Raw genomic sequence first — 115,343 nt, 5'->3', positions numbered from 1 at the left:
TTGTTTTACTCAACCTTTTGCCATCATTGTAAATGACTTTTATTCCTTGCCAGCGCTTTCCCCAAGTTGCCTGGTGTGCTGAAGATTCTAAGAGCGTGAAATAAAGAGTAACTGGTAAAGTAATTAAAATAAATCCGGATAACTGCCCGGATAGCGGGTTTTCGAACAGTATTTCAATTATATCCGGAAAAACCGATTGAATGACACTGCTTAAAATGGTTAGGAATACTATATAAAGGGCGATGAAGAGGTAATCAGCCAAGAATGCTTTCACCCGTATCCATAACCCTGCGTATGATGGTATCATGTGTTATGTTTTTTGTTTTGAACGAACCACACAGAGGCACTGGTCTGAGTTCGTTCAGCATAGCCACCTAAAATAAGCATCTTCCCGGTTAAGGTGAGATATTACGACCCAGCACATAAGCTTCCAGCCCTGTAGAATGCCACTACTTGCCCCACTTTGCAGGATTTCATAAGGACCGGTGTCATCTTTTGAAACTGATTATTAATAAAAGATATAACTAATAAATGGGAGGCGGGCAAGGTAGCAACGGTTACATTGCCCAAAAGGGTTAATTATCTAAGAAGTAATCCTTAAGGCATGTTTCCCTAAGTTTTATACCCAAGATAGTGGTTGGATGCCGGGCGGCGGATTGTCATTATCCTTTTAAAGTATTGGGCCACAAGTATTTAACGTTGCATGATTGTCGTTTCCATTACTTTTTGGCAACATAATAATAGTTTTCACCTTCATCCATATCGTTGCTGATTAATGATAAGCCTGCGGATGATAAAATACGTTCATATTTTTCGGCTCCGAGTGACCGAGATTCTACCCCAGTCATGATATCGGTCCACGTGCAAGCCTGTTCTGGAGATGTAAATAAGAACTGACCGCCCGGGGTAAGAGTTGATGAGATGCGATTGATTAATATGGTCTGGATGCTTTCCGATAGCAAAAACATCAGGCCCCAGGCAACTATGCCGTCAAATTTCCGGTCAAAAAAGTCAGACGTTTCTGCAGACTCGCATGCCACGGTGAGGTCAGGAAAATGGTCCCGAAATGATGCTACCAGTGTTGGGGAAGCATCAATTCCATAAGGGGTATAGCCATCTTTGACTAATGCTTCGGTAATTGGAATGCCGTTGCCACAACCAAGATCCAGAATCGTGGCGTTCGGCAACAAAGTATGCGCCCATGAGCGGACAGCTTCAACACCGATGGCTGATTTTCTGCGATAGGCGATGAAATCCTGAGCAATTGCTTCATAGCCGTTGGTAGGGTCGTTCTCCATAATTTAAGGTTTCTTCTTTTACTGTTTGCGTACAACCACGCCAAAGTAGCACCGCCACGGAGGTTATACATAAACGCCGTGCGAGCCAGTATTAATTTAAAAAAATGTACTACAGAAATTCAGGAACTAAAAATCGGCAGGATAGGGCAAGACCGATTTTTGATGCAGGACACAAATAAGAGTATCCATAATGGTATAGACCATTTCGCCTGAATTGATTTACAGGAATAAAATTTTAGCTCAATGCTGTTTATATCGAAGTTAGTTTTTAGTATCCTTGGATATATTTCTTATCCGAAACAGGAACTTCTTTTTTATCCCACACATCTAAATTCTGTGATCCGATTTTTTTCAACATTTCTTTTACTGATTGTTACTCTCATATCTTATCTGTCTTTTACCGACATCAAACCAGAGCCTAAGGTTGTTGAGCCTGAATCCGAACCTAAAGAATGGGTGATGGATGAATCCCTGTCTACCTACCTAAAAGAGTTTGGACAAGATTTTAAAGGCGGACTCAAAGACGAACAAATACCCGGGGCCGCGGTTGCCATCGTAAAGGATGGTCGGGTTGTTCTTCAAAAAGGATTTGGGGTAAAGGAAAGAGGGACGTCCGAAGAAGTTGATGAACACACCGTATTTAGATTGGGAAGTGTTTCCAAAGGCTTTGCTTCGGTACTAACGGGATTGATGGTGGAAGAAGGAGTTGTAAGCTGGGACGATCCCGTATCTCATTATTTAGCAAAGTTTAAGCTGCATGACCCAGGGCAAACCGATCGGGTTCAGATCAGGCATCTGTTATCTCATACCTCTGGATTGCCACGCCATGCATATACGAATTTGGTGGAAGACGGGCTCTCTTTGGACCGTATCATTCCCCGGTTGGAACAAGTTCCCCTGATCTCAAAAGAAGGCGAACAGCTTGCCTATCAAAATGCGGCCTATTCAACGATTGAAAAAGTGCTGGAAGTCCAAACCAACACTGACTTTAACACACTGCTGAATGAAAAGCTCTTGGAACCATTATCGATGGATTATACCTCGGCAAGTTATGACAGCATTCGGAATTCGGGGAATACAGCCTTGCCGCATATGTTTCATTCCCGTTCAAGGGGACGCGTAGCCACGTCAATTTCTGAGAAATATTATAACGCGGTTTCTTCCGGGGGGATCAATGCTTCTGCCTCAGATATGGGGCAATGGCTGCTTCTGTTAACAGGGCACTATCCCGACGTTATTTCTGAGGAAACGCTTGAAGAAATTTATGATCCCTTTGTGACCATCCATAACCGACGGTTTAGCCGGTATTGGGATGGAGTAGACGAATCGCATTATGGAATGGGGTGGAGAGTACTTGATAATCATGGACAAAAGATCGTATACCACGGAGGGTATGTAAACGGCTACCGCAGCGAAATCGCTTTTGCTCCTGAAGACAGAGTAGGAATCTGCATTCTCATTAACACCCCCTCAAGGTATCCGTTAACCGTAATACCGGGCTTCTTTAATCACTTCAAGTCGGATTCTTCGGAAGTTATTTCAGAGTGAGCTCTAACGGTCCGGTGTATCGCCTGGAACAAAAAGGGAAATAGCTTTGTCATCGTCCAGTTTATTGTAACGGAAACCGGAGATATCAAGAATCCCAGGTAATTCGGGGGATCAAAGGTGGTTGTAATGAAGAAGCTCTGAGAGTTATAAAAGAAGCCAGGTTTCAGCCGGGGATACAGCAAGGAGAAGCTGTTCGTACAGTTCAGTTTACCGATTTTTTCCATATTCAAGACTGATATAAGATGTTTTAACGACCGCCTTGCGGACTCCTATACCGAAGTAACACCGCTACGGAGGTTGTACGTACATAAGGTGCGCCCAAAAATGTGGTGTTAATAAATATTGAATGAAAAAATAAAAGCCAGAAGATGAGGCGCTTGTCTGCCGAAGCTTTAGCATAGGAGAGAGCACCATTCCATTTAATGTGCAGATTATAAGGCCAACTTGTTGCCAGTACGTTACTCAATGGTTTGGGAAAGTACTTTCATAGCTTTATCTAAGGAGGTAAATGAATGGTATTCACCTTTCTGGTTAACAATAAAGTGGAGAGGAAGAGAACTGATATTAAGATCCCTTCTGGTTTTATCTACATTATTTGTAATGAGTTGCAAGCCAGCTGGGTTGTACTTGTCGATAAATGACCGCCACTTATCTTTGTCTTCATCAATAGATATATCGATAAATTCAATATCTCCCTGGTATGCTTGTTTCAAAGAATCCAGTTGAGGTTTTTCTTCAAGACATGGGCCACACCACGTTGCCCAAAAGGCAATAAAATGTGTCTTGCCGGCTATATTCTGTAGCTGAAACTTATTGTTATCGTCGTCAACCAAGATGTGAGTTGGCAGAGGTTGGAGTCCTTCTTCCGAAGGATTCCACAAAACAGTTGCATTTACTAATTCTCCATCCACATTACGCCCAAACCCTTGTTGCTCTATAATTAATGGTTGAGCTAATAGGTAATAGATGAAAATTCCAACTACTGATATGGCGGAAACTACTTTTAGATTTTTGCTGATTTCATCTCTTGAAATAAGTAGAGCTACTATTCCAGTGATAGTCAAAACAATAATGAATGGGAAATAAAGAAAGTTAAACAGGTCAAAAATGACAAATGGTATAAATAACAAAGGCAGATATCCAACAGGCGTTTCTTTATTAATTTTCCCACTTATAAATAAGGCCAGAAAGCAAATGAGTATTGGGATCCATTTCAAGAGATTTGCCTGATGAAGATGAATGGGGTTGGCAAAAAGAAAGAAATAGAATCCTGCTGCCATGATTCCGACAGAAGAAAGAATACCGAATAATATTTTCAAGATGCTTTCTTTAACCATTTAGACTAATTGTCATTTTAAGGTGAAACTCATGGTGATCCTATAACAGCCCCACGCGTAACCAGTGTGCAGGCCAGCGTTACACTTAAAAAATGTACTACAGAAATTGCCAAACCCAAAATCGGCAGGAGAGGGCGAGGCACGTCAGCTTGATGTGCTGGTTATACCGCATCACTTTTTATGGTCAGGCTTAATCACGATACACAACTCCAAATTTATTATTGATTTGTTGCCAATCTTCGCTCGTTAGTTCTTTCCACGGTTCTCCAGGTTTTACACCAATAGCCCGGAAGTAGTCTTCAAATCCCGAAGGGGTGTAACCAAATACCATTCTCAACATTTCATTGCTTTTGTTCTGGAGTCCGTGCCATACTGTTCTTGGAACCAATGCCATGCTTCCTGATGTAACTTCATATTGCTCATCTCCAAATGTTAATATTCCGGTTCCTTTTTCTATAAATATTAATTCCTCCTCCGAAGAATGTTTGTGAACCGGGATTCCATCGTTTGGCTTAATATCTTCAGTAAGAAGTGACATCGTTTCAATACCTTTATGTCGTTTGTCCACCTTAATGGTTACTCGAGCTTGGCGCTTCCCAATTATATATACTTCCCCATCGTCCGGATCGAGGATTAAATCGGGATTTGCTTCGACGACAGTATTTTGTTCCATAATGGGTATTTGTGGGAGAATGCTACTCATACCAAGAAATGTTGTCGAAGTTAAAAAACCTTTCCTTGAAATTGATTTTCCCATATCAATGCCTCGTATATTGATTGCGGTATAACGCCCCTACACTTAAGGTGCAGGCAGACCTGCGTGGATTATTTAGTAGTGTAATTTTAGGCATAAAACTTTAGCTGAGCAACCAATGGCGAGACCTTTTACCCTTGAAGCGCTGATTATACGTATTTTACCACCTTGGCGAATCCTGTAAGGTTTTACCGTCCTTTCGGGATATGATTAATTCATACAGTTTATTCTTATTACTTTCGGTGTTCATTTTTTCCGCCATTCGTTCTGCATTGTTTTTATAAGAATCATTGTTAACCAAGTCTAACAATTTGCTTTCAAAGTTGTTTTGATCCAGTTTTTTTATAGACATACCCTTTGGCCCGAGTTGTAATCTTGAAATGGTCTCATTCCAAAAGAATTGATCCAGAATATGAGGGATAATCAAACTTGGGCAACCATATTTTAAAGCGGTATGCGTGGTTCCTGAGCCACCATGATGAACAACTGCCTGGATTTTTGGAAATAACCAGTCGTATGGGAGGTCGTTCACAAAATGAATACTATCCAAAGATTCCGCCGTCTTTTCCAATCCTCCTGATGAAGTATTTATAATCGCTGAGATATTATTTCTTTCCAATACATCAACTAAGATATTGGTAGTTTCCCTGGGACGGGCATTTGACATACTCCCAAAAGTGACAAAGACAATTTTGTTATGCTCATTAACAAATGAAGTTAATGCTTCATCCGGCTTCCAGTTAACCGTTTTGTCCCTTTTATAATATCCGGCTATATGAGCCGATGAAGGCCAATATTCAGGTTTGGGAAATAACGAAGGAGAAATAGCATACAACGTCTTCTCTTTTTTCAGCATCGCCTTTTTAATAGACGACACTGTAATTTTTAAATCGGGATAATCTTGACGATATCGCTTGGAAAATTTCCAGAGCATTAAAGCCTTTAACGTGTTTTGTGCCCAAAAACTTAATTTATTCAAGGTTTTTCCATAATCACCCAATATGGTCAGATGGTTAATGGTATGACATACCCCGGGAATAGGACTTACCAATATGGATTTACCCGGATTCGCCATTCCCCAGATAAGGCTATAATTACATTTCGGATGGTATAGAACTCTATCCGGACTTTCTTCTTTTTGTACCCTGTGATGCAGCTCCAAAATATCCTTTGACAGCTTCAAGCCAAACCGAGCCATTTTTATCAGGAATTTAATCCGTTTTAAAAATGAACCCTGACCACCCATAAACATTTTGGCTTCTTTGCTATCCAGCATATCAAGAAAGGCTCTGCTGAATCCGTAGAAAGGAAGCCCCATACTTTCTACCGTTGCTCTAAATTGCTCAGGAAAAACACAGACCACATCCCAATCTCTGTCTTTTAGTAGCTCCGCAATTGCAAGAAATGGTTCAATATCACCCCTCGTGCCTATTGAGAATAAGAGTGCTTTCATGGCTAATGGCCTTCTTTTTTTGCTTTGTTATACGTGATGATGTAATGAGCTTAAAGCCTAAGTTCGATATTATGCTTTTTATTTGATTCTATTGACATGATGGTTTTACCCTCTCCACCACTTGTACCAAATTACCAAAATCCAGATCGTATTCATCCATGAATCGAAATATGATGGCTTCACTCGGCAGAAAAAGCACAGAACTTCCTCCATAGCCCAACATGTACGTTACATCAACATTACAGCCGTTTGTGTAAGCTTCCCTGATAGGTGCATTTGTCAAAATTCTCAAGAATGAAATCTAAAATTGTTTGAATTCTGCTCATCTTGTTTAAGAATACCTAACGTCATTGCGCATAAGGTGCGCACGCATTAATGTTGATTTGTTAAATAATGAACGAAGAGCTAAAAAGCCAAAAGTTGGCAGAGTGGGGCGAGATGCGTCCGCGTTGACGCGCTGGTTATATAGCGGCTCTTGCGTGAGAATGTATTATACAATGTTAGCTGTTCATTGTTTTTTCGTTTGTCGGTTCATAGTAAAGTGTTACTGCACCACCACTAAAGGTTTTAGTCTTTATGAGTTTAAGAATAGTCCTGTCGTTTATATTTTCAAATAATGGGAGCCCACTTCCTGCAACAACAGGATGAACACAAAATTGGTATTCATCAATTAAATTAAGTTTCATCAGCTGTATAATTAAACTCCGACTGCCAACTAAAATATCTTTACCTGATTGTTGCTTGAGTTCTAAAACTTTTTCTTTTAAATCACACTTTGCTATGGTTGCACTTTCCCAATCTACATTTTTAAGCGTGCTGGAGAAAACTATTTTCGGAATTTTGTCTATAGCTTTAGCAAAGTCATTCATTGGTTTTTCTTCTGAAGGGTTTTCTAACAACGTTCGCCAAAATTCCATAAGTTCATAGGTGGTCCTGCCATACAGAATTGCGTCTCCCTGCCTTAATAATTCTGTATAATGCTGATGTATTTCTTCATCTGGAATTCCTGCTGTATGGTCGCATATCCCGTCAAGTGTCGTATTGATTGCGGCAATTAGTTTTCTCATACTATTTTATTCAATATAGGTTATCATTGCTTCAAAGAAATCGGACGTTTTAATTATATCAGTTGGAAAGACCATTCGCACGGGGGAATTACGACATTGCCAAAGGGGAAATAAGACAATTTCTATTATTGAAGTATTACCAAGCCATATAACAGATATTATATGTACGAGTTGACGGTGGTATCTCCGCCTTACACATCCTATGAAAGTTTGGCAGCTTCAGGTTTACTTATGGGCTTTAACCATATTCTCTTTACTGCTTGATGATGTTTCAAGTAGTAGGTTGAAGCATCATCAAGCAATAGGTTGAAGGTTCTTCTACTTATTGTTTCATTTTCCTGGCCATCCCAAAGTGGATATTCGGTTACGGTAGCCATTCCATCACTGTTTGGCCGGGATCAACTCCTTGTTTCCTCCGTACCTTCTCCGTACCAACTCCTACAGGCAGTGGACGAGGTAGGGATTTGGCAGGGAGGAAGTATACGCATAGATTTTGGCCGAATATTGAAAATAAATGCTGGTCAAACCGGTAAGGAATCAACAAAGTAAGAGGGTATTTATCTGCTTTTTTCGAAGATAAATATCAGCGAGTAACTTGGGGTGGGAATCTAATAAAAAAAGAACCGGAGCACATTTTTTAATCTCTTTTTTCAAGAGTATCAAAAGAATAGTCAGCGGATATTTTTCTAACTGATCCATTGCAATGCCATAGCATTGCGACGGACTGTGCTCTTCGCTCTTCTTCACAATGATGCAAGTCAAATAACTCTACACATAGCATACAAAACCAGAAGCAATGGCTTTGCAGTATATCGGCTGATGTGGATGTAGGGGATTTACTGAACTTCTTTACTACCTGGTAAATCATGTAGGATTTTTTCTCACACAGACGCACTCCAAAGTCCGTACATAAAGAAAGTGAAAAGGAATGTATACTGGTAATCGTGTCAGAGATCAAGGATCGATTAGAAGTGTTAGCCAAAGGCATGGGTTAAGAAGTGGCATGAATGCTCAGCGGCTTTACGTTTTTGTAAGAAAAAGGGTTACACGTCATTTATTGTTGATGCAGTATTCACACAGAACATAGAAAAGAGAGTAGGTTTTATTCAAAAGTTAAGGCCCTCTGCTTGGGAGGGTTGGAATATAATAATGAAGGTGTATTGCATTATGGAATTGATAAAAATACTTGTGATAGATGAGGATATTTTAGTTCGACGTGCGCTCGCACGTATACTGAGCAGTGAACCTGAGGTAGAGCTTCGCGTTAGTGGAGATCTACATGAGAGTGAAAAACTCATTGAGCATGAAAACCCTGATATCGTTTTGTTGGATGTTGGTTCCCTGGCTCCGGATAATTTTTCATTTTTCAACACCCTGCGGGTACGATTTCCTAAAACTCCGGTAGTTGTGCTAAGTCCACGATCGGAAGAGGGGGCCCGGGCCGCCCTTTATGCCCTGCAAAATGGGGCCATTGATGTGATAACAAAACCCGAGCAAAATTATGCGCTGTTATTTGCTGATAACCATCTAAAAAAACGACTGCTACCGATTATCAGCATCGTAAGTCAAATGATTGACACTGGTACGGTTGACAGGCAAGCTGTAAATACGGACGTTGATGACTCCCAACAGGAGCGGGAAAAGACTTTGTTTCCCAAAAGCTACCGGCGTTCTGTCAATCTTATAGCGATGCAGGGCTGCACAGGAGGTCCAAAAGCACTCTTTACGATCTTTAAACGCTTTCCAGCCTATTTGTCGGCTCCGGTTGTGATAGCCCAACATTTTCCTAAAACCTATACCAGTGTATTAGCGCATTCTTTGAATAAGCTATCTAACATTACGGTTAAGGAAGCCCATGACGGGGCCGAACTGGAACCCGGCATTGCCTGGCTGGCCCCGGGCGGCTATCATTGTGAAGTTCAGCAGTATGGCAACAGGTCTCTGTTGAAGGTACACCAGGGACCAAGAGAAAATGGGGTTCGTCCCTCGGCTGATGTGCTATTCCGATCTGCCGCCCGACTGTATGGACTGTCGGTGCTTGGAGTGATTTTGAGCGGTCATGGGGCTGATGGTATCACCGGAGCGAAGATGATCCAAGAAGTAGGAGGAGAAGTGATTGTACAGAATCCTCAAAATGCCCTGGTCGGTGAACTGCCGCTATCGATGTTGCAGTCCGGTTTGGCCCATCAATATTATCCGGCTGAACAGATCGCTGATGAAATTGTTAAACGAACGTTTTTGGCCCGAAAAAAGCAGGCAAGCCGGTGGGAGAACCATTCAATAGATACCGAGAGGGTTAGATACATTTAAGGAGCTGTGTAGACATATGCGATGTAGCTTCCCCGCTACTTGAAGGGGCTGTTGCCTGAGTGCCCGACTACGTATTTGATAATGATTATATCTTTAATCCAATACCTATGATTAAACGTATTTTAGTAGCCCTTGATCCCGATGAGGATACGCCCGTAGCTACCAAATATGCCATCGAACTGGCAAAAAATGTAGATGCAAGGCTAACAGGTCTGGCCGTTGTGGACACCAATCGTATTGCCTGGGACAGCTGGGGCGGCGGTATTGGTACGATCTATTACACCAAACAGCTGTACGATACGATGAGCGATACATCGAAGGGAGTGGCAGAAAAGCTTCTGCAGGCCTTTGAAACGGCCGTAAGTGAAGCAGGCATAAACCACACCGAAGTTTTGCGGGAGGGAGTGCCCTATGAAAGAATCATCGAAGATATGAAATATCATGACTTGCTGGTGGTAGGCCGCAACGCTCATTTCTTTTATAATCATGCTGATGAAGATACAAAGACGCTGGCCCGCCTCATTAAAAAAGGCAATGCTCCCACCTTGGCTATAACGGAAGAATATCATCCGGTAAAGCGGGTGTTGGTTGCTTTTGACGGCAGTTCAGCCGCGGCCCGAACATTGCAGTGGTTTATACATCTGTTGCCTTTTGGAAAGAACCTTGAGTTGGAATTAGTGCATGTTAATTCGGATCAGTCAGAGGCAGGCAGGGATCGATCGGATCTGTTGTTACAGCAGGTCGAAAACTATTTAGAGGTCCATGGGTTTCAACAGATCAACAGGACTATCCTGGGAAAAGGAAAGCCGGGAGGACGGCTGCTTGAACACCAACAATCGATAGGGGCAGACCTTATACTACTGGGGGCGCATTCGGTATCGGCCATACGCCGACTAACGCTTGGTTCTACCACGCATCACCTGATGACCAAGAGCTCGGCTCCCTTGTTTTTGTGTCACTAAGGCTATGGCGTATTACAGGTGAAAACCCTTTGCTGACGGACTACTATTCACTTAGAAACTAACAATAAACAATCAAGCTTGTAGTCAAGAATAATGAGCAGCCAATCGTCGCTTACCGTTCCTGATGAGATATGGGCCGCCGCGCCTGAAGAGCTGTTGGCTGAGTTGCAAAGCAACAAGGAAGAAGGCCTGAGCCAGGGCGAGATCGCAAGGCGACTGAAACAGTTTGGCCCCAACCAGTTAAAAGAACATAAGAATAAGAGCTTATGGCATATACTGGCGGACCAGGTTAAAAGCCTGATCATTTTATTACTCGTCATAGCCACCATTGTATCCTTCCTTTATAACGAGATACTGGAAGGCTGGGCCATTGTGATTGTGATTGTCATCAACACCGCCATAGGTTTTTTTACCGAGTTGCGGGCCGTCCGATCTATGGAATCCCTCTTTAAACTCGGAAAAGTCGAAACCAGGGTACGCCGGAAGGGAGCCGTAGAGCTTATCCCGGCGCCAGAACTGGTGCCCGGAGATATTGTACTGTTTGAGGGGGGAGATGTGATAACCGCGGACCTCCGAATTATCGAAGCATCCAAATTGCAGGCGGACGAGTCTGCCCTGACGGGAGAGAGCCTGCCCGTCAGCAAAAAGGCGGAGGCCGTTGCCCCCGATACCGTGCTGGCTGAGCGATCAAGCATGCTCTATAAGGGTACCTGGGTGACCAGGGGTTCCGGTGAAGGCGTAGTCGTTTCCACCGGATTGGAGACCGAATTGGGACAGATTTCTTTGCTGGTTGAGGAAGCTGATGATGAGCAGACACCGCTGGAAAAACGGCTGGACCGGTTGGGCTATCGCTTGATTATCCTCACCCTTATCATTGCCTTTTTTATTTCAATTACCGGTATCTTATCCGGCAAGAGCACACTGCTGATGATTGAGACGGGCATCGCTCTGGCGGTGGCTGCTATTCCCGAAGGCCTACCGATTGTAGCGACGATAGCGCTGGCCAAGGGATTGCGCATCATGGCTGAGAAAAATGCTCTCGTCAACCGGCTCTCCTCCGTAGAGACACTGGGCGCTACGGAGACCATCTTTACGGATAAGACAGGCACTCTTACTGAAAATAGAATGAGCGTCGTCCGATTATTCCTGCCGGCTAAAGAAATTGATGTAACGTCCGGATTTACGGATACATACGGACCTAAAGAAAATGGAACGAACCGGGATGTGAGACTGGCACTGGAAACCGGGATGCTATGTAATAATGCGACTTTTTCGAATGAGGGGGCTAATAACGGCAGTGGAGATCCACTGGAAGTAGCGCTGCTGGAGGTGGGGTACCTGGCTGGAATTGAACAGGCCCAGCTTACCGATCATTATCCGGAGGTGCGGGAAGAGGCCTTTGATCCTGAAGTGAAAATGATGGCTACATGGAACGAGGTTAATCCAGAGCGTTTTCGTATCTCCGTAAAAGGAGCCCCCGATGCGGTATGGGATCGATGCCAATCAATGCTCCAAAATGGAGAGCAACAGCCGTTTTCAAAGGAAGAACGCGAAAAATGGGAGTCCATAAATCATACCCTCGCTGCCGACGGATTACGGGTCATTGCGCTGGCTTTTCGGGAAACAGACACTATGGAAGGTCATCCCTATGAAGAGTTGACCTTTCTGGGGCTGGCCGGGCTGCTTGATCCGCCCCGAAAAGATGTGAAAGAGGCTATGGAAGCCTGTAAAGAAGCGGGTATTCGTGTGGTTATGGTTACCGGAGATCAGCCCGCAACCTCACACTATATTGCCAGGTCGGTCGGACTGGTTATGGATGATCAGGCGACAATCATTCATGGAAAGGATTTACCTTCACCCGAAAAGTTAGCCTCTTCTGCCGATGAAATGGATCATGTAATGAAGGCTAATATTTTTGCCCGTATTAGTCCCCGGCAGAAACTGGATCTCATTGAGTTGTATCAAAAAAACGGGCACATTGTGGCAATGACCGGGGATGGCGTCAATGATGCCCCCGCCCTGAAAAAAGCGGATATTGGCATCGCTATGGGTAAGCGGGGCACCCAGGTAGCCCGGGAAGCCGCCGATATGGTGCTGACCGACGATGCCTTTTCGACGATTGTCTCTGCCATTAAACAGGGACGTGCTATCTTTAGTAACATTCGTCGGTTTGTCTATTATCTTCTTTCCTGCAACGTCAGCGAAGTGCTGGTCGTGGGGCTGGCTGCCCTGATCGGGCTGCCGCTGCCACTCTTGCCCCTGCAGATCTTGTTCCTGAATTTAGTTACAGATGTTTTCCCCGCACTGGCCCTTGGGGTGGGTGAAGAGTCAGAACATGCGATGCAGCAGCCTCCGCGGAAATCTGATGAACCTATATTGAACCGTAAGCACTGGATGGGAATTGGCAGCTACGGGCTGGTCATAACAGCTTCGGTGCTTGGGGCGTTGTTTTTGGGCATGTATGAATTGGACCTCATACAAAACGAAGCCGTTACGTTGAGCTTCCTGACACTGGCCTTCGCCCAGCTTTGGCATGTGTTTAACATGCGAAGCAACAACTCCAGCCTGTTCCACAATTCTATTGTTCGTAACCCCTGGGTTTGGGGAGCCATTATGTTATGTCTGCTCATCATCTTTGGTGCAGTCTACGTTGGGCCCGTTGCCGAAGTCCTGGATTTAACCCCGCCCGGAAGAGAGGGCTGGATCATCGTTGTAGGTATGAGCCTGGTCCCGCTTGTGGTTGGTCAGCTACAAAAAATACTGGCCGTGAAGTTCACTCAAAAGGCACGAACGTAAACAGGAGTATTTCAAATAGGAGGACGGCAAATTTTTTGATAAAAGTGAGGAGTGTTTCTGATAAATGGTAAAACCGTAGGTAAGGCTGGAGATGTAGTGGATCCTCCTTCATTGACGGACAGAGAAATACTGTCATTTATTTTGGGGTAAATAGTCGTTTATAAACACATCGTCTCCGAATGCTCGGAGCTTGCTAAAATAGAATCTTGGTTAAATCGAAAATAAGGTAGTTATGGAAAAAGAAAGAAAAGAGCTTCACTGGTATGAAAATGTAGAGCCTGATTTTTCAACGGCTGAGGAAGGGAGTGATAAAGAGGATCAAAAGAAGGTCAGCCTGGCGAAGTATGCGGCAGATGCCTATCAGTGGATCGAAGAGGTATCGGTAGAGTTGGAAGAGCAGGAACGAAAAGATATAGCCTGGAGTGTTTTGCGTGGTGTTTTACATGCCATCAGAGACCGACTAATCCCGGAGGAGATGTTTCAGCTATCGGCTCAACTACCGATGTTGATTCGGGGCCTGTATTTTGAAGGGTATCATTATGGTGATAAACCTGAAAAATTTCATGTCGAAGAGCTTGAAAAGCGCATAAAGGCTGCTGTGGCATTTCCGGTCGATGCCAAGCAAGCGTTTAAAGCGGTGTTACAGGTGCTCTACAAGCATATCAGCAAGGGAGAGTTGAACGATATTTATGCAACCATGCCCAAAGATATCAAGCAGTTATGGGACGATTGCCTGAAAACCAACACTCCTTAGACATACCATATTAGCAAAAAGGCCAAGCACATAAAAAAGGATATCAATATCAATGTTGGGGAAGACGATCGATTTGAGCTTGTAGGTATAACTTACCATCCTCATAAACGAGGTCGCTTTTTGCCACTTTAAAAACTTCACCGGGCTTTATGGGAAGGTTCACTGATGAGCTATCTTGGCTGGTGGTGTTCGTGGGCATTCCACCTTCGTTTTCCCATCGTGCCAAGTCCTCAATATCTTCTTTGGTATAACTATGATCTTCAACTTTTATTTTGATTGACGTAGGAGGCATGGTCACAGAAAATTATTTTGAATTTGTTTAAATACCACTAAAGTTAAGACCTCAACGGCTATCCATAGTAGCGCTTTTACAGATAAAACTTGTAGGGAAAAAACTGATATGTTGAAAATAGGTAGGGGATAGGATCGCATCAGCGGATTAAAGAATTCCGGATAAACCAAGAGATTACTTTTACACTTATTGATCCCTGCTTATTAAATAGGAGGTTGAGCTAAATAAATTAGTCTCCGGTGTCTATCCGGAATGAACGTTTTATTTTTGAGGAGGATTACCGATTAATATCAGCAGTGGGACCTTCGAATACAGGGCCATCTCGCGGATATGGTTTCGTTCAGCAAGGGCTTCAAAAAACGATTTCTTGTATTTGATCATGACCAGTAAAGAGGTGGAAGATTCACTCAAATAATCAGCAATGCCGGTATAAAAATCATTCTCATGCTTCCTGCTGAAGTGAATGTCATCATAGTCGATACTGGATTTTACCAAGTCACAAAACCCCCTGAACTTTATTTCATCCTCAAGAGTTTCGTTGTCACTGGTATGGAGGCCCTCATCAATGTGGCTGATATCAATAGTTGAATCGAAGAGCTTTGCAAAATGAACGATTTGCTTCAATGCGGCCAGATCTCCCTCTTTGTAATCAGTGGTAAAAGTAATATGCGGAAATTTGTCGAACTTACTGCCATAAGGAACGGCGAGGACCGGAATAGTAGATTTTTTAATAATTCCGGAAGTAGTGCTGCCCAACAACGCATTTCTGTCCGCCGTAGCGCCCTTGGTTCCCATGATAATAAGTCCCTGCTCATGCATCTGTACCTGTTTCAGTACATTAACAACCGGGTTGCCCCACAACAGTACCGTAGAAATCTCGAGTTCCTTAAATCGTGTATCCTGTAATAGTTGATTGATATACCGGTCAAATTGTTCGTTGGCCGTCTGTACAAATTGTTCCTTGAGGTCTTCGAAGCTGGGGGCAATTTCAACCACATACTGTATAGCATGCATCAGGACCAGCTTAGATCCGGTCTGCAGGGCAATTTCTGCTGCATAGGGCAAAACATTATTAGCATGTTTTGAAAAATCAGTAGGAAAATAAACCTGTTCAAGATTCGCATTCATATCAGTAGTAATCAATGTTAAGAATTCATTTCAAATAGAGAAGAAGGTAGCTTTAGGCTAATAGTTCAGCTGTTTGCCGACCATAGTTCATATTTGCTCCCCGGGATGACTTTTGGGTTGTCGTTTTAAAATACTTTTTATCCCTAAGCCAATGTGTTTCATGAAATAATATATAAAGCAAACCGAATGGTGAGCAGGTGGAAAGCAGAATTAGTATGTGGGGGTAACCCGCACATATCTACTTTAAAAAACCTGTAAGATATTGCCCTACACGCTATCGGTATCATCGAACTACAATACATTCAGGGCAGGGGCTTCAAGAGGTAGTCTTTATTATGGTCATTATTTAACCGGGTATTAATACGAAAGAATAGCATAATATCCAGGCCTTTGTAGCTATTAGGTTAACAGTCAATCAGAGTATTAATGGAACACAAGAAAATCATATCTATGAATACACGAGAAGTTATCAACCGTTTGAAGCTTTGGGGTGCCGGCATGGCTTTATTATCGGTCGGAGGCATTGCCTATGCTATTGTGAAAAGCCTGAAATATGCCAGAACATACAGGCGGCCATTCAATCCGGAAACCTATCAAGAGATTGAGGGTAAGGTTTTATCGGTGGAGCATTCGAATGAAAGAAGTGACGAAGAGCAGGGAGTGTATCTTATAGTACAGACACCGGATGAGACTTTGCCGGTACACTTGGGACCGGCCTGGTACATCAACCGGCAGAGAAAGCTGCCCAAGGCCGGTGAAAAAATCACAGTAAAAGGATCTCGTACCGATTACCATAAGCAACAGGTTATGGTAGCGGCCCAGATTCAGCGCGATAGCATGAGGCTGGGGTTAAGAGATAGCGATGGAAATCCATATTGGTATGGATGGACCCCCATTAAATAAGTGCGGAATCTATAAAAGGCTCTTTTTACGCTAAGAAATCAGCTATTGTATGGTAGGCATCAGCCTTCTACAGGCTCTCTTCTTTTCTGTCTTCAACTTTTTTAACGATGGAAATCCATTTTGCATCCGGGTTGATATGTTGTTCGGCGAGATCACTAAGTCCCATATCGGCTCTTTTTTCTTCTCGGAGCGTATCGAGGAGAGGTTCGGCTATTTCATGGCGATCATGGGCCTTGGCATAAGAAATGGCCGTGCCATAGCCAGCAATCTCATAATGATTAATATGTTGGATAGAGGCGATAAGCCCCGCATCGCAAACCTCAGGATTCTTACAACGGTCAGCTAACTTAAGGGCTTCTTTAACCAGGCCCTTTATGCCGTCACACTGTTCCCCGGTGGGCTCTTCATCGAGGATGTCAAATATGTGTTCCAAGCGTCCTAACTGTCGTTTGGTTTCCTTCTGGTGCAGCTGAATGATCTCATCGAGCTCCCAGGATGCAGCCCGTTCGCTTGCTTTAGGCAGAAAAGTAAGCTGCTGGCGTTCGCCATCATATAAATCACGAATTTGCTCAAGCATGAGGTCGTATAGATCCAAAATATCTTGTTCTTTCATCATAAATACGGTTTTTAAAGCAACACAGTTGTTGTTTTTTATTATGCTGCAGAAGAATACATGTTAAGCCGTAAAAAGGTTTGACGGCATAGATTCTTTTTTTGTTTATATGTATCCTGTTTGTAAACTACAGCAGGTAAAGTCATTTATAGTATTGACATAGCTTTTGTGCTTTGAAAGAAGAGAAAAGCCATACAATGGATAAGGGAAAAGAGGAAGCGTGTGTGGGGGATTCCACTAAATAAAAAAACACGGCATATTTTATAGGGTTTGAAATCAATAACACATAGATTTATTTGGCTTTTTAATAATATGAAGGGGCCGACATGAGTTCACATAATGATGATTCTTTGATAAGTTCTGTTCCGGAAGAAGATCTTTCAACCATTCTGGACAGTCTGCCCACGTTAGTTACGCTTATTGATCTGGACGGAACGATCACCTATTGGAATGAGGGGGGCGAAAAAGTTTTTGGATATTCAGCTTCAGAGATCGTAGGTCAACCTACATGGATGCTCTATGCCAATCGGGGACAGTCTGAATTTAGGGAGGAACTCAAGGTTTTGGGAGATACCTCAAACTTATCATTTGAAACAGAAGGGGTACGTCATGATGGCTCCCGGATCTGGATAGAAGTAAAGAAGGTTTTAATCAAAAACAGCAAGGAGGAACCGGTTATATTGGGCACCATAAGTGATATAAGTTTACAGAAAAAGGCAGAATTTGACTTGGCCCAGAGCAGAGCGCGTATAGAAGCTATCCTGGAGACAACCGTAGAAGGCATTATTACTATTAGCAAAAGAGGGATTATCAAGAGCTTTAACAAGGCGGCAGAAGAAATGTTTCAATACCATGCTTCAGAAGTGATTGGGAAAAATGTAAGTGTCTTAATGCCGGCCCCTTACCAAGAGAATCACGATCAGTATATATCTAACTATTTAGAGACGGGAGAACGCAAAATTATCGGTCTTGGAAGAGAAGTACGGGGTAAAAAGAAAGATGGGACTATATTTCCCATCGATTTGGCCGTAAGCGAGACAAAGTTCGACAATGAAATAATTTTTACGGGCATGATCAAAGATATCAGCGAGCGGAGGAAGTTAGAAAATGAAGTACTGGAGATTGCCGAAGACGAACGCCGACGCATAGGCCAGGAACTGCACGATGATTTTGGACAAATGCTTTCCGGTATAAGTCTTATTACCCGGAACCTGGCCCGTAAACTAAAAGCCAATGGCCTGCCGGTCGCCGATGAGGTAATGGAAATAGCTGATATGATCCGAGAGACGGATGAGCGTGCTCGTAAGCTTGCCCACGGGTTGGCACACATTGAGCTCGAAAATGAGGGGTTAGGGGCCGCCCTCGCACAGCTTTGTAAACGATTCGAAAAATTCTCGGATATTCGATGTAGGTTCGAATGTGACAATAATCTTGAGCCAAAAACAAAAAGAGTGATCCTGCATCTTTACAGGATTGTCCAGGAGGCAATCAGTAATGCCCATAGACATGGCAAGCCCAGCATCATTATTGTTCGTTTGCATGTAAAAGAGCAATATTTGCGGCTAATCATAGAAGACAATGGTTCGGGATTTCTCGATGGGAATAAAATGAATGAAATAAAGGGTATGGGGATGAGAACCATGCAATACCGGGCTCATACCCTGGGGGGCAACATGGATTTTGCTGAGGCCGCCGAAGGAGGGGCACAAGTAGTGTGTACTATCCCATTGACGAATTTAGAAATAGTAACCAAAATCTAATAAAATGGTTATGAGTAAGATCAACAGGCAGAGGGTTATTGTGGTAGATGATCATCCTATGATGCGCAAAGGGTTGGTTACGACCTTGGATGCAGAGTATGGCCTGGAGGTGGTCGCTCAATTAGAACGAGCGGAAGAAGTCATCCAAAAGTATACGGAACTGTCTCCCGATTTGGCCATCGTTGATATTTCACTGGACGGGATGAGCGGATTGGAACTAATAAAACATCTGATTACCCGCGATCCGGACTTAAAAATTTTGGTGGTCTCTCGCCACGAAGAAACGCTCTATGCGGAACGGGTTATCAGGGCTGGTGCTAAAGGGTATGTGATGAAACAGGAGGCCGGGGAAGTCCTGATCAAAGCCGTCCGAAAGATTCTTAATGGTAGAATTTATGTGAGCGATACCGTCAGTGAGAAGCTGCTGTTGGGCATGGCCCAGGGACAGAGAGACATTTATAAATCGCCGATGGACCAGTTAAGTGACCGGGAATTGGAGGTCTTTGAACTTACAGGCAAAGGAAACAAGACGCGTGAAATTGCCGAAAAACTCCACCTCTCCGTAAAAACGGTGGAATCGTACCGCGCCCGGATCAAAACCAAGCTTAACCTGGAGAACGCTACCGAACTGATGATGCATGCCGTAAAATGGGTAGAAGGCGAAGGGAAATAACTCCATTAATTCCGTTTTATTCAATCCACGGCTTCCGAAGGCCAATGGTTTGGGCGACAAACCAAGCTTTCGGAGCTTAAATGATATGTGCCATTATTGACGCCGCCCATCAATAGTTCGGCCCCTCCCCATCCCCCCTGTAGGGAAATCCCTTAGCAATAGTCATCGCCCTTCTCCTACAATAGTGCTAAGGATCATACTGCACCCCATAAAGGCTAATTTGTTTTTCTTTTAACTGTACAAAATATGTAGTCCACCTTTAGTCTGGACGTACAGTTAATTTTGAATCATGTAATTTGAATTTAAGGAGTAACATTATGAAAGCAGTTGAAAGATATTCGGGTTTGACACCGATGGAAACCATACGACGAGAAATGGATCGTTTTTTTGATGATATGACCCCCTTTTCAAGAAAACCGGGAGATGGCAGGAAGTTAGCACTTTGGGCCCCCGAAACCGATATGAGTGAAACCGATGATGCTTATTCCATTACGGTAGATCTGCCGGGTGTTCCTAAAGAAGATGTGGAAGTGAGCTTTCAGGACAAACGGTTGGTCATTAGTGGCGAGCGCAAGAGTGAGGAAGAAAAGAAAGACGAAGATTATATCCGCAAGGAACGGTATGTCGGCAAGTTTGTACGCTCCTTTACTCTTCCGTCTGCGGTAAAAGACGATAAAATTAAAGCCAGCTTCAAAGATGGCGTTTTAACCGTCAATGTGCCCAAAGCGGAAACCAGTAAACCCAAAACCGTTGCCATCGATTAACCAATATCAAGAAGCTATAAAATCACTTTTATAGAATCAGTTTTGACCGATTGGTTCTATTTTATTACGCAGTTTTACTACACAAATACTGATGAGAAAATGGAAACAAATATCGGAAATATTGATCGAATAATCCGGCTGATGCTGGGTACTTTTATTCTTGTTTTAGGCGTGTATTATCAGAACTGGTGGGGAACAGTAGGCCTTATTCCTTTAATCACAGGTACTATTGAGTATTGCCCTATCTATTCACTACTGGGAATATCGTCCTATCATGGATTTCACAGAGTTAAAGAAAGGTAAAAGGTAAATCGTAATTGAGAGAAATGATGATGAATGATAAAATTGCGCTTGTCACAGGTGCTGCTTCGGGCATAGGCCGGGCTACGGCTATCGCTTTTGCCCGAGAGGGGGCCCAGCTAGTGATCAGTGATGTTGATAAGCAAAAATTACGCGATACAGCAGAACTTGTTAGAGAGGCGGGAGCAGAAGTGCTGGATCTAAAGGCTGATATTTCTTCAGAGCAGCAAATAAAAAGAATGGTTGCGGAAACCGTTGACCGGTTTGGTCAGCTGGATTTTGCCTGTAATAATGCTGGAATAGAGGGAGAGCAGGGCATCACAAGCGAATGCACTTCGGACAACTGGAGCAAGGTCATTGACATTAACCTGCAGGGAACATGGTTGTGTATGAAATATGAGATTGCCGAAATGCTAAAAGGGGGAGGAGGTGCTATCGTCAATATTTCATCAATAGCCGGGTTGATAGGGTTCCCGGGCATACCGGCTTATGTATCCAGTAAACACGGCATCAATGGCTTGACAAAAACGGCAGCTTTGGAATATGCGGGTCAGGGAATACGTGTTAATGCTATCTGCCCCGGCGCCATACAGACTCCGATGATAGATCGTTTTGTTGGAGAAGAAACCGAAGAACGCCAAAACCTGGTTGCCCAACACCCTATGGGAAGAATGGGCCGGCCGGAAGAGGTGGCCGAGGCTGTAGTATGGCTCTGCTCAGAAAAGGCTTCTTTTGTAACAGGACAGACGTTAGCCGTTGACGGAGGGTATATGGCTCAATAGTAATGGTTTAACCAAGATGACACAAGAGCATAAAAATGAATCAAGATAAATATATTCGTTGGTTTAAAGAGGTTGATCTTAAAGACATAGGTGAAGTAGGGGGCAAGAATGCTTCACTTGGGGAGATGCTCAGGCATTTGAAGCCGTTGGGTATTAATGTACCAGACGGTTTTGCTACCACCAGCAAGGCTTATTGGAAGTTTATAAGAGACAATCAGCTGGAGCAACCGATCACTGAGCAGTTACGACGGTATGCCAGGGGAGATGTCTCTTTGGAAGAATGTGGCCGTAGTATACGTCAGAAGGTAAAAAAAGGAATATTTCCCACTTCTCTGGCGGAAAGTATAAGGACTGCCTATTCAGAATTATCCGTTCAGTACGACACCTACAATGTAGATGTAGCGGTACGAAGTAGTGCTACGGCCGAGGACCTGCCTCAGGCCAGTTTCGCGGGACTTCAGGAGACCTTTTTGAATATCAGGAGCGAAGATGAGCTGTTAGGTGCGTGTAAGAAATGTCTTGCTTCTCTTTTTACCGATCGGGCCATATCCTATCGCGAGGAAAAAGAATTCAATCATATGAAGGTCGCCCTTTCTATTGGAGTGCAAAAGATGGTGCGGGCCGATAATGCTTGCTCGGGAGTGATATTTACGATTGATACCGAATCGGGTTTTCCGGACGTCGTACTTATCAACGGATCATGGGGATTGGGCGAAAATATCGTGCAGGGCACGGTAAATCCCGATCAGTTTTACGTTTTTAAACCATTTATTGGTGACCCCAATAAGCATCCGATCATCGAGAAAGTCAAGGGCAGCAAGAAACTCAAAATGATTTACAGGTCCGACGCGGATAGCCGTACTCAAAATATACCTACAACCCCGGTAGAGCGGCAGATTTTCGTTCTGAACGATGAAGAAATTTTACGCCTTGCAGGGTGGGCCCAAAAAATAGAACAGCATTACGAAAAACCTATGGATATCGAGTGGGTCAAGGAAGATAAAACCGGAGAGCTGTATATCGTACAGGCCCGCCCCGAAACCGTACATGCTGGTAGTAACGGCCACTTCAAGACGTTTAGTCTGGGAACAGCTAAAACAAGAACTTTGGTTAAGGGGCTAAGTATCGGCAGTACCATTGTGCATGGAGTGGTAAAGCACGTGCAAGATGCTACCGATTTAAGCGATCTGAAGCCGAACCATATTCTTGTGACAGCAATGACCGAACCCGACTGGGTGCCTGCACTGAAAAATGTGGCCGGCATCGTTACAGACTTTGGGGGACGAACTTGCCATGCGGCCATCGTGAGCCGGGAATTGGGTATTCCGGCCGTAGTGGGAACCGGAAATGCCACTAAAGTACTGAAAGAGAATCAGCGTATTACCCTTTCCAGCGCAGAAGGAGAAGAGGGCAAAATATATGAAGGGCTCATCGATTTTAATGTCCATGAAGTTGATTTAAGTAAATTGAGACCTGCAAAAACTGACATCATGTTAAACCTGGCAACTCCGGAGTCAGCTTTTAAATGGTGGAAGCTACCAACGCGGGGGGTAGGGCTGGCCCGGATGGAATTTATTATCAGTCAGCATATCCAAATCCATCCCATGGCACTGGCTCATCCCGACCGCATCAGCGATGAGGAGGAGAGCGCTAAGATCAGAAAGCTTACCAAAGGCTATAGCGGGACTAAAGAATATTTTGTAGATAAGCTGGCCAGCGGTATTGCCAAAATTGCGGCTTCACAATATCCACATAAGGTTATTGTACGCACCAGTGATTTTAAAACGAACGAATACGCCGAACTTATAGGAGGCAAAGGATTTGAACCGCACGAAGAAAATCCTATGCTGGGCTGGCGGGGCGCTTGCCGGTATTACAGCGAAGGCTATCGCGATGGATTTGCCCTTGAGTGCAGGGCACTTCGCAAGGTGCGGGAAGAAATTGGATTTGAGAATGTAGTGGTTATGATTCCTTTTTGCCGTACGCTACAAGAAGCAGAGTGGGTACAAGAGGAGATGAAAGGGCACGGCTTAGAAAGGGGGAAGCATGGCCTGCAGGTGTATATGATGTGTGAAATACCCTCCAATTATATTCTATTGAAAGAGTTTGCCCATTATTTTGACGGATTTTCGATTGGGTCTAACGATCTCACCCAACTTATACTGGGGGTCGATCGCGATTCAGCCCAGCTGTCGTACCTCTTTAATGAAAACGATCCGGCGGTAAAAAAAGCGGTGCGTGAAATCATCAGTACTGCTCACTCCGTCGGTTGTAACGTCGGCTTTTGCGGGCAAGCCCCCAGCGATGATCCCAGTTATGCCGCTTTTCTCATAGAATGTGGGATCGATTCTATTTCGCTGAATCCCGACAGTGTAACCAACGCGATAGAAAAAATTATACAGGCAGAACAAAAGATTACTATATAGTTATATGCAATGACTGGGGTACATCAAACAATATATAATAACGACCACCAATATGATGGCGCCGTTGGCCTAAAGGAGAAAAATACGGGCAAGATTCAATCAGTCAGAGGGAGTATCATTGACGTTCGGTTTGATAAGGAGTTGCCAGAGATTCGGACCAAACTCATGACTGCTACCGCTCCCTTTATCATTGCGGAAGTAACCTTTCATCTCGACCAACAAACGGTACGGGCCCTGACCTTGACATCAGCCCGGGGACTCCGGAGAGGTACCACAGTTATCGATACCGGTAAACCTCTTGAAATACCGGTGGGCGTGGGGCTGAAGGGACGGATTATAAATGTCTTCGGAGACTCTATCGATGGTAAAGGAGAGATAGAAAGCGAAGCCTTACGCAGCATTTTTCAACCCAGAGTGCCATTAGCCGAGCAGGAAACCAGCCAGGAAGTACTGACCACGGGCATAAAGGCAATCGACCTTCTTTCACCGCTCGAACGTGGTGGCAAGGCTGGGTTATTCGGTGGCGCCGGGGTGGGTAAGACGGTACTCATTATGGAGATGATCCAAAATATGGTGACTAAGCATGAGGGCGTGAGCCTTTTTTGCGGGATCGGAGAACGTTGTCGTGAAGCCGAAGAGCTTTATCGTGAGGTAACCGAAGCCGGGGTGCTTGAAAATACGGTCATGGTGTTTGGCCAAATGAATGAACCCCCGGGGGCGCGTTTTCGTGTGGGACAGACCGCAATGACCATAGCAGAATATTTTCGGGATGCACGGCGGCGCGATGTATTACTACTGATTGATAATATTTTTCGCTTTGTTCAGGCCGGTTCTGAAGTGTCGGGACTGATGGGCAAGGTGACCTCCCGGCTGGGGTACCAGCCTACCTTGGGCAGCGATCTGGCTGAACTACAGGAGCGCATCTGTTCTACTAAAAATGGGGCTATTACTTCTGTGCAGGCAGTGTATGTTCCGGCAGATGATTTTACGGATCCCGCGGTCACACACACCTTCTCGCACCTGTCTTCTTTTCTGGTACTGTCTCGGGAGCGAGCCAGCCAGGGGTTATACCCGGCTGTTGATCTGCTGAAGTCGGGCTCCAAGATGATGTCCAGAAAAATTGTAGGCGATCGGCACTACCGGGTTGCCCGGGCAGTTAAAGAGACGCTGGCCCATTTCGAAGAGTTAAAAGATATCATATCGATGCTTGGAATGGAGGAGCTGTCTCGCGAAGATCAAAAGGTTGTCAGTCGGGCCCGGCGCCTGGAGCGTTTTTTGACGCAGCCTTTTTCGGTGACAGAACGGTTTACGGGAATAAAGGGTAAAATCGTTGAGATAGAAGAAATACTGTCGGGGTGCGAGCGTATACTGGCCGGTGAGTTTGACGACACGCCTGAACAGGATCTATTCATGATTGGAAAGATAAAAGAGGTGCACTCATGAACAGGAATACAATGACACTGAAGGTCATGGAACCAGAACAGATCCTAATTGAGCAAGAGGTAGAGAAGGTTATAGCTGAAGGTACCATGGGCTCATTTTGCCTGAAACCAAACCATATTGATTATGTATCGGCTCTTAAATCGGGCATTCTGCTTTACCAGGCAGATGGAAAAAAGAACTATGTGGCCGTTAATGAAGGAATATTGGTCAAATATGGCGGACGGGTACTGGTATCAGTACTGAACGCCATTAAAGGAACGGGCCCAGAGCCTCTCGCAGGTCTTGAGCAGGCCGTAAGAGAGAAGTTTCATAAGACTGAGGCCTTAGCCAAAGCCGCTGAAATAGCCTTAAAAAGTATGGAAGCAGATCTGCTGCTGCATTTTATTGAATTAGAAAAAAGACGTTAAAGGTAAGGGGCCGATGAGTACTGCTAATGAGGAACATAAACCCGAAGAGTTTGCTGAAGAGATCCGGGAAAAATCTTTGCGTAAAATTCGTAGCCAAAAAGAAAAGCGCAAAGGACTTTGGCATGGGCTGGGGATGTTTGGGCTGGTCGGCTGGTCCGTTGCTACTCCCACACTACTGCTGCTGCTTCTGGGTATATGGATTGATGGTACGTATGAAAGCAAGTATTCATGGACATTGATGATGTTGGTTATCGGCATCTGCTTAGGCTGCATGAATGCCTGGTATTGGATAAAACGAGAATCAGAAGGGTAAGGAATATGGATACATCATACTATATACTAATCTCACTAATTGCAGGGTTGTTGCTTGGAACCATCTACTTTATGGGTTTATGGTACACCGTCAAGAAAATAACTGGCAAAGGTCGGCCTTACCTGTTGGTCTTTTGCAGCTTTGTTATACGTATCTCGCTTGTGCTGTTTGGTTTCTACCTGTTGGTGCTATTGCACTGGTCATACCTAATACTGGCATTTTTGACGTTTCTGCTTACCCGGCAGATGATTATCCATAAAATAGGAAAGCCAGCAAACATCATATATGAATAACTGTCATGGAAATTAACATCGACCAAATTATCTATTGGGAGTGGGGCTTTTTTAAGCTGAATGCGACGCTTCTGTTTTCATGGCTGATTATGCTTCTGTTGGTAGCCGGGGCATGGCTATTAAAACGGGATCTGACGCCGGGCAGAAAAATGTCACGCTGGCAGGCCTTGTTGGAGTCTCTTGTTGTGATTATCAAGCAGCAGATTGAGGAAGCTACCCAAGAAAAGGCCGACAAATATTTTCCGTTCATCAGTACGCTCTTTCTGTTTATCGTGATATCAAATGTGATAGGTGTCGTCCCCGGGGCATATTCGCCAACAGCCTCTTTGTCGACCACAGCGGCCCTGGCTTCTTGTGTATTTGTTGCGGTTCCTGTTTTTGGGGTGATGACGAGGGGAGCCCGAAACTATTTTCGTTATTACCTGCAGCCTACGCCTCTGATGCTGCCCTTTAACATCATTGGTGAATTCTCGCGGACGCTGGCATTGGCTATACGTCTATTCGGGAACATCATGAGTGGAAGCCTGATTGTTGCCATTCTGCTCAGCCTGAGTCCACTCCTTTTTCCGGTCCTGATGCAGGCCTTTGGACTACTGATTGGGGTCATACAAGCATATGTCTTTGCTATCCTGGCCCTGGTTTATATCGCTTCGGCCGCAGGCATCCATAACGGTAGTACCTCAGCCTCAATTACATAATATGATAATCATAAAATTAATATAACAACCATGGACAGTATAAGCATCATCGGAATGGTATCTATCATCACTGCAGGGTTGACCATTGCTCTGGGATCCATCGCCCCGGCTCTCGGTGAAGGCCGCGCGCTGGCCCAGGCTCTGTTGGCCATAGCTCAGCAACCCGATGAAACCCCGACCATTACGCGCACCTTGTTCGTCGGCCTTGCTATGGTAGAATCAACCGCTATATACTGCTTTGTCGTAGCATTGATCATCATTTTTGCCAACCCTTTTTGGGATTTCGTAATAGGAGGTTAACGTGCAGATCGATTGGTTCACATTTTCGGCCCAGATTATCAATTTCCTGATACTGCTTCTGCTCTTGCGGAAGTTCCTGTATGGGCCTGTGCTGAACGTCATGAAAAACAGAGAGGAAGAAATTACTTCCCGCCTGGAGGAAGCCCGTCTTAAACTTCTGGAAGCAGAAGAAAAAGCAGCAGCCTACCAGGATAAATTAAACCAGTTTGAAGAACAGAAGGATGAATGGACCGAAAAAGCCAGGCAAGAGGCCGAGACCTATCGGAAGGAGCTGTTAGAATCGGCCCGTACCGAAGTAGAACAGACACAAGCGAAATGGCTGAGAAAGATGGAAACAGAGCAGGAGACCTTTCTTAAAGAGATAGAGAAACGGTCAATAGATAACATTATTGATATCGCAGAAACCATCGTGACAGAACTGGCTAATCAGTCGCTGGAACAGCAAGCATTGGAAAGATGCGTCGAAAAGTTAAAGAAGATGGATCCTGCAGAAAAAGAACGAATCCAAGTATCGGCCAATGGGAGTATTGAAGTGATTACGGCGTTTCCTGTGGATGAAAAGGGCAGGAGAGAAATTGATGATATCATCCAAAGGGTATTTTCGGAGAAGGTTACCTGCAATTTTAAGATCATGCCAGAGTTGGGTTTTGGTATCGAGATACGATCTGGAGGATGGAAGTTGGGATGGAGCATGAAAACCTATATGGATGAATTGCGATCGCATCTTAAGGCTATTTTTGACGTAAGTGAAGTATCACTGAAACAATGAACAAAATGAATAACGACTCCCTTTTACAGCTGATTGACAAATCGCTGGGTCTGCTTCAGGAGGTAGTGGGAGAGAAGCCCAAACTTCGTCTCAGGGAATTTGGGACCGTTACATCCGTGGGCGAGGGCTTTGTCCATGCCAATGGATTGCCTGAAGTGGGAACAGAAGAGCTGGTATATGTTTCTTCGGGGCGCGGGAATACGCCCGGGATAGTTTATAATCTTGATGCCCGGGAAGTCGGTATTATACTACTGGATGAAGAAGAAAAAGTTGAGGCCGGGGCCCAGGTGTATCGCTCCGGTAATATTCTAAGTGTGCCGGTCGGCGAGCCACTGTTGGGTCGTGTTGTTGATGCTATGGGACGCCCGCTTGACAGCAGCAAAGCGTTATATACTGATGAACGGATGCCGGTAGAACGTCCGGCGCCACCGATCATCCACCGGGCGCCTGTGGAAACCCCGCTGCAGACAGGTATAAAAATTGTGGACGCTCTTTTCCCAATAGGCCGGGGGCAGCGGGAGCTAATTTTCGGTGATCGTCAGACCGGTAAAACGGCCATCGCCGTGGATACCATAATCAACCAACACGACAAGGAAGTGATTTGTATCTACTGTGCGATAGGTAAGCAGAAGGCGGCTGTAGCCCGCCTTATTGCCGATTTACGTGAGTATGGGGCTATGGAGTACTCCATAGTCGTATCGGCAAGCAGTGAAGACCCGGTTGGCTTACAATATATTGCTCCGTATGCTGCGACCAGTATGGCAGAATATTTTATGGAGCAAGGCCGCGATGTGCTTATTGTGTATGATGACCTGACGTGGCATGCCCGGGCCTATCGAGAGTTGGCACTGCTTCTTAGGCGTCCACCGGGACGGGAGGCCTATCCGGGTGATATTTTTTACATTCATTCACGATTACTTGAACGTTCAACCCGGTTAAAGCCTGAATTTGGCGGAGGCTCTCTGACTGCACTTCCGATTATCGAAACACAGGCACAAAATATTTCGGCTTTCATACCCACAAATCTTATTTCAATTACGGATGGCCAGCTATATCTGTCACCGGAATTGTTTAGAAAGGATATACTCCCTGCCATTGATCCGGGTAAATCGGTTTCGAGAGTCGGGGGAGCTGCTCAACGGGCGGCCTACCGATCCGTAACAAAAAAACTGCGCCTGGCATATGCTCAATTCGAAGAGCTGGAGGCTTTTTCACGTTTTAGCGCTCGTCTTGACGAACAGACGCGTATGGTTCTGGAACGCGGAAAGCTGATCCGTGAGATTTTAAAACAACCCCAGTTCGCCCCTCTTCAGATTGACGAGCAGATTGTGTTGTTGTTGGCCGTAACATCTGGGCAGCTGGATGATACACCATTGGAAAAGGTTGAGCAAGCCAAAGAAAGTATACAAAAAGCGATCAAAGAGCAGGCAGATGACCTCAAAAAAGCTATTGATTGGAATACAATACTCAGTGATGAGAGCCGCTGGCAGCTACTACAGATTGCTGAAGAAGCCATCGCATCAATAAAGGAAAAGTAAGGTTATGCAAAAACTGGAGAAGCTACAACGAAAGATAAGAAGTGCAGAAGACCTGCAGTCTATTGTTCGTACTATGAAAGTAATGGCTGCAGTAGGCATTCATCAATTTGAGCAGGCTGTAGAGTCTCTTAGTGAATATTACGATACGCTTGAAAGGGGATTGCAAGTTGTATTGCAAAAAGCGTTCAGTGAAGCCAAGCCCTTTATACAAGAAGACTCACAAGAAAAGGTTGGGCTCATTATCATGGGGGCGGGCCAGGCCCTCTGCGGTCCCTTTGACGAAACAATATCTTCTTACACCCTTGAACAAATAAGAAATGAAAAATGGTCGGATGTCCGTATCTATGTGTTAGGAGAGCGGCTGGCCGGATACCTGCAGCAACAAGAGTTGATTATCGACCGTACGTTTGAGATGCCGGGCTCTGTAAACGGAATAAATGCCTTGGTGCTTGAGTTGCTTTCAGGAATGGAGCAATGGATGGACCAGCAAATACGTTCGGTACGGATTCTTCATAATAAGCCGGTTCCCAGGAAAGGCTTTATGCCACGTACACAGCATCTGTTGCCGCTCAATACAGCATGGCTCGAACACCTGATGCAACAGCCTTGGCCAACGAACAATCTGCCCCAGTATGGGGACGATTCCCATACTTTGTTTATGGCTCTGCTGCGGCAGTACCTGTTTGTTTCCCTGTTTCGCGGCATTGCCGAGTCGCTGGCTGCGGAGTATAGCGGCCGCTTGTCAGCGATGCAACGGGCTGAACAAAAGATTGAGGAGCGGCTGGAACAACTCCAACAGGCCTTCAGGAATGAACGCCAGTCTACTATTACCGATGAACTGCTGGACATCATGGCGGGCTTCGAAGCAATTAAATAAGGGTAATACCATCAGTCTGCTTCCCGGTCCAGGGTACAGCAATGCACTTGAGCGCCTTGGTCAGACTGCTCGAGAATGGCCCCAGTCACGGGGTTTGGGCGAAAGGTCGTGCATCCTTTCAGTCCTTTGTTATAAGCTGACTGATATACATTTTCAAAGGCTTCAAAGGAGAAGTTTTCCGGAATGTTGATGGTCTTAGAGATAGAATGATCCACATAAGGCTGAAGGGCTGCCTGCATCTTAAGATGCTCTCCGGGGGAAAGCTGATTTGCGTTGACAAAATAATCCGGCAAGGGTGTTTCAGATTTATATTTATTCTTCCACAGCTGGTAGGCATAATCAACGACCGTATGGGTTGTCCTGGTTCCGTCGGCATTCAGCACTTTTCGGTTATAGGTGAAATCAAAAGCCGGCTCCAGGCCGCCCGAAATATTATTGGCCAGTATGCTGATGCTGCCTGTGGGGGCGATGGAAAGCAGATGACTGTTCCGAATTCCGTGGGTTGCTATTTCTTCGCGAATGTTCACAGGAAGTCGATTAATGAAGGGCTGATCGAGGTAGGCCTCCTTTTGAAACAGGGGAAAAGCATTTTTTTCTTTGGCAAGATCAAACGGAAGTGGGGTAGGCGGTGTGACAAATTGTTTTCATAATTGTTGCGGCTGTCTGGCGACCCTCAGCACTTCCATAATGCAGCCCCAACATGATGAGCGTATCAGCCAGTCCCATTATTCCAAGGCCAATGCGCCGGCTATCCTGTGCTTGTACTTGTTGTTTATTCAGGGGGAACTGTGAAGCATCAATTACGTTATCCAGCAAACGAACAGCTATCTGTACCGTTTTACGAAGTTCTTCCATATTCATTTTAGCGTTATTCGAAAAGGGATGTCGTACAAATTGAGTTAAATTGAGAGAACCAAGGTTGCAGGCTCCATAGGGAGGAAGCGGGACTTCTCCACACGGGTTGGTAGCCGATATCTGCTCGTAATAGCTGAGGTTATTCTGTTCGTTAATACGATCAATGAATAGTATGCCTGGTTCAGCATAATTATAAGTCGAATTCATGATGGCTTTCCACAATGCCCGGGCCCTGATGGTATCGACAACTTTACAGGGGATGGGGCCATCGGTTCCACTCCATTGGCGGTGTATGATACGGTCATGCGAAGAGGTTTTGCTGCTTAGTTCTTTAGCGGGAAATACCAGCGGCCAGTCGGTATCCTTGTTAACGGCTTCCATGAAAGAATCAGAAGCCATTACGGAGAGGTTAAAGTTCTTTAAGGTTTCGGGGGTTTGTTTGGCCGTTACAAACGCCATAATATCGGGATGGTCACACCGCAGAGTTGCCATCATAGCGCCTCGACGGGCACCGATAGAGAGCATAGTAGCACACATGGTGTCCCATATCTTCATGAACGAAACCGGACCGGATGAAACATTATTACTACTTTTAGCAAGGGAGCCCTCCGGTCGAAGTGTGGAAAAGTCGTATCCAATTCCTCCTCCTTGCTGCATCGTCAGCGCGCCTTCTTTGAGATTTTCAAAAATAGAGGGAATGCTATCCTGAATCATGCCCATCACAAAGCAGTTGAAAAGCGTAACCTTATGATCGGTACCGGCCCCGGCAATAATTCGTCCCCCGGGCAGAAATTGCAAATTGCTTAATACATTATAAAATGCTTGTTCCCAATAGGCAGCGTCCTCTTTCTCAATGGAAGCTAAGGCGTGTGCTATGCGGCGCCAGGTGTCATCCGGTGTTTGATCTACGATTTCCCCATCTTTACGATACCGGTATTTGGTATCCCAAATGTGGTGAGAGATGGAAGTATGAAAGAAATTATTATCCATACCAAACGTTAGCAGGTAAGCTAAGCTGTTATCTTCCTGCTGCCCGGATTGATGTTAGGTACAATTCATTCTTTAATTAAAATTCCCAAATGTGAATGGGATCTACGTCATTTTTCTTGCACCATGCTATGACTTTTTCTTTTTGACCATATTTAGCAACCAAGATAAGGTCGGCATTATTCGAACCATCAATATGATGGTTTATGGCCTGTATCTTTTCATGGATATAATCTGATTTCAGTTTGTTGACCGACACAACTTCAAAAAAATAATTCCTCCCGTTTTTTGGGCCATCAGTGCTGGAATGTATTGGAAGCCATTATTAGCATTGATCGAGCGGGGGTCGGGATATTCGGCGTGATATTTTATGTGAATATCAGAAAAATGCAACCGCTTCAGCAATTTGAGCAAATCATCAACCAAAACGTGCTTATCCTCCATATCTTCAGTCATCATTTCCTCCCTTTTGGAGTAACGATTATTGGGAATAACCGTTTCTGCAGATATGTTTTAATGGGTAAGTAATTCTATAATAACAAATTGTTAGATGACAGACAAAGTCTGCGCATTAAGCAGTTGTGAATATTGGCCTTAACGTAAGAGATATAAGCGATTTTTTTATAGAAGAAATGAGCAGATAATATTTATTCTGTGAAAGCCCGGTATATCAATATTGAGGTTTGGGTTGGGGTGTTCGCAGGGAAGCAAGTTCATTGAGGTATTTTGTTAGATGCTATCGGATATCAGGGGGGATAAATGTTATGAAACTACGACTGTTCTATAAAATCTTTTTCCAATTTTGCTACAATTGCTTTTACCTGTTCCCAGTCGGTGTATTCATAATCTTTGGAAGGATCAGTATCTCCACCTGATTTTTGGGCGATCATCCGCATGATGAATTTTTTAAAGAAATTATATTTGGAGTAGCGAAGGGCCCCGGCTACCTGTTCCACATAGTCCGGTTGCCAGCCCGTTACTTTGAGAAACTCATCGGTAATTGTTTTGAGCTCTTCCCATGATTCGGGTTCATTAGCAGCGGCGGTGAGGCTTACCGACATAAATACCCCTAACATATTGTTTAGAACCTCACTGTGTTCCCGGATATAATGTTTTACAGAGGACTGGTATTTTTCTGCATGTAGTGATGCGCCTACTACGATAGCATCGAATCCATCCGGATGAAGGACGGTCCGGGTAGTATCATTAAGGGATACCTCGTGGCCTGCTTTCTTTGCCTCATCCCGCAGAAAAGTACATATCTTGCGCGTTTGTCCTTCTGTTGTTCCATATACGATCAGTAGCTTCATTATCACACAGTATGTTAAAATTGACCTGATTACATTTGTTTATAAAATCATTTGTTCCTCATTCAATTATTCTAAGGGGAATACAGGTATTTAGCATAGTAAATTTCCCTACAGGAATGTTTTTTATGGATAGCTAAGGTTAGGATTAGCACCATACAGTGACCTATTTAATAGTTTGGAGAGTTATCAAAGCCCGGTATCCATAAGCGGGATTTCCTTACACGGAGTTAGAAAATACTTTTATATCATGATAACAGAACCCATAATTATAAAAGGGAGGTTGTTATGATTTTATTCAGCGGAACGGCACTATTTTGGTTCATCGCGTTGGGGCTCGCAATAGGCTGGGCTTTTGGCATGATCATAAAAAAAGAGGGCATCCCTCTTTGGGCTAATATAATGTGGGGCACATTTGCTTCCGTCTTAACCGGCATAATCGGTATGTTTTTTGGCTTTGGAGACGGTTTATTATTTGCCCTTGTTTATACTCTGGCTTTTTTATTTATCGCGAATGTATTCCATCACCATCATAAGGAAGATATCAAAGGCGGTGATATTTACAGTATCCACGTTAAAAAAAGATAAGACCAATGAGTATTTGTGGTGCTACGGATGCTTTCTAATTAAACCAAGTAAGGGCTGAACACTAAACGATGTTACTGAAGACAGCCTTTTCTTTAAAAGCTTGTAGCTTACTCTACCACTCTACCTCTGTTGCCAGTGTTGTCGAAAATTGGTTGATCTGATCCACACTGGTTTCTTCAAGAACAGATAAAGCCACCAGGTAATACCAGTCAAGCCAACGTTCGGCGGTTACTGGTTGATATGATTCCATATTTTGTAAATCCAAACCCGAAACTTCCAAATATTCGATACTGTTGTTTTCAAGATAGTAGGATGTTTCCATAAGGTTGCCTGCAAACAAAGCATGCCCATACGGATTATCTGCATCCCATATAGAAAATGTTAAATTATTGAGTTCTTCAGGAGTGTTATAATTATTATACATAAGTAGTTCATTGCTTGATTGGAATGTTAAACTGCTGAAAGAGTTAAGAGCTCTTTTAGTAGCTAAATACCAATAGTTTAGAATTTAAAATTATATGATGCACATCTGGATGTGTTATCCATCCCGCTCTACAAGTTAATAACCATAGAAGGCAGCTATTTGGGTATAGTCAATTAGCTTGGCGTCATGTAGTGCTATCACTTACACGGTGTGGTTGTTTGCTCCCTGTCATGCAGAAAGAGATTGGTCTGCTTTTTCAACGATTATCAGGTTTTAAGCATAGAGAGTTGATCAGTCCTTTTTAAAAAAGGTCTGATGAGATTACTATTTCAGGTAAGGCTTACTATTCCTCAAACAGCTGGAGACTATCCATAGGTATGCCCCTTGCCCGGTCATTTTTTGAAAATAAGTTTTGTATGAAACTCCCCATTTTCTCCCATAGGGTCGATATCGGGCAGGTGCTGTAGTTGAAGCATTAGCGCCTGGTCAAAAGGCTCACCCACTTTCAATAGCGGTTGGTATTCTTCCTTTACAGCGCTAATTTCAATGCGAACGGGCTTTAACTGCAGGATAGGCAACAAGTCGTGAATGCTTTTTTCCCAGATGGGAAAGAGGCAGTCATAGCCCATATTGCGAAATACCTTTTCCCGCCACGCTCGAATATCCTGCAGGTGCCAATCCCCAAAAACAAGATGATTGATATCTTGTTGCTTGGATAGCGCCTCTTCTACCTTTTGCAGATACGTTTCATTGGGGCATTCCGGGGGCAGGGGCACAGCAATGAGTTCCAACTTCAGATGGGCCGCCTGCTTGCGAATATGAGAAAGGGGAATATTTTGATGGGGAACAATGCCGGACTGTTCTTCGTAGGTAGTCAAAAGCTGAAGGGGCCGTTCCGGATGGTTACGCCGGTGGTATTCAAAGGCCAGGTAGGCATCTTTTCCACCGCTCCAGAAGATAATATCCATCGTAAATAGATTTTAAATATGTCGCAAATCCATACCAGAATTTATTCTTGAGATATTCTGGATTCTGACTGCTGAATTCCTATATTTCACAGCGATTGCTTTCCGGTAAAATATAAGATTTGCGCGAACGGGAAAACGAAATTTTGGTACTAAATTTAATTTTTTGATTCGATGAGCAGCAACACAAAAGAAGTTTATTTGCGAACAAAAGGCATCCTGCCGGTTCAGAAATTACGCCTGCTATCAGAGGCAGGTATCATCTCGGCTGATGAAGGATATCCTTTAGAAGAGGATCAGTTCCAGCCTAACTCCATTGATTTACGCCTTGGAGAAAAAGCCTACCGCGTGCGATGCAGTTTTCTGCCCGAAGATGAGACGGTAGAGGATAAGCTGGAGCGGTTGAGTCAGTATGAGATATCCCTCACCGATGGAGCCATCTTGGAGCCTAATTGTGTGTATATTATTCCGCTGCTGGAAAAACTGCATCTCCCGTCGCATATTTCGCCCCAGCAAACGCTGTTTGATGGCAATGAAGACGGAACAAGCTATCGCGTCATATCCGGTGAGCATTTGTCGGCCAAAGCCAATCCCAAAAGTACAACGGGCCGTCTGGATGTATTTACGCGTGTGATTACCGATCATTCGCACCGGTTTGAAGAAATTCGTTCAGGCTATAAGGGGCAGCTCTACCTCGAAGTGGTTCCTAAATCGTTCCCCATTCGCGTTAAAACCGGTCACCGGTTGAACCAGCTTCGCCTGCGACATGGCTATACGCTGTTATCAGATCAGGATATTTTACGCACGCACAGCTCCAATCCGTTGCTGTTCAAAGAGAATGGCAATCCTCTGCCGGTTGATGATCTGAAGGTGAATGCGGGATTGTTTTTAAGTGTACATCTGCACGGTAAGAAAGGACAGATCGTGGGCTATAAAGCCAAAAAGCATCGCGATTATATCGACCTGGATAATATTAACCACTATGAAGTTTCGGAATTCTGGGAGCCTATTTATGCCCAGCATGATGACCATATGATTTTAGAACCCGAAGCCTTTTATATTTTTGCATCCAAAGAACGCTGCCGTATCCCGGAACACCTGGCTGCTGAGATGATTGCCTACGATACGGGCTCCGGAGAACTCCGAACTCATTACGCGGGTTTTTTTGACAGTGGATTTGGCGGGCGCATTAAAGATCAGGGGGCCCGAGCGGTGCTCGAAGTACGTTCCCACGATGTGCCCTTCCTTATCGAAGATGGGCAAACCTTTTGTAGCATGAAGTTTGAACCTAATACTGAAGTTCCGGAAACTATCTACGGAGAAGATATCAAAAGTAACTACCAGGGGCAGGAGCTTCGGTTAGGAAAGCATTTTAAGCAGTAGGGCAATGGCAGGGAACAAAGTGACACGGTGCATTTGTCACGGGCGGACCTTTAAAGAGGTGCAAGCTTTTGCCCGGAAACACCAGATCCATTCAGTAGAAGAGCTTCAACAACATGATTTTTGCAGCAATGGATGCGGTCTCTGTATCCCCTATATCAAAGAGGTATTAACGTCTGGACAGTTGAGCTTTTTTCCCGGTGAACCTTTCCAAAAAGATTCAGTATCATGAATATTTATTATGCCCCACCCGCCCAAATTCATGGCACAGCGGCCGAACTTCTCGATCAGGAAGCTCGGCATGCTTCAAAAGTGATGCGTGCCCGCGAGGGGGATCAGCTGGTCATTGTGGATGGAAAAGGCGGACGGTACGAGGGCCCTATACGGAGAATTACGAAGCAGTCGGTGCAAATTGAGATTCAGGAGTCGCAGTATTTTGACAAGCCCCAACCGGAACTGCTACTGGGGATGGGGATCATCAAGAAGCGTGATCGTCTGGAGTTTGCGGTTGAAAAAGCCGTTGAGCTGGGAGCCGCACACATTGCGTTGTTTCGAAGCCGTCGGACCATCAAGGAAAACGTTCGGATGGATCGTCTGGAGTCTATCACACTTTCTGCGATGAAACAGAGCCTGCGGACATGGCGGCCAGAAGTCACTCTTTTTCATTCAATTGAGGAGGTGATAGCGTCTTTCCCTGAAGCCCAATGTGTACTGGCTCATGAAAAAGTAAGTCCTTCCAAAATGTCTTTTGCTCACTTGGCTGAAGGTAAGGACCAACCCATTTTATTAATGGTAGGGCCGGAAGGTGGATTTGCAGATGCAGAAGTAGACAAAATGGTTGACGCCGGTGCTGAGCTTGCTTCATTAGGAAGCCATCGCTTACGAGCAGAGACCGCAGTAGTAGCCTTGATGAGCCAATTTCTTTCCTGAAATAAAAAAGCCCGACCAAGTAGCCGGGCTTTTATCAGAAAATGAGTTCCTGCGTTTATTCAAACTCTATCTTATTTTGAGATTCATTCGTATGATTGGCCGCATATTCTTTCAGCTGAGTGACCTCATCCCATAACCCCATGGCTTTTTCAAGGGTATTGTCAAACACATCATTAATCACGGGATAATACTTTTTCAAGCCCCATACTTGCAATGCTAGTCGGGCTTTCATAGCACCTTCAGACATCCATGATACTTGCTCCCAGTGATTTTGGGGGATGTATAAGGTGTCGGACTTAAAGTCAGGTTTTTTAAGAGTGTCGCTATCGCTTACCACAAGGTTATTCTCCTTGAGGTTGTTGAACACGGTTGTCATATCCTTATCCGACCACTTAAACTCCTGACGGAATCGCTGATAGTCATTTTCCCACTTCGAGCGGAAGGATTCCCCATTGTCATCAAGGTAGTTCCGAACGTAGTCAAAACCAACCCCTTTACGGCGCATATAGTTTAAGACCGCGGCCGATTGTGAGGTGTCTTCCTGGACAATATGATCGGGTACGATACCTCCGCCTCCATATACATTACGCCCCGCATCGGTGGAGAAGCGCAGTGAATCCGGAACGTGCGAAAGAAACTCTTGCACATCACTCTTGGCATTTGAACTTCGTTTATAGATCTCATAGGCATATTCAGTGCCTCCTTTCTCGGAATAGGGTTTTTGGATGAGCCGCCCCGAAGGGGTGTAATATTTCGAAATGGTAACGCGAATATTACTCTTATCCACCAGCTCGTACTGCTGCTGTACCAGCCCTTTGCCGTAGGTTCGCTGACCGACGATTAAACCGCGGTCGTGATCCTGTATGGCTCCACTCACAATTTCACTGGCCGAAGCAGATCCTTCATTGACAAGCACGATAACCGGCAGGTCTTTGAACTTGCCATCACGCCGTGAAAAATAGGCGCTGGTAAAACGGCTATGGCGGCTTTTGGTAGAAACAATTTTGGTACCGCGTGGGAAGAATTCTTCCGAAATGGCAATGGCCTGTCCCAGGTATCCTCCCGGATTTCCCCTCAGATCGATAACAGCACGCCCCATGCCTTTTTCACGAAGACCTTTCATAGCATCCATGAATTCCTCGTGCGTGGTAGCCGCAAAACGATTGATTTTTACATAACCGGTCTGCTGGTCCAGCATATAGGAAGTATCGACCGTATAAAGCGGGATATCATCGCGGGTGATGGTAAATTCTAAAAGTTCTTTTTCGTGCGGTCTCTTGATCGTGACATCTACCTTCGAGCCTTTGGGACCGCGCAGGCTGTTACGAACATCTTCATTGCTAAACCCGATGGCGCTGCTGTCATCTATAGCGATAATGCGGTCGCCCGATTGGATGCCCAACTGATCACTCGGCCCACCGGAAATGGCAGTAACTACCGTTATGGTATCCTGGATGACATTAAATTGGATACCCACACCCTGAAATTTGCCGGCAAACTCATCCTCAATGGCATCACTGGTTTTGGGCTCAATATAAATGGAATGGGGATCGAGGGACCGAAACATACTCTCAAGCGCATTCTCGGTATTTTTGGTCATATCCTCATCCGGAAAGTTATTGGACAGATATTTATAAGCGCGCTCAAAGAGCTGGATCGACTCACTAAGTCCATCAACTTTTGGATTGGAGGTGGTATCCAGGGGCGTATCTTTGAGGTTGATAGTACTGTCTTTTAAGCCGGAAACCAGACCCTTGATGCTGCTTTTATAAAGGCTTGTTAGGTTAATAGGATCAACATAATTATCAATAATACGCTGTTGGGTCTGGGCATATTTTTTGATGTTTTTCTGATCCTCATCACCGTTCTGAACGACGGTCTCCACTCCGGCAAACCAGAAGATGGAAAGCGCAATAAGAATTGCAACATTGGGGGCTAAAAATTTTTTGACGCTCATAATGATTCTATACTTAATCGTTATTTAGCTATAGAGATTTTTAAACGTGCGCTAAGCTAATTAATTATTCAATTAATTGACTTGCCGATATATTTTAATATAAAACGTTTAACTGCATTTAACACCTCTACACTATTATAAAATATATTGGCTTAAATCTTTATCCTTAACAAGATTATCCAGCTGTTTGTTCACATACTCCTGATCGATAGTGATATCGCCCGAGCTGATGTCGTCGGGAATAGCAAAAAGGAGCTCATCCAGTAGGGAGGAGAGTATAGTATGCAGACGACGAGCGCCAATATTTTCGACCCGTTCATTGACTTGCGCAGCGATAGCCGCCACTTCCTTGATTGCCTCTTGGGTAAATTCTACCTCCACGCCTTCTGACTTAAGCATCGCCTGGTACTGCTTGGTAAGAGCATTCTTGGGCTGCGTCAGGATATCGAAGAAGTCTTGTTCGGTCAGTGAGTTCAGTTCCACACGAATAGGAAATCGTCCCTGTAGCTCTGGGATAAGGTCCGATGGCTTGGACACGTGGAAGGCTCCTGAGCCAATAAACAGGATGTGATCTGTCTTTACCATGCCGTGCTTGGTCGAAACATTACTTCCTTCTACAATGGGGAGCAGGTCGCGCTGTACGCCTTGTCGGCTTACATCCGGACCACCGCCTCCTTTGCCATCACCAGAGGACTCGGCAACTTTATCGATTTCGTCAATAAATACAATGCCGTGCTTTTGCACGCGTTCAAGCGCTTCTTGGACAGCAGCATCATGGTCAATAAGTTTTTCGGCTTCTTCCTCAAGCAGCAGTTCACGGGCTTCTTCGATCGTGACTGTGCGCTTGGACTTCTGCTGTCCACCTAAATTGCCAAGCATATCCTGCAGATTGATGCCCATCTCTTCCATGCCGCCCTGGGGACCGAATACCTGCATCATCGGGGCCTTGCTGGACTTCTGGACTTCAATCTCTATTTCGCGATCTTCGAGCTCGCCATTCTGCAGTTTTTCCCGGAACTTTTCGCGTGTACGCTTATTAAGCTCTTGGTCCGAGGCTTGCTCGGGGTTAAAGTTATCGTCCTTTTGAAAACCAGCAGAGTCGTTCGAAGGTTGGGTAACCGGCGGAATAAGGATGTCGAGAATACGTTTTTCTACAACTTTCTCCGCTTTTTCTTTAACGCGTTCCTGCATCTCCGTCTTCACCATGTTGATAGCAATATCGGTCAGGTCGCGGATCATGGATTCTACGTCACGTCCCACATATCCAACTTCAGTAAACTTACTGGCTTCTACCTTCATAAAGGGAGCCTCAGCAAGTTTGGCCAGTCGGCGGGCAATTTCGGTCTTTCCAACGCCGGTAGGTCCAATAAGCAGGATATTGTTGGGGAGAATTTCATCCCGGATTTCTTTGTCAGCGTTCATCCGCCGCCAGCGGTTACGCAGGGCGATAGATACAGAACGCTTTGCTTCATCCTGGCCGACGATATACTTATCCAGCTCGGCCACAATTTGTCGTGGTGTTAAATTCTTATGTTGAACAGTCTTTTGCATCGAATTGTTAGTCTTCAAGTTCTAAGATACTCAAGTTGTGATTCGTATAAATACAGATATCAGCGGCAAGATGGAGTGATTTTTCAGCAATCTCGCGAGCCGATAAATTCGGGGCACTTTCTTTTAGCGCACGGGCCGCCGCAAGGGCATAAGAGCCGCCGCTTCCAATGGTTAAAATTTGGTCATCGGGTTCAATAACATCGCCCTGGCCCGAGATGAGCAATGCCTTTTCCTTACTCATAACGATCAGCAAAGCCTCAAGCTTGCGTAAAAATTTATCGTTACGCCATTCTTTGGCCATCTCTACAGCGGCACGTTGCAGGTTGCCGTTATACTGCTTTAATTTCTCTTCATACTTCTCAAAGAGGGTAAAGGCATCGGCAGTAGAACCGGCGAAACCGGCAGCAATTTTGCCATCATACAGATGACGAACCTTATTGACGGTGGCTTTCATCACGGTCTCACCCATCGTAGCCTGACCGTCTCCCGCGATGGCAGCTTCTCCGTTATGGATAATACCCACCACTGTTGTTGCTTTTAAATCAGCTATACTCATAGTAAACAGATACGTAAGTTTCTAAAAAGAAGATTAGATTTCTTAATTCGAATTCTTGTAATACTTAGATTTGGACCGCTTGGATCGGGTAGGCCGGGGCTTGCGGGTATCCTTTTCCTTGCTGCCATTATTTCCTTTTTTATAATAGTCAAGGTTTTTGCGGTTCTTGGCAGAAGCAATCGCTTTGTCTTCATTATTTCCGATAAGTTCATCAATATCTTTTTCTTGCATTACAACATCCGTAATGTCGATATCGGAGCCAGCGATGGTAGCCTTATATTCGTTAAGAGATACCGTATCGTCAGCTATAAGCGAAATCTTAAGCCAATAGCGGAACATCCATTTCCACTTGATGCTGGGAAAACCTTGCTCCAAATAGGCTTTAAGATAAGGATTAATATAAATGTCTACAGCGCGGTAGTCCGTAGTGGTGCGGAATTTACTAAGCCAGGCATCCAGGTCGGCGATGATGGTATTTTGAGTCACTACATTCCCGGACCCACCACAGGTGGGGCACAGCTTGGAAACAGAGTTGACTACGCTTGGGCGGATACGCTGGCGCGTTATTTGAACCAGCCCAAAGTCGCTCATTCCAATAACGTTGGTCTTGGCAGGGTCTTTTTTAAACTCTTTTTTGAGCTCGTCATAGATTTTCTTTCGATTCTTGCCGCTGCGGAGGTCAATAAAGTCAACGACAATAATTCCCCCAATATCGCGCAGGCGAAGCTGCTTGGCAACCTCACGGGCAGCCTCCAGGTTCGTTTTCAGCGAGTTGTCTTCCTGCTTCTTCTTGGCGGCATAGGGTCCCGAGTTGACATCCACCACATACATGGCTTCCGTCTGTTCAAGTATCAGGTACCCGCCTGATGGCATACGCACACGTGGGCTAAAGATAGAGTCCACGTCTTTGGCTACCTTCATAAAGTCAAAGATATGCTCGCGGCCATTATAGAGTTCCACATTGGGGATCATCTGTGGAGCAACCTGGCTTACATAAGACTTTATCTGCTTATGCATATCCGGATCATCCACCAGTACGCGGTCGTACTGCTTAGCAAAAAGATCACGGACCAGGCTTTCGGTCATATCCAAATCCTTGTACAGCAGTTCGGGGGGCTGAGCGGTCTCCAGTCGTTCTAAAATGCGCTCCCATTTCTTGAGAACATTACGCATATCATCTTCGATGGCTTCCTTGTCTTTGCCCTTGGCCACTGTTCGGATGATGACTCCAAATCCATCGGGGAGCATAGATCCAACGGCACTTTTCAAGCGTCGGCGCTCTTTGTAGTTGTTGATTTTCCGTGATACCGCAATATATTCGCCCATCGGGATAAGCACCAGAAAACGCCCGGCAACGGTAATATCCGTAGAGACGCGGGGACCTTTGGAACCAATAGGCTCCTTAACGATTTGCACCATGAGCTGCTGGCCCGGACGTAACATTTTGCCGGCCCATTTCTGCTTCTCATAATTCGGGATCTTATTAAAGTTCGTCTTCTTAAGGTCGTCCCGAACATTCTTTTGAATAGCATCTTTGCCATTCAGCATTTGCACGTAATCTTTCAGGTGGTCACCGGCATCAGAAAAGTGCAGAAAGGCATCTTTGGGCGTCCCCATATCAATAAAAGCCGCACGAATACCACTCATTACCTTGTGGACATTCGCTAAATAGATGTTGCCAACGGTACGTTGGTTTTCATCAGACTCTATAAATAGTTGGGCAAGTTCGCCGTTTTCCAGCAACGCTATCCGGGTCTGCTTTCCCGAAGCGTGAATAATGATTTGATTTTTCATTGAAATACTCTTCTTTCGAGCAGCTGCTGATCCCCGGCCTTAATGTCCTGTTCAAATAATTAATTGTCATCATTACAGATAAAGCAGTATTAACATTCAATTGCAACAGCGGAGGTGCAGCAACCGCTATATTATAATTCCTATTAGGATAAAAATTTGGTTGTACAATTCTTGTATTTTCAGTAAAAGAGCTTGTTTGCGGAGCATACTCATCAGCCACAGTGGATGCTATAGTATCCACCAAGTGGTACAAAGAAATAAGAAATTGACTTATAACAAGGTCAATAAAGATCATAAATACTCGAGTAGCTGAGAGTCGCTGCAAAGGTAAACCTAAAAAATTGTTTAAAATCTCTGAATACTGAAGAAACATTACATTAATATACAAGTAGTTTTGCTATTATGTAAACGTAATGTTCGATTTGCTTCTTTCATTTCACTATTTTGAATTAATGCGTTTTTTAAAGAAATAGAGTCACTTGGGATGAAAGAATTTCCGGTTTTAGAGACCGACAGGCTGCGATTGCGCCAACTGATGGCGCGAGATATCGACCGTATTGTGCAATATGCCAATAATCCAAAAATTGAAGAAATGACCCTGAATATGCCTTTTCCGTACGGGGAGAAGGATGCTGTTTCCTGGCTTGCTACCGCCCATGAGGGCTTTTCTGAAGAGAGGCACTATGTTTTTGGCATTTGTTCGCTGCAGACTGATAAGGTAATGGGCGGCATTGGATTAAAGGTTAATAAGCGGTTTAATCGTGCTGAACTCGGATTTTGGCTGGGAGAGCCCTTCTGGAGTAAGGGTTATATTACAGAAGGGGTAGAAGCGGTGTTGGAATTTGGATTTAACGAGCTTGAGCTTAATAAAATTTTTGCCTTCCATATGGTTAAGAATCCAGCTTCAGGAAAGGTGATGACCAAGAATGGCATGGTCAAAGAAGCAGAGCTCGTCGAACATATTCGGAAAGGCGAGGAGTATATTGATGTCGTCCAGTATCGGTTGACCCGGAAGGAATTTAACCGGATGGATCGTTAGGAATAATGTAACATACTTAAGAAATAGCCCGGGCTTTTGAAGCCGGGCTACTCATTACGATGAAAGGCAGACTGCTACTCTTCCTGACCGGCACGCCTGATGTTGGCTCCCACAGCGGTAAGCTTTTCTTCCAGATCTTCGTACCCGCGATCCAGGTGATAAATACGAAGCACATCAGTTTTGCCTTCCGCAATCATTCCTGCCAAAACCAAGCTTACGCTGGCACGCAGATCTGTACTCATAACCGAAGCCCCTTTAAGCGGTGTTTTGCCCGCTATGTTAACCGTATTTTCATCCACATCCATATCGGCTCCCAGCCGGGTCACTTCAGGAACATAGCTAAAACGGTCGTAATAAATAGTATCTGTGACCGATGACTCACCCGACGCCTGGGTCATCATCGTGGCCCATTGAGCCTGCAGGTCAGTTGGGAAACCCGGATAAATCTGGGTTTCAATATTAGTGGCATTGATTTGGTCCGGGGCTTCAATATGGATGGTGTCGTTTTTAATCGTCATATCAGCACCGGTCTTTTCGAATACTTCTGGAAAATGACCCAAATCATCCACATCAGCACCGGTTAGGGTAACATCCGATTCGGGGTGCATAGCCGCAGCAATCATAAAGGTACCGGTTTCGATGCGATCCGCAGCATTACGAACGGTAATGCCCTCAAGCTGATCAACGGCACGTATCGTTAGCGTATCGGTGCCAATGCCTTCAATATCAGCCCCCATCTCGACCAGCGTATTGCATAAGAGTACCACATCGGGCTCTTTGGCTGCGTTCTTAATCGTAAATTCTTTGGCCCGAAGCACGGATGCCAGCACCAGGTTGATAGTCGCCCCAACACTACTGGGATCCAGGGTAAACGTACCGCCTTCCATCTCTTTGGGGGCGTTGGCTATTACATAGCCTTCTTCCAGCTTGATGTCAGCGCCCATCTCACGCATCCCGTTTAGGTGCAGGTCCACGGGGCGGGGTCCCCAGGCGCAGCCCCCGGGTAGTGAAACCTTGGCGCGGCCGAATTTTCCAAGTAGGGCCCCCAGCATATAAAAGGAAGCCCGCATTTTACGGACGAGCTCATAAGGAGCTTCCAGGTGGGCGAGGTTCGCCGGGTCGATGGAAAGCTCACCTGCTTCTTCATCAAAATTGACATGCGTACCCGTTACGCGTATGACATTATTAAAGGTATAGATGTCACGCAGTTTGGGGACATTAGTAATGGTCGTTGGGGAATCGCCTAAAATAGCCGCCGCCATTAAGGGCAAAGCTGCATTTTTGGATCCACTGATGGGTATAGTACCTTTGAGAGGGGTCGGTCCTTCTATAATAAATTTATCCACTTGCTTCGATTTCTAAGATTAGAGCATTTTTTTCTAAGGAGTCGTTTTCGGCCACAGCGATTGAGCTGATGATGCCGCTTACCGGTGCTTTAAGTTCATTTTCCATTTTCATAGCCTCCAGGATGGCCACCGGATCACCCAGGGCTACTTCATCACCTTCTTTGACTAAAATTTCCAGAATCTTTCCGGGCATGGGAGCATTCAGTTCGCCTTCACCGATCTCGGCTGCCGTCTTAAAACCCAGCCGATCGAGCAGCAGATCCTGCTCGTTGCGTACATCCACCGAACACCACTGACCATTGAGGGTGAAGGTAACCGTGTGTTGGTCGTACTCTACATTATCAATTTTGTAGAGCTTTGTTCCCATCCGCAGCAGATAGCGCCCATTGGACTGTTGTTTGAAATCATAGGAGCGAGCAGGAGGAGTATCCCCAAACTGGGCTTCGCCGGCCTCCTCGTCGAGATTGAGTACAATGGTCTGTTCATCGATACGGGTTTCAAACTTCATAATTAATGGGATTCTATTTCTGAGAGTCCTTTGCTGGTAGCACGGAAGGTGAAATCCTGCAGGTTATCGGCATCATAAAAGCCGGTAAGGGTGATTTTGGAGCCATTCCGTTCATAGGCCTCCACAAAGCCAAAGCTAAGCAAGTTAATGAGATCGTCGCGCAGTTCGCCGTACAGGTGGCCGGTTTCTTCCATAATCACCTGGAAACGCTCTGGAAAAATAAGCTTTTCCAATACATTACGTTCTGACTTTGAGATTTTTCGTTTGCCCATGGTGTATATTAATCTTTTGAAAGGTCGAAGATAGAGCGACTGTTTCTATATAACAACCTGAGATCTACGGCGTTCCCCGATTATTTCAATGGGAGCTTGACAAAATTCATCAGATGGAGCCATGATTGACAAATTATGTGTCAAGGTGTTTAGCAGTTGAAAGTACATCATGGATTATAAAGGTCTGGTTTAGATGTAGATCAATCCTCCTGTCCTCCTTCTCCAAGGAAGAACTCGTTGTTTAACATATGTACTACAGGTTGTTTACCGGCAATCAACGCAAAGTCCCTCCCCGACAATGGTCGGGACAGGCTTTGGAGAAGAGGGATTTAGGGAGATTGAATGCCTGTTATAGCTGTTAGGGAGCTCTGTTCCCTAACGAATAAGCATGTTTGCAGGAGGAGCAGAGAGACAATAATGTTAAGAGTGTACCTTTTGTCTTGACACAAAAGGTACGAAAAAGTCAAGGCTGAAAATTGTGTGATCGTTTTAGCCTGCAGGATATATGCACTTTAATGGTCCTTTTTCTTTTGAGCCATATTGAGCAAGTAGAACCGGTACAAAATGCATGACCAATATCCTTTGGCTTCAACACACAATTTATAGGCTATAAAACAGCACATAAAAAGTCCTCCTTTTGGCAGTTTCTTCGAAGGGTTGGTAAAGTGAACTGAAGGAGGTACAGGAGGATGATCAGGTATATTTTTTAAAGAGTGTACATTAGCGGGAATTTTTCCCGCTAACAAGGGGGAGTGACTGCTACTGGTTGCAAAATCAGCGGTCGGTTGGTGGCTACAAGCCAATTCTTGCCCGCATTATTCAACTTTTACATCGCCATAGGTAATGAGATTTCTTCTGCCATCATCATAAATTAATATGCGATATAAATCATCCGCATCACTACCCCCGGTCGAACCTGAGATGAGTTCTCCACTCAGCGTAAATGTAGTTTGAGATTGACCTGAGGAAACGGTCCGTTGGTCAAGAGGTCTAAGGGGGTTCGAAGAAGATTCTAAGTCTAATAGATAAATTTCAATTGCAGATAGCGTTTCAATGCTTCTAAGATATATATCAATTGTTAATCGGCTATTAAATAAAACAGGATTTGGATGGGGTAGTTCAGTTAACGGCTCTCCAATAGTTATGAGACCGCTATATCGAGGACTAATGCGCCAGTCGTCTGGATCTTCATTTTTGATTGAACCATCTTGTAATGTTTCTGTGTACTTATTTGGAGGCTTAAATGCCTCATTCTCGAACTTTTTTTGATCATCACTTTTCGAGCAGCCGGTAAGGATAAGAGCTCCAAAAATACACAGAAACAGCGCTGGTAAAATGATCTTGGTGCGCATGAACGATTTTAGCATATGATACCTTCAATAATATTTCAGATTCCAAAGAATAATATCGAACTTTGGCCACTTATTTAAAACTAATTTCAGAAAACAGAGCCCCTTTGGTTAAGCGAACAATATCGGCAGTCCTTTTAATATTAGTGTTTACCGTTGGAGTATGGCGTTCGGCTCATGCTCAGCGTGGGCCCGTAACGTACGAACATCCGGAGAGCCCCCCGACAATGCAAGAGCTGTTAAAATGGAAAGAACTCTTGACCTATGAAGTAAAGTATAGCTTATTCAAGCTTGGAGAAGTACAAACAGAGGTGATCCGGGATACAACATATCAGGGAGAACATCTATGGTGGTTGCGTTCAAAAATCATTTCGGATCCATCAGTGCCTTTTGTGGGGAGGGAGGAGAATCATTACAACACCTTGTTCGTGGCTACCGACAGCCTGCCGCATACCCGGCTTTACTGGCGCGATAATGTGGATGAAGATGAATACAATGCCGAGCGGTATGACTTCGATTATGAGGCTGGAAAAGTCTATCTTTCCAGGGCCGGAGAACCCGAAGATACCCTCGATTTAGAAGGTCCGTCTACCTCTGGACAACTTATTTTACTTTATGGACGCCTGTTTGCCGGATCGGTCCAGCCCTATCAGCTGCCGGTGTATATAGAGGGCGAAAAAGGATTGATAGACGTAAAAAACACCCGAAAGTCGGAGATGCGTGAGTATGAGGCCTTCGAGCATCCGATAAAAACGTATTACAGTGAGGGTGATGCCAATATCGACGGACCGTTTGGATTTAGCGGAGAATTTAAAGCCTGGTATATGGCAGATGATCTCCGTGTACCTCTTGAAACCCACGCTAAAGTCTGGCTCGGAAATGTTAAAGTTCGATTAATTGATTATCAAAAAGTAAAAAGAAAACCATAAACGAGGTTGTATAAAAAGACTGCTTGATATTATAGGTAATAAAATAAATCAATCCTCCTGTTCTCCTTCTCCCACCGAATGGCTCGGGACGCGGCAAGGAGGAACTCTTGAACTACAATATTGGCTACTTTTAAAAAGTCCTTCCCCGACTGTGGTCGGGACAGGCTTTGGAGAAGAGGGATTTAGCCTGCTTGACGAAGCCTTGGCGTAGTTTAGGGAGATTGATCTTGTTAGGCGTTTTAATATACAACTTTTAAAAAACGATAGATCCATGAACATTATTTTTAAGAAACTACCTCATGCCGAGGATTTAGAACTACCATCCTACGAATCAGAATACGCTGCGGGTATGGATATCCGTGCTGCCGTTGAAGAACCGATCAAGCTACAGCCAGGCAATAGGAAACTGATCCCCACCGGTCTGCGGATGGCTATGCCCATGGGGTATGAAGCTCAAATTCGTCCCCGTAGTGGCCTGGCTTACCGCAACGGCATCACCATGCTGAATACGCCGGGTACTATCGACGCGGACTATCGTGGAGAGGTGAAAGTGCTGGCTGTCAATTTGGGAGACGAGCCTTTTATTATCGAGCACGGAGATCGTATTGCACAGATGGTGATTGCACCGGTGACACAGGCAGAGGTTAGAAGTGCTGAAAGCCTGCCAGAGACCGAGCGAGGAGAAGACGGATTTGGCAGTACCGGGGTGAAATAGGCCACAGATCTGCACAGATTATCACTGATTTGATTTTTACAATCTGGATTCTATGAATACAGAGTTTGTTGTATAAATAATTGACAAACGACCGATGCGACAATAAATATAAATTTATCAGTACAGATCTGTGTCAATCTGTGGCTAAACGAAGTAGGTCTGCATCTTAATAAGAAGATAAAAAATGCTCGAAAAGATACGTCCATATATTAACCTGGTATCCTACAACACCGACTACCGTCGGCTGTGGCTAAGCCAGGTTGTATCCAACTTTGGAGACTGGTTTGGGGTGCTGGCCGTCTATGCGTTGATCACCCGCTACTCAGATTCCGAGTTTCTGCTGGGACTGATTATCGTCGTCAAGATGATGAGCCTGGCCAGTTTTTCGCCTTTTGCCGGCTATATCACCGATCGTTTTGATCGCCGCCGCATTATGATGGCTTGTGATCTGCTCCGGGGGGTATTAGTACTGGGGTTGCTGTTGGTTGTATCCTACGACACCTTGTGGCTGGCCTATGTGCTCACCGCCTTCCAGATGATGCTATCCGCTATTTTTGAGCCGGCCAAAACATCATCCATTCCCAATGTAACCACCGAGCAGGAACTGGTGGATGCCAATGTGCTCTCGGCAGCCAGCTGGAGCGTTATTTTTACCATCGGGATGGGAATTGGAGGGTTGGCTACCGCCTGGTTGGGCACGGACCTGGTCTTTATCATTGACGCCTGCACCTACGTGGTCTCGGCTTGGTTTATTTACCGCACCGTCATCCCGCAGGAAAAAATGGATGAAGAAGAGCGTCAGCGGACGAGCAATCCACTGGTGGGCATTAAGGAAGGCTTCCAGTATCTGTTTGATAACGACCAGGTATTGCGGCCAATCCTGGCCAAAGGCTGTTATACCATGTTTCTTGGAGCGCTCACCTATATGCTGGTCTTGGTTTCCGAAGAAGTACTGCTAATGGGGAGTATCGGGATAGGGTTGCTCTATTCGGCCCGGGGCGTAGGTACCGGCATTGGTCCGGTAATAGGCCGGTGTATCTTTCGCCATGAATCGGATTGGGTGCGTGCCATGGGGCTCTGTATGATTTTTGGCGGGGCCATGTATATCATGGTCGGCGCTACTGAAAGCCTGGCCGTCATGCTGCTCTTTGTTTTCATTGCTCATGCTGCCTCCGGGGCCAACTGGGTGATGAGTACCGTCCTGTTGCAGCGTCGCACGCCGGATACTTTTCGGGGCAGAGTGTTTAGTACAGAATGGCTGCTGTTTACCCTTGCCCAATCCATATCGGTTATGATTGCCTCCTGGATACTGGAAAACAATTGGCTCACCATCATGCAGACGATTATGCTTTTTGCTTTCCTGCTTGCTGTTACGGGCGTAATTTGGCACTTGACGGTGACACAAAATGAAGAAGCCTACCAGCAGAAGCACCAAGAGGGAATAGCACCGGCCGGCATAGCCGAGGAATGATTATATGTGAGCAAGGGATCTATATGCTGGATTTTTTAAGCATCAGGAGGTAAGGTATCAATGAAAAAACGATTGCTCTCGACCGAATCCTATAGCAGCTATTGGATGAGGGTGGGTTTCATATATTTTAGAGCAACTCCGACGAAATTTAATAGAAGATAGGGCGGATGCTAGTTATTGGTTTTTGGGGGGGGTGATAGTAGCCTCAAGGACACCTTAATTTATTGGTTACTTTTTTGTTGTCATTCCAGTTGGTGTAATAAGAAGTGCATATCTACTTTGTAATAGTGTCTACCTGGGCAGCTTGTAAGCTTTTCGAGTTGAATGGCAGCAAGGTGTCAGTTTCAGTATTTTAGTTAAGGGATGGAAAGATAGTAGTGAAAAATAATCGATTAGTAATTCCAAATACTCAGTATTTAAAAGTCAGCTATCATGAGACGAAGCACATTTTTTAAAACTCTGTTCGGCTTGCCATTCGGAGGAGTTTTAGCAAAGCTATTTCAGTCAAAAAATGACAAGCCGGAGTATCTTCTCAATAAATTTTATGTAACCGGATTTCAGTATTACGAAGGGCCTTCTCTTATTGATGAAATAAAGGTCGGCGAGCAACTCATATTGGTGGTTTATCCAGACAATGAGTATGATAAGTTTGCCGTGGAAATATATCGTAATGATATCATGCTTGGGCACATACCGCGCACCGATAACAAACATATTAGCCGAATGCTACAGCAGAACGTATCATTATTTTGCGAGGTAATCGAAGTAAACCCCGACCGAAAGCCGTGGAAAATGCTGAAAGTGGAAGTCTGGCTGTAAGGTGGAAGAGATCTTGCGGAATTTTTGGAAAGCCGCAAGGCCTTGGATGGTATAAAGGAGAATAACAGTTATTGCACTTAGTGGTAATGTTCATTTGTGCGTTGGCTGGTATCTTTAACACAGCAATCCATTAAAACAAGGATTGAAATCCAAGTGTAGAGAGTTTTGGGCTGTTATCATCTGTTGGAAATTATATCTACCTTGCCAAGGTAAAACGGGATAGATTAAATAATTAAGGTAAAGGGAGTAGGGTATGTCTTCAAAAACGTTTGAGATCGGCTTGGTTATGGCCGGAGCCGTTTCTGCCGGTGCCTATACTGCGGGTGTGATTGATTTTTTGTTGGAAGCTTTAACCGTTTGGGAACACGCCCAAAAAAGAGGAAAGAAAGAAGCACCCCCGCACAAGGTAGAGATCAGTGTTATAGCGGGTGCCTCAGCCGGAGGCATGACCGGCGCCATTCTTACAGCAATGGTTAACGATCGGTTTTCGCCCATCCGGTGCCTGCCTGAACGAGATCCCAATCCAAGTGAAATGCAGGCAAATAAACTCTATAGCTCGTGGGTAGAGCAGATTGATATAGCGGATCTGTTAATGGCCCGGGATCTCAAACAATCGGATGGCAAAGTAAACTCGCTCCTTGATTCCACGGTGCTGGAGGAGATCGCTGATTCGGCTATTCAATTTAACGGAAACGAGGAACGGCCGGACTACATAGCCGAGCAGTTACAGCTGTACCTCACGCTTACGAACCTGCAGGGCGTACCCTATGATATCAATTTTAGGGGAGGGTCCGGTAAAGGACAGACCATTAAGCAGCATACGGATTATTTTCAGTTTCAACTCAGCCTTCAGGAGCCGGCCTCAGGGGAAACGATATGGCTGAATCCCGGTGATGACCAAGCTCCGGGCTGGAAACTGTTGCAAAACGTAGCTTTGGCGACAGGGGCTTTCCCCGGTGGGCTGGCACCACGATTTATCAACCGACCCTTCTCGCATTATAATTTACGGTCATGGCCGATCCCGCAACGCCCTGATAGCGTTGATGCAATGAGTTCAGAGCGTTGTATTGAAATGAGGAACATTAAACCCAGCTGGCCTGCCCATAACCAACAGCAGTTTCACTACCTTTCCGTTGATGGCGGGGTCATGAATAATGAACCCCTGGAGTTGGCTCGGCGCGCTTTGGCAAATGGCCAGCGTAATCCACGGGAGGCCCATCGGGTAAATAAGAGTGTCGTCATGGTTGATCCCTTTCCGAGTGATAACGAAAATGCATTGACATCTGCCGAAGAAATCAAGGATTATGACCTTGTGAGTGTGTTTGGCCAACTGTTTGGCAGCCTGATATCGCAGTCCCGTTTTAAGCCGGATGAACTGATGCTGGCAAATGATGATAATGTGTACAGCCGGTTTTTGATTGCTCCCAGCCGTTATACGAACGGGGATGTTAAAGCAGAATATCCCATTGCTTCGGGTTTTTTTAAGGGCTTTGGTGGATTCATTTCAAGAAAATTCAGGAAGCACGACTTTCAGTTAGGCCGTCGTAACTGTCAACGGTTTTTGCGTAAGTATTTTGTGCTCCCCCTAAATGATGCGCGCCAAAATCCCGTTTTTTCTAATTATTCGGAAGAAGATTTCCAGCGGTTTTCATTTATGGATAACGGACAAAAAAAGCTGCCAATTATTCCGCTGATAGGTGATCTCCAAGAGGAGGAACGTTCACTGCAGTGGGAAGACCTGAAGATGGCAGAAGATGAGCTTGGATCCCTTCGAAGCCAGGTGCATTATCGTAGCCGAAAGGTTATCGACTGTCTGCTCGATCAGTATGTTGAAAATAATTTTAGTCGTAAAATTGCCAAAGTTGTAGCCCGTTTTAAACGCAAGACCATCGTCGATAAGATCATGAGTATGGTTACGGAAGAAATGGACGACTTTGGCCTGAAATAATACTCAGTACTGATGCACTAAAATTGCTATCTATTCGAAATGTTTGCGCTCTTCTTCGAAATCCTCGTCCGACATCAGTCCCTGTTGCCATAGGCCGGTTAGGTAGTCCATCTTTTCCATACTTCCGGGGTCATATTCGGGCTCTTGCGGTTGGGCCTGTTCTTTCTGCTGGTGGCGTTTCTGTTCTGCAGCAATCGCTTTTTGAAGAACGCCCTTCAGCTGGTAGGGCTGCTCCATTCCGTATAATGTCATGGCCGAAGCCGCGGTATGAAGCTTCAGGTCACCGACATCCATTTTTTTCTGCAGCCAGTTTTGCTGAACTTCAACTTTCTGGATACTCAGCAGGTCAACATTTCGTTGGTACTGGTCATCGCGGGAGGTGATTTTATGGTCCGTTATCCAGTAAGAGATCCGGTTTTGCCGCTTCCAGACCCAGAAGATGCCCAGCAGTCCAAGCCCAAAGACGGGGATTAGCAATATGGACAGGGCATAGCCCAGAAGATGATTTTTCCAGCTAATGCCAAGAGTGATACTTTTTGATGCTGATTCTTTTTCAGTCATTCGATTTAAGCCTCAAGTTAAAACGAATAAATGTTTTTTGTAAAGGTAGGTAAAATTTGGGAAATACGAAGGTGAAAAGACTAAGTTTTCCCAAACAGATTTCGTATATTACCACGCTTTATAAAATACCAGTGGATAACAGCCCATTTATTGAACAATGAACTTAAAACCCTGGAAATATATCGTTGCGCTTTGGATGACCGGCGTCATCATTGCAGGCTTCCTGATCCCAATTCCTGACATTCCTATTTTACAGGAATCCGCGCGGAATCTTTTTCTGCATGTACCCATGTGGTTTACGATGGCCGTTTGTTTTGCTGCGGGCTTGGTTTACAGCATCAAATATTTGAATAACCCCGATTTGACGACCGACCGAAAAGCGGAAACGGCTACTCAGGTTGGATTGTTATTTGGTATATGTGGACTCATAACCGGTTCAATATGGGCGCGTTTTACCTGGGGCTCATGGTGGACCTTCGCAGAGCCACGGATGAACTTGTCGGCGCTCGGCATGATGATCTATGTAGGCTACTTTGTATTGCGCACGGCCTTTGAGAATCCAGAAAAACGGGCTAAGATAGCGGCGGTTTTTAATGTTTTTGCGGCAACGACTATTCCTTTCTTGCTTTATATCATACCGCGTCAGCTGCCCAGTTTGCACCCCGGGGCTGAAGGAAATCCGGCGTTTAGTGAAATTACAGCACCGGAATTGCGATATATTTTTTATCCGGCGGTTATAGGATTTATAGCCCTGTCGGTATGGCTGTATGATATCCTGTATCGCTATAAAGAAGTTAAGCATCAACTTGAACATCACCGAGCATGACTTTTTCACTTATTCAGGCACAAGAAGATACCGTTGCGGCCGTTGATACATTAACCAAGTCTTATTCTCCCAACTGGGAGGGTAGTGCAGGCTTTGAACAGGCCGGACCTTTTATTCAGGCAGCAGCCTCATACGATCTTATTTTTATCGTGCTGGCGGTGAGCTTGGTTATCTGGTTTGTATTACTCTTTTTTATGATTCGGGTTGATAAAAAAGTGGGTCGACTGGAAAACGAATTAAAACATTCTAAAAAGCAAACACAGCATGAAACCTAAACTGATCATTGGTATTATCGCGATTGTCGGTTTTACCTCTCTTCTGATGTACAATTTTGGTAACAGCATCAGCACCTACGTGAACTTTGAACAGGCATCCGACATGAACAGTGCGCATGTGGTAGGTAGCTGGGATGATTCCAAAGACCATGGTTTTTCTATGGAGACCAAACGGTTTACCTTTTTTATGAAGGATGAGGCTGGTAATGTTCGGCGCGTTGTTTATCCAAAGTCGAAGCCCAACAACTTTGAGCAGGCTGATCGCCTTGTGGTCATTGGCAAGATGCAGGATGATGTATTCTATGCCGATGAAATGCTCATGAAATGCCCTTCCAAATATAACAATGCCGAAGACGCCCAGTTCGAAAAAGCGAGTGCCGCTAACACCTTGTAGTTTATGATTAAGTTTTTAGGAGAATTTTTTGTTAATGCAGCCTTACTCAGCGCTGTTTTAGCCACCATTGGATACTATTTTCACGCTCAAAATGAAGACGACTCAGACTCTCGTTATTTCAGAATATCCAACTGGCTGTTCGGTATTCAGGGCCTGTTTCTACTGGCGGCATCAGGGCTGTTGGTCTATATTATTCTGACCCACCAGTTTAACTACTATTATGTATACAATTACACAAGTTCAGATCTGCAGCTAAAATATCTGGTATCTGCTTTCTGGGGAGGCCAGGAGGGAAGCTTTATGCTGTGGATCCTGTTTTCCATCTTGGCTGGTCTGGGCCTGATGCGGTGGACGCGCGAGCCTTACAGGGGACCGGTACTTTTCTTCCTGACCCTCACGCAGATTTTCCTGCTCTCTATGGTCTCGGGCATATCCATTGGTGATTTTACGCTGGGTGCTTCTCCTTTCCGCTCACTGGCCGAAGCCATGCCCAATGCTCCTTTCATCCAGTCGAACCCAGATTTTGTGCCCCAAGACGGAAAAGGGCTAAACGACCTTCTCAAAAGTCCGTGGATGATTATTCATCCCCCGATTTTATTTGTCGGCTTCGCAATGATGACCGTTCCGTACTGTTTTGCTATGGCGGCCCTCTGGAAACAAAAATATAACGAGTGGGTCAATCCTGCTTTACCCTGGACACTTGGAGCAAATGTAGCCCTGTTGACGGCCATTTTTCTGGGCGGATACTGGGCCTATGTGACCCTTTCATTCGGCGGATACTGGGCCTGGGATCCGGTGGAAAACGCTTCTTTTGTACCCTGGCTGTTAGGTACGGCGGGTATCCATACCATGATTATCCAGCGCAAGAGTTCTACCTCTCAAAAGGCTTCGATCATCTTTGCTATCCTGGCCTATGTGGCCATTGTGTATGAAACTTTTTTGACGCGGTCAGGTATTTTATCCGATTCATCGGTTCATAGTTTCGTTGACTTGGGCCTATATGGCCAGTTGGTAGTCTTTATGGTGGCCGTGACAGGAGTTGGATTGGGACTTTTCTTTTACCGGTATAAGGATTTACCGGATCAGAAAAACGAGTCTAAGTTGTTGAGTCGGGAGTTTATGACCTTTGCCGGGGCTATGATGCTGTTCCTGATCGGCCTGGTCATTATCCTTGGGACAAGTTCACCCATCATTGGACGCCTGTTTGTTGACAACCCCACACCACCGGAAGTCAGTTTTTACAATGAATGGACCATGCCCATGGCTATGGTGGCGGCTATAATGACGGTGCTTGGGCAATATCTTTTTTGGAAGCGGCAGGATGCAGAATCCCTGGCCGAAGAGCTGACGCTCCCGGTAGCATTGACGTGCGTAGTAACGCTTGCTTCCATCATCATTGGTGAAGTGCGGGATGTGTATTACATGGTTTACCTGTTGACGGCATGGTTCGCCCTGATTGGTAATGCCGTTATTATGATTCGCCTGATTATGCAACAACCTCTGCTGATCGGGGGAACCCTTTCGCACGTAGGATTTGCAGTGCTACTGCTCGGTATCCTGGCTTCCTCAGCCTATAACAGTCATTTACTGGATGATACCACCAAACGATATAACGACGCCATCCGGAGTGGAGAAGTAACCGACGAGGATGGGTTGAGAGTAACGCAGCCGGTTAATTTTCTTGAATTAAAGCTTAATGAACCTAAGCGCGTAAACGATAAGTATGTGGTAACCTATGAGGGATATACCCTCAAGAACCAAGAGCGGCCCGGACAGCAGGCCTACCGAATTAAATTTGAGCCGGCGGACGGTGAAGGCGAGCAGTTTGTGCTGAACCCACAGGTGTATCCTATGCTGTCAACATCGACGGCCCAGAATATCCAGTGGTCGGTGGATCCGGATGTCTACTCGGGGCTGTTGAGTGACATCTATTTGTATGTTTCCGGCAGCTCTTATGTTGAGCAGCGGAACGAACAGGCCAAAGAGCAGGCCGCCACGCCGGCGGCTGCAAGCCAGCTAGATAGCATGGAAACCCAAAAAATTAAGATTAAGCGGGGAGGCACAGCATCCATTGGCGCATTTGACCTGGAGTTGAAGGATTATAAGCAGGTAGCCGACGATGAGCTACAGGACAGCACCATGGTGGCGGTTAGGGCAGAGCTGAATATTATCCAACGGGGAAGTGATAGTGCGGTCTCCGTCAATCCCTTATTTTCAGTATATCAGAAAGACGGTAAAAATTGGTCCTATGCGCCCCCTGTTTCTATTCCCGGCCATAAAGGAACGGTACAATTTAGCAATATTGACCCTTCCTCGGGTGAGCTTGAATTGACCTTCCGCGGTGTCGATCAGGAAGTTCAGGAGCAGTGGGTGTTGCTTGTGGCTGAAGAGAAGCCGTTTATTTCGGTCGTTTGGTTAGGCACCTTCTTGCTGATGGGAGGCTTTAGCATATCCATTTTCCGACACTGGGATCGCGAGCGGAAGAAAGCTTAATATTATTAATTACGCGACTGTGCTATGCCGCGATATAAAATGTCGGTCGAATACAACGGGGCAGCCTACTGCGGGTGGCAGAAACAACCCAATGCCGTTACCGTAGAAGGGGAGATTGAAGCGGCCCTGCAGCGTATCCTGGGAGAGCCGGTAGATATTATTGGCCAGGGCCGTACCGACAGCGGCGTACATGCTGAGGGGCAGACGGCTCATTTTGATATGCCGACCTCCTTGGATTGCGACCAGCTTCAGTATGCGTTGCTGGGCGTCTTGCCCCATGATATTGCCGTGTGGGAATTGCAGCAGGTTTCGGATGATTTTCACGCTCGTTTTGATGCTACTTCTCGCCAGTATCGATATCAAATTGCCCGACGACCGCGACCACTCCTAAAAGATACTTCTATCCTTGTGTTACAAGATTTAGATCTGGAAGTGATGACCCACTGTGCCCAACTGATAGAGGGAACACATAATTTTGATAGCTTTACGAAGCCAGACAATCAGAATCCGAATTCGAAGTGTGATGTAAGGCAGTCGCGTTTTGAACAACTGGATGATATGCTGATTTATCGTATTGAGGCCAACCGGTTTGTACGCCATTTGGTTCGCCGCCTCGCAGGCACCATCTTAGAGGTGGGGAAGGGCAAACGAAGTGTGGCTGAGTTTGAAGATATGATCCAGGAACCCAGTAAAAATAAGCATGGACATGGAGCCGCTGCCAAGGGGTTGATACTGGAGAAGGTTCGATATCGAAAAAAATAAAAAAATCCTTGACTTAAATATCTATAATTATGTATATTTGTGCTCTTTGAAAACGGAAACATGTTGGTTTCCAAACGGGTATATTCCTCGGTAGCTCAGTGGCAGAGCAATCGGCTGTTAACCGATCGGTCGTAGGTTCGAATCCTACCCGGGGAGCCATCACATAATGAAGTGCGAACTGGTAGGTCATTTTGCTTATCAGTATCGCACTTTTTTATTTCAGCCCATTCTGCTTCAAGGTATTCGTCACACACATAAGAGATGATAATTTCCCCCTCACCTGTATAACTACCGTCTTTATTTTGTACTGTTGATTCTACCTCTCTAATCAATGTCTGAACTAATTCTTTTTGCTGATCTAAATTTCTATCATTTAATTCTTGATTGAATTCCTCAATTATCTCAGTATGGGAAGAATCGTCAATAATTCGTGAATTTTTGATTTGATCCAATTCTTCTTTAATACTTTTTATTTCTGAATCCAGATCATAACGTTGCGATTTATATTTAGTAAGTCTTTCTTCCCAAAGTTCTTTGTTTGATGGATTATCCAAAATTGTATTCATAGTTTGTTCGATCTCTGTCTGAATCCTATTCCTGTTATTTTGGACAGCACGAAGTTTTGAATTTAATTCATCCATTCGATCTTCTGCATTAAATTCAACTCTCTTTTTGAAAGCTTTCAACAGTTTAGGTTGTTTCAGAAATACTTCTAAAGTATTAATAGCAAAATCATCAACTTTTTTAAAAGGAAGGCTCTTAGGATTATGATTTTTTGATTTACCTTCTTTATTCTTTTTTACACACTTGTAATAGTAATATTTTTTATCACTTTTCTTGGTATAGGTGGGGGTCATGGAATGGTCGCATAATCCGCAATTAATTATTCCTTCCAATAGATTTGGAGAATTTCCTTTTGAATACTTCTTAGAATTATTGTCATTAGATGAACGAATCTGTTGAGCTTTCTGAAATTTCTCTTTCGGTACTATGGATTCAAACTTCGTTTCAAAATAATTGTCCTCATATTCAAATTCACCGATATATAGTCGTCTTTTCAATATACTGTAGAGAGAATTTGTAGTGAATTTGCTACCACCTCGAACTCTACCTTCTTTAGTTACCCACTGTTTATTACGATATCCCTGGTTATTTAGGATTCTTCTAATTTGTGGTACTGACTTATGTTTTAGATATAAGTCAAAAATATAATTAACTGTATCAGCTTCCTCTTCATTTACTAAAAGCTTGTTATTTTTTCTGTCATATCCTAAAGGGATATAACCACCTGTCCAGAAACCATTTTTAATTGCAGTAGCCCTTTGCTCTCTTGTTCTTTTTGAATTCATATCACTTTCAAACTGAGCAAAAACCATCAACATGTTTCGCATGGTTTTCCCCATTAAATTAGTAGTGTCAATAGATTGAGTTGCGAAAGAAATTTCGACACCCCACCTATTCAAATCCTCAATTAAATTATGAAAATCTTTAATGCTTCGACTTATTCGATCTAGTCGTGTTGTAACAATTAGATCAAATTTACCTAATTTAGCATCTTTGAGTAATTGCTGAAGTGCTGGGCGATCAAGGTTACGTCCAGATTTGGTATCTGTATATATTTCATAGAAATTATATTCAGACTCAGAAATCCAAGATCTACATAACTGCTCTTGAGTATCATGAGAACTTTGATTGTTTTTAGTTTTGGTTTGATCAAAAGTAGATACTCGACAGTAAATTGCGGCTTTTTTTGACATACGAAATAATTATATGATAGGTAACACTATGGGTGACAATGAATAGTTTAAAAATTTGTACGTTTTCATAAAACTATATATGCAGAGAATATTCGTTCATTGCAATAAAGAAATTTCCTACTAAATTTAGTTCTGGATCTATTTTCAAAAGCTTCCATTGGAATCTGAGATTCTGAAGTGAGGTCTGAATGGCAAGATGTTGTGGTTTTGCAAAGCCTTCTTAAAATTTGATCTGCTGATTAACTGTATGGATGAGAAACTAAGTTCCTTCAGTCAGTGTGAATTTGATATCGATATTTTCTCTTTTAGTAAGATTGGCTACTTCCAGGAAATCATTTTTTTGAGAGGGTGGAGCATAAACCATCATTTCAAAAAAGAATATTATTTCAATCAAGTCACCTATTGATATTCCCTTTACATAAGAAATTATAGCATGAATGAATTTGAAATAAAATTTGGGGAATTAGAAGAGGAAGTTCAGGTAAGTGGGAAACCAGTAGTCGAAGTAATAAATGAATTTTAGGAGCATAATTACTGGTTGGTAAAATGCTGGGACTCAAGATTCATTTTCCAGGAGGGAGATGATGATAAGATAACTGAAAATGTAGGAGGATTAGAAGATCTGAATGATACTATAAAATAAAGGTTTCAATAACATTAATCATTAATTAATGACAAATAAAAAGGCTCTCATATAGAAAATATGAAAGCCTTTTTTGTATCTAACTCTAACTGAGCCCTGAATCAATTAGAGCTATAAAAATACAAAAAGTTTGAATTATTAAACATTAAATCTATTTCATCAACAGATAATTAACCATGTTGAAAAGGAAATGATCATCAACCATCATAGTAGAAACTTTTTATACTCTCTTTCAAAACCCTTCTCCCAAAAAAACTTTTCTCAGGGATGTACTGAAATTTATAAGCAATTGAAATCTAAACAAGAAAAAAGGAACAATATGGTCTATACTAGGCGTGTTAGTATCTATTTCTCTGAATCAAAGTTTGATCTGCCTAAGTAGATGACTTCCTGTTCATTTCGCTCATTGAGATAAGCTACTACATCAGATTTATTAATAGTCTTCTGAACTATGCATTTTGTTTTATTGGCAGTAGCATAATTTCTTCTGTAATCATCTCGATAGAATTTTGCTACTTCTTCATCGAGAGTCCAGCTAATCCCAAATTCATCTGAATCCCTTTCCTGAACAGTCATACCCCTGTAAATAGTGATCTTATCATCAAGGTTATTAAGAAATTCTCTTTCTTCATCAGTCATTAGATACTTTTTTTTGCTTCTATTCGATCCAAAAACTGTTTTTATTATATTTTTATATCTGTATGTATTGTCAGTGCAGGTGTAAAATTGGGGCAACCAATTCCAGTACTGCTGATCACTTAATTTAGGAGCTATTTCAAGAAAGTTATCAAATCTATTACTGTCATCTACTCCAATTCCAATACAAAATTTACTGATTTCATCATCTGTTAATTGATCCTTCTCATCCAACAGAGCGTATCTTTCTTGAATTATTTTTTGAACTTTATAATTTTCTTTTTCTCTTAGCTTCAGAAACTTATCAAGGGAGTAACTTTTCTTTATAGCTTGTTGATCTATCATGATATTTAATGAACTTTTGCTAATTGATTCTCGACTTCATTTGATAGAATAGGATACACTTCAGCAATTTCATTGAGGATGATTTTCTTCAATCTCGATTGGCCTATCATGTGATATTTCATTAATTCATCTTTAGAGACTTCACTCTCATTTACATATCTGGTAACATAATCATAAATACTGCAATTATGCCTGATATGATTAACATAGTCTTTATGCATCCTTTCATTTGAAATAGATTTATCTCTTGAAGGGTGGCTGTATCCGTTATGTCTTTTATATTCAGTACAAATGTCATTGATAAGCTTTGATTCTTTCTGTTTTTTTATTTTTACATCAAAATCATAATTAATAATATCATCGATTAATTGTGAGGCTCCTATCTTATCAAGTTTTTTAAATTTTTTTCTTTTTTATTCTCTTCTTGTTTAACTGCTTCTATAAGCTTATTAAATTCTCGATCTGTCACAATATTGGTACTATTTATTGGTGTTACTTTTAATTTATTTTTGATTCAATCTCTTGCCAATTCATTTCTTCTATTCTATCACTCTTGATTAGTTGATCAATTGCATTAATAGTTCTATAAACGTCTGAATGATCTTTTAGCTCTGCTTGATAAGCAAAATCGTCATGTACCCATAAAGAAAAATGCCCTGCATAAAAATTATAAGATATTTGAATATCATCAGAGTATATCATATTCATTTCTGTTTCATCTACAGTTCCTACGTCATTCCAGGCTTCCACAGTCTCAGATTCAATTTCACAATTGAGAGATTCTAAATAATCTTCATATTGTTGATAGAATTCATACTCTAAATCTTCCCCTCTCTCTTTATATTTTTCGGCTTCCGTTTTTTCTATTCTCTCGTCAGGGATATCATAATTATCAAACAAAAATCGGTATGCTCTAACATATATATTTGGGAAAGTACCAGCATGTTGTCTTCTAATTGACTTAATCAAATATGGAATGCTTTTATCTCTGTACCAAGTTACATTATATATTAATGCTAGCTTCTTTAACTCTTTATGAGATAGATCATTTATAGAAACAGTTTGAATGAATTGGTTAAGCTTTTTCTTTTCTCCTGGTTCTAATTCTGTTTTAGTACAATACATTGCTCTATGTTTTTTAAATTAACTTATATTTAATAGTTGTAAATTTTCAATGACTGTATATAACGAGGTAGATTAAATATTATTATTAAATAATTTATTTAAAAATAGCTTTTAAACTAAAAACAAACTAAATTTAGTTTTCTTTACTATCCATTTAAGTGTGGGTGGGTTTGTAGGTAGGGGTAAGTGTTGAATAGCTCTTAGATATGCTGGTTACGCTATGTATATAAAAGGAAAAAGACATGAAGTGATTAACTCCATGCCTTTAGATTGCAGGCTGAAATTCCACTAACAGCCTGATTAAATACCCTGTTAAAAGTAATTATAGTGCTTCTATCCTTGTTGGTATATCAAGACCGTGTATTCTCTTCGCAGTTAATTGAACTTCTATTTGAGTTTCAATTTCATGATGCTCAGGTACTATTACTCCATCATGTAATCCTATAAATTCTATGTCATTATCTACCAAATACTGGCATACATTTTTCAACATGATTTCACTTTCTATTTTTTGATTCATGTTGGAATAATTCTTTGTGGAGTTGGATCTGATAGTATTGATTTTTTTCATAACTTTAGGGAAGCAATTACTCATCATTGCCAGAAATTCAAACTTGTTATAATCGAATAGCTCATTATCAAAATTGAAGACTGTTCTATACCAACCTTTCAATTCAGATCTTGTATATCCAAATCTATCTGCTAAAGCATCATAAATGGTTGAACTCATTGCCAGAAACATAAATACTATATACTCCTGTTTATCTGAGTTTAACAGATTTTCAAAATCAGGATCATGTTCTATAATCTCTACATGGTCAATGATGTTATTGTAATTATCAGATAAATCAAGAACTCCATGTCTATCATGTTGAATCATCTCAGACAATTGATCAATGATATACTGTTTATCTTCTTCATCTGAATTTTGCATATACAGAGTTAATGATCTACTTATACTATTAAGTGATTCTTTTTCTTTATTAGTAAGATCAGCAGGAAGCATAGTTGACAGTGTATAAGCATGACAATTGCTGATTTCTATTAGCTTGTATGTAGTGTTCTCTCTTTCTTTATAATAGAGATATTTCTTAAGCTCTGATTTTACAAAAGTCTCAGGTGTGTACATCCTATTACCTTTTCCACTGAAGGTGAAATAATCAGCATTCAAGTAAGTTTGTATATTTTCTTCATATTCTTCTTTGAGGTTGTTAGGGATTGCATCTACATCTAGTCTCCATCCATCAAATTGATCTCTGAGCCTCTTAATATATTTAGGGTATGTTGTACCTCTCTGGAGGGTATCTATTCCATTATACTTGTTGTAAAGATCCTCAGCGATAGTTAATCTTTTCTCTAGGAGAGGTATATCTTGGGAATATAATCTAGGATGAACTCTATATCCTTTTGATTTTGAACCTTTTTTCTGAGCTTCAAGAGTCCAGTAAGATTTATCTACCTCAATTATCTTTTCACTTTTGAGAAAATCAATGATCAGTTCTCTATATCTAGAATCATATATTCTTTCTTGAATTTTTGAATGAGACTCAAAGAATAAAATGTAATCATAACCCTTTTCATGCATATGAGTATAATTGTTATAGGCTCCTTTATATCTCCATTCTGATAGGTATAGATCATGTATGAATAGTTTGATTTTTAATAAAATATCATATGAAGAAGAGATGAGTTTTCCTATCATTTTGTCAGGGTTCTCTTCTACTTTTTCATGTCTATTCTCGAATCTTTTACTATATTTCTTACAAAAGGTATAATAGTATCCTGAGTATAGAAAGGTTCTTAGTTTTTCCTCATATTCTATATTTGGGATTGTAATATATTGGTACTTCATGTTTATGTTTAATGTGGAATTTATGTTTGAAATCTATGTTTACCTATAGATCAAACGAGTTTCCACTAAAAATTATTTGATTTTTTATTGCCAATATTCCCAAAAATACCAATAATGAAGCTATACATCTTTTAAAAGTATAAATTAGTTCTGTCATTTTTTGTTTTTGACAGAACATCATTATATATACATACTTATTTTATATACTCTCTGAATATTATTTTTCTATATATTTTTTATAGAGATAAATAACGATTGTTGATTACTGTAGAGTTCTTAATGAAAGATGAATAATTGTGAGTCCTAGGATTGACTAGTCTGGACCCTTATAGATAACTCAATTACTAATAGAAATAGGGGTACATCAAGAGATCTGTACTTAAGTAGTACCAATGCCTGCCTAAAAAATCGGCTCTTATGGGTAAGATATAAAGTTTAGAATATGGATTACTACAGGTATTAAACTTAATTAAAAAAAGAAATAAATACTGCTAAATTGTCATATACTATTATCTAAGATAATGAATAATTAATACCAGATTCAGAAATTTTAATCCGTCATTAAAATCCTAAATATGATTAAATACTTAGATCAAAAGATAGACAGGTTTGCCCAGGTTGTAGTTGAATTTTATTTTGACATGAAATCTCAGATTCAGAGTAAGGAAACTGTAGAGAATGATGAAAGCGTCTGCTAATATTATTATCAACAATGGGAGGGGGGATATTCAAGGTTTTTAGGATCTTTGTACCCATAGGTAGGTCAGCCTATGAATATAAAATTTAGGGGCTTTAGAATCGAAATATTAGTTCATTTTAAACTGGCCTTCTCTCCAAAGATCGTTGATATAACTAGCCTTTATATTTTTCCGTAATTTTAAAATATCCTGCTTATCAGCACGTTTTGAATTCTTATCCTCTCCAGGTGATATAAGCAGTTTATAATATTGTTTCTTATGAAATTTTTTGATCTGGTCTAACCGAAATTCCTCCTGGATAACAATGTCCTTCAATGGATTATTATTCATAGCATCAATGAAAATATCAGCTCTTTTCTCACTTAACTGCCTATAAATTAACCTGACATTCAGTAGGCACTGATAGGCCCTTAGCCTAGAGTTTAATATTTCAGCTTTATTAGACTTATCCATACAAAAAAACTACTAGTTTTTTCTCTCTTTAAGTACTTCCAGGACCTCTTCTTCCAGGGCTTCCTTAAACGAACTTATCTTATCTGTATTTATTTTCTTGGATGAAATGGATGGCAGGGGGAGGTCAATTATTGATCTTGATTCGAGTAAATCAGATAACTCCTGAGACTCGTATTCCAACGCTTCCTTAAGGGCAACTAATAGTCGTTCTTCATTTCCTAATTGATGGTAAAAAAATTGCATGATTGATAGTTTCCGAAGCATTATTACCCCTTGATTAAATATTCAATGTCAGTAGCCAATATTCTTTCTCAACTGTTTAATCTACTTTAATGATTTCTATTCTAACCTTGTGGTACTGATCCCCTTTTGTACAACGAAATCCACTGGTATAGATACTAGAACTGATTCCAGTGAAGGCTTTCTTTGACCTATTTACGACTCCGTGGACAGGGCAGGACTGATAATAATATCCTCGCCCATCCTCAAATGAGATTACTTCTGCTCCCTCCAAAGCAATGGCCTTATAAGTTGGTTCGGTAGATTCATCCTGAGGGAATACAGAGTTCTTAGGTTGTGTTTTATCCGCCTTGGTGGTATTTACTTTGTCTGGGTCAGGTGATTTATCTGGATTGGTACATGAAAGGCAACAGATACATATAAATGCTGTAAATAGAATACTCAATAATTTCATACACATACATTATTGTTTATTGGCAAGAAGAGTTACTAACGTATTAAGATTTATTACCGATAGTGTGTATTATTCCTCCTATTCCAACCATTAGAAGGCCTCCCACAGTATACATTGTAGTTTCAATGCTTGAAGCATCCATACCACCTTTTACAGCACTGATAAAAGTTAGTAGGGCTCCTATGCCCATAATAACATGTGCACCCATATTCGTAGTTTCTGATTCTTGATTACTCATGATTTTTATATTTAATCAGTTAATAACTACGATTTCATCTTAGTCAGTAAGTTGATGGTATCCTGAAAATATCGATCAACTTTATTGCTATAAGGTTTTATGATGTTTTCTACATCTTCGGTTTTATCCGTTGATACACTAACAAGTTTTATCAGAAGTAGAATTTCTACAGCACTACCCCATAACACTAACTGCGATATATTACGACCACTGTCAATCATAAATCCTGCTATGATGATAAAAACTACAAGAACACCTAAAACAGCAAGGGTTAAATGAATACTTAATTCATTCTTTTTCATTACATCTCCAAGCCTCTCCATAATTATTTTTTCATAAGCAATGCCTGTTATGCGAACGGTATATTTAAGTCGTTCCATGTATGTTTTATCATGCCTTGATGCCCCGGAAACCACCTTTCCTATATGATTTTTATACTCTTTAAGTTTAGGGATTATTGAATCTACAAATTCATTATCAATGTTATATAACTTTACCTTTTTCAGGATAGATCGAATTTCTGGTAGATTCAAAGGATCACAATCTCCTATATACTTGTAAATTTCTTTACCTTCCAGTTCCTGAGCCAATTGCTCTATCTTATGATTAGCTTTTAATGTATCTAGTTGATATATAATCTCATCTTCAAAAAACTTTTGATCGGATATATTTTCTAAAAAATAAATTAATGTTTCACTTTGCTTTTCTGATAAAGGCAGAGATACATATTTAGCATCAGTAAATAGATTATCCTTAAATAACACAGAGTGATAATGACGTAACTCTTCTAGCAATAACTCACGATGACTGTTTTCATCACGTATCTTTTTTAGCTCCTTTTCAAGTTTATTAAAATCATATTTATCCCCCTTTCTATAGTTGTTTATGAGCCTTCCTATCGTGGAAATTGTGACACGATTCTCATCTACAAAAAGATCCATGTCCTTCATATAGCTATCAAATACTTCATAGCACTTTTGATGTTTGTGAATAGAAGAGCTTAGCTTATTATTTAGCTTAGATAAATAGTCATGAAAATTGATGTCTTTAATGACATCTTTACGTGAATCAATATAGGCAAGTACACAACTGGCCTTATAAAGATCTTTGCCTCTCTGAAATTCACTTTGATAATCCGAGTTCTGTATTTTTTCAAGAAGCTGAGATAATTTGGGGGTAATATTTAATAACTCTCCAGTTAATTCTTCCCTTTTCTTTTTTTCCTCCTTTAAGGACTCTTGTTCTTTCTTTAGTAATTCTATCTCCTTTTTCTTGAGATCATTTTCTTCCTTCTGGAGCTGGGCAGTTTTAGCTTGGAGTTGAGCTAATGCCTTTTGTCTTTTTGCAATTTGTTGGTTTTGCAAGGCATTGACTGCAAGCCCTGCAATTCCAATTTTTCCTTTATTCTTTTCAAAAAAACTGTCGTCTCTTCCCATGAGTATCTCCTTTATAAATTAAATATTCTGATGCCCTTGGTAGTCTTAATAGGGTATTATAAGCCAACGTAAAATGTATATTTTACACATCATAATATATAGTAAATATATTTTAACTTGGCAAGTACCCTGTTCACTTATTTCGTCTCGCTGTGTATCTATTCATCTATGGAAAAACAGCAAGTACAAAACATATTTGGTGAAGTGATATACGAAATAAGGATGGATAAAAATCTCAAACAATCCGAAGTGGCTGAAAAGGGGAGGATGGATGTAACCTATATTTCCGACTTAGAGAGGGGGAAGTATATGCCATCCCTGTTTACCGTTCTAAAGTTGGCAAAAGGGCTAGAAGTTATACCAACCAAATTAATAAGTGCACTTCAGGAAAAGATGAATGCTTCTGAATAATTATTGAGTATTAGATTGAAGAAATTAACAATGTGTTTGGTTCTGACATCTTTTACTTGGTTCATAACAATCCTGTAGTATTAAAAGTCTTGACACATTTCGAACTCTAGTAAGGCTTTATTCTTGTCATTTTTCTTTCTATCAATCATTCCTCTATAAAACTCTATGACATGGTAATATTCTGATCTCCCTGATATTCCCTTAACTTTTTTGATTTGGAGCTCAGAAAAGGTTTCTAAAAATTTATTTGTAAGGATAGGATGCTGAATCTCCAAATAGACCTCATATTCATCATAAAGCCAGGTTCGAAAGCATATAGTTTTGATATACCGGGATAATACTCGTGCAGAATAGCTATAAGGGTTATCTTGGGTAACTTTTAAATTATCTCGATAGATGTTGGTCATATTGTGGTGAAAGGGTAGGAGAGTACAATCAAACCAATTGTCATATTCATGTCTCGTGGAAATATAAACCAGCTTGTTTACATTGATTTGCTCTAAATGACCAGCAAACTTTTCCTTAGATCCACTTCTAAGTAAGCCCAGGTTTGCTGGTGTCAACAATTGTCTTCTGGCATGTTTATAAGTGTCATTGATTAATTTGTTGAGTAATTCTGTTTTAAGCATTTTTGTATTTAGCGATGAATAAAAATCATTTGTTTTAATTATAGCTAACTTTGAAAATGCTACAAAAAATTGAGAATAAGTTTATTAAAATCTGTTCGGAAAGGAAGGGGATAGTTTTATCTATTTCACGGTTTGTAGTCTCTAACTTCGATATACAAAAAACATTTATAGATGCTGATTAAGCCATTTAAATAATATTTCCAAGTGAATTTAACGTTTTGTATATATTAAATAATATTAATAGAGATAATTATTTATTTGAGTTATATATACAATATTAGGAGAGGGGATAATATATAAATTTAATCATTATGGAAGTTCTAATTTTATTATTGGTTATTGGGGTAGTTTTTGTCTTTTTCATCATGAAAGGTGAAAGTGGTAAATCATTTTATAAAAATAGAAAAGAAATCCACAAAACTGTTAAGCAAAAAGGAGGGATGTATGAATTGTACAAAGATTTTGTTGACTATTTTAAGGAACAGGATTTTCAGCTAAGAGAAATAAATAAAGATTCCTTATATCTTCATTATGGAACTTGGGATGGAAAAGTTGGAATTCAAATCATACAAATAACTCCAACAGAGGCTGAAATTGTAATGGGATGTGAATTACCTTCAGGACAATCACATGAAGGTTCTATCAAAGTAAATATTGATGAAGATCAAGAGACGATGATTCATAGACTTATCGGTAATTTTTCAAATGATGAATTGGTAGATTTCAAAAATACAGGGCTAAAATTGAATAGGGATTAATTCTTTGTTATCAAATACAACTTTCATCTTATCAAAGATTATGTTTTCATTTTTTAAACGAGACAAAAACAAAAAAACACCAATTCAAGAGCATTTAAGTGACTTTCAAAATGATCTTAGCAAAAATCAAAAAGTTGCTATCATTGCAAGTTTATTTATTATAGCAAAATCAGATGGTATTCATTTAAATGAAGGAGGGTATATCGCAAAAATAACTGAAGTATTAGACTTAAATGAGGATGATCCAGCATTTGTTGAACTTGCTCAAAAAGGCCATCATGAAATAATAAAACACTTAGATAGCCTGAGTGATTTGCAAAAGGATTGGTACATTCTGGCTGTTCATGGTCTAATCTCAAGTGATGGAGAAATAACTGAAAGAGAGGTGAATTTCGCAATGGGTTTTTGCAAGGATATTGGTATAACAGAAGAGGAGTATATAATCATGATTAAGAAAACAGAAGGGTTGTATAAATGACACCATCAATAAAATTTTAAATAAAGGATTTTTGAGCTTCTGAGATCAATTCTTCATTTATATTCAAATATTTTATTCGTCAAAAATTAATGCTGATGCTTATCTATAAGGTATTTATACGGCATTATGTAATCATAATATAAATGAGTTAAATATTCTCAACATTCATTATGAATAAGTTTTTCCCTCTTCTCTTATTATTGACAATTTTCATTTCATGCTCAAATGTAGATTTCTTGAGATATACTGATCAAACTTTTGAACCCACTAAAGAAGTCAAAGTTTTTCAAACAAATCCGCCAGAAAAAGATTACATGGAATTGGGACTCCTTTCTGCTGAAGCAGGAAATGATGCAATTGTTGATTTAAAGAATAAAGCTAAAGAAATAGGTGCAAATGCTATTATAATTCTGGGTGAAAGAAATAAAGGAACAGTTGCAATGCCTGTTGGAGATATGGCCTATGGTGTACCTATTAATGAGCTTGAAGCTGTTGCAATCAGGTATAAAAATAATCAATAATTGACCAGCGAATTAAGCGGACATATTTCGTTAGAACTTGCTACTTTTGTCTTTTTAACTCATCGTTCATTATTTAACAATTCAATTTTATTGCGTGCGCACCTTATGCGCCAATCGTTAGGTTTCTTTTCCATAAAATTAATCTCCAAAATTCATCAAGAAAATGAATATATCTAAGTTGTTAGTAAATAAACTCGAAGAAACTCTTGATCATTTTTCGCAAAATGAATTGGCTTATCTGGCTCTGACATCAAAAATTGAAATGCCTATCCGCGACAAAGTTGCATTTCAAATACAAAAAGAGCTTAATTCTGAAGGTTTTATTGCTAGTAGAGAATGGATTTATGATAGAAAGCGCTGTGACTTAGCTATCTTAAATCAAGATCATCCTATTGCTCTTATCGAATTCAAGGCCATGTATCACTTTGATGTCTTATTAAACAACAGCAGGCCGAATAAATTTGAAACAGAAATTGAAAAGGATGTCCAGAAATCAAAAAATATTTCTTGGCCTAAAACAAAAATATTTGAAGTTTTACTCTCCACAAATCCTAAAAGACAAATAAAAAAGCAATTAAAGGGAATAGTTAAATACTATTCAGATATTAATCGATCTTTAAGAAAGGTTGACTCTCCACAAATAATCGATGAAGAAGTAAATTTAAGGGTAAATAATTGGTATAAGGATCACACTGTTGAGACAGGATTAATAAAATGTGGCGAGAGTCTTAATATACCAACAGAACTCAGGTATTGGGTAATTGGCCCATTTAATTAAAAATCGCAGTTGTTTAATAATGAATTCTTTGAAAAATATCGAAGAAGAGGTTTGGGTAGCTGAAGAAAACCCCACCCTAACTAAAAAGCTATTTCCTCAAAATAAGAAAGCCATCTTTTCATATTTAACAAATAGTCATGAATTCACCGATTACGTTTATTCAGCCTATATCATAGATCAAGATAATACTTATCAACCAATAATCGGCTGGGCGGGAGCGGCCAAAGAAATAACATTTATCGGACAAACAAATCGGTTTAGAAAATTTATTAAAAATAAAATACCTGTCAGTCGAAAGCGATTAGCTTTTTACTTTTCATTGTTTACTCAATCCTTTGAAGCAAAAACTAATACTCTTTCACTTTTTAGAAAAGAGGATGATCAAACTCTGATTACTGATAAATTATTTCCAGAAACTGATGGACTTATTATGTGGCGCCATCAAATGGAAAAATTATTTCAACATATTGGCTTCTCTAAAAAAGAAGCTCAAAGAATACAGAAACAATATCAGCAAGGCCTAAAAAAAGAAACAGCCAGAAAGTTACGGGAAATTAAAATTGATTCGTTATCACTATATAAAATTCTACAAACTCGTGTTCCACCCAGAAAAGCGAGTAAATTGAATTACTCTACATCTAAATATTTTTATGATCACTTTGTTAAACCAAAACTAAATTAGAAGAAACCTAACCTATATATGGCCTCCAATGTCAATAGGCTATAGCAATTCCGGGCAAGAAAAATATCTCCTCGCCTAATTGATCTCGATATCCTATCTGTAGTTGTTTGCTACAGGCAGTATTCAACAACAGTTTGTCCTAAATGTAGTTCCAAGTTAGTTGAGAGAATAGTCAAAAAAGGACCCAATGCTGGTACGAAATTTCTTGGATGCAAAAACTTTCCGAAATGTCGATTTACCAGAAACGCATAATTAGTGTTTATATGGGCAGATCTCGCCATTTGCTTTGTCTCCCTTGTATTTAATAGTTAAACTTTCATTTATAAATAATTTTAACACGTTGGCACCTGCAGGTTTTGCGCAAGGCCGTTAGGTGTAAAACTGAAGCAAAAAAACTTAATATGAGTGAAAAAGAAGATTCCGATAGAGAACTAATATCATTTAATGAGTTTTTAGAGTCTATCCCACCCACACAGCTCAGAGAAGTTGAAAATATTTCAAAACAAAAATGGACAAGAGGTAGTGGACCACCAACAGCATATAATGCAATTCAACCTCCCGATTTACAATTGCATTGTGAAAGCAAACATTGTGGAGGAAAGCGTTATTTTAGGTGTGAACACATGTCTGAAACTAGAGTTGGCAGTAAGGGATATACAGATACCTTCTTAACTTATAGATGTGATAATTGTAAAAAGAGTTTCAAAACCTACTCAATTTCCATAAAACTTTTTGAGGGCGAACAATCTGGAGAAATTTTTAAGTTTGGTGAATATCCTACATTTGGTCCACGAATTCCCTCACGAGTTATCAGTCTAATTGGTCCAGACAGACAGTTATTTTTAAAAGGTAGAAGAGCTGAAAATCAAGGACTTGGAATTGGAGCTTTTTCGTATTACAGAAGAGTAGTTGAAAATCAAAAAAATAGAATCATTCGAGAAATAATTAGGGTTGCAGATAGAATTGGTGCAGATGACCAAATGATTGAGAATTTAAAGGAAGCTGAAAAAGAAACTCAGTTTAGTAAATCTGTAGAGCTCATTAAAGATGGAATTCCAGAGTCGCTACTAATCCAAGGTCATCATAATCCACTTACCTTATTACACTCGGCATTAAGTGAGGGATTACATGCTGATACAGATGCTGATTGTTTGAGTTATGCCAGTAGCATAAGAATAGTATTGACAGATTTAGCTGAAAAACTTTCACAAGCTTTAAAAGACAATCAAAAATTAAAAGAAGCTGTTTCTAGCCTATTAAATAAGAATAATAACGAAGGGTAAATTTACAGCTAACCCGCGAATTAAGGGGACACACTTCGTCTAGCCTTGCCACTTTCTAGCTTTTTAGCTTTCCGTTCATTATTTATCAACTCAACATTCATTCATGTGCACTTTATGTGCAAGGTCGTTAAAGGCTAATTACATATATGGAGTTTCGCATAAAGTTTCTATAGATAGGGCTATTAGTGTTATGACAATGTTGGGCTCAACTAACTTAATAGTTAAGATAAGTTGGAATAATCAAGTAATTGAAATACAGATGTGTTTATGAATGAAATCATCTTAATTGGAACAGCTCATAAAGAACGTGGCATTTGTAACTCGAATGAATTGTACAGAATCATTGAACAAATTAGTCCTGAAATAATTTTTGAAGAACTTTCTTCCAACGGATTTACCGCAATTTATGAAGGGTCACGTACCGATACCTTAGAAACAAAAACAATCAAGAGATACGTCCAAAAATATCCTCTTACTCATTTTCCTGTGGACTTGGATGGAAATGAATTTGTTAACATACGTTTTAAGAATGATATTGATAAAATGTTTGACATATTCTACCATAATCAGGAATACAGATACTTATCAAGTCAACATGAAAAATGCTCGGAACGATTTGGTTTTCCATATTTGAATAGTATTCAATGTATAGAGTTATTGGGACGAACGCATTCTTTAGAAGCAGATATACTAAGGATAATGAATCATAGAAAATTGTCCCAAATATATAATGACTGGTTGTATATTCATGACAAACGAGAAAAAGAAATGATTAATAATATTTATAGTTATAGCAATCAAGAGAAATATAGTAAGGCTTTATTTCTTATAGGTGCGGAGCATAGAAAATCAATAATTGACAAAATCCCATTTTTTGAAAAGAACAATAAGTTAGTTCTTAACTGGAATTTCAATTATTTTGATTAATCACAAAGAGTCAAGTGCGATAGCCATTCTATATAAAAAACGACATATAACCCCAGGTTGAGCGGACGTGCCTCGCCCTTCTCTGCTGATTTTTAGTTTTTCAATTTCTGTAGTACATTTTGTTATTAAATCGACGTTGGCGTGCTTTCAGCTTATGTGCTATGTCGTTAGCTGGCCTATTAAATTAATAGTTCCTCTCTTGAATTACAGAAAGCTCAAATATCGCTTTAGCCTTTTGAATAGAACCTTAAATACCCAAATATCAACAAGTGGGATTCCAGAAGGTCTATTATGGAATGATCGATCGGCAATGCTCAATGATCATCTTTATTTTTGTCTTTCAAAATCGTGTCGGTCTTTAAAGGCTATAAGAATACTATATGATGAAAAACTATTTGAAGATAGTTTAACTTTATTAAGAAGTGTTTATGAAGCGTACTTATCGATGCGGTATGTATCTGAAACAAATGATCAGAATGTATTTGACTACTTAATAATGAATCCAATTTCATTAAAAGTAGGTGCTTTAGAACCCTTAGAAAGTAATGGCAAGATTATAAAGGGGAAATTAGTCGATACAAAGACTGGAAAAGTACGTGATCATAAATTCATATTACCAAGTGAACTATCTAAAAAAACAGGATATGATTTAGATAACAAGGTGCATCAATATCTTTATAACTTTTTAAATAATTATTCTCATACTAATTTTTCTACTTTAGGTCATTTTCTTGATATGACTGATGCTCCAGAATTTTCAGCTACAAGTGATATTTCAGAAAGTCCGACCGTATTAATTCTTAGCCTTTACTTAGCTACACTTCTACTTGTTGAATTGGAAAAATTTGAAGATTTAGATCCTCCTGATATTAAATCGGTTTGTCGACAAGTTTTAGGAGCTACCGAATTAATCAATTACACAATCAATAAACTTGATCTAGAAAAAGATGATAAATTATACTTGTTGATAGTAGAACGATTAAAAATAGCATTAAAGGAATCCATCAAGGAATCATATTTAAATCCAAGTTCTTCTGACAAAAAAAGAATTAACAGAATTTCTCCTGATATAATACCAGCCAGCTAACCAGAATATCTACACAGATGTGCCTCGCCGTTGGTAACAAGTTTTAATTCATCAATTTCTATAGTACATTATTCATATAAATCAACGTTGGTCTGCATGTCAATTATGAGTGGAGGTGTTAGGCGTAACCCAAAACTAAAATCATAGTTTATTTTGAGAGGCTTAGAATTCATCATTGTAGATCCTGAAATACCAGAAGGAAGATTTGAATGGGGAATGGAGCGAAATCAAATCTTTGATCTTTATTACAAAGCCGAAGAACTTTTCGAAGTCAAAGAATTTGAAAAGGCAGAAGAAATTTATAAGACTGTCATCGATAAAGATCCAGAATTTATTGATGCTTATGTCTCATTAGGTTATATAGATCGGAAAATTGGAAATCATGAAAAAGCATATAATATATTCCAAAAGGGTTATGAAATAGGTAATCAATTAATTCCTGAAAAATTTAATGGGGAAATAATCTGGGGATTTATAGATAACCGCCCATTTTTAAGAGCAGTAAAAGGACTTGGACTTAGTTCTTTGAGTACAGGTAAACCAGAGGAAGCAATAGAACTTTTTCAGAGTTTATTAAACTTCAATTCTAATGACAATCAAGGGGTCAGGTATTTGCTGGGCGATGCCTTTCTAAATGCAGGATACTTTGATAAAGCTGAAAAAATATTTTCAGAAAATCTTGATTTCAGTCCTAATCGATATAACTATGCATTGATTTTAGTTGTCCAAAACAAGTTGCTTTCAGCTATTACTCAATTTAGAAAAGCGTTTTTAGACAATGTTTATATCGCGGAGTTCTTAGTAAATGAAACTCCCAAAGTCGATTACTTTTCTAAGAGGTTTAGCAATTATCATATGCTTGAAACCGCATTTAGTTATCTGAAAAATAATCCTTTTTTATGGTCAAATAACCCAAAATCCTTTTCGATCCTTAATTTCTTGTTTAATCATGAAAAAGTGATTGAGGATATTGAGCAGTATTATTCGCTAAAAAATAAATTAGCTGATATAGAAGGAATTGAAGAATGTAAGATGAATAAGCGTAAGTCATTTTTGAGAAAGATTGATGCCTTTCAAGCAACAATAACAGAAAAATCTTCTTCTGTATTTTTAGAAGAAATAAAAGGAAAAAAGATAGTATAAAGTTACTCATTAAACGGACACGCCTTGCCTGGGATTGTCAGGTTTTTGGTTTTTTAGCTCTCCGTTCTTTATTCATCAATTAACATTTTTTTGTACGCACCTTATGCGCATTGCCGTTAGTACGCTTTGAATTTTTACATAAAATAGCATCAAATGCTAAGTGATATACTAGGACTATTAGGAGGAGTTTCTGTAATAATTACAGGTTTAATGGCTTACTTTGGAAAGGGGGTTTTAGAACTTTACAAGAGTTACTTAAAAAAGACATCTAAACGGTTAGATGCCTTATATAATAGAGCCAATCATGTATCTAAATCACAGTTTGATACTGAGTTCCAAATCTATCAAGAAGTATGGGAGTTATTAGTTCCATTGAAGCAAAACACACTTCAATTAAGACCTATGGGAGATTCTGTAGATCCTAATAAAACTGAAGAAGAAAGGATAAAAGAAAGATTATCTAATTTACAAGAAGCATTTATTGATTTCAGAGACACAATAGAAAAGAATAAACCTTTTTATTCGAAAGAAGTTTATAAAAAACTAGATGAGATAAGGCATATTTGTAGAAAGGAAGCAATTCAATATCAGCATACATCTCAAGATTGGGAAAAATATTGGAAATCTCAGGAAGAAAACCGTGAAAAAATTACATCACTAATTGATGAAGGATGTGAATTGATTAGAAATAGAATTAAATCATTAAAAATTGTAGAAGATTAGTCCTCAGAGTACTAAACTGTGCATTAATTGGAGAAACCTAGCCTATTCTTGCCAACCCCTCATTTATTAGTTAACCTTTCATTTGTAAATAATTAATAAAGTTGGCGCCTGCAGTTTATGCGCAATGTCTTTAGGTTGCTAAACAGGTCAAATAAATCAGACAAACAATGGATTTAAAAAAATTTGTTATTAGAATTTCGCAAAGCAAATCAGTCACTTTCCCATTAATAGCTGTTTTATTCACCCTTGGTTATTTAAATTCCTTTGGGATAACCAATGCTCCTGAGCATGTAGGACTATGGACTAAAGAAGGAGTGGAATTCTCACTCAATTTATTTATCGCTTTTATTGCCCTACAAGCCATATGGCTTTTTTCAAAATTTTATTTCCTGAGTGAAGAATTGCTGGCTAAACTTGGTGCAATATTAATAGGAATTGCTGGAATAGGTTTTTTTGCCAAATTAGTTGTTTTCCCCGAAGAGAATTCACCAGCTTTATTTTGGTATGCTGGAATAGCAGTATGGGGATTGTATGAACTTGAAGGCTCTTTGCAGTTAAATGGGGCTAGCTTAGCAACCTAACCCTAGAATTAAGTAAACACGCCTCGCCAATTCTTTGCTGGTTTTTGGCTTTTTAGCTCTCCAATCATTATTTAACTAATCAACATTAATTCGTGGGCACTTTATGCCCCAGATCGTTAGCCTGCATGATTTTCACCCTGTAAATTAGTCTAATTTAGGAAGGCGCACGCTTGGAAAACATGTGTACTCCTAGCAAAAACCTAATAATATGAGTGAAGTTTGATTGGAGCAACATCGGCTCTATTGGGTTCCTTAATTGGTGCAATTTTTGTCATATTCCAGACATATTTGATTGAATCAAAAAAGAGATTACTTGGAATGGAGCAAGTCTAAATGGTTACCCAACTCATGGATAAAGAAATAATCTCGCTTATTCAAAAAATTAGGCAGTTCGAGGATTGAGAAGATTATGCTAGCTGATAAAATGTGGGATGAATGGGAAAAACATTACAAAAATATTAATGTTCAATCAGATCAAATTTGCAGGGATGGAATAATTAACAAAGAGGGGTATGAGAAATCAGATCCTAAATTTTTATTTGTCTTAAAAGAAGTCAATAAATATGGTGGAGGTGATTTATGCCAACTCTTAAAAAATGGACCTAAATACCAAATGTGGCATGCTGTTGCTCGCTGGTCTGCTGGCATTTTAAATGACTTTCCTCCATTTAGTGAAATAGATAACAAAGAATCGAAATATGAAGCCATTCATTCGATAGCTTCAATCAACCTTAAGAAAACAACAGGAGAAGCAAGTGCAAATAATAAAAGGATTAATGCATTTGCTTATAGGGAACGTGAATTGTTATTGAAACAAATTGAACTAATCTCACCAGAGATCATAATTGCTGGGGGTACATTTGGCATATTGATTTAGTTATTAGGTTTGGATGTTGATCCTAAAAATCCTGAATCTAAGCCAGTTATAGATACGGAGCGTGGCATTACAGTTGTTCCCTGGCGCCATCCAGCTAGAGTAAATAACAAAAAAACATACAGAGAACTTAAAGACCTAGTTCAAGTTGTGTAGCTTAGTAATTTAGGGTCATAAGCCACCCATTAAGATTTTTTAACTCCTTGATTTTTAGTTCATTTTTAATCAATGTGGATATGAATAATGTTCTTAACATTATTAGTTGGAGGGCTTTCATGTAGTTTTTCAGTAAGTGTAATAAACTAAAAGAGAGATGAAGAAGATTTTCTTTTCAGGGGTCATTGTCATTTTAAGTAGCCATATCGTTAATGCACAGGGAGAGAAATATAGGAGTATAAATTACTCTTATACTCTACTTGTTCCATCAAACTTTTCTAAAATTGCTAGTACTTCTCCAAATATGGACTTGCAATTTTCTTCAACGGATGGAAGCTCAATAAATATAGTTGTTCGTCCTCTAACATCTGCATTTAATGGAAAAACACCACATGACTTAACTAAAGAAATGATATTAAATATGTTTAGAAAAGTTGATCCTGCTGTAAAAATCGAAGAGGTAGGCTATCCAGTCCTAAATGGGAAAAAATCTTTTAAATACATTATTGTTTTTACTCCCCCCAATGAACCTTTCACGTTAAAACAGCTTCAATATACATTTTTTAACGATGGCAAGAGTTTTGTTTTAACGATGTCAGCAGGTATCAATTTCTTTATTAACCACAGGAAAAATTTTATATCAACTGCTAATAGCATTGAATTCTAAATCCAAAATTATGGAAAACTACTATGAAATTCTTGGTATAAAGAGAGACGCCAATATTGAAGGAATCAAAAAAGCTTATAGAAAACTTGCTTTGAAATATCATCCAGATAAGAATCCTGATAAATCAGCAACAGAAAAATTTATTGAAATAACTGAAGCCTATGAGGTTTTAAGTGATGAAAGCAACAGAAAAATTTATACCGAATTATTTGATAAATATTACCCTGTAAATAAAGAAAACCAATATTCGGAGTATGGTAATATCGAATCGAATGAGACATTTAGACATTGGAAAAATGTAGGCCAGGAAAAAGCCAAACAATATTCAGAAATGTCTTTCCAAGATTTTGCGAACAAAGCTTTGGGCGAGATCAAGTTTCATGGAGATCATATTGCAAAGATAGGTTGTATATCATATATATTTTTGTTTGGTGGTGCAAGCATGATTTTGCTCCCATTATTTGCTTCAGATGAATGGAAAAATAGAGTCGGAGGTGACGTGGGTATTACTTATATGTTTTTTATGGTTCTTGGGTGCATTCTGCTGTATTTTGGCTTGCCCGCCTTTAAAAGTTTAGTTGGAGATTACAAAGAAGAAGCTCAAAATAGATCTTAATTATGAAAATAGTAGGTTGGATTTTAATAGTTTTAAGTGTAATGAATTTTCTAAACATACCTTTTAGATTACAAAATGGTGAGCCACTCGAATCGCCTTTCTTTTACTTAATTTTAACAGGAATGCTAATTGCCGGTATTTATTTTGTCAATAAAGAAGGCGATAAAAAGAGTAAAGATCTGACAGAAATGGATTAATTTTTGAATTAACTAAATATTATGATTCGCATACTACCCTATATAACAGTATTTATTTCATGTATAGCAATTCCATTATCTGCAAATGGACAAAGTTATATTTATTGGGGTAACAAAAACTATCCTTCGACTTATTTGGGTACTTTTGAGGGCGAAGTTAAAAGTATTGTCTTAAAAATTGGTAAAAGGGGAAGTGGAGATGGTGTAATATTAGTTGAAACCAAATATAAGAATGCTGGGAGTTTTAACGGGTCGATCTATCTATTTCTTTCAAATGGAGAAAGAATTAAATGTATCGACAGGAATCTAACTGATACAGTTAACCAAAAAAATAGAGCACTTTATTTTCTAACTAAACAAGAAGTCGAAACTCTAAAACGAAATAACATTATTAAAATAAGATTTAGTCTTAAAGGTACCTTAAACAGTAGTGGTGATTTTACTGTCGAAAACATAAGTAGCTTTGGTTTAGATAAATTCAGATTTGAAACTTCAGAAGATTTTATCGAGTTATTTGGACCACCAGCAAATGACTAAAAATGCAAAACCCACCACAGATTAACGCGAACGCACCTCGCCATCTTTGTGCCCTTCATGGTTTTAAAGTTCATCTTTCGTTAGTTGCCAATTTAATATTTTGGGTGTACCTCTTAAAGAAAGTTGATAATAACTCTTAAACCCCAAGTGATGAATGATTTTGACGAATTCACGAGTTTATTAAAGATAGCTACACAAGCTATTAATGAACGATTCTTTAATTTACCTGTAGCTGGTCAAGAAGAGTCTTTATACCGTGAGAGGGTCTATTGCTACGAGCTATACCACCAGCTGAGAACAAACTGGCCTGCTGATTTAAATGAATATACCTTATCAGGTGAGATTGACAAATCAGGCCATCATTTGATTGATGAAAATGTGATACCTGATTTATTAATTCATATTCCAGGTAAAATGGAAGGAAATCTAGTAATAGTTGAAGTTAAACCAGTAAACTTTAATCGAGAAGGCATCAAAAATGATCTAAAAAAGCTAACAAGTTTTCAACGAGAGGCAAATTATGATCATGCAATTCATTTAACCTATGGTTCGGATGGAAACGAACAAATAATTCTTGAAGAATCACGTATGATTCAAAAAGATAATGTAGAAGAAATTGACCTAGATCTAATCGAATTTTGGAATCATGATAATCCTGGAAATGAAGCAAAAATATTAAAATAAAGGAGAGGCCTAGCCAGAACTTAAGGGTGCAGGACTTGACAAGCTTTGGCTTTTTAGCTGTTCATTCATTATTTAGTTAATAAATATTTGTACGTGAGTACCTTATGCACAAATTTGCTATTAGTAAATGAAATGAAAAGAATTCGAGGTTGGCTTGGCGAAAAAAAGACTACTTTCTATCTGTGGCTATCACTCAATTCGAAAGTCTACCGAAGATTTCATGATGTCATTATTCCATCAGGAAATGGGACAACTCAAATTGACCATCTTCTTGTATCGCCATACGGACTGTTCATAATAGAAACGAAGAATAAGAAAGGTTGGATTTTTGGGTCTAAGGGTCAAAAAAGTTGGACACAATCACATTATGGGAATAATTATTCGTTCCAGAACCCAATAAGGCAATCCTTTAGGCAAAAAAAGATTGTTTCTGAATTTTTGGGCATTAATGAATCAAACATACATACGGTTATTTATTTCGTAGGTGATTGTAAATTTAAGACACAGTTGCCTGATAACGTTATTAAATCTCGCCTAGGCAAATATATAAAACAGTTTAAGGATCACGTTTTTTCACCTGAAGAGATTGATCGAGTAGTCGGAGAAATGGATTACTACGTTTCTGAATCTTCACTTACCACAAAAAAGCATATACTATCTTTGCGTGAAAGGCATAATTCAACAACAGTTTGTCCCCAATGTGGTTCCAAGTTAGTTGAGAGAATAGCCAAAAAAGGACCCAATGCTGGTACGAAATTTCTTGGATGCAAAAACTTTCCGAAATGTCGATTTACCAGAAATACCTAACCAACACTTTTAGGGGATAGATCCTGCCATTTCCTTGCCTCCCTTTAATTTATTAGTTAACCTTTCATTTTATAAATAATTCAACACGTTGGCACCTGCACCCTATGCGCAAAGTCGTTATACATTTTCTAATTCACTAAAGAGATGAAATTATATCCAAATAATTCAACATTTGTCTGGGCAGTTTCGATAATTGCAATTATTCTCTCTTTGTTAGCTATTTCTGTAGTTCCTCTTTTTCTTTATGATGGAGTAAGATTTTCTCCAACCTTACTGATTACCTGGCTAACAGCGTCAGCAATAATTTTAACACTTGCAGTTTCCTTCGAAAGTTTACGCGAATTAAAAGAATCAAAGGAACATCAATTCGCACCAATTTTAAACATCAGTAAGCTTGATTATAACAATGATTTTTCAAATCAAGAATCTAATGTTCATAGCACTCATATAACGTTTGACATTCGCAATTCTGGAGAAGGCAAAGCAATTAATGTTAAAAATTATATTTATTTAAGAGATAGTGATGATATTCAGTGGGTTAAAAAGGAATTAGACTCGTCAAATTTTGATTTAAAAGCTGATGAAAATGTTGAGCAAAAAACTACATTTGGAAATTTAACACACCCAAAAGGTGATAATCCTAACATTGTAATTGAATTGACATTTAATGACACACTTGGGAAAAAATATGATATAATTAAAACCTATAACTATTCATTTTTTGGTGGAATAGAAGAAACAAATACAGTTGATTCTTTAAAGTTAGAAGATGAAAAGAAAGTACAGACTGTAGAAAAGCGAGCTAAAGAAAAAGCAAAAAAAATATCAAAGAAGTATAAAAAAGATATCTCAGTTGAAGAAGTTGGATGTGAGAAGCAGAGAGTTTATTTAGTTATCACTTACAATGGAAACAAATTAATAGAAGGTGATTCCTTAATGTTTTCTGCAGATACTATAGTAGAGAATATTTTTACTGGAATAGAAATTAAATTAAGAAACGTCTAGTATGCGCATTATGGGGACGCGCCTCGTTTGGTCTTGCCACCCTTTTTGGTATTTTATCTCTCCATTCATTATTTAGAAAATAAATATATAAGCATTCTTATTTGCAAGGTCGCTAGACATTTTTAAAATGGCAACTTTCAAGAAGAGCATATTATTTAATTTTAAGGGTGAAGATCATTTTCTCTTCAGAGTTATAAATTATGGCGACTCTGAAAATCATTTAAAATTTAACTTCTTCGAAAAGAAAGTTCCTCGGGGGCTTATTAGCACTGAGAAAACTAACATAATTGGAAAAAAAGATATAGTGACGGGTTATAGTGAGTTCACTTATCATAGTGACGGATCGCTATTAGAAAAATTTCCTACCTATCCTGTTAAGTCGATGAAATATAAAAATCCGCACGGCGCTGGCCATAGAAGAAGACCACTTAATGAAATCAATGATTGGGAGCCTTTGTTTAAATATGAAGTCTTGAATTATAGAGTTAATGAAATTCCCCAAGACCATTTTTCCCAAGAAGATGAAATATACGGATTTAAGAATGAGCGTATTTTTAATGGAAACTCATTTCATGTTTTAGTTAACCTTGCTCATGTGAAATTTGAAGGTCCTAAATCAATCAGTCCATATGAGATCAGCAAAAGAATTAAAGGTATTACCGAGAATCTTGATCTTTGGATTGTAATTGCCCCAATTAGGAAAGTCGGTAATTATTTAAAAATTGAAGGCATGGAAAAACCTATTTTTAGTACTAATAATCACCTTCAAGTGGTATATAAAAATGCCTAAAAAGACATATCAATTTGGACATTCCTGGTAGATTTCTTGATTTCTTATCTTTTAATAACTACAATTTTGTTAATCAATAACTTACGTTGGTTCGTCTACATCTTGATGTACAAAATCTTTCTATACACTATAATTAAGAGATAAGTAATTCATGGAATTAGTAGCTTCTGAGGTTTATGAGGTACTTCAAGAAAAGGGAGTTGAATACTTTCATCATGCTAATACCGTACGAACTGCCTGTTCTTTTCTTAGTCAGGGCAAGCTACTTTCAAGAGGGGTACTTGATGAATTAGGATTACCTCAGACAGACCAACAATCTGATGACAAGGATAAATCTTTAAGTCTTTGGTATGACGTATTTTTAGACGGTATTGACATTCATTACAGATCCAAAGGGAGAAATTATTATGGTCCAGTTCTGTTTAGAATTAATTTGGAAGTTTTGCTAGAAGATTGGCTGGCATCATTATGGATTACTAAAGGGAACCCACAAGATTGGGAAACAGGTACCCCACAAGAAGAAAGATATTATCAATCTATTGATGAATTTAGAGAATATTATAGGTACGGAAACTTTAATAAAATGTTTGTTTTGCGACACGTTGGTGGTGTAATAAGATTAGACAGTTATCTTGATCGAATAAATATAGACAATCCAAAACGAGAAGTCGAAACAGTTAATTTATATGATCAGGCAGTTGGTGCTTTGAAAGCATCTGCAAGAGCAGGAGGCTTGGGAAATATTCAAGTTGCTAGACATCTTTGTAAAAAAGGATGCGACTGCACCAATCAGTATCAACAAATGAAAAGAGCTACAGTGAAGAAGTTTTTCCTGCCATAGGTATGTACCCCTCGTGTCAAGTGGATGTCCTTTGCCATTTTTGCCGATTCCTAGTTCTTTAATTTCTGTAGTACATTTTATTTTAAATTAACTCTGGCTCCAACTGACCTTATACCCAGTATCGTTAGGTACCACATTTAATTAGAAAGCTTTTTAATGGATATTTCGAAAAGACTACTAGATTTTTTAGATAACCAGAAAACATTGCCGTTTCTTTTTGTAGGTTCTGGAATTTCTAAAAGGTATTTGGGCCTAGGATCATGGGAAGATTTGTTAATTCGCTTTTCTGATAAATTGCCACATTCCTACAGTTACTATCGAGGTAAGTCAAATGATAATTTGCCAGAATTAGCTTCTTTGATGGCTTCTGATTTTTATGATGTTTGGTTTACGGAAGATAGTTATAAAAAGAGCAGACAAATATATGAAGAGATAGTTAAAAATGATTCTACTCCTCTAAAAATCGAAATATCAAACTATATTAATGATGCAGAAATTATCGAAGATCTACCCGAAGAATTGATAGAAGAGATTGAATTATTCCAGCAAAGTAATGTGGATGGAATAATTACGACCAATTGGGATACATTTCTAGAAGAAAATTTCAGCGATTTTGAAAGATACATTGGGCAGGAGGAAATACTATTCAATAATCACCAATCAGTAGCAGAAATTTTCAAAATCCATGGTTGCTCTACCCAACCAAATTCTTTAGTCCTTACTGATCAGGATTATAATAAGTACGAGGAAAAAAATGCTTATTTAGCTTCCAAACTATTAACAATTTTCGTAGATCATCCAATAATATTTCTCGGTTATTCTCTAAATGACCCTAATATCCAAAATATACTCTCAAAAGTATTTAACTGTTTAGATGAAGAAAAGATTAGGACCATTTCGGAACGTTTAATATTTGTAGAATGGGATGAACATAATGAGGGGGATTATTATGAAATAACTCCTCATAATATTGCCTCTCATAGGGTCTCACTTAGAACAATAAGAACAGATGACTTCAGAAATATCTATGAGCCTCTTTCAAAAATTGAACGACGTTATCCTGCTAAGGTTTTGAGAAACTTGAAAGAAAAAATTTATGACCTTGTTCTTACCAATGATCCCAAAAATAAAATTTCAGTAGTTGATATAGAAAATGTTGAGGATTACGATGAAGTTGAGGTCGTGATGGGGTTAGGTATAAAATCTCAACTATCTGATATTGGTTATAAATCAATACAAGTCAATGATATCATAGATGATATTATTTATAATCAAAATAATTGGGATTCAAACAGTATTATTAATGATACCTTGCCTCAACTTTCAGGATCCAGAAGTTATGTTCCTGTCTTTAAATATTTAAATGATGCAGGATTTATAGATGAAGATGGTAATATTCAGTTTGATGATTTACCATCTAAAGTCAGAAAATATGCAGAAATAGATCAGGACTATTTTAGTTCAATTGATCACTGGAGAAAAAAGAAAGACTATTTTAATGATGAGTTTGATTCAGTAAAAGAACTTATCCGTGAGGAAACTTTTGAACATTGTTTATACATAATACCTCTACTTGATATTGATAAAATTAACTTAAGCATGCTTCATACTTTTCTTGATGAAAACTCAGAACTAATTGAGTCAACAAATGATTTTCATAAAACATATTTTATTGCATTAGTACACTACTATGATTACTTGAAATATTATGTGAATGCTTAACCAGCACATCTAGGGCGATACACCTCGCCAGGTCTTGCCACTTTCTGGCTTTTAAGCTTTCCGTTCATTATTTATCAACTCAACATTCATTCGTGTGCATCTAATGAGTAATGTCGTTAGGTATCTTTAAAAATAATTTTACGATATGAGTAAATGCCCAATTTCAGGATTTGAGTCAAACATTTATCAAGATCATGGGGGATCACAAATTTATTATGTAGAAAATGATCTAGTTGGTAAATATACAATCTCTCGGACTGCCTCTACTATGGCAGAAAACCTAGATGAAGAAGAGCGATCTAAATTGGTAATGGTTCTAAGGGGAAATTTTGAAAACAATATAGAAACCCAGATCACTTCTGATAATCTAAAGAAATTGCCTAATTCTATTGAGCCATCTTTTGATCCAATTGAAAGAATAAATAGAATCATAATTTATGTTTTTAAAAAGCTAAAAAATCCTGCTGATGATGTTCAATATGATCCCAAAACAGATTATCCAATTGCACATGCTAAAGACCAAAATGAATTTGCTCATTATCTATCATTAGCAAGTAAATTAGGATATATAGACTGCGATAGTTCGACCATCAGACCAACCTTAGAAGGATGGAAATATTATAATGAGCTTAAGAAAACCCAAAGCTTTACTAATCAAGCTTTTGTTGCAATGTGGTTTGATTCTGATCTCGATGAAGTATGGGAGAAAGGTTTTAAAAAGGGCTTAGAAGATACTGATTATGACCCAATGAGAATTGATATTGCTGAGCACAATGATAAAATATGTGATAGAATAAATATCGAGATAAGAAAAAGTTCTTTAGTCGTAGCCGATTTTACTGGAAATCGTGGTGGTGTTTATTTCGAAGCAGGATTTGCTATGGGACTAGACATACCAGTTATATGGACATGTAGAAACGATTTTATCGATAGATTACACTTCGACACGCGTCAATATAACCACATAGTGTGGGATAGTTTTGAAGACTTGCGTGAAAAACTAAGTACTCGAATCCGTGCCACAATTCCAGGCAAGTTGCACACCAAAGATACCTAACAGCCGATTAAAGGAGGTGCGCCTCGCCAAGTCAGTCTTACCATCTTTTGGCTTTTAACTCTTCGTTCATTATTAAACAAATCAATATTCATTCGTGCGCGTCTTATGCGTATGGTTGTTAGATGTTTAAGAATATTTATCTATGGGGATCTTTAGTGAAATAGAAGAAATAGAGGAACAGATAGCCAAAATATCTGGCGTTGGCAATATTGGCAAGGTCAGACAATTAGAATATTCCTTGCAATTATTTGAGCGGAATTATGGGATGCTCTCTAAACTTTTATCACATTTTATTGAAAATAAAGAGAAGCATTCCGACTTATTTAATAGGATTAATAAATGGAAGACTGACCTCCTTTTTAAAGAGATAGCTTTCAGATTACACAATTTTGTCGCGAGCTCATTATCTCTAATTGACCATTCCAGAATAATTTATAGAAAAGCGTTTAAAGAGAAAGATCACTATGGTGTATACCAGGAGAAAGTAAATTCTGATTTAAAAGAAGATGGTCTAGTTCAGTTTATTCAAAAGTTAAGGCAAATGTGCCAGCATTATCGTTTGCCACACATTTCTGCTGAGTGGAAAATGAAAAACAGCGAACTTTCATTGTATATAAAAACTAATGATCTGTTACAGTTCGATGGTTGGAATAAGAGAGCAAGAAGCTTTATCGAAAAATCAGGCGAAAGAATTGACCTCTTAGAGGTAGTGAACCAATATTTTGAGAAGATAAAAGCTTTCCATACTTGGACGAAAAGGGAATTTTCTGAAATATATGGAGAAGAAATAATGGCTGTTTATACCCATACTCAGAAAATAAACGAAAAGAAAAGTGATATAATTATTGAAGAATTAGAATCAGCTTTGAAAAGTGAAGAAGGCAAAATTCATTACAACATAAAATTTGCTATTTCTGGGGCATTATCTTCACAAGAAATGCAGGTATTAAGCAAATATGAAGACAATACTAAGGAGTGGATATTAAAATCATTGGATTTAATAACAAATCATATTGAAATTCCTAAAGAACTTATTCAGAGAATTAGAACAGAATGCAAATAAATTATCTAAATGAAGACATTACATTCTATTCAAGAAAACATCATGGGAGACAAAGCAATATTTGAAATTGAGCTTCCCAATAGAGATAACGTTTTCATGTCTGTATCTGAAGATTCTCTAAAAAAATATCATGTAGTAATAGTTGAAGCACAGAGCTTTTTAGAACTATGGAGAAATGATCCTGGAAATATTCATTCTGAAATTAGTCATGGAGATATTCAATCATGGGAAAATGACCATAAATATAAATATGCCGAGCAAGGATTTTCTCATGGCATTGATAATCCAGTGCCTTTGGCTAAAGTAGCATTTAACACAGATGTAGAGAAAAAACCAGTTTACGAACAAAAGTTTTTCTTTTTTAAAAAATTAGAAAGAGTTGAAAGGGAAATTATTGAATACGTATCATTTATTGATGGTATTACGAGAACAATTTGGTTGCTTTCAAAAGGTGCAAAATACTTCCCCCTCAAATGCATTTCAGGAGGACAAGAGCTTGCTAGAGTTACAGGCTATAAAGACGACCCAATTAAAAGTATCAACCAAATTTTTATAGATACATAACCCCAGTGATAACGTGACAGGTTTCACTACCAGTTGTTTGACCAATGTTTTAGCAGTATAATTATACGAGGGTATTATAAATATTGACCTGCCTGCATCTTAAAGGCAAGGACATTAGGTAATTAAATATATGTCAGCCGAAACGTTCAATAAAATACGCAGAATAACCTTTTCACTTTACCATAAATGTGGGTACGAGGATTCGACTTCTTATCTCAATGCTCAACAAGAAGAATTAGGAAGGAAAGGTTATATCGGCTTAAAAGCGGAACTAGAATTTTATCATAATTATCGAGGAGACCTTGAATTAGATGTAGGCGCAGATGTTGGTGATCACTGTGACTTTTCTGGAATTCTAGGTTCTGAAAAATTCCGTATTGATGTAACAACTAACTTTAACTTTAAAGCTTATAATGAGTTTGAACCATTAATTGAAGATGGTGCAAAATATAAGATTGCTTTAATTGACCGAGAAAATTTTGAGCTTAGTGAAATAATTGACATTAATTTTCCTAAATGTAAAGTATGTAATGAAGGTAGGCTTTTTGATTTAGTATTGCTGGGTGATGAGAATATTACTATGGGTGGTAATAGAACTTGGAGCTATGACCAAATTCATTTTAAATATTGCAATAATTGTGGTTCTTACTTCGAAGAAGATAGGATTAGAACAGTACAGTTGCCTGATTATGATACATTAGATGTGCAGTTAAAAGAATTATATGACCCATTAATGGATGATAAAGAATATCTGGAAAAATTATATTCTGAAGAGTTTAATAGATTCATAACAAATACAAAAAACTATCTGAAAAATAAGTTTGAATGTATTCCTTTTGGACTATGCAACAATACATTCATTGAAGTTAATCCCCGAACTGGTGAGGGTTATAAAGAAACTGAATTATTTTGGCAAGAGAACTTTTTACAGGGCCATATCCCCACTCATTTTGGCGAATTAGTTTTGGAATAGCTACCTAACCGTACATTAAGGTGGATAAACTTGGTCTATTCTCTGCCGATATTGGTTTTGAGACTCGTCTTTTGTTAGTTGCAAATTCAATATTAATCCGTGTGCATCCGCTAGGTCGTTAGCCTTACAATTTGCTATGTCCATAGATCAGTATCTAAAACAAACGAAATATGCAATTGAACAGCTTTTACAAAATTTCTCTTTCTATAGCAGTCTTTATAGAGATCTTTATGAAAAAAATCGAAAAGTAGACTCGTTAATTTTCGATGATTATATAGCTGATCCAGAGCACCCTGATTACAAAAATGAAATCAAGCGGTGGCAAAGAAATAATCATGAAGACCAAAAAGAATTCTGTAAAGCGTTGTCGAAAATTGATGGGGCTGGAACATCGAAAAATGCTATTGCGGGTGCTATTCTACAGATAGCATTCATGGGAATTAATATTTATTCAAATAATGATTCTATACCTGAAACATGCGAAGAACTTCATAATAGTTTAACTAAATCAGGTTCAAAACTTAACCTTAGAAAATTTGGGGTTGGGAAAACTGTTTGGGGTAAACTTCCAATGGGACTAGTAATATATGCTGGTAGAAATCAATACAATCACTTTGATGAGCATCCGAATTTTGAAAATGAATTGGTTGAAAAAATATTAGATCGCTTAGCTACTTTTCGGGATGAAGACAAAATATTCAAGACCAATCATATTAAGAAGCACAATACTGCACAGCACATCTTGGGTATATTGCATTGGCAAAGTTATGGTGACTATAAAAAAGATATGATTGAGGCACTAAAAAATTAAAAAGTACAGTTATCCCAAACATTTATCAGACCTGACTTGCATTCTTCTGAGCTTCTTCTATTTATTTGCCAGGTGGTTAGATCATTGACTACAAATTATAACTGTACTCAATTTAGAGTATACCCCAAATCGGTACATTTTTTCTCTACCATAAGTAGCCTTTAGAGTTAATACTTGCGTATCCAAGCACAATACCCTAAATTGAATACACTAATTAATAATTCAATGGGGTACAAAGATGAAGGCTACCTATGTTAGAGTTTCAACTTTAGAACAAAATATTTCAAGACAATTAGAAGATAAGGAAGGGGAATTATATTGGGATAAAGTGTCTGGCATGACTGCATTTGAGGAAAGAGAGAATGGAGCCAGGTTATTGAAAGATGCTGAGGAAGGAATTATAGATGAGGTCGAAGTACACTCGATTGATCGGTTAGGTAGAGATGCTATTAATGTATTGAATACTATCAAGCGATTTACTGATTTAGGGGTTAATGTTAAGTCGGAAAAAGAAGGACTAAATACTCTTCTCGATAATGGAGAGCAAAATCCTGTAGCTAAACTTCTTGTGAGTGTTCTCAGTACCTTAGCTGAAATTGATTATAAGAATAGGAGGGAGGCTCAACGCGAAGGAATCCAAAAAGCAAAATTAGAGGGGAAGTATAAGGGGAGGGCTACTGGTACAGGATTATCTGATAAGGACATGGTTGAGAAACATGCGGATATAGTTGAGGAGCTTAATAAAGGCGAATCAATTCGTAGGACAGCAAAACTTACAGAAAAGGGTAAGAGTACTGTGCAAAGGGTAAAGAAATCACTGGAGAGAATCGATGAAAATAGTTAGAATTTTATTCTTGAATTTAGGGCTTAATACATTAACGTAAGATAATGAGGTTTGTACTTGGTATCGCTTAAGTTAAAGCTAATTAGTTGGTTAAGTTATTAGTCAAGCCATGCCTTAGGTATGAGAGATGATTTATTTTCATTGATTCCCCATTTTTCTTCAACCAATGCATGTTTGAATTGATCGTCATGATAGTTTGCATGCTCCAAAACAATAATTTGAAATTGCTCTTTCAGATTTTCTGAATACTCAAAAAATACTTGAAACATATCTCGTACTATTTGTAAATCAGAATCTTCTAAATCAGAATCTGAGTTTTCAAACTTTTTTTCAAATTTTTTGTATTCATCCTTCGATGGGAAAAATGGTTGGGAGGGCTGATCCATAATAATAAATCCAGGTACTGGTCTGTTTTTTTCAATAAATAATTTATGTAGTGATAATAATGTTATTAAGTGACAACCAAGCCAATTTCTTCCACTTCCCATTCTTTTCATCGGCACAGCTCTTTCTTCTGTGTCTGCAAAAACTGTTAGATTTTTAATATCAAACCGAAATGGAAATTCTTGAAATTCATGTTCAAATTTATTTGCTAAAGAATCCATAAAGGTTGACAATCTATTCTGAATAGAATTTAGTAATTGCTCTTCATCAAAATCTTCTAATTTACTTTCAATTCGCTCAACTTTTAATTCTGCTCTCGTGACCTCCTTTTCTAGTTCAGCTTTATCATCTACCAAATCAACATTTTCTAAATAAAGACTTATTCGTCCAACTGTTTTAGCTTTGATAGAATTTTGATCTCGCAGTTTTTTTGTTTCTTCCTTTGAAGAAATGACAGAATGCAGTTTATTTTCCTTTGCTTTAATTTTTTCTTCGATTAAATTTAGCTCATGCTTTAAATGATTTATTTGCTTTTTTAATTTTGGATCATTTCTTGTAACTGAATTAAGAGAATCGTTTAAATTTGAAAGAGATTTTGATATTTCTTCGACGGTGGGTATTTCTTTTTCAAGCTTTGAATTGCATAAAGGGCAATGTTCCTCAGAGTCTTTTTCATCGAAGAGCTCAATAGTAGATAGACGTGATTTTTGTTTGTTTACACTCTTTTGATAGTCCTCTGCTGAATTAATAAAAACTTGTAAGGATCTAACTTCTCGATTGATTTTCGAGTACTCATCTCTTAATTCATCTATTTCATTTCTAAGTTGAGTCTCATTGTGAGAGAAATTTGGTTCCAGGTATTTATTAGGATCCCAATGTGAAATAACCATTAGTTTATCCAAAACTTGATCGTTAGGGATTTTTTGCTCATCAATCAAGCCTACATTTTGAGCTTCAAATAAGAGTCTTTTACCCTGAGAAAGTTTATCGCTTATAATGGCTTCAGCTTCTCTGAGTTTCCTCTTTTTAATACTTAACTCACGTTTTGCCTTTTTTAGTCTAATGTTAAGTTCATATTTCTCTTCTTTTATCACCCCAAGGAAATAGAGAATTGTATCCTTAATAGTTTGGGGCATATGGTCTTCATTCTGTCTCCAAAATAATAGGTCCCTACTACCAATCAAGCTCTGATTTTGGAATAAATAGAATTTGGTATGCTTAAAATTAACTTTATATGATTGTGTACTTCTATTTTCATTATTATCACTTTGATTAAGTCCAATACCACAAATATTTGATAATAAATCGACTATAGTTTCATCATTGGCATTAATCTCAAGTTGATCAAGTTCAGGTATTTCAATATTAGACGATCTATATAAATAGGCTTTACTTTGCGAGGTGCGACTTAATTTCGGTGCTGGTTTTGCTATGAATATTTGTTCATTACTGTTTTGAAGTAAAACACTATACCAAGAAACGATCCCCCTATTAACGCCTTCGAAAATATTAAAAGTACTTCTTCCCAAACAATAGTCAACGATATCAATAATGGCGGATTTCCCAGTACCAGATTGCCCCGTTATTATATTTACTTTACCAAGATCAAATTCCAGTTCTCTTTTGCTACCTTTGTGGTTGTAAAGGACAATTTTTTTTATTTGAAAGCTCATGGTTTTATACCTAAAAGTGAATAAAGTATTACTGGGTCATCCGTTTTTGATAACCATCTCCCAACAAATTGTGATTTTTTTATAATAAAACTTAACTCTTCATCTTCTTTAATTGATTTGCTTCTCCTAAGTTTTCCATTAGTAAGTCTATCTTTTTTATCTGGTTTGACTATACCATGATGAAGCGAAAAAATCAGCGTTTCCTTTGTGTATTTTTGGATATTTATAGCATTCTCAATAAATATATATTTGAGTTCAATATTTTCTCTTAGCCAAATATCGAGACGTGCGTTTGTTGACTGAGGTAATTTGGTAGCAATTCTTTTGCTCAATATCATAGGCATTACTACGAATACTGTCGCAAAAGGCATACCATTTCCAATCTTTTTATCATAACTCTTTATCGCCTCATATAATATCAAAGAGCAAAAAGATGGGTTTAGTAGGTTAGTAATTTCTATGGGCTTTTTTTTCCAATTTATCATGGCATTTAATTTGAAATGACTTGCTTAAACTTTTCAAGAAATTGGGGATGCCAATAAACTCGTGGCTCGGGGTCATTTTCATTGGCAAGCATATGATAACTACCCCTCATCACATAGCCGTTATCTTTAACTTCAGATCTAATTTTGAAATTTGCTTGTAATTCAACCCATCGAAGTAATTTTTTTCCAAACTTTTTAAAATCTTCTTCAGATGCGGTTTCATCTAAATCCTCTTCATCTTTGAGAATAGTAATCTGTCGATTCCATTCTTGTACAAGTGTTTTTTCATAATTCTCTAACTCATCGTCAATAAGTAATTCTTCATATATCCAGTCATGTCGTTGTTTATATGCTTTATAATAATCATAGATACAGTTTTTGATTCTCTCTTGACTAGTTGAAATTGATTTCAATTGTTGAACAAATAATTCATCCTTATAATCAGAAACTTGTTCTTCAGGAAGGTCTATATGCAAATAATCAATAGGTAGGCTATCAATTTGGAACTGGGAGGCTAAATCACGGATTTTTTTTAATATCGTCTGCCTTTTAATATATCTGGGTTTAGCGGAGATCAGAATTTCAATTGATTTTTGAAACCACCAACCTTCTAGTCTACTAAATGCACTGTCTACAAATTTATCATCAACGCTATACTTCAGAATGTTTTTAATCAAACCGTTTATTTCATCAATAGGTTTGATATTACCTTTTATAATAATATTACTAACTAGTAGAGATTGTTCAGCTTTACTTAAGTCTAAAAATGCCTCATAGCTTTTCTTAAATTTTTTGTTTCCTTTATTGTCTGCAATCTCAGTGAGCTTTTTAACAGCTTTATCGATATTTCTATTATCATCATCTAGTAAATAGTAGGCTATAGATCCATCCGAAATATCTGCTGTTGTGATTAAAAAAAATGTAGTTTCATCAATATCAATTATTCCTCTCTGATAAAGATTAATCCAAATTCTAAGCGTTTTCCAAATATCACTACTAGAATTCTGAAGATTTGCAGTAGTTTTAAGATGATGCTTTAATTGTGCTACATTTCTTATAGAACTTGAATCATAAATATCAAAATCATCCAGAAATTCTATACTTATATTAGCCCCCTCATCTCGATCAGGTTTTATTATTTCATAAAGGGAGTAGCGTATTTGGAATAAATAACCAAGAACAGATTCATTTGCCGAAAAATTATCTCCCATAAGGCACAACGTATTAATTTATGAAAAATATAAAGTTTTTATTTTAAATAGCAATAATCGAGGTAAGTATATACTGTGGTGAGAGTTATAGTTTTGCCTCTGGACCAATACGTACACTTAAACAATTATAGCAGGTTGAAAAACTACAAGGATTCAAGTGCTATAGTCTTCTCTAATCTAGTATTAAGTATTTGATGAATAGAAAAAAATACCACTTAACATAAAAAAAGACCTTAACAATCAGTTGAAATGGTAGTTATTTAGATGTACTAAAGTACTTGGTAGAGATACTTTATTATATCAATTAATCTATTTGCTTTTTCCCTTATGTCATTTTTATTGATATTATAATCAATGCCTGAGTAGATATTAACACTACCATTGTTAAAATAAACCTGGGAGGCAGGTGTCTTATCTCTTAATAAATCCTGAATTTCATTATTTATGTAATTTTTGTGGAAGTCTTTATACTTCAAATCAACTCTCGAATCAACCTCAAGCCTCATACCATCTTTAGGGAAATTCTCAGCAGTAATTTGTTGGTTGAGTTGGAATTCATGATTTTTAAATTCTTTTGTTAATAATTTATACAAATAGGGCATATGATGATTATAGGACTCATTGTATTCTGGATGAATAGTTATTTCCTCTTCAATAGAGTCTTCTTGATCTCCAGTGGCTTTTTCTAGTACGGAGGCATTTTTTATGGATTCAATTTCCCTGATAGCATCATCATATATCTCCTTATCAGTATTCTTATTAATAAGGATACTCATCTCTCGATTATTCTTTTCAGAGTATTCATATAAGTTCATTGATGATATTATAATGCTATCATCATTGGAGTAACATTTGGCGTGTAGGTTCTGGCAGAAGTAAATATCTGTATTGTCTAAATTATTGATTTTATCCCACTCGTTTGGATGAAGCTCGTCCTTTCCATAGATGATTGTTATATGAATTCCATTCTGATCAGCATCGCTAAGCCTATCTATGAAGTTGTTGCTTAACTGTAGATATGGAGTGACTAATGTAAGATTCTCAGTAGCATTGATGATTAATTGTTCAATAAAGTACGCGGTACCCGAAGTCGTTAGAAACTTAGCCATCGTTTGAAAAAAGAATACTCTGAGATGATAATTTTGATGAATGTACTAAATTAGTTCATTTCTTGAAACCTGTCTTCTATAGATTGGTGATTAGTATGAGTATTTCCGAAGTATATTATATCTAATAAGTATTATTAAATTTTTAATAACTCTTACCATTTCACTCCTCTACCTAAGGTTATTGATATTTAGATATAAATTTTTGACCATCTTCTAATTAAAGCTTAAGATTAGCATTGCTATGTTTGTTAATAAGGATCAGAGTTCTAAAAAAATCAATAGAGGATGGCAAATAAAAAGGAGGAGTTAATATTAAATTGGGTACCAGTAGCTTTTTCAAGGGATGTATTAGAATTACCATTTCGAAATAAAAAGGATACAAAACTAGAGTCTCACAAACTTTATAAAGGTATTACTGCCATTGATGAGTATGGTGAGACGGAAAAATTATCTGGTAACTTTTTATTTAAGGGTGAATTGATCCAAGATGATCATGATATAATACAAGTCGACATAAATAATCGCGATAATACTTTTCTGATAAATGAAGTTATATCAAGAGCAGTATCAAAAGGTTTATCAGAAATTGGTTATAAAGTAACAGAAAACTTTGGGAGTCAATTTTCTGTAATAGATTTACATTCAGATAGACAAGTAATTCCAGAGGTAAGGGTTTATGATGAGTATATATTTAAACCACACTATGTGTATTCAAGAGATGAAAAAAAGGTTACTTATGGATTTATAGTTAATTATAAAAATAGTTATGAAATTACTGTTGGAGAAGATGAATTGGAATTTTTTAAAAATTCATTAGTTCTCATTCAGGATGATTCAGATTATGAAAAAGGTATATTGAAACTTATCAATGAAGATGACAAAAGTGGAGTAATTGAATTCAGAGAAAAAACTGATAACAATCAATTTAGATACTTTGAAAATAGTTTTGATCTGAAGTCACTTTCTCCAGTTGGCTCAATAAGTAATTATTACCGACTTCTGAAAAGTAAATACAGCAATCGGTTTGAAGAAATAAATAATAAGCGTAAACAAATAGTCGGATTAATTACTCCAAATGGTGAGATAAATGTTAATCGACAACACGATAAGTATAATCTTATAAATACCTTTCTGAAAAGGTTTAAAGGGGATCAGTATTTTAAATTATTTGATAACAGTGAAACGTATTTCAAGATCCAAAATAATTTTTTGGATATTCTCAAAAAGAATAGCAATGAGATAAGCATATTCGGTTCAAGACTTAACAAAAGGAGGTTTATTTTTGATGAAAATAAACCAACATCGAATATTGGTCAGTATCAAGGCATTAGGAAATATGGTCCTTATAAAGGATTAGACAACCCTGAAGAAATTGAATACCTATTCATTTATCCTTCGGGTAACAATAATAGTGCAAATTCACTTTATTTTGCTCTCAAGAATGGACTAGGTTCATTTCCAGGGATTGAGAGTTATTTCAAGATGAGCATAAATAAAGACTCTTTGCATAAAATAGAGGTTGAGAAAAATGGGACCGATTTAAGAAGTCGTACTGCTAGTTATTATAAAGCTGTTAAAACTTATTTAGAAACAACGGATGGACTTGTTGGGAGTAATACGATTGCTTTTATCATTTTTCCTGAAACAAAACCGAGTGAATATCCCAATCCTTATTACGCAGTAAAGGCTTTACTCTTAAAGCATGGAATAACCTCACAAGCTGTAAATATTGAAACTATAAATAGTTCAAATTTTAAATGGTCTATTGGAAATATAGCTCTAGCTACTTTTGCTAAGCTTGGAGGAATACCATGGAGAGTAGAAAATAAGTCATCAGCAAACCAACTTATTTTTGGTGTAGGTAGAAAGTATTTATATGACCAAGATGATAATTCATTAAATAAAATAGTAGGTTTTACTTTATGCATTACTCCTGAGGGGGAGTTCAAGTCTATTAGCACCTTTAGTCCATTTGAGAGTGAACAAACATATTTAGAGAATTTATCTAATCAAGTTGAACAATCTATTCAGGGTGTTTTAAAAAACTCCGAAGAGATCGATGAAATAATTGTTCATTTCCCTAAAAGGAGTAGTTATCGGGAGCGGTCTAGTATTAAACGAGCACTAGAAAACTTGTCAGAAAATGAAGGATACTTATTTCCATTTGCTACTGTTAGAGTTACAGATGGTGATCCATATCAGATTTGGGATAAGAGCCATAGAACCTTTTTGCCTAAAGAGGGAAATTTTACATTCATTAAACCTCAAGATGCATTATTAGTTGTTCCTGGAAGGCAGGATAAACAATCGTTAGCTGGTGTTCCAAAATCTCCAATCAGAGTTTCATTAGATAGTTCAAATTTACCTTCCACCAATTTTAAACAACTCCTAACCCAGACTTATGCATTGTCAGGTGCCAACTGGAGAGGATTCAATGCAAGAGAAATGCCAATTACAATATTCTATTCTGAATTAATAGCAGAATTAATGGGACGTTTATCCAAATATGAAATCAATTTCGAAGAAGGATTAGATAAACTCAAAAATACCCCTTGGTTTCTGTAGTTATGGATATAAAAAATAATTTTGGAAGCGAGTGCATTTTTTTATTAGGAGCAGGGGCATCAGCAGATGCTGGGATACCTATTTCAACACAACTAAATAAAAAGGTTAGAGAAAAGCTTTTAGATGAGTTTGATGATGAATCAAAAGAATCTGAATTATTTAATTTCTTAATAGGTACTATTTTGTTTCATCAAGGTCTTCAGAATAAAGATCCTGAAGAAGAAAGTGTCAACGTTGAGGATGTAGTATCAACTTTAAAAATTTTAAAAAATAAAAATGAAGAAATATTAACTGCATTTGTTGGAAGTTGGCACGAAAAACTAAGAAAGTTTGATAAAAGATTGTTGAAGGGATTTGATAATTGGTTAAATAGTATTGTAGTTAGCGAACTGAATCGAATTGCACAAAACCCTTCGCGAGCATCATATCTTGATTGGTTTGCTGATCTTCACGATGAGATAAAGTCGACGATAAATATTTTTACTCTAAATCATGATATAGCATTAGAATTAATATTAAATAAGAGGGGATACAACTATAATTTGGGATTCGATAAAAATGGAAAATGGAATCCTGAGTTATTTCAAGGGCAAGGTAATCGACAAGGTTTTCCAATCAATATATTTAAATTACATGGATCTTTAGGATGGGAAAAAGAAGAAGATACAGGATTAATAACAAGAGACATTGATTTTAGTGTAACTGACTCTCACTTAATGATATTCGGTATTCTCCAAAAGCTAACTATAGAAGAACCTTTTTTTGAACTAGTTAAGCAATTCAAAACTAAAGCTAGAGAAGCAAGCTTAATAGTCGTAATTGGTTATAGTTTTTTGGACCAGTATATCAATCAAGTATTATTTGAATCATTGAGAGTACAAAGGAACAAACGAATTTTAGTAGTTGATAAATACCCAGACCGAATTAAAAGACAAATTGAAAAGAATTATGAGAACAAGGTAAATACTAGTTTATTTAGTTATCTATGTAAAAATGACCAAGGAATAACGAATAAACCTAAAGATGGATATGGTACTGCTGAAGCATTCAAGGAAGTAAACTTAATAGAAAAAATATTCCATCAATTAGAAGGTTTAAAAGAATCCCCATTTTAAGGAAAATATATTTTTGAGGTATAGATAGTTTTGAAAGATTACAAAGCCAAAAAATTAGTGCGTACTCTGAGAGATACTGGTCTTAGTTTTCAAGGGGATGGGGCATTGCGAATAAGTTTATCTTTCAAGGATCAAAGTGATGACGATTTATTAGATAGTCTTAAGCAATTTGAAGCTTCAAAGAATACAAATCTAACTGATAATGATTTGTTCGACATTTATCAGACTATTGCGACTTTACACAAAGTAGACTCTAATAAGTTTCAAAATCTGTTATACCAGATTAGGAGTCTAAAATATAAACCCTCAGCACAGTCTGTTAAGCAAGATTATCTTTCAGATTTTCTTGAATTCACAAAACAAAAGAGAGATGAATTTACGAGGGAAGAAATCGAGTGCTTACTGAAGGAGTTTTTTAGGTTTAATAAATTTATAGAAATGAAGTGGGGAAGAGAAAATGAAGTTTTTAAACTTTCCCAACAAATATTAGATGAGCTTGAGGCTTATGATGCATCCAATAGAAATATGAAAAATGAAGAACTATCTAAGTTTATAGAAAGTTTTAGAGAGGTAAATCGGAAGTATCGTCCAGATAAGCAAGCTCTGGATTATGCTAGCCAAATAATTTATGAGCAGTACAATACATATGAACTGGATAGTTAATTATTAATAAAAAAGATTATCTCTTTTTCTTAGATATGTGATTGAAAAGGAAGAATAATATTTAAGTCCAAAAATAAATTTTAGCTGTTCAAAACTTTTGACACCCATGCTCGACTCACCTCAAATTTTCGAGCGATATCAGACTGATTTTTAGCTTCACCTGAAGTAAGTAATCTCTCAAATATCTTCTTCTGTTCAGCTTTTGATTTACCTTTTTTATTAGACTTTTGAGATTCTTTTTCAGTGTTAACTATTAGTAAATTTAGGGGTGTTAACCGATAGTTCGCATCTTTTAGAAATGGGTATATTTGGAGGTATTTTTGTATGTTTAGAGAAATATTTAACTCACCATATTGGGTCCTAATAAACTCTACAGGCCATATAACCCGAATTATAGTTCGCACTTCGTTGTGGGTCGGGGAGCAAAAAGCTAAAAGGACTGATTGGCAGAAGCCGGTCAGTCCTTTTTTATTTTGAAGGGAGTAATATGAAGCATTTTCTTTACATACTTCGATCAGAGGTTAAGGAGACATACTACATTGGTGTGTCGGATGATCCAGAACGCCGGCTGGCATACCATAATGGAGAAAGCAAAGGCTATACCCGGCGGCACCGTCCATGGAAGATTGTGTACTCTCAACCATTTACAACTGAGGAGCAGGCGTTGGCTGCCGAAGAAAAAGTAAAGAGCTGGAAGAGTAAAAAGATGATTCGCCTGCTGGTTGAAGGCAAGGTTGATATGCGTGATTACCTGTAGGGCAGAGCAATCGGATGTTATCCCGACGGCTGTCGGGACGTAGGAATCCTAGCCGGGGAGCTGATCAAAGCTAAAGTGCGAACTTGGAAAGGACCAAGTTCGCACTTTCTTATTTTATGCCAGTCTTTTTCCAGCTTCTTATCTCCTAAATTATAGAAGTCCAAGTATGTTAAAATTTTGATATTAACACCCTTTATCTCTATTCTTTAGCGTGTTTAAGAGTAATAAACATACCGTCAAAATTACTACCGGTCTGCTAATCGTGGCAGCTACCTTTTTCTGCGTACTCTTTGGTCAGGGTGCACATCTACATGATTTAGGCATTCACATAAGTAGTCATTTTGATGTTCATGCTCATATCCACGCCCATGAAAGCCATAATGAGCAAACCCAAGCTGATCACAACGAAGAAGACGATACCCACCAGCATGAGGTAAGTACGGCCAAAGATATTATTGGTACGTTAACCACCCCATACCAGGTGAGTCCAGATGTTCAGTCATTTATAGTTATCGGATTGGATGCTGGATCAGATATGTTGAACCTAAGGCTTCAGCAATTGCCGACCCTGTTTGATCTGCCGCCACCAAGGCCGGTAGTCAGTCAATATCACCTTTCTTCTTTTTTCCTTCGTGGCCCTCCTATAGCTTAATTTTCCCTTTTTAGGGACTCCCTTTCCTAACCGCATCACTTAATTACAATTCAACCACCATGACAAGGTATATCCGGTGGACTCTGTTGCTATTAATATTTCCGGCAATGGTCCATGCACAATCAACATCTATCACGCTTAATGAAGCCGTCGAACTTTTTAAACAGAACAGCCTGCAGCAGGAACTGGCCAGATATGAGCGATTGAGCAAGCAGGGAGAAGCAATCCAGTACAAGGCGTATCCGAATCCTGAAGTTAGTATTAACCGCGAACAGCTAAATGCCGGAACAGTCGATTACCAGGAAACAACCTACATGCTATCGCAGCCTATTGAGCTGCTGGGGCAACCTTTTTTGCGCAGTCGTAGTGCTTCCAAATCACAAAAGGCGACGGAATTGCAATTTGAATACGATCGGCTACAGCTGATCCGGCAGGTAAAATCTCTTTATGCCGAATACTGGCAGCTGTCGGAGAAACTTGAAATCTATAATCGTGCGCTGGAAGTTATACGCAAAGCCCGTTCGGCCGCCAAAGCTCGTCAGGCTGAAGGCAGTTTCTCCGGCCTGCAGGTGCAGCGATTTAACGTAGAGCTCAACCGGTACAGAAAACAACGCGACCAAGTGCAACTGAACCTTCGACAAACAGGCAATCGGTTGGCTACTTATTTGTTTTCGGGACAAGAGCTGGATACCGAATTCCAACTTTCCGATAGCCTGACGGTCGATCCCATCAATGTGCAAGAGCAGGCTGTCGTTCAGTATGCCCTTGCCAATCGGGCTGACCTGGCAGCCTTGGAGCAGATGGTCGATGCCTCTGAGCTGCAATACAAGGTTGAAAAACGGGATCGCCTGCCCGACCTGAATCTAAATATTGGATACAAAGAACAGTCGGATGGCGCTGAGGGATTTGTTATTGGTGGCTCAATAAAGCTCCCCATATTTAATCAAAACCGGGGTAATGTTACGATCACTCAAGCACAAACCCGATCGCGACAGACCGAATTGACCTTAAAACAGCAAGCGGTTCGTAACCAGGTTTCAACGGCCTACGAACGAGTCGAGCTCGTGTTGGAGCAGTGGACCTCGATGCAAGAGGATGCAATGGACCAATCGATGTTGGAAGCGGCATGGGCTGCTTATCAAGAGGGACGGTACTCGCTTGTTGAGCTACTCGATGCCACCGAGGCTTACGTCGATGGACAGACGATGATCTACGAAACCATAGCCGATTATAACCAGGCACTTTTTGAACTGAACGTACAATCCGCAGGACAAATTTCTAACTCTCAAAACAACTAAATACTATGAAACGCTTACTTCTTATTCTTTCAATTGCAGTAGGATTAACAATAACAGGATGCGGCTCGGATGATTCGGGGCACAGTCATGGCGAAGATGGTGACCACACCCATGAGGCCCCGGCTCAACAATCAAATACAGATGATAGTGACGCCGTCCGTATTGGAGGTGGTGACCATGAAACAGATCATGATTCCACCCATACCCATGATGACGAAGGTGATCACACTCATGGAGAAGATGGGGATCATACCCACGAAGAGGATACCCATTCACATGGAGATGAGGAACACAGTCATTAATTCCTACCCATCTAATAAACTTATCACGAACAAATTTTGATGCGATGAAACAACTTATAACGTTAATCATACTTAGTACATCTCTGGTGATGACGGGGTGCGGAGGTGCCAGTGACGAAGGTCATGCACATGGTGAAGAAGGCGATCATACTCATGAGCAGCCGGCACAGCAAGCCCAGGAAGATCATGGTCATTCCCATGATGGCGAATTAGATCACGGGCAAGAGGAAGGAGAACTTCAACTGGAGGGGGCCGGTGTAATTACGCAATGGACAGATAAGACCGAACTGTTCATGGAATACCCTGAATTAATTGTGGGACAGGAAGCTACCTTTGCCGTTCATCTGACCCAACTGTCGGATTTCAACCCCATTTCTGAATCAGAAGTGATATTTGTGTTTAGCTCAGAACGAGGCAACGAAGGTTCCCTCACCGAAACGGAAGTGCAAATTCCTGGGATTTATGGGCCTGATGTCATCTTTGATCGAGCAGGACGGTACGATCTTACGATCATCATTCAGGGAATGGTGAATGATACGATGCAAGTCAACGGCATCCCGGTATATAATTCGTCTGATGAAATACCCCATGGCCACGCCGAGGAAGATCCCAACCTGATTACTTTTTTAAAGGAACAACAGTGGGATATTCCTTTTGCTACCCAACTGGTGCAGCAGCGAACGCTTACCCAAACAGTAGATGCCACGGGGGAAATCATGGCCGCACAGAATAGCCAGGCTGTCGTTTCCGCTCCTTTTTCAGGCATCATACTGTCCAGTCAAAACGGCAATCTACCGGTTGTAGGACAACAGCTGTCAAAAGGAGCGTCGATGGCAGTGCTGAATCCCGCAATTCAATCGGGGGGTGGCGATAATTATGCGCAGCAATTTATAAATGCCCAGTCTGAGCTCGAGCTGGCCAAAGCCAATCTGGATCGGTCCAAGCGGTTATATGAAAAAGAAGCCATTCCACAAACGGAGCTACAGAAAGCCCGCATTGAGTACCGACAGGCATTGACGCGTTACCAGACCATCAATGAGGTAATCCAGGTAGATACGACGACTATCGAAGGGTACGGAGAATCAGCCGAATCCTACCGGTTTGAGATCAAAGCTCCTATGAGTGGCAGGATCATTGAATCTTTTGTCACACCGGGCATGCAGGTTGAGGCCGGTCAGCCACTGTACCGTATAGCTGATGCCTCGAAGGTATGGCTCAAGGCGAATGTCCCAGCCGCCAAGCAAAGTCACATCGCCAATGCCGGACAGGCCGCGTTCCGGGTGCAGGGCGATGACCGCCTGTATGAAGTTAGTGAGCTGGATGGACGGCTAATCAGCCGGGCCAACAGTATTGATCCACAGACCCGAACACTGCCGTTGGTTTATGAGCTCGATAACACCCAAAACGAGCTTCCGCTGGGTATGTTCTCCACAGTGCATATCAATACGGATACCAAAGAGAATGTGTTGGCGATTCCCCAATCCGCTTTAATTGAGGAAGAAGGAAACTACAACGTCTATGTACATGTCTCTGGGGAATCCTTTCGCAAACAACGTGTTACCACGGGCATTGAACACCGTGGATGGGTGGAGATTACCTCCGGCCTGCAAGGAGGAGAGCACGTGGTAACCGAAAATGCCTACCAGGTAAAACTGGCTTCGCTTTCGTCCGAGGCGCCATCTCACGGGCATACGCACTAAATACGCTCTGAAATTCAAATTCGTTAAATCGCACTGAATATGTTAGATGCAATTATTAAAGGGTCTCTAAGGCAGCGACTCGTTGTCGTGGTGACCTCCATCGTGTTATTCTTTGCCGGTGCGTATGTGGTCATCAACATGCCGGTAGATGTGTTTCCCGATCTGACGGCTCCCACCGTTACGGTGATGACCGAAGCGCACGGTATGGCCCCCGAGGAAGTCGAACAGCTTGTTACGCTGCCAATCGAAACCGCTACTAACGGTGCCAGTGGCGTGCGACGGGTGCGCTCGGCTACCTCTAAAGGATTTTCCATCGTTTGGGTGGAATTTGAATGGGGTACTGACATTTACCAGGCCCGCCAAATTGTCAATGAAAAACTCTCAATGGTGAGCAACCGCCTGCCTGAAGAGGTGCCCCCGCCGGTGATGGCTCCTATCACCTCTATTATGGGTGAAATTATGTTGGTGAGCGTTGAAAGTGACCGGCATTCGGAGCTGGAAGTTCGTACAGCGGCCGACTGGGAGATCCGGCGGCGCCTGCTGGCGATTCCCGGTGTGGCACAGGTGGTGCCTATTGGCGGAGGACTAAAACAGTATCAGGTCCGCGTGGATCCCGATCGCCTGAAAGCCTACGATGTAACACTGGACCAGGTGATGGAGGCCACCGAGTCCTCTAACGAAAACTTTTCCGGAGGATTCTTTCAGGAATATAGCCAGCAGTATACCATCCGCGGGATTGGACGGGCGAATTCGCTGGAGGATATCAGGCAATCGGTAGTGGCCGAACGCAATAACCAGCCTATTACTATTGGCGATATTGCCAACGTTACCATTGATGCCGCTCAGAAAATTGGTGACGCTTCCGTCAACGGAGATCAAGCCGTAATAATCTCTATTAAAAAACAGCCGGATACCAATACCCTGGAACTAACAGAACGGGTCGATGAAACGCTGGCGCAGATTGAGCAAAACCTGCCCGAAGGGTTTACGATCAACAGCCATATTTTCCGGCAGGCCGACTTTATTGACCTTGCCATTGACAACGTGATTGAAGCCCTGCGCGATGGCGCTATACTGGTGGTGATTATTCTGCTGCTTTTCCTGGCGAATATCCGCACCACGATGATTTCCCTCACGGCCATACCGCTGGCTCTGATTACCTCAGTGTTCGTACTGGAATTCTTTGATATTACCATCAACACTATGACTTTGGGTGGGATGGCTATTGCGATCGGGGTGATCGTAGATGATGCGATCATCGATGTCGAGAACGTGTTCAGGCGGCTTCGGGAGAACGCCAAGCTTCCGGAGTCGGACCAAAAATCGGCGATGCAGGTGGTCTTTGAAGGGTCCAAAGAAATACGGACCTCCATCATTAACGCTACGCTAATTATTATGATCGTCTTTATTCCGCTCTTCTTTTTGAGTGGGCTGCAGGGACGCATGCTGAAACCGCTGGGACTCTCCTATATCGTTTCCATCGGAGCCTCATTGATTATTGCAATGACGGTAACGCCCGTGCTGTGTTACTACCTGTTGCCGGGTCAAGCGGCAAAAGGTAAGCTCAAAGAAAGCTGGTTTACTAAAAAACTCAAATCGGGCTACCGGCGCGTGCTGGATAGCGTCCTGGGCTACAAGAAAAGTGTACTGACCGGCACGCTGGTCCTGTTCTTGGGTACGTTGCTCATAGTGCTATACCTCGGAAGCTCATTTTTGCCGGAATTCAATGAAGGCACGCTGGTGATCAGCGCGGTCACCATACCGGGCACCGGGTTGGATGAATCCAATGAAATAGGGCAGCGTATCGAGAACATTCTTCTTGACCATCCGGCAGTTACAAGTACGGCACGCAGGACAGGCCGTGCCGAAATGTCCGAGCACGCCCAAGGGGTTAACGCCTCAGAGATTAATGTAGATTTGGAGATCCCGGAAGGCACGACCAAGGAGCAGGTCCTTGAAGAACTCCGGTCTGAATTAAACGTAGTCTCTGGAACAAATATTACGATTGGGCAACCGCTTGGCCACCGTATTGACCACATGCTTTCGGGAACGCGTGCCAATATTGCGGTCAAGATCTTTGGCTCGGACTTGTACCGCTTGCGAACCTTAGCTGAGGAAGTTCGTGGTCAGATGGAGGGGGTTGAAGGCGTTGTGGATCTCTCGGTCGAACAGCAGCAGAACGTGCCCCAAATACAGATCCGTCCCGACCGACGGGCCCTGTCGCGTTATGGCATGAGCATACGGGATCTCTCTGAAAAGGTTGATGTAGCCTTTGCCGGTGAGACGGTCTCGCAGATTATCGAAGGCGACCGGCTCTTTGATCTGATGGTCCGCTACGATGAGGAACACAGAGGGAGTATCCAAGCTGTGAAAAATGCTGAATTAACGCTTGAGGATGGGACGGTGGTACCTCTTTCAGAGCTGGCCAGTATCAAGTCGCGCAGTGGTCCCAATACCATCAGCCGCGAAAATGTGCAGCGTAAAATTGTGGTTTCGGCCAATGTGGCGGGGCGTGATTTGCGTGGTACGGTGAATGCCATCCGGGCTACCATTTCCGAAAATATCGACTTCCCCCAAGGATATTTCGCCGAGTACGGCGGACAGTTTGAGAGTCAGGCGCAAGCCACCCGTACTATCTCGCTTCTAAGTATCGTTGCTATCCTGCTTATTTACTTGCTGTTGTATCTGGAATTCAGCTCCCTGAAAACAGCACTACTCGTAATGGTCAACCTGCCCTTTGCCCTGATCGGCGGTATCTTTATCGTTTGGTTTACCAGCGGTATCGTATCCATCGCCTCATTAGTTGGATTTATTACGCTCTTCGGTATTGCTACCCGAAACGGAATTTTAATTGTTTCGCACTACCAGTACCTGCGTTGGGAGGAAGGCAAGTCTTTTATGGAGGCCATCCGACAGGGCGCCATGGAGCGACTCAACCCGATCTTGATGACAGCCCTCACTGCTGGGCTTGCCTTGATCCCATTGGCACTGGCAGCCGGTGAGCCGGGCAACGAAATACAGTCGCCGATGGCACAGGTAATCTTGGGTGGTCTCATTAGCTCTACTTTGCTTAATATGATTGTGATTCCGGCCTTGCTGGCGCAATTTGAGAGCAGTGAAGCGAAAATTACAAGCTAAAAACACCAAGACCATGAAATTCCTTATTCTAAAATATGCGGTAACGGCCTTTATCATAGTCTTGGTTTCAGAAGTGGCCAAGAGAACCGACCGATTGGGAGCGCTCTTGGCTTCGCTTCCCTTTGTGACTATCATGGTGATGATCTGGCTCTACATCGAAGGTCAGGGAGACGGAAAGATAAGTAACCATGCCTTCTATACATTTTGGTATGTCATTCCTACACTGTCGATGTTTTTAGCAATGCCGGTTTTATTAAAGAATGGCATTAGCTTTTGGTGGTCACTCATTATTTGCGTTGGGATTACCATCGTCTGCTTTGTTATCACATCCTTGGTAGCAAATAAGTTTGGCGTAACCCTTATTCCATGATACTGTAATACATTTACCTACAATCATTTGTAAGGATTTCTGCTACTGTTTTGGGGAATCTAGTTTCATCATTCTGGAAGAGAACAAATGTAATCTGTAGATCCAATGATGGAATTGCCTTTCACGACCGAAGAATTTCTTGAGGTCTTCGAAACTTATAATACCGCCATTTGGCCGGCTCAGATCGTGGCATATCTATTGGGAGGATTGGCTATTTATTTGGCTTTCCGACCTTCCGCAAGAAATGACAGGGGAATAAGTCTGATATTAGCCAGCTTTTGGCTTTGGATGGGCGCAATTTATCATCTCACCTTTTTCACTTCCATTAATACAGCTGCGCACGGTTTTGGGATGATTTTTATCATCCAAGGTCTGCTCTTTCTTGGCGCGGGCGTCTGGAAAGACTGGTTGAAGTTTCGTTTAAAATGGGATGCCTATGGCATAACAGGTGCAATTCTGATTATTTATGCCATGCTCATTTATCCTATAGTGGGAGCACAATTGGGGCATGGGTATCCCTATGCTCCAATGTTTGGAGTAGCACCATGCCCAGCCACCATTTTTACGTTTGGCATGTTGTTATGGACTACACAAAAAATCTCATGGTGGATGTTAGTGATTCCAGGACTCTGGTCTGTTATTGGTTTTACAGCAGCAATTAAGCTGGGGATTCGTGAAGATACAGGACTACTGGTTGCCGGGATACTGGGAGTTGGAATGTTACTTTTACAGAAAAATCCAACGTCAGCAACATGATTGTTCATTTTGAACTGGAGGACATGGGATATTCCCAAAGGAGCAAAATACACAGCAATCGCCCTCTTTAGGTCTTAAAACCTCGCTACAATTTGGACACTCCCAAAAATACTGGCAGGAGTTGGTTGGCATTGTTTCTGTAGACTCATGCCTACATTCAGGGCAACTAATTGTGGATTTGAGTTTTATGTGTTTGTCCGCTTTATTCATTTTCTAAGTTGCTTCCCGGTTTTATTCTTTCCTTCCAAAGCTTCAAGGATAGGGCAATCTCCGATAGTTCCATCTTCAGAACAGGAATCAATGAGGCCAGTCAATGTTTCTTTAATGCGTAAGAGATCATCAATCTTTTCTGAGACATCTTGATACTTTTGCTGTGCCTCTTCCTTGATTTCCGAGCAAGATGTCTCTTCATCCAATCGTAGCTCAAGAAGCTCCTTAATTTCAGTGAGAGTAAAACCTAACTGCTGGGCACGCTTGATGAATTTAATCTGATCAATATGTCGCTGAGTAAAAATTCGGTAGCCAGACCTGCGACGATCGGTTTTGGGTATCAGTTTCCTTTTCTCGTAGTATTGCACGGTTTCTTTGTTAACATCTGCCCGTCGCGCCACTTCGCCAATTTTATAGGTGGTGATTCCATTATATTTTTTATCCATGTTCTTAATCATGTGCATCACCTCCAAAACAATCATTTAAATTTGTGAGCACCCAGGTAGAACCCCAGATGCTCATTAATATCAGTTTTTCTTTACCATGGTTTTTCCACAGCAACAGGTCGGGTTTTGCGTCCCCGAACAGTCGCTGGGTGCTCCTTTGGTTACGGTTACTTCGCAGCCGCAGCTTTCATCGGGACATTGATAAACTTCTCCTTTTTTGAGTGGCATAGCGTTATTTTTTAGTGATCACAGATTCCTATTCACCCATAATATAAGCCCTGTACCATGGTCGAGAGTCAAACAAAATATCAATTATTACTTGACGACCAATGAAGGGCAGTAATATTCCAGTTTCCTTCTTCTTTCTTAAGAACGGCCAGCTCGAGACTACTAAGATCTAATTTTTTATCGCTGTAAGTACCCCAGATTCGGGAGTGAGTTGAGACCCAGGCGGTATTGCCTTCAATAGTAACATTTCGTGATTCAACTTTCCGTTTCATAGCACTGAGAAATTTTCCATCAGAATGAAAGTGGTGAGATAAATATTCCTCCTTAGTTTCGATATTCTCACCTTCCAGGATTCGTACAGATTCTGATAGTAGGTTTTGGGCTGCCTGACTGTTATTATCAATAATAGCTTGGTGGAATCCATCAAGCGTGTTGATTACTTCTTTTTCTGTCGCAGAATTTTGTCCTACAGCAATTGAAGTTCCAATTATGAATAGGAGAACTGCAGTTAATGATATTCGGGTAGACATAATATTGTTTAGTGATTGTTGAGTTGTGTTAAGGAAATTCTATCGATCAGCACCGTTCCACCTCCATTTATCCGAAGCCCTACACTTCCAGCCTCGGGGGCATTACCATGTCCATGGACCGCCATCTCTTTGTTAATATAGCCCCGGAAGTGAGTGCCGTTACCGACGGTACGTATAAACAGCATTCCTGAGGCTGAATAAGATTCTTCAGCAAAGACTTCACGGTTGCCTTCGCTGACCCGTCCCTGGGATATGGTGCCCTCAGAAGAGAGCGTTACATAGTTATAATTTTGGGCATCTTGCACATGGTTGACGAGCGAGACCTCTCCATTGAAATCAGACAGATTCAGGTAGTAATCGACCTGCACGTTTTGGAATGAGTCTTTTCCAACAAAGAAATTTGAGGTAGAATCGACTGAGACCTTAAGCAGGTGATTATTGCCGTTGTTAACAACGTTTGGCTGTAGTTCCGAGGCAGAACCTTCCAGCCACTGGAACCGAGAAAGCAACGTGCCTACGCCATTCGGACCGATCGCCCACGACCAGTTGCCATTATCACTAACAGTAAAAATTGATTCTCTCTGTTTCAGACTATCCATTGAGACTGAAGCAGCGCTTTGCTGCTCTACTAGCTGACCGGTACCCGCTCCATAGCCAAAGACCATTTGAGCACCGTGGTCGCCGGTTTCATAGAGAAAGAACACTCCGGGCAGAGCAATAACGAACAGCCCAATTCTGATCATTTTTTGATCCATATTTTGATACCACTGGAGCTGAATCCGTAGCAGAGCATAAATTCCAAAGAACCAGACGGTCCACAGGGCCCAATCAGCATGTTCATTCAACACCGACTGCGCTCCAGATAGCAAGAATACGCTGTTGGCCGCAAGGGTCCCAGTATAGTAAGCGGCTATACCTGATACTGCACCAATACTATACAGGATGGTAGACTTTAGGTCATCCCACCATTTATTGGGTAGGAAAAAGTTTAGCAAGTCCATCAATACTGCTATTAGAATAATAGCGATGGGAAAGTGAACAAGGATCGGGTGTATGTTAGGTGCCCATTCAGGAATCAATTCCATAACAAGAGTTTCTATTAATTATAACAGTTGCGTATAAGCGAATGCAGATAATCCTAAAACATTGATGATAATAAAAATGGTCACAGCAATGTTCTTGATCTTGCCACCGCCTTCCATGTCCATCATTTTCATATCGTCGCTTTGCAGGTACTTTTATCGACTGCGCAGATTACCCAAAAAGAAATTTAAAACCACATGCGGACACCGCCGACTATACTCAGGTTGCCTACGTGACCACCACCGGCTCGGGCCATATCTGCTGTTTCGCCTAGCTTACGTTCCCAGTTAATTCCAATATATGGTGCAAATTCCCGAATGAATTCGTAGCGTAGACGGAAGCCAAGTCCAATGTTGTTGAGTCCGGATCCTACACCCCATTCGGGGACCTCTTGCACGGCAACACTGGTTTCAACAATGGGCTGACCAATTAGTCGCTGAGTAAACAGCAGATCATATTCGGCTTCCAGATCTGCGGAAATATTACCAGCCTCGCTTACATATATCCCACTTTCGAAATGAATGAAATAGGGCGCTTTGCCCTGAAGGCCGACCGTGGCAAAGCCACGGGATTTGTTGTGTTCTTCATAGGCCAAATCATAACGAACGCCACCTGTGACGTCAAGATATGGACTGATGGCTCGGCTGTATAATCCCTGAAATTCCATATGCGCCTCGCTTTGGGTTGGTATCGTTTCCCCGTGGGACTTAAACCAGAACTTGCCCCGATCTTTGCCTATATATCCCTTTATATCCCACATAATCGGGTTTGAACCATCTATGCTACGATATTCCAGTTTATCGGCTATTATATAGGCGTAGGTTTTATCGTCCATCATCAGATCATTGCTGAACTCAGGTGCCTTTTGAGCAAAGGCTGAGCTATTAGCTATGACGATGATAGCGAAGGTTGTGAGAATGAATGTTGATGCGCGTTTAATCGTGTTCATTATGTTACAATTTTGTATATCAAATAGAATTCGTTTGTAAAAGCTCGCTAAATCTATTTACGAATAGTCTTGCC

General features: G+C 40.3%; 121 protein-coding genes, 1 tRNA gene and 2 pseudogenes (1 of these 124 running past the window's edge). 78 read left to right on the top strand and 46 right to left on the bottom strand.

Features of this window, described 5'->3' with window-relative positions:
- On the bottom strand, positions 1 to 307 hold the 5' portion of the coding sequence (locus J6I44_RS03360) for an RDD family protein (protein ID WP_265764563.1). The gene continues 245 nt to the left of window position 1, outside the view; the window shows 307 of its 552 coding nt (coding positions 1–307); its start codon is at positions 305 to 307; its stop codon lies beyond the left edge, outside the window.
- Between the two features lie 412 nt (positions 308 to 719).
- On the bottom strand, positions 720 to 1,298 hold the full coding sequence (locus J6I44_RS03355; protein ID WP_265764562.1) for a class I SAM-dependent methyltransferase: 579 nt from the start codon (positions 1,296 to 1,298) through the stop codon (positions 720 to 722).
- 336 nt (positions 1,299 to 1,634) lie between these two features.
- Here J6I44_RS03355 and J6I44_RS03350 point away from each other — a divergent pair, with 336 nt between their 5' ends.
- Positions 1,635 to 2,846: a serine hydrolase domain-containing protein gene (locus tag J6I44_RS03350; RefSeq protein ID WP_265764561.1), complete on the top strand. Its 1,212-nt coding sequence runs from the start codon at positions 1,635 to 1,637 to the stop codon at positions 2,844 to 2,846.
- A gap of 458 nt (positions 2,847 to 3,304) precedes the next feature.
- Here J6I44_RS03350 and J6I44_RS03345 read toward each other — a convergent pair whose 3' ends face one another.
- From J6I44_RS03345 to J6I44_RS03325, 5 genes are all read right to left on the bottom strand, one after another.
- Positions 3,305 to 4,183 carry a TlpA family protein disulfide reductase gene (locus J6I44_RS03345; protein WP_265764560.1) on the bottom strand — a complete coding sequence of 293 codons (879 nt, stop codon included), beginning with the start codon at positions 4,181 to 4,183 and terminating at the stop codon, positions 3,305 to 3,307.
- A 190-nt stretch (positions 4,184 to 4,373) separates the two neighbouring features.
- Positions 4,374 to 4,886 (bottom strand): cupin domain-containing protein, encoded by a 513-nt coding sequence (locus J6I44_RS03340; RefSeq protein ID WP_265764559.1) that lies wholly within the window; start codon positions 4,884 to 4,886, stop codon positions 4,374 to 4,376.
- Between the two features lie 211 nt (positions 4,887 to 5,097).
- Complete coding sequence (locus J6I44_RS03335; protein ID WP_265764557.1) at positions 5,098 to 6,390, bottom strand: glycosyltransferase; 1,293 nt, start codon at positions 6,388 to 6,390, stop codon at positions 5,098 to 5,100.
- A gap of 500 nt (positions 6,391 to 6,890) precedes the next feature.
- On the bottom strand, positions 6,891 to 7,457 hold the full coding sequence (locus J6I44_RS03330) for a dihydrofolate reductase family protein (protein ID WP_265764556.1): 567 nt from the start codon (positions 7,455 to 7,457) through the stop codon (positions 6,891 to 6,893).
- A gap of 200 nt (positions 7,458 to 7,657) precedes the next feature.
- On the bottom strand, positions 7,658 to 7,834 hold the full coding sequence (locus J6I44_RS03325; protein WP_265764554.1) for a hypothetical protein: 177 nt from the start codon (positions 7,832 to 7,834) through the stop codon (positions 7,658 to 7,660).
- 790 nt (positions 7,835 to 8,624) lie between these two features.
- On the opposite strand from J6I44_RS03325, the gene J6I44_RS03320 reads away from it, so the two are divergent.
- The 4 genes from J6I44_RS03320 (at position 8,625) to J6I44_RS03305 (ending at position 14,279) form a co-directional block, all read left to right on the top strand.
- Positions 8,625 to 9,767, top strand: coding sequence for a chemotaxis protein CheB (locus J6I44_RS03320; RefSeq protein WP_265764553.1), 1,143 nt, complete (start codon positions 8,625 to 8,627; stop codon positions 9,765 to 9,767).
- 107 nt (positions 9,768 to 9,874) lie between these two features.
- The gene (locus J6I44_RS03315) at positions 9,875 to 10,729 is read left to right on the top strand and encodes a universal stress protein (protein ID WP_265764551.1); all 855 of its coding nucleotides are present in this window, start codon (positions 9,875 to 9,877) and stop codon (positions 10,727 to 10,729) included.
- A 93-nt stretch (positions 10,730 to 10,822) separates the two neighbouring features.
- Complete coding sequence (locus J6I44_RS03310; protein ID WP_265764550.1) at positions 10,823 to 13,525, top strand: cation-translocating P-type ATPase; 2,703 nt, start codon at positions 10,823 to 10,825, stop codon at positions 13,523 to 13,525.
- 232 nt (positions 13,526 to 13,757) lie between these two features.
- Positions 13,758 to 14,279, top strand: coding sequence for a DUF2267 domain-containing protein (locus J6I44_RS03305; protein WP_265764549.1), 522 nt, complete (start codon positions 13,758 to 13,760; stop codon positions 14,277 to 14,279).
- 49 nt (positions 14,280 to 14,328) lie between these two features.
- Here the strand turns inward: J6I44_RS03305 and J6I44_RS03300 are convergent, their stop codons facing one another.
- Both J6I44_RS03300 and J6I44_RS03295 read right to left on the bottom strand, forming a co-directional pair.
- Positions 14,329 to 14,571, bottom strand: coding sequence for a hypothetical protein (locus tag J6I44_RS03300; RefSeq protein WP_265764547.1), 243 nt, complete (start codon positions 14,569 to 14,571; stop codon positions 14,329 to 14,331).
- Between the two features lie 261 nt (positions 14,572 to 14,832).
- A complete protein-coding gene (locus J6I44_RS03295; protein WP_265764545.1) occupies positions 14,833 to 15,699 on the bottom strand; it encodes a universal stress protein in 867 nt (288 codons plus the stop codon).
- A 450-nt stretch (positions 15,700 to 16,149) separates the two neighbouring features.
- Between J6I44_RS03295 and J6I44_RS03290 the strand changes: the two genes are divergently transcribed.
- On the top strand, positions 16,150 to 16,602 hold the full coding sequence (locus J6I44_RS03290) for a MamS/MamX family magnetosome protein (RefSeq protein WP_265764543.1): 453 nt from the start codon (positions 16,150 to 16,152) through the stop codon (positions 16,600 to 16,602).
- Between the two features lie 67 nt (positions 16,603 to 16,669).
- Here the strand turns inward: J6I44_RS03290 and J6I44_RS03285 are convergent, their stop codons facing one another.
- On the bottom strand, positions 16,670 to 17,218 hold the full coding sequence (locus J6I44_RS03285) for a YciE/YciF ferroxidase family protein (RefSeq protein ID WP_265764542.1): 549 nt from the start codon (positions 17,216 to 17,218) through the stop codon (positions 16,670 to 16,672).
- A gap of 323 nt (positions 17,219 to 17,541) precedes the next feature.
- Here J6I44_RS03285 and J6I44_RS03280 point away from each other — a divergent pair, with 323 nt between their 5' ends.
- From J6I44_RS03280 to J6I44_RS03215, 15 genes are all read left to right on the top strand, one after another.
- Positions 17,542 to 18,975, top strand: a complete 1,434-nt coding sequence (locus J6I44_RS03280) for a PAS domain-containing sensor histidine kinase (RefSeq protein ID WP_265764540.1) — start codon at positions 17,542 to 17,544, stop codon at positions 18,973 to 18,975.
- Positions 18,976 to 18,985: 10 nt separating this feature from the next.
- Entirely contained in the window at positions 18,986 to 19,648 is a 663-nt protein-coding gene (locus J6I44_RS03275; RefSeq protein ID WP_265764539.1) for a response regulator, read from the top strand.
- Between the two features lie 317 nt (positions 19,649 to 19,965).
- Complete coding sequence (locus tag J6I44_RS03270) at positions 19,966 to 20,412, top strand: Hsp20/alpha crystallin family protein (RefSeq protein WP_265764537.1); 447 nt, start codon at positions 19,966 to 19,968, stop codon at positions 20,410 to 20,412.
- A gap of 99 nt (positions 20,413 to 20,511) precedes the next feature.
- Positions 20,512 to 20,715 (top strand): YgaP family membrane protein, encoded by a 204-nt coding sequence (locus tag J6I44_RS20785; protein WP_350356670.1) that lies wholly within the window; start codon positions 20,512 to 20,514, stop codon positions 20,713 to 20,715.
- Positions 20,716 to 20,738: 23 nt separating this feature from the next.
- Positions 20,739 to 21,494 (top strand): SDR family oxidoreductase, encoded by a 756-nt coding sequence (locus J6I44_RS03265; protein ID WP_265764535.1) that lies wholly within the window; start codon positions 20,739 to 20,741, stop codon positions 21,492 to 21,494.
- A gap of 35 nt (positions 21,495 to 21,529) precedes the next feature.
- The gene (gene ppsA, locus J6I44_RS03260; protein WP_265764534.1) at positions 21,530 to 23,920 is read left to right on the top strand and encodes a phosphoenolpyruvate synthase; all 2,391 of its coding nucleotides are present in this window, start codon (positions 21,530 to 21,532) and stop codon (positions 23,918 to 23,920) included.
- A gap of 9 nt (positions 23,921 to 23,929) precedes the next feature.
- On the top strand, positions 23,930 to 25,363 hold the full coding sequence (atpD, locus tag J6I44_RS03255) for a F0F1 ATP synthase subunit beta (RefSeq protein WP_265764532.1): 1,434 nt from the start codon (positions 23,930 to 23,932) through the stop codon (positions 25,361 to 25,363).
- Complete coding sequence (locus J6I44_RS03250; RefSeq protein WP_265764530.1) at positions 25,360 to 25,770, top strand: F0F1 ATP synthase subunit epsilon; 411 nt, start codon at positions 25,360 to 25,362, stop codon at positions 25,768 to 25,770. Before atpD ends, J6I44_RS03250 begins: the two co-directional genes overlap by 4 nt.
- A gap of 13 nt (positions 25,771 to 25,783) precedes the next feature.
- Positions 25,784 to 26,083, top strand: a complete 300-nt coding sequence (locus J6I44_RS03245; RefSeq protein ID WP_265764529.1) for an AtpZ/AtpI family protein — start codon at positions 25,784 to 25,786, stop codon at positions 26,081 to 26,083.
- Positions 26,084 to 26,088: 5 nt separating this feature from the next.
- Positions 26,089 to 26,376 carry an ATP synthase subunit I gene (locus J6I44_RS03240; protein WP_265764528.1) on the top strand — a complete coding sequence of 96 codons (288 nt, stop codon included), beginning with the start codon at positions 26,089 to 26,091 and terminating at the stop codon, positions 26,374 to 26,376.
- Between the two features lie 5 nt (positions 26,377 to 26,381).
- Positions 26,382 to 27,074 carry a F0F1 ATP synthase subunit A gene (locus tag J6I44_RS03235; RefSeq protein ID WP_265764526.1) on the top strand — a complete coding sequence of 231 codons (693 nt, stop codon included), beginning with the start codon at positions 26,382 to 26,384 and terminating at the stop codon, positions 27,072 to 27,074.
- 30 nt (positions 27,075 to 27,104) lie between these two features.
- On the top strand, positions 27,105 to 27,374 hold the full coding sequence (locus J6I44_RS03230) for a F0F1 ATP synthase subunit C (RefSeq protein WP_265764525.1): 270 nt from the start codon (positions 27,105 to 27,107) through the stop codon (positions 27,372 to 27,374).
- A gap of 1 nt (position 27,375) precedes the next feature.
- Positions 27,376 to 28,143 (top strand): F0F1 ATP synthase subunit delta, encoded by a 768-nt coding sequence (locus J6I44_RS20780; RefSeq protein ID WP_265764523.1) that lies wholly within the window; start codon positions 27,376 to 27,378, stop codon positions 28,141 to 28,143.
- Positions 28,144 to 28,148: 5 nt separating this feature from the next.
- Entirely contained in the window at positions 28,149 to 29,681 is a 1,533-nt protein-coding gene (locus tag J6I44_RS03220) for an alternate F1F0 ATPase, F1 subunit alpha (RefSeq protein ID WP_265764521.1), read from the top strand.
- Positions 29,682 to 29,685: 4 nt separating this feature from the next.
- On the top strand, positions 29,686 to 30,558 hold the full coding sequence (locus J6I44_RS03215; protein WP_265764520.1) for a F0F1 ATP synthase subunit gamma: 873 nt from the start codon (positions 29,686 to 29,688) through the stop codon (positions 30,556 to 30,558).
- Between the two features lie 11 nt (positions 30,559 to 30,569).
- On the opposite strand, the gene J6I44_RS03210 is transcribed toward J6I44_RS03215, so the two are convergent.
- The 5 genes from J6I44_RS03210 to J6I44_RS03190 form a co-directional block, all read right to left on the bottom strand.
- On the bottom strand, positions 30,570 to 31,136 hold the full coding sequence (locus J6I44_RS03210) for a ribonucleotide reductase barrel domain-containing protein (protein WP_265764861.1): 567 nt from the start codon (positions 31,134 to 31,136) through the stop codon (positions 30,570 to 30,572).
- Positions 31,137 to 31,164: 28 nt separating this feature from the next.
- Positions 31,165 to 32,403 (bottom strand): adenosylcobalamin-dependent ribonucleoside-diphosphate reductase, encoded by a 1,239-nt coding sequence (locus J6I44_RS03205; protein WP_265764518.1) that lies wholly within the window; start codon positions 32,401 to 32,403, stop codon positions 31,165 to 31,167.
- A 76-nt stretch (positions 32,404 to 32,479) separates the two neighbouring features.
- Positions 32,480 to 32,659, bottom strand: coding sequence for a hypothetical protein (locus J6I44_RS03200; protein WP_265764517.1), 180 nt, complete (start codon positions 32,657 to 32,659; stop codon positions 32,480 to 32,482).
- Positions 32,641 to 32,859, bottom strand: coding sequence for a hypothetical protein (locus J6I44_RS03195; protein ID WP_265764516.1), 219 nt, complete (start codon positions 32,857 to 32,859; stop codon positions 32,641 to 32,643). Before J6I44_RS03195 ends, J6I44_RS03200 begins: the two co-directional genes overlap by 19 nt.
- Before the next feature lie 311 nt (positions 32,860 to 33,170).
- On the bottom strand, positions 33,171 to 33,710 hold the full coding sequence (locus J6I44_RS03190) for a flavodoxin domain-containing protein (RefSeq protein WP_265764515.1): 540 nt from the start codon (positions 33,708 to 33,710) through the stop codon (positions 33,171 to 33,173).
- 285 nt (positions 33,711 to 33,995) lie between these two features.
- On the opposite strand from J6I44_RS03190, the gene J6I44_RS03185 reads away from it, so the two are divergent.
- Positions 33,996 to 34,295: a hypothetical protein gene (locus J6I44_RS03185; protein ID WP_265764514.1), complete on the top strand. Its 300-nt coding sequence runs from the start codon at positions 33,996 to 33,998 to the stop codon at positions 34,293 to 34,295.
- Positions 34,296 to 34,407: 112 nt separating this feature from the next.
- Here the strand turns inward: J6I44_RS03185 and J6I44_RS03180 are convergent, their stop codons facing one another.
- A complete protein-coding gene (locus J6I44_RS03180; RefSeq protein WP_265764513.1) occupies positions 34,408 to 34,719 on the bottom strand; it encodes a hypothetical protein in 312 nt (103 codons plus the stop codon).
- A gap of 392 nt (positions 34,720 to 35,111) precedes the next feature.
- A complete protein-coding gene (locus J6I44_RS03175) occupies positions 35,112 to 35,687 on the bottom strand; it encodes an adenine nucleotide alpha hydrolase family protein (protein WP_265764512.1) in 576 nt (191 codons plus the stop codon).
- A gap of 171 nt (positions 35,688 to 35,858) precedes the next feature.
- Here J6I44_RS03175 and J6I44_RS03170 point away from each other — a divergent pair, with 171 nt between their 5' ends.
- The 3 genes from J6I44_RS03170 to J6I44_RS03160 are packed head-to-tail and all read left to right on the top strand — an operon-like array spanning position 35,859 to position 37,994.
- Positions 35,859 to 37,067 carry a 2'-deoxycytidine 5'-triphosphate deaminase gene (locus J6I44_RS03170; protein WP_265764511.1) on the top strand — a complete coding sequence of 403 codons (1,209 nt, stop codon included), beginning with the start codon at positions 35,859 to 35,861 and terminating at the stop codon, positions 37,065 to 37,067.
- Between the two features lie 4 nt (positions 37,068 to 37,071).
- Entirely contained in the window at positions 37,072 to 37,296 is a 225-nt protein-coding gene (locus tag J6I44_RS03165; RefSeq protein ID WP_265764509.1) for a (2Fe-2S)-binding protein, read from the top strand.
- Complete coding sequence (locus tag J6I44_RS03160) at positions 37,293 to 37,994, top strand: RsmE family RNA methyltransferase (RefSeq protein ID WP_265764508.1); 702 nt, start codon at positions 37,293 to 37,295, stop codon at positions 37,992 to 37,994. Before J6I44_RS03165 ends, J6I44_RS03160 begins: the two co-directional genes overlap by 4 nt.
- 55 nt (positions 37,995 to 38,049) lie before the next feature.
- On the opposite strand, the gene J6I44_RS03155 is transcribed toward J6I44_RS03160, so the two are convergent.
- The 4 genes from J6I44_RS03155 to J6I44_RS03140 form a co-directional block, all read right to left on the bottom strand.
- A complete protein-coding gene (locus J6I44_RS03155; protein WP_265764507.1) occupies positions 38,050 to 39,951 on the bottom strand; it encodes a S41 family peptidase in 1,902 nt (633 codons plus the stop codon).
- A gap of 135 nt (positions 39,952 to 40,086) precedes the next feature.
- A complete protein-coding gene (gene hslU, locus J6I44_RS03150) occupies positions 40,087 to 41,502 on the bottom strand; it encodes an ATP-dependent protease ATPase subunit HslU (protein WP_265764506.1) in 1,416 nt (471 codons plus the stop codon).
- 7 nt (positions 41,503 to 41,509) lie between these two features.
- Positions 41,510 to 42,058, bottom strand: a complete 549-nt coding sequence (hslV, locus tag J6I44_RS03145) for an ATP-dependent protease subunit HslV (protein WP_265764505.1) — start codon at positions 42,056 to 42,058, stop codon at positions 41,510 to 41,512.
- A 42-nt stretch (positions 42,059 to 42,100) separates the two neighbouring features.
- On the bottom strand, positions 42,101 to 43,852 hold the full coding sequence (locus tag J6I44_RS03140) for an Rne/Rng family ribonuclease (protein WP_265764503.1): 1,752 nt from the start codon (positions 43,850 to 43,852) through the stop codon (positions 42,101 to 42,103).
- A gap of 484 nt (positions 43,853 to 44,336) precedes the next feature.
- Here J6I44_RS03140 and J6I44_RS03135 point away from each other — a divergent pair, with 484 nt between their 5' ends.
- Positions 44,337 to 44,891, top strand: coding sequence for a GNAT family N-acetyltransferase (locus J6I44_RS03135; RefSeq protein WP_265764502.1), 555 nt, complete (start codon positions 44,337 to 44,339; stop codon positions 44,889 to 44,891).
- Between the two features lie 74 nt (positions 44,892 to 44,965).
- On the opposite strand, the gene murA is transcribed toward J6I44_RS03135, so the two are convergent.
- The 4 genes from murA to J6I44_RS03115 form a co-directional block, all read right to left on the bottom strand.
- On the bottom strand, positions 44,966 to 46,237 hold the full coding sequence (gene murA, locus J6I44_RS03130) for a UDP-N-acetylglucosamine 1-carboxyvinyltransferase (RefSeq protein WP_265764501.1): 1,272 nt from the start codon (positions 46,235 to 46,237) through the stop codon (positions 44,966 to 44,968).
- Entirely contained in the window at positions 46,230 to 46,745 is a 516-nt protein-coding gene (locus tag J6I44_RS03125; RefSeq protein ID WP_286670462.1) for an acyl-CoA carboxylase biotin carboxyl carrier protein subunit, read from the bottom strand. The genes murA and J6I44_RS03125 overlap by 8 nt, the downstream gene beginning before the upstream one ends.
- A 2-nt stretch (positions 46,746 to 46,747) precedes the next feature.
- A complete protein-coding gene (locus tag J6I44_RS03120) occupies positions 46,748 to 47,017 on the bottom strand; it encodes a hypothetical protein (protein ID WP_265764500.1) in 270 nt (89 codons plus the stop codon).
- 815 nt (positions 47,018 to 47,832) lie between these two features.
- Positions 47,833 to 48,369, bottom strand: coding sequence for a hypothetical protein (locus J6I44_RS03115; RefSeq protein WP_265764499.1), 537 nt, complete (start codon positions 48,367 to 48,369; stop codon positions 47,833 to 47,835).
- Positions 48,370 to 48,473: 104 nt separating this feature from the next.
- On the opposite strand from J6I44_RS03115, the gene J6I44_RS03110 reads away from it, so the two are divergent.
- The 5 genes from J6I44_RS03110 to J6I44_RS03090 all read left to right on the top strand — a co-directional run bounded on the left by J6I44_RS03110 (position 48,474) and on the right by J6I44_RS03090 (position 54,248).
- Positions 48,474 to 49,295, top strand: coding sequence for a DUF3108 domain-containing protein (locus J6I44_RS03110; protein WP_265764498.1), 822 nt, complete (start codon positions 48,474 to 48,476; stop codon positions 49,293 to 49,295).
- A 271-nt stretch (positions 49,296 to 49,566) separates the two neighbouring features.
- Positions 49,567 to 50,010 carry a dUTP diphosphatase gene (gene dut, locus J6I44_RS03105; protein ID WP_265764497.1) on the top strand — a complete coding sequence of 148 codons (444 nt, stop codon included), beginning with the start codon at positions 49,567 to 49,569 and terminating at the stop codon, positions 50,008 to 50,010.
- A gap of 184 nt (positions 50,011 to 50,194) precedes the next feature.
- Entirely contained in the window at positions 50,195 to 51,481 is a 1,287-nt protein-coding gene (locus tag J6I44_RS03100) for an MFS transporter (protein WP_265764496.1), read from the top strand.
- A 432-nt stretch (positions 51,482 to 51,913) separates the two neighbouring features.
- Entirely contained in the window at positions 51,914 to 52,300 is a 387-nt protein-coding gene (locus J6I44_RS03095) for an HIRAN domain-containing protein (RefSeq protein ID WP_265764494.1), read from the top strand.
- Between the two features lie 253 nt (positions 52,301 to 52,553).
- On the top strand, positions 52,554 to 54,248 hold the full coding sequence (locus tag J6I44_RS03090) for a patatin-like phospholipase family protein (RefSeq protein ID WP_265764493.1): 1,695 nt from the start codon (positions 52,554 to 52,556) through the stop codon (positions 54,246 to 54,248).
- A gap of 30 nt (positions 54,249 to 54,278) precedes the next feature.
- Here the strand turns inward: J6I44_RS03090 and J6I44_RS03085 are convergent, their stop codons facing one another.
- Positions 54,279 to 54,809, bottom strand: a complete 531-nt coding sequence (locus J6I44_RS03085; protein ID WP_265764492.1) for a PH domain-containing protein — start codon at positions 54,807 to 54,809, stop codon at positions 54,279 to 54,281.
- Positions 54,810 to 54,966: 157 nt separating this feature from the next.
- Between J6I44_RS03085 and ccsA the strand changes: the two genes are divergently transcribed.
- The 6 genes from ccsA (at position 54,967) to J6I44_RS03055 (ending at position 59,718) form a co-directional block, all read left to right on the top strand.
- The gene (gene ccsA, locus J6I44_RS03080; RefSeq protein WP_265764491.1) at positions 54,967 to 55,635 is read left to right on the top strand and encodes a cytochrome c biogenesis protein CcsA; all 669 of its coding nucleotides are present in this window, start codon (positions 54,967 to 54,969) and stop codon (positions 55,633 to 55,635) included.
- A complete protein-coding gene (locus J6I44_RS03075) occupies positions 55,632 to 55,910 on the top strand; it encodes a CcmD family protein (protein WP_265764489.1) in 279 nt (92 codons plus the stop codon). Before ccsA ends, J6I44_RS03075 begins: the two co-directional genes overlap by 4 nt.
- Positions 55,900 to 56,304, top strand: coding sequence for a cytochrome c maturation protein CcmE domain-containing protein (locus tag J6I44_RS03070; RefSeq protein ID WP_265764487.1), 405 nt, complete (start codon positions 55,900 to 55,902; stop codon positions 56,302 to 56,304). The genes J6I44_RS03075 and J6I44_RS03070 overlap by 11 nt, the downstream gene beginning before the upstream one ends.
- 3 nt (positions 56,305 to 56,307) lie before the next feature.
- Positions 56,308 to 58,797, top strand: a complete 2,490-nt coding sequence (locus J6I44_RS03065; protein ID WP_265764486.1) for a heme lyase CcmF/NrfE family subunit — start codon at positions 56,308 to 56,310, stop codon at positions 58,795 to 58,797.
- 24 nt (positions 58,798 to 58,821) lie between these two features.
- A complete protein-coding gene (gene truA / locus J6I44_RS03060) occupies positions 58,822 to 59,559 on the top strand; it encodes a tRNA pseudouridine(38-40) synthase TruA (RefSeq protein WP_265764485.1) in 738 nt (245 codons plus the stop codon).
- Positions 59,560 to 59,643: 84 nt separating this feature from the next.
- A tRNA-Asn gene (locus J6I44_RS03055) sits at positions 59,644 to 59,718 on the top strand.
- 572 nt (positions 59,719 to 60,290) lie between these two features.
- On the opposite strand, the pseudogene J6I44_RS20775 reads toward J6I44_RS03055, so the two are convergent.
- From J6I44_RS20775 to J6I44_RS03015, 9 genes and pseudogenes are all read right to left on the bottom strand, one after another.
- A pseudogene (locus J6I44_RS20775) lies at positions 60,291 to 61,316 on the bottom strand (recombinase family protein); the annotation flags it as partial.
- Positions 61,317 to 62,304: 988 nt separating this feature from the next.
- Entirely contained in the window at positions 62,305 to 62,940 is a 636-nt protein-coding gene (locus J6I44_RS03050; RefSeq protein WP_265764483.1) for a hypothetical protein, read from the bottom strand.
- Between the two features lie 498 nt (positions 62,941 to 63,438).
- A complete protein-coding gene (locus tag J6I44_RS03045) occupies positions 63,439 to 64,065 on the bottom strand; it encodes a hypothetical protein (protein WP_265764482.1) in 627 nt (208 codons plus the stop codon).
- Positions 64,066 to 64,387: 322 nt separating this feature from the next.
- Positions 64,388 to 65,917, bottom strand: coding sequence for a hypothetical protein (locus tag J6I44_RS03040; RefSeq protein WP_265764481.1), 1,530 nt, complete (start codon positions 65,915 to 65,917; stop codon positions 64,388 to 64,390).
- A gap of 806 nt (positions 65,918 to 66,723) precedes the next feature.
- Positions 66,724 to 67,068 carry a hypothetical protein gene (locus J6I44_RS03035; RefSeq protein WP_265764480.1) on the bottom strand — a complete coding sequence of 115 codons (345 nt, stop codon included), beginning with the start codon at positions 67,066 to 67,068 and terminating at the stop codon, positions 66,724 to 66,726.
- Between the two features lie 12 nt (positions 67,069 to 67,080).
- Positions 67,081 to 67,311, bottom strand: a complete 231-nt coding sequence (locus J6I44_RS03030; RefSeq protein WP_265764479.1) for a hypothetical protein — start codon at positions 67,309 to 67,311, stop codon at positions 67,081 to 67,083.
- A 76-nt stretch (positions 67,312 to 67,387) separates the two neighbouring features.
- Positions 67,388 to 67,762 carry a hypothetical protein gene (locus J6I44_RS03025; RefSeq protein ID WP_265764478.1) on the bottom strand — a complete coding sequence of 125 codons (375 nt, stop codon included), beginning with the start codon at positions 67,760 to 67,762 and terminating at the stop codon, positions 67,388 to 67,390.
- A 43-nt stretch (positions 67,763 to 67,805) separates the two neighbouring features.
- The gene (locus tag J6I44_RS03020; RefSeq protein ID WP_265764477.1) at positions 67,806 to 68,000 is read right to left on the bottom strand and encodes a hypothetical protein; all 195 of its coding nucleotides are present in this window, start codon (positions 67,998 to 68,000) and stop codon (positions 67,806 to 67,808) included.
- 26 nt (positions 68,001 to 68,026) lie between these two features.
- Positions 68,027 to 69,436, bottom strand: a complete 1,410-nt coding sequence (locus tag J6I44_RS03015; protein WP_265764476.1) for a hypothetical protein — start codon at positions 69,434 to 69,436, stop codon at positions 68,027 to 68,029.
- 168 nt (positions 69,437 to 69,604) lie between these two features.
- Between J6I44_RS03015 and J6I44_RS03010 the strand changes: the two genes are divergently transcribed.
- Positions 69,605 to 69,847 (top strand): helix-turn-helix domain-containing protein, encoded by a 243-nt coding sequence (locus J6I44_RS03010; RefSeq protein ID WP_265764475.1) that lies wholly within the window; start codon positions 69,605 to 69,607, stop codon positions 69,845 to 69,847.
- Between the two features lie 80 nt (positions 69,848 to 69,927).
- Here J6I44_RS03010 and J6I44_RS03005 read toward each other — a convergent pair whose 3' ends face one another.
- The gene (locus tag J6I44_RS03005) at positions 69,928 to 70,476 is read right to left on the bottom strand and encodes a hypothetical protein (protein ID WP_265764473.1); all 549 of its coding nucleotides are present in this window, start codon (positions 70,474 to 70,476) and stop codon (positions 69,928 to 69,930) included.
- A 311-nt stretch (positions 70,477 to 70,787) separates the two neighbouring features.
- Here J6I44_RS03005 and J6I44_RS03000 point away from each other — a divergent pair, with 311 nt between their 5' ends.
- From J6I44_RS03000 to J6I44_RS02865, 29 genes and pseudogenes are all read left to right on the top strand, one after another.
- Entirely contained in the window at positions 70,788 to 71,234 is a 447-nt protein-coding gene (locus tag J6I44_RS03000; RefSeq protein WP_265764472.1) for a hypothetical protein, read from the top strand.
- Positions 71,235 to 71,274: 40 nt separating this feature from the next.
- On the top strand, positions 71,275 to 71,712 hold the full coding sequence (locus J6I44_RS02995; RefSeq protein WP_265764471.1) for a hypothetical protein: 438 nt from the start codon (positions 71,275 to 71,277) through the stop codon (positions 71,710 to 71,712).
- 170 nt (positions 71,713 to 71,882) lie between these two features.
- Positions 71,883 to 72,233: a YbjQ family protein gene (locus tag J6I44_RS02990; protein WP_265764470.1), complete on the top strand. Its 351-nt coding sequence runs from the start codon at positions 71,883 to 71,885 to the stop codon at positions 72,231 to 72,233.
- Between the two features lie 163 nt (positions 72,234 to 72,396).
- Positions 72,397 to 73,011: a hypothetical protein gene (locus J6I44_RS02985; protein ID WP_265764469.1), complete on the top strand. Its 615-nt coding sequence runs from the start codon at positions 72,397 to 72,399 to the stop codon at positions 73,009 to 73,011.
- A 28-nt stretch (positions 73,012 to 73,039) separates the two neighbouring features.
- On the top strand, positions 73,040 to 73,693 hold the full coding sequence (locus tag J6I44_RS02980; RefSeq protein WP_265764468.1) for a hypothetical protein: 654 nt from the start codon (positions 73,040 to 73,042) through the stop codon (positions 73,691 to 73,693).
- 135 nt (positions 73,694 to 73,828) lie between these two features.
- Positions 73,829 to 73,945 (top strand): annotated as a pseudogene (locus tag J6I44_RS21000) (topoisomerase DNA-binding C4 zinc finger domain-containing protein); the annotation flags it as partial.
- A 149-nt stretch (positions 73,946 to 74,094) separates the two neighbouring features.
- Positions 74,095 to 74,976: a DUF1062 domain-containing protein gene (locus J6I44_RS02975; protein WP_265764467.1), complete on the top strand. Its 882-nt coding sequence runs from the start codon at positions 74,095 to 74,097 to the stop codon at positions 74,974 to 74,976.
- A gap of 267 nt (positions 74,977 to 75,243) precedes the next feature.
- A complete protein-coding gene (locus J6I44_RS02970) occupies positions 75,244 to 75,903 on the top strand; it encodes a hypothetical protein (protein WP_265764466.1) in 660 nt (219 codons plus the stop codon).
- A 199-nt stretch (positions 75,904 to 76,102) separates the two neighbouring features.
- Positions 76,103 to 76,990, top strand: a complete 888-nt coding sequence (locus J6I44_RS02965) for a DUF5677 domain-containing protein (RefSeq protein WP_265764465.1) — start codon at positions 76,103 to 76,105, stop codon at positions 76,988 to 76,990.
- A 153-nt stretch (positions 76,991 to 77,143) separates the two neighbouring features.
- Positions 77,144 to 78,133, top strand: coding sequence for a tetratricopeptide repeat protein (locus J6I44_RS02960; RefSeq protein ID WP_265764464.1), 990 nt, complete (start codon positions 77,144 to 77,146; stop codon positions 78,131 to 78,133).
- A 153-nt stretch (positions 78,134 to 78,286) separates the two neighbouring features.
- Positions 78,287 to 78,856: a hypothetical protein gene (locus tag J6I44_RS02955; RefSeq protein ID WP_265764463.1), complete on the top strand. Its 570-nt coding sequence runs from the start codon at positions 78,287 to 78,289 to the stop codon at positions 78,854 to 78,856.
- A gap of 167 nt (positions 78,857 to 79,023) precedes the next feature.
- Positions 79,024 to 79,437 carry a hypothetical protein gene (locus tag J6I44_RS02950; protein WP_265764462.1) on the top strand — a complete coding sequence of 138 codons (414 nt, stop codon included), beginning with the start codon at positions 79,024 to 79,026 and terminating at the stop codon, positions 79,435 to 79,437.
- Between the two features lie 409 nt (positions 79,438 to 79,846).
- Positions 79,847 to 80,314, top strand: coding sequence for a hypothetical protein (locus tag J6I44_RS02945; protein ID WP_265764461.1), 468 nt, complete (start codon positions 79,847 to 79,849; stop codon positions 80,312 to 80,314).
- A 310-nt stretch (positions 80,315 to 80,624) separates the two neighbouring features.
- Complete coding sequence (locus J6I44_RS02940) at positions 80,625 to 81,134, top strand: hypothetical protein (protein WP_265764460.1); 510 nt, start codon at positions 80,625 to 80,627, stop codon at positions 81,132 to 81,134.
- 10 nt (positions 81,135 to 81,144) lie between these two features.
- A complete protein-coding gene (locus J6I44_RS20995) occupies positions 81,145 to 81,750 on the top strand; it encodes a J domain-containing protein (protein ID WP_286670461.1) in 606 nt (201 codons plus the stop codon).
- Positions 81,751 to 81,752: 2 nt separating this feature from the next.
- Positions 81,753 to 81,947 (top strand): hypothetical protein, encoded by a 195-nt coding sequence (locus J6I44_RS02930; protein ID WP_265764459.1) that lies wholly within the window; start codon positions 81,753 to 81,755, stop codon positions 81,945 to 81,947.
- Between the two features lie 21 nt (positions 81,948 to 81,968).
- Complete coding sequence (locus J6I44_RS02925; RefSeq protein ID WP_265764458.1) at positions 81,969 to 82,484, top strand: hypothetical protein; 516 nt, start codon at positions 81,969 to 81,971, stop codon at positions 82,482 to 82,484.
- A 150-nt stretch (positions 82,485 to 82,634) separates the two neighbouring features.
- A complete protein-coding gene (locus tag J6I44_RS02920; protein ID WP_265764457.1) occupies positions 82,635 to 83,168 on the top strand; it encodes a hypothetical protein in 534 nt (177 codons plus the stop codon).
- Positions 83,169 to 83,300: 132 nt separating this feature from the next.
- Positions 83,301 to 83,975, top strand: a complete 675-nt coding sequence (locus tag J6I44_RS02915; protein WP_265764456.1) for a nuclease-related domain-containing protein — start codon at positions 83,301 to 83,303, stop codon at positions 83,973 to 83,975.
- Between the two features lie 144 nt (positions 83,976 to 84,119).
- A complete protein-coding gene (locus J6I44_RS02910) occupies positions 84,120 to 84,980 on the top strand; it encodes a hypothetical protein (protein ID WP_265764455.1) in 861 nt (286 codons plus the stop codon).
- Positions 84,981 to 85,107: 127 nt separating this feature from the next.
- Positions 85,108 to 85,770 carry a hypothetical protein gene (locus J6I44_RS02905; protein ID WP_265764454.1) on the top strand — a complete coding sequence of 221 codons (663 nt, stop codon included), beginning with the start codon at positions 85,108 to 85,110 and terminating at the stop codon, positions 85,768 to 85,770.
- A gap of 151 nt (positions 85,771 to 85,921) precedes the next feature.
- A complete protein-coding gene (locus J6I44_RS02900) occupies positions 85,922 to 86,611 on the top strand; it encodes a hypothetical protein (RefSeq protein ID WP_265764453.1) in 690 nt (229 codons plus the stop codon).
- 156 nt (positions 86,612 to 86,767) lie between these two features.
- Positions 86,768 to 88,333: an SIR2 family protein gene (locus J6I44_RS02895; protein WP_265764452.1), complete on the top strand. Its 1,566-nt coding sequence runs from the start codon at positions 86,768 to 86,770 to the stop codon at positions 88,331 to 88,333.
- 145 nt (positions 88,334 to 88,478) lie between these two features.
- The gene (locus J6I44_RS02890) at positions 88,479 to 89,390 is read left to right on the top strand and encodes a TIR domain-containing protein (RefSeq protein WP_265764451.1); all 912 of its coding nucleotides are present in this window, start codon (positions 88,479 to 88,481) and stop codon (positions 89,388 to 89,390) included.
- A 142-nt stretch (positions 89,391 to 89,532) separates the two neighbouring features.
- A complete protein-coding gene (locus J6I44_RS02885) occupies positions 89,533 to 90,453 on the top strand; it encodes a hypothetical protein (RefSeq protein WP_265764449.1) in 921 nt (306 codons plus the stop codon).
- Between the two features lie 9 nt (positions 90,454 to 90,462).
- Positions 90,463 to 91,017 carry a plasmid fertility inhibition factor family protein gene (locus tag J6I44_RS02880; RefSeq protein ID WP_265764448.1) on the top strand — a complete coding sequence of 185 codons (555 nt, stop codon included), beginning with the start codon at positions 90,463 to 90,465 and terminating at the stop codon, positions 91,015 to 91,017.
- A 130-nt stretch (positions 91,018 to 91,147) separates the two neighbouring features.
- Positions 91,148 to 91,990: a hypothetical protein gene (locus J6I44_RS02875; protein WP_265764447.1), complete on the top strand. Its 843-nt coding sequence runs from the start codon at positions 91,148 to 91,150 to the stop codon at positions 91,988 to 91,990.
- Between the two features lie 136 nt (positions 91,991 to 92,126).
- Entirely contained in the window at positions 92,127 to 92,801 is a 675-nt protein-coding gene (locus tag J6I44_RS02870) for a hypothetical protein (protein ID WP_265764446.1), read from the top strand.
- A gap of 238 nt (positions 92,802 to 93,039) precedes the next feature.
- Positions 93,040 to 93,645 carry a recombinase family protein gene (locus J6I44_RS02865; RefSeq protein WP_265764445.1) on the top strand — a complete coding sequence of 202 codons (606 nt, stop codon included), beginning with the start codon at positions 93,040 to 93,042 and terminating at the stop codon, positions 93,643 to 93,645.
- A gap of 98 nt (positions 93,646 to 93,743) precedes the next feature.
- Here the strand turns inward: J6I44_RS02865 and J6I44_RS02860 are convergent, their stop codons facing one another.
- From J6I44_RS02860 to J6I44_RS02845, 4 genes are all read right to left on the bottom strand, one after another.
- Positions 93,744 to 95,702 (bottom strand): DUF3732 domain-containing protein, encoded by a 1,959-nt coding sequence (locus J6I44_RS02860; protein ID WP_265764444.1) that lies wholly within the window; start codon positions 95,700 to 95,702, stop codon positions 93,744 to 93,746.
- The gene (locus J6I44_RS02855) at positions 95,699 to 96,187 is read right to left on the bottom strand and encodes a three component ABC system middle component (RefSeq protein WP_265764443.1); all 489 of its coding nucleotides are present in this window, start codon (positions 96,185 to 96,187) and stop codon (positions 95,699 to 95,701) included. Before J6I44_RS02855 ends, J6I44_RS02860 begins: the two co-directional genes overlap by 4 nt.
- 5 nt (positions 96,188 to 96,192) lie before the next feature.
- A complete protein-coding gene (locus tag J6I44_RS02850) occupies positions 96,193 to 97,398 on the bottom strand; it encodes an ABC-three component system protein (protein WP_265764442.1) in 1,206 nt (401 codons plus the stop codon).
- Positions 97,399 to 97,667: 269 nt separating this feature from the next.
- Complete coding sequence (locus J6I44_RS02845; protein ID WP_265764441.1) at positions 97,668 to 98,507, bottom strand: phospholipase D family protein; 840 nt, start codon at positions 98,505 to 98,507, stop codon at positions 97,668 to 97,670.
- 285 nt (positions 98,508 to 98,792) lie between these two features.
- On the opposite strand from J6I44_RS02845, the gene J6I44_RS02840 reads away from it, so the two are divergent.
- From J6I44_RS02840 to J6I44_RS02790, 11 genes are all read left to right on the top strand, one after another.
- Positions 98,793 to 101,072 carry a Piwi domain-containing protein gene (locus J6I44_RS02840; RefSeq protein WP_265764440.1) on the top strand — a complete coding sequence of 760 codons (2,280 nt, stop codon included), beginning with the start codon at positions 98,793 to 98,795 and terminating at the stop codon, positions 101,070 to 101,072.
- Between the two features lie 2 nt (positions 101,073 to 101,074).
- Positions 101,075 to 102,187, top strand: coding sequence for an SIR2 family protein (locus J6I44_RS02835; RefSeq protein WP_265764439.1), 1,113 nt, complete (start codon positions 101,075 to 101,077; stop codon positions 102,185 to 102,187).
- 30 nt (positions 102,188 to 102,217) lie between these two features.
- The gene (locus J6I44_RS02830) at positions 102,218 to 102,850 is read left to right on the top strand and encodes a hypothetical protein (protein ID WP_265764438.1); all 633 of its coding nucleotides are present in this window, start codon (positions 102,218 to 102,220) and stop codon (positions 102,848 to 102,850) included.
- A 487-nt stretch (positions 102,851 to 103,337) separates the two neighbouring features.
- Positions 103,338 to 103,607 carry a GIY-YIG nuclease family protein gene (locus J6I44_RS02825; RefSeq protein WP_265764437.1) on the top strand — a complete coding sequence of 90 codons (270 nt, stop codon included), beginning with the start codon at positions 103,338 to 103,340 and terminating at the stop codon, positions 103,605 to 103,607.
- Positions 103,608 to 103,818: 211 nt separating this feature from the next.
- A complete protein-coding gene (locus tag J6I44_RS02820) occupies positions 103,819 to 104,259 on the top strand; it encodes a hypothetical protein (protein ID WP_265764436.1) in 441 nt (146 codons plus the stop codon).
- 107 nt (positions 104,260 to 104,366) lie between these two features.
- Entirely contained in the window at positions 104,367 to 105,557 is a 1,191-nt protein-coding gene (locus J6I44_RS02815; RefSeq protein ID WP_265764435.1) for a TolC family protein, read from the top strand.
- A 5-nt stretch (positions 105,558 to 105,562) separates the two neighbouring features.
- Complete coding sequence (locus J6I44_RS02810; protein WP_265764434.1) at positions 105,563 to 105,859, top strand: hypothetical protein; 297 nt, start codon at positions 105,563 to 105,565, stop codon at positions 105,857 to 105,859.
- A 44-nt stretch (positions 105,860 to 105,903) separates the two neighbouring features.
- On the top strand, positions 105,904 to 107,559 hold the full coding sequence (locus tag J6I44_RS02805; RefSeq protein WP_265764433.1) for an efflux RND transporter periplasmic adaptor subunit: 1,656 nt from the start codon (positions 105,904 to 105,906) through the stop codon (positions 107,557 to 107,559).
- A 39-nt stretch (positions 107,560 to 107,598) separates the two neighbouring features.
- A complete protein-coding gene (locus tag J6I44_RS02800) occupies positions 107,599 to 110,697 on the top strand; it encodes an efflux RND transporter permease subunit (RefSeq protein WP_265764432.1) in 3,099 nt (1,032 codons plus the stop codon).
- Positions 110,698 to 110,710: 13 nt separating this feature from the next.
- Positions 110,711 to 111,067: a DUF3147 family protein gene (locus tag J6I44_RS02795; RefSeq protein ID WP_265764431.1), complete on the top strand. Its 357-nt coding sequence runs from the start codon at positions 110,711 to 110,713 to the stop codon at positions 111,065 to 111,067.
- A 105-nt stretch (positions 111,068 to 111,172) separates the two neighbouring features.
- Entirely contained in the window at positions 111,173 to 111,823 is a 651-nt protein-coding gene (locus J6I44_RS02790; protein WP_265764430.1) for a DUF6064 family protein, read from the top strand.
- Here the strand turns inward: J6I44_RS02790 and J6I44_RS20590 are convergent.
- The 6 genes from J6I44_RS20590 to J6I44_RS02765 form a co-directional block, all read right to left on the bottom strand.
- Positions 111,812 to 112,033, bottom strand: coding sequence for a GDCCVxC domain-containing (seleno)protein (locus J6I44_RS20590; protein WP_286670460.1), 222 nt, complete (start codon positions 112,031 to 112,033; stop codon positions 111,812 to 111,814). The genes J6I44_RS02790 and J6I44_RS20590 overlap by 12 nt on opposite strands.
- Positions 112,030 to 112,491 (bottom strand): MerR family transcriptional regulator, encoded by a 462-nt coding sequence (locus tag J6I44_RS02785; protein ID WP_265764429.1) that lies wholly within the window; start codon positions 112,489 to 112,491, stop codon positions 112,030 to 112,032. Before J6I44_RS02785 ends, J6I44_RS20590 begins: the two co-directional genes overlap by 4 nt.
- Before the next feature lie 69 nt (positions 112,492 to 112,560).
- Entirely contained in the window at positions 112,561 to 112,707 is a 147-nt protein-coding gene (locus J6I44_RS02780; RefSeq protein WP_265764428.1) for a hypothetical protein, read from the bottom strand.
- An 80-nt stretch (positions 112,708 to 112,787) separates the two neighbouring features.
- A complete protein-coding gene (locus tag J6I44_RS02775) occupies positions 112,788 to 113,237 on the bottom strand; it encodes a nuclear transport factor 2 family protein (protein ID WP_265764427.1) in 450 nt (149 codons plus the stop codon).
- An 8-nt stretch (positions 113,238 to 113,245) separates the two neighbouring features.
- Complete coding sequence (locus J6I44_RS02770) at positions 113,246 to 114,322, bottom strand: DUF2231 domain-containing protein (RefSeq protein WP_265764426.1); 1,077 nt, start codon at positions 114,320 to 114,322, stop codon at positions 113,246 to 113,248.
- A gap of 185 nt (positions 114,323 to 114,507) precedes the next feature.
- A complete protein-coding gene (locus tag J6I44_RS02765; RefSeq protein WP_265764425.1) occupies positions 114,508 to 115,269 on the bottom strand; it encodes a copper resistance protein B in 762 nt (253 codons plus the stop codon).
- Positions 115,270 to 115,343 lie beyond the last annotated feature (74 nt).

It is taken from the genome of Fodinibius salsisoli (assembly GCF_026229185.1).
In the GTDB taxonomy this organism is placed as follows: domain Bacteria; phylum Bacteroidota; class Rhodothermia; order Balneolales; family Balneolaceae; genus Fodinibius; species Fodinibius salsisoli.
Note: the sequence above shows the minus strand (reverse complement) of the source record. Positions and strands in the feature narration are given on the sequence as shown.

What these genes read in the sequence shown, in the direction of transcription:
- J6I44_RS03355 (WP_265764562.1), bottom strand. Translation starts at nt 1,298, where the DNA reads ATGGAGAACGACCCTACCAACGGCTATGAAGCAATTGCTCAGGATTTC.
- J6I44_RS03345 (WP_265764560.1), bottom strand. Translation starts at nt 4,183, where the DNA reads ATGGTTAAAGAAAGCATCTTGAAAATATTATTCGGTATTCTTTCTTCT.
- J6I44_RS03340 (WP_265764559.1), bottom strand. Translation starts at nt 4,886, where the DNA reads ATGAGTAGCATTCTCCCACAAATACCCATTATGGAACAAAATACTGTC.
- J6I44_RS03335 (WP_265764557.1), bottom strand. Translation starts at nt 6,390, where the DNA reads ATGAAAGCACTCTTATTCTCAATAGGCACGAGGGGTGATATTGAACCA.
- J6I44_RS03330 (WP_265764556.1), bottom strand. Translation starts at nt 7,457, where the DNA reads ATGAGAAAACTAATTGCCGCAATCAATACGACACTTGACGGGATATGC.
- J6I44_RS03325 (WP_265764554.1), bottom strand. Translation starts at nt 7,834, where the DNA reads ATGGCTACCGTAACCGAATATCCACTTTGGGATGGCCAGGAAAATGAA.
- J6I44_RS03320 (WP_265764553.1), top strand. Translation starts at nt 8,625, where the DNA reads ATGGAATTGATAAAAATACTTGTGATAGATGAGGATATTTTAGTTCGA.
- J6I44_RS03315 (WP_265764551.1), top strand. Translation starts at nt 9,875, where the DNA reads ATGATTAAACGTATTTTAGTAGCCCTTGATCCCGATGAGGATACGCCC.
- J6I44_RS03310 (WP_265764550.1), top strand. Translation starts at nt 10,823, where the DNA reads ATGAGCAGCCAATCGTCGCTTACCGTTCCTGATGAGATATGGGCCGCC.
- J6I44_RS03305 (WP_265764549.1), top strand. Translation starts at nt 13,758, where the DNA reads ATGGAAAAAGAAAGAAAAGAGCTTCACTGGTATGAAAATGTAGAGCCT.
- J6I44_RS03300 (WP_265764547.1), bottom strand. Translation starts at nt 14,571, where the DNA reads ATGCCTCCTACGTCAATCAAAATAAAAGTTGAAGATCATAGTTATACC.
- J6I44_RS03295 (WP_265764545.1), bottom strand. Translation starts at nt 15,699, where the DNA reads ATGAATGCGAATCTTGAACAGGTTTATTTTCCTACTGATTTTTCAAAA.
- J6I44_RS03290 (WP_265764543.1), top strand. Translation starts at nt 16,150, where the DNA reads ATGAATACACGAGAAGTTATCAACCGTTTGAAGCTTTGGGGTGCCGGC.
- J6I44_RS03285 (WP_265764542.1), bottom strand. Translation starts at nt 17,218, where the DNA reads ATGATGAAAGAACAAGATATTTTGGATCTATACGACCTCATGCTTGAG.
- J6I44_RS03280 (WP_265764540.1), top strand. Translation starts at nt 17,542, where the DNA reads ATGAGTTCACATAATGATGATTCTTTGATAAGTTCTGTTCCGGAAGAA.
- J6I44_RS03275 (WP_265764539.1), top strand. Translation starts at nt 18,986, where the DNA reads ATGAGTAAGATCAACAGGCAGAGGGTTATTGTGGTAGATGATCATCCT.
- J6I44_RS03270 (WP_265764537.1), top strand. Translation starts at nt 19,966, where the DNA reads ATGAAAGCAGTTGAAAGATATTCGGGTTTGACACCGATGGAAACCATA.
- J6I44_RS20785 (WP_350356670.1), top strand. Translation starts at nt 20,512, where the DNA reads ATGGAAACAAATATCGGAAATATTGATCGAATAATCCGGCTGATGCTG.
- J6I44_RS03265 (WP_265764535.1), top strand. Translation starts at nt 20,739, where the DNA reads ATGATGATGAATGATAAAATTGCGCTTGTCACAGGTGCTGCTTCGGGC.
- ppsA (WP_265764534.1), top strand. Translation starts at nt 21,530, where the DNA reads ATGAATCAAGATAAATATATTCGTTGGTTTAAAGAGGTTGATCTTAAA.
- atpD (WP_265764532.1), top strand. Translation starts at nt 23,930, where the DNA reads ATGACTGGGGTACATCAAACAATATATAATAACGACCACCAATATGAT.
- J6I44_RS03250 (WP_265764530.1), top strand. Translation starts at nt 25,360, where the DNA reads ATGAACAGGAATACAATGACACTGAAGGTCATGGAACCAGAACAGATC.
- J6I44_RS03245 (WP_265764529.1), top strand. Translation starts at nt 25,784, where the DNA reads ATGAGTACTGCTAATGAGGAACATAAACCCGAAGAGTTTGCTGAAGAG.
- J6I44_RS03240 (WP_265764528.1), top strand. Translation starts at nt 26,089, where the DNA reads ATGGATACATCATACTATATACTAATCTCACTAATTGCAGGGTTGTTG.
- J6I44_RS03235 (WP_265764526.1), top strand. Translation starts at nt 26,382, where the DNA reads ATGGAAATTAACATCGACCAAATTATCTATTGGGAGTGGGGCTTTTTT.
- J6I44_RS03230 (WP_265764525.1), top strand. Translation starts at nt 27,105, where the DNA reads ATGGACAGTATAAGCATCATCGGAATGGTATCTATCATCACTGCAGGG.
- J6I44_RS03220 (WP_265764521.1), top strand. Translation starts at nt 28,149, where the DNA reads ATGAATAACGACTCCCTTTTACAGCTGATTGACAAATCGCTGGGTCTG.
- J6I44_RS03215 (WP_265764520.1), top strand. Translation starts at nt 29,686, where the DNA reads ATGCAAAAACTGGAGAAGCTACAACGAAAGATAAGAAGTGCAGAAGAC.
- J6I44_RS03205 (WP_265764518.1), bottom strand. Translation starts at nt 32,403, where the DNA reads ATGGATAATAATTTCTTTCATACTTCCATCTCTCACCACATTTGGGAT.
- J6I44_RS03195 (WP_265764516.1), bottom strand. Translation starts at nt 32,859, where the DNA reads ATGATGACTGAAGATATGGAGGATAAGCACGTTTTGGTTGATGATTTG.
- J6I44_RS03190 (WP_265764515.1), bottom strand. Translation starts at nt 33,710, where the DNA reads ATGAAGCTACTGATCGTATATGGAACAACAGAAGGACAAACGCGCAAG.
- J6I44_RS03185 (WP_265764514.1), top strand. Translation starts at nt 33,996, where the DNA reads ATGATTTTATTCAGCGGAACGGCACTATTTTGGTTCATCGCGTTGGGG.
- J6I44_RS03180 (WP_265764513.1), bottom strand. Translation starts at nt 34,719, where the DNA reads ATGTATAATAATTATAACACTCCTGAAGAACTCAATAATTTAACATTT.
- J6I44_RS03175 (WP_265764512.1), bottom strand. Translation starts at nt 35,687, where the DNA reads ATGGATATTATCTTCTGGAGCGGTGGAAAAGATGCCTACCTGGCCTTT.
- J6I44_RS03170 (WP_265764511.1), top strand. Translation starts at nt 35,859, where the DNA reads ATGAGCAGCAACACAAAAGAAGTTTATTTGCGAACAAAAGGCATCCTG.
- J6I44_RS03165 (WP_265764509.1), top strand. Translation starts at nt 37,072, where the DNA reads ATGGCAGGGAACAAAGTGACACGGTGCATTTGTCACGGGCGGACCTTT.
- J6I44_RS03160 (WP_265764508.1), top strand. Translation starts at nt 37,293, where the DNA reads ATGAATATTTATTATGCCCCACCCGCCCAAATTCATGGCACAGCGGCC.
- J6I44_RS03155 (WP_265764507.1), bottom strand. Translation starts at nt 39,951, where the DNA reads ATGAGCGTCAAAAAATTTTTAGCCCCCAATGTTGCAATTCTTATTGCG.
- hslU (WP_265764506.1), bottom strand. Translation starts at nt 41,502, where the DNA reads ATGCAAAAGACTGTTCAACATAAGAATTTAACACCACGACAAATTGTG.
- hslV (WP_265764505.1), bottom strand. Translation starts at nt 42,058, where the DNA reads ATGAGTATAGCTGATTTAAAAGCAACAACAGTGGTGGGTATTATCCAT.
- J6I44_RS03140 (WP_265764503.1), bottom strand. Translation starts at nt 43,852, where the DNA reads ATGAAAAATCAAATCATTATTCACGCTTCGGGAAAGCAGACCCGGATA.
- J6I44_RS03135 (WP_265764502.1), top strand. Translation starts at nt 44,337, where the DNA reads ATGAAAGAATTTCCGGTTTTAGAGACCGACAGGCTGCGATTGCGCCAA.
- J6I44_RS03125 (WP_286670462.1), bottom strand. Translation starts at nt 46,745, where the DNA reads ATGAAGTTTGAAACCCGTATCGATGAACAGACCATTGTACTCAATCTC.
- J6I44_RS03120 (WP_265764500.1), bottom strand. Translation starts at nt 47,017, where the DNA reads ATGGGCAAACGAAAAATCTCAAAGTCAGAACGTAATGTATTGGAAAAG.
- J6I44_RS03115 (WP_265764499.1), bottom strand. Translation starts at nt 48,369, where the DNA reads ATGCGCACCAAGATCATTTTACCAGCGCTGTTTCTGTGTATTTTTGGA.
- dut (WP_265764497.1), top strand. Translation starts at nt 49,567, where the DNA reads ATGAACATTATTTTTAAGAAACTACCTCATGCCGAGGATTTAGAACTA.
- J6I44_RS03100 (WP_265764496.1), top strand. Translation starts at nt 50,195, where the DNA reads ATGCTCGAAAAGATACGTCCATATATTAACCTGGTATCCTACAACACC.
- J6I44_RS03095 (WP_265764494.1), top strand. Translation starts at nt 51,914, where the DNA reads ATGAGACGAAGCACATTTTTTAAAACTCTGTTCGGCTTGCCATTCGGA.
- J6I44_RS03090 (WP_265764493.1), top strand. Translation starts at nt 52,554, where the DNA reads ATGTCTTCAAAAACGTTTGAGATCGGCTTGGTTATGGCCGGAGCCGTT.
- J6I44_RS03085 (WP_265764492.1), bottom strand. Translation starts at nt 54,809, where the DNA reads ATGACTGAAAAAGAATCAGCATCAAAAAGTATCACTCTTGGCATTAGC.
- ccsA (WP_265764491.1), top strand. Translation starts at nt 54,967, where the DNA reads ATGAACTTAAAACCCTGGAAATATATCGTTGCGCTTTGGATGACCGGC.
- J6I44_RS03075 (WP_265764489.1), top strand. Translation starts at nt 55,632, where the DNA reads ATGACTTTTTCACTTATTCAGGCACAAGAAGATACCGTTGCGGCCGTT.
- J6I44_RS03070 (WP_265764487.1), top strand. Translation starts at nt 55,900, where the DNA reads ATGAAACCTAAACTGATCATTGGTATTATCGCGATTGTCGGTTTTACC.
- J6I44_RS03065 (WP_265764486.1), top strand. Translation starts at nt 56,308, where the DNA reads ATGATTAAGTTTTTAGGAGAATTTTTTGTTAATGCAGCCTTACTCAGC.
- truA (WP_265764485.1), top strand. Translation starts at nt 58,822, where the DNA reads ATGCCGCGATATAAAATGTCGGTCGAATACAACGGGGCAGCCTACTGC.
- J6I44_RS03050 (WP_265764483.1), bottom strand. Translation starts at nt 62,940, where the DNA reads ATGATAGATCAACAAGCTATAAAGAAAAGTTACTCCCTTGATAAGTTT.
- J6I44_RS03045 (WP_265764482.1), bottom strand. Translation starts at nt 64,065, where the DNA reads ATGTATTGTACTAAAACAGAATTAGAACCAGGAGAAAAGAAAAAGCTT.
- J6I44_RS03040 (WP_265764481.1), bottom strand. Translation starts at nt 65,917, where the DNA reads ATGAAGTACCAATATATTACAATCCCAAATATAGAATATGAGGAAAAA.
- J6I44_RS03035 (WP_265764480.1), bottom strand. Translation starts at nt 67,068, where the DNA reads ATGGATAAGTCTAATAAAGCTGAAATATTAAACTCTAGGCTAAGGGCC.
- J6I44_RS03030 (WP_265764479.1), bottom strand. Translation starts at nt 67,311, where the DNA reads ATGCAATTTTTTTACCATCAATTAGGAAATGAAGAACGACTATTAGTT.
- J6I44_RS03025 (WP_265764478.1), bottom strand. Translation starts at nt 67,762, where the DNA reads ATGAAATTATTGAGTATTCTATTTACAGCATTTATATGTATCTGTTGC.
- J6I44_RS03020 (WP_265764477.1), bottom strand. Translation starts at nt 68,000, where the DNA reads ATGAGTAATCAAGAATCAGAAACTACGAATATGGGTGCACATGTTATT.
- J6I44_RS03015 (WP_265764476.1), bottom strand. Translation starts at nt 69,436, where the DNA reads ATGGGAAGAGACGACAGTTTTTTTGAAAAGAATAAAGGAAAAATTGGA.
- J6I44_RS03010 (WP_265764475.1), top strand. Translation starts at nt 69,605, where the DNA reads ATGGAAAAACAGCAAGTACAAAACATATTTGGTGAAGTGATATACGAA.
- J6I44_RS03005 (WP_265764473.1), bottom strand. Translation starts at nt 70,476, where the DNA reads ATGCTTAAAACAGAATTACTCAACAAATTAATCAATGACACTTATAAA.
- J6I44_RS03000 (WP_265764472.1), top strand. Translation starts at nt 70,788, where the DNA reads ATGGAAGTTCTAATTTTATTATTGGTTATTGGGGTAGTTTTTGTCTTT.
- J6I44_RS02995 (WP_265764471.1), top strand. Translation starts at nt 71,275, where the DNA reads ATGTTTTCATTTTTTAAACGAGACAAAAACAAAAAAACACCAATTCAA.
- J6I44_RS02990 (WP_265764470.1), top strand. Translation starts at nt 71,883, where the DNA reads ATGAATAAGTTTTTCCCTCTTCTCTTATTATTGACAATTTTCATTTCA.
- J6I44_RS02985 (WP_265764469.1), top strand. Translation starts at nt 72,397, where the DNA reads ATGAATATATCTAAGTTGTTAGTAAATAAACTCGAAGAAACTCTTGAT.
- J6I44_RS02975 (WP_265764467.1), top strand. Translation starts at nt 74,095, where the DNA reads ATGAGTGAAAAAGAAGATTCCGATAGAGAACTAATATCATTTAATGAG.
- J6I44_RS02970 (WP_265764466.1), top strand. Translation starts at nt 75,244, where the DNA reads ATGAATGAAATCATCTTAATTGGAACAGCTCATAAAGAACGTGGCATT.
- J6I44_RS02955 (WP_265764463.1), top strand. Translation starts at nt 78,287, where the DNA reads ATGCTAAGTGATATACTAGGACTATTAGGAGGAGTTTCTGTAATAATT.
- J6I44_RS02950 (WP_265764462.1), top strand. Translation starts at nt 79,024, where the DNA reads ATGGATTTAAAAAAATTTGTTATTAGAATTTCGCAAAGCAAATCAGTC.
- J6I44_RS02945 (WP_265764461.1), top strand. Translation starts at nt 79,847, where the DNA reads ATGCTAGCTGATAAAATGTGGGATGAATGGGAAAAACATTACAAAAAT.
- J6I44_RS02940 (WP_265764460.1), top strand. Translation starts at nt 80,625, where the DNA reads ATGAAGAAGATTTTCTTTTCAGGGGTCATTGTCATTTTAAGTAGCCAT.
- J6I44_RS20995 (WP_286670461.1), top strand. Translation starts at nt 81,145, where the DNA reads ATGGAAAACTACTATGAAATTCTTGGTATAAAGAGAGACGCCAATATT.
- J6I44_RS02930 (WP_265764459.1), top strand. Translation starts at nt 81,753, where the DNA reads ATGAAAATAGTAGGTTGGATTTTAATAGTTTTAAGTGTAATGAATTTT.
- J6I44_RS02925 (WP_265764458.1), top strand. Translation starts at nt 81,969, where the DNA reads ATGATTCGCATACTACCCTATATAACAGTATTTATTTCATGTATAGCA.
- J6I44_RS02920 (WP_265764457.1), top strand. Translation starts at nt 82,635, where the DNA reads ATGAATGATTTTGACGAATTCACGAGTTTATTAAAGATAGCTACACAA.
- J6I44_RS02915 (WP_265764456.1), top strand. Translation starts at nt 83,301, where the DNA reads ATGAAAAGAATTCGAGGTTGGCTTGGCGAAAAAAAGACTACTTTCTAT.
- J6I44_RS02910 (WP_265764455.1), top strand. Translation starts at nt 84,120, where the DNA reads ATGAAATTATATCCAAATAATTCAACATTTGTCTGGGCAGTTTCGATA.
- J6I44_RS02905 (WP_265764454.1), top strand. Translation starts at nt 85,108, where the DNA reads ATGGCAACTTTCAAGAAGAGCATATTATTTAATTTTAAGGGTGAAGAT.
- J6I44_RS02900 (WP_265764453.1), top strand. Translation starts at nt 85,922, where the DNA reads ATGGAATTAGTAGCTTCTGAGGTTTATGAGGTACTTCAAGAAAAGGGA.
- J6I44_RS02895 (WP_265764452.1), top strand. Translation starts at nt 86,768, where the DNA reads ATGGATATTTCGAAAAGACTACTAGATTTTTTAGATAACCAGAAAACA.
- J6I44_RS02890 (WP_265764451.1), top strand. Translation starts at nt 88,479, where the DNA reads ATGAGTAAATGCCCAATTTCAGGATTTGAGTCAAACATTTATCAAGAT.
- J6I44_RS02885 (WP_265764449.1), top strand. Translation starts at nt 89,533, where the DNA reads ATGGGGATCTTTAGTGAAATAGAAGAAATAGAGGAACAGATAGCCAAA.
- J6I44_RS02880 (WP_265764448.1), top strand. Translation starts at nt 90,463, where the DNA reads ATGAAGACATTACATTCTATTCAAGAAAACATCATGGGAGACAAAGCA.
- J6I44_RS02875 (WP_265764447.1), top strand. Translation starts at nt 91,148, where the DNA reads ATGTCAGCCGAAACGTTCAATAAAATACGCAGAATAACCTTTTCACTT.
- J6I44_RS02870 (WP_265764446.1), top strand. Translation starts at nt 92,127, where the DNA reads ATGTCCATAGATCAGTATCTAAAACAAACGAAATATGCAATTGAACAG.
- J6I44_RS02865 (WP_265764445.1), top strand. Translation starts at nt 93,040, where the DNA reads ATGAAGGCTACCTATGTTAGAGTTTCAACTTTAGAACAAAATATTTCA.
- J6I44_RS02860 (WP_265764444.1), bottom strand. Translation starts at nt 95,702, where the DNA reads ATGAGCTTTCAAATAAAAAAAATTGTCCTTTACAACCACAAAGGTAGC.
- J6I44_RS02855 (WP_265764443.1), bottom strand. Translation starts at nt 96,187, where the DNA reads ATGATAAATTGGAAAAAAAAGCCCATAGAAATTACTAACCTACTAAAC.
- J6I44_RS02850 (WP_265764442.1), bottom strand. Translation starts at nt 97,398, where the DNA reads ATGGGAGATAATTTTTCGGCAAATGAATCTGTTCTTGGTTATTTATTC.
- J6I44_RS02845 (WP_265764441.1), bottom strand. Translation starts at nt 98,507, where the DNA reads ATGGCTAAGTTTCTAACGACTTCGGGTACCGCGTACTTTATTGAACAA.
- J6I44_RS02840 (WP_265764440.1), top strand. Translation starts at nt 98,793, where the DNA reads ATGGCAAATAAAAAGGAGGAGTTAATATTAAATTGGGTACCAGTAGCT.
- J6I44_RS02835 (WP_265764439.1), top strand. Translation starts at nt 101,075, where the DNA reads ATGGATATAAAAAATAATTTTGGAAGCGAGTGCATTTTTTTATTAGGA.
- J6I44_RS02825 (WP_265764437.1), top strand. Translation starts at nt 103,338, where the DNA reads ATGAAGCATTTTCTTTACATACTTCGATCAGAGGTTAAGGAGACATAC.
- J6I44_RS02815 (WP_265764435.1), top strand. Translation starts at nt 104,367, where the DNA reads ATGGTCCATGCACAATCAACATCTATCACGCTTAATGAAGCCGTCGAA.
- J6I44_RS02810 (WP_265764434.1), top strand. Translation starts at nt 105,563, where the DNA reads ATGAAACGCTTACTTCTTATTCTTTCAATTGCAGTAGGATTAACAATA.
- J6I44_RS02805 (WP_265764433.1), top strand. Translation starts at nt 105,904, where the DNA reads ATGAAACAACTTATAACGTTAATCATACTTAGTACATCTCTGGTGATG.
- J6I44_RS02800 (WP_265764432.1), top strand. Translation starts at nt 107,599, where the DNA reads ATGTTAGATGCAATTATTAAAGGGTCTCTAAGGCAGCGACTCGTTGTC.
- J6I44_RS02795 (WP_265764431.1), top strand. Translation starts at nt 110,711, where the DNA reads ATGAAATTCCTTATTCTAAAATATGCGGTAACGGCCTTTATCATAGTC.
- J6I44_RS02790 (WP_265764430.1), top strand. Translation starts at nt 111,173, where the DNA reads ATGATGGAATTGCCTTTCACGACCGAAGAATTTCTTGAGGTCTTCGAA.
- J6I44_RS20590 (WP_286670460.1), bottom strand. Translation starts at nt 112,033, where the DNA reads ATGAATAAAGCGGACAAACACATAAAACTCAAATCCACAATTAGTTGC.
- J6I44_RS02785 (WP_265764429.1), bottom strand. Translation starts at nt 112,491, where the DNA reads ATGATTAAGAACATGGATAAAAAATATAATGGAATCACCACCTATAAA.
- J6I44_RS02780 (WP_265764428.1), bottom strand. Translation starts at nt 112,707, where the DNA reads ATGCCACTCAAAAAAGGAGAAGTTTATCAATGTCCCGATGAAAGCTGC.
- J6I44_RS02775 (WP_265764427.1), bottom strand. Translation starts at nt 113,237, where the DNA reads ATGTCTACCCGAATATCATTAACTGCAGTTCTCCTATTCATAATTGGA.
- J6I44_RS02770 (WP_265764426.1), bottom strand. Translation starts at nt 114,322, where the DNA reads ATGGAATTGATTCCTGAATGGGCACCTAACATACACCCGATCCTTGTT.
- J6I44_RS02765 (WP_265764425.1), bottom strand. Translation starts at nt 115,269, where the DNA reads ATGAACACGATTAAACGCGCATCAACATTCATTCTCACAACCTTCGCT.